Below are 111,565 nucleotides of genomic sequence, written 5' to 3' on the forward strand. Positions count from 1 at the left end.
CAACCACCGATAACCAGACCTGCGGCCCACGCCATGTGCAGCGCTCGCCCTCGATACCGACACCCCAGAGTCGACCATGGCATAGAAGCTATCGCGTACCTCCTCTGACTTGCGTGGTCGTCCACCCACGACACACCACCTACTCCCTGATCAGGAGCTGTGGCGCATCCACCGGTTGAGCCCGCCCCAAGTGACCGAACGCCACGTTCGGTTCACGAACAGGGGCCACGTTCGGTTCACGGTGCGGCGTCGAGTACTCCGATCCAATGGTGTCCGGGGTGGACGAGTCGAAGCCAGGACTGCAGACGTGCGCGCATTGCCTGGTCGAGATGGGGGAGGACGCGACGGAAGTCCAGTTCGTCCTTTGCCCGACAGTGTTTGGCTTTGAACAGCAACACCACTTCGGGTGTGGAATAGGGGACGCCGTCCGTGGTGCGCCGGATCATGACGTCGTACGGCAGGGAGATCGCCGAGTTACGTCGGTACACCCAGTGGTCCCCGGCGTGTGGTTCGCGAAAGACGTCCAGCCGATAGGTGCCGGCGTCGTCGCGCAGCCACGTCTGGAAGTGCCTGTCCAAATGGTCGGGATACGGCCACAACCGCCCGTCCCCGACGACATCCCACTCGTAACCGTCGAGCGCCGGAGATATCTCGCCGAACCGATGTGCCGGAACACCGATCTCCACGTCGCTGTGATCGCGAGCCGCGTCGTCGGTGAACAGCTCGAGCGCCCATCCCGCGGTGATGCACCACGGTGCTCGAACGGTTGCCAGTCGTTCCGCCACATCGACGGGTGACCAGGCGGCCCACCGCGATGTGGCTTCGGCGTCGGAAATCGGGCGGCCGACGGACAAATCCACGGCCCCCATCATGCCTTCTGTAGGAGCGAACGCGGATTCCGGTCAGTCTGACTGACCGAACATCACGTTCGCTCCGGGAACAGGGGCCACGTTCGGTCCATGAACAGGGGCGAGAGCTGAACGACCGGGTCGAGGGGAAACGTCAAGAGGGGTTAAAGTAAGCCCAGGATTACCGGTGTGGTGGTCTGTGTGATGGGCGAGGGAATCCGGTGTGAATCCGGGACTGACGCGCAACGGTGACCACGAGTGTGGGAGTCCGATCGCTTGCCTGTTGCAGCGTATGTCCCGCGGCTCCGCGAACAGGGCCCCTAGTAGGAAGTTTGCGCCACCTCATGGCTATTCGTGTTCCCTTCGGTGTTGCTGTGCTGTCAGCAGCTCTTGTTCTGTCTGCTTGTTCTTCCGGTTCCGAGTCGGAGGCGGTGCAGGAATCGTCCGGCAATTTTCCGTTGACTATCGAGAACTGCGGTCAGGAGGTGGTGATCGATGCGCCTCCGCAGCGAGCGGTGTCGCTGAATCAGGGGTCGACGGAGATTCTGTTGAGTCTCGGTTTGGCGGATCGGATGGTCGGGTCGGCGACGTGGACGGATCCGGTGCGGGAGAACCTGGCGGCGGACAACGAGCGTGTTCCGCGTTTGGCGGACAACAAGCCGTCGTTGGAGGTGGTGCTCGACGCCGAGCCGGATTTCGTGTCGGCGTCGTTCGGCGGGACCCTCGGGCCTGGCGGGGTGGCGGAGCGTGGTCAGCTCGAGCAGCTCGGTGTGCCCAACTACCTGTCGCCGACGGACTGCAACGGCAAGACCGACGAGAGCGTCAATTCGGACGGTGCTCGTACTCAGCCGTTGGAGATCGAGTCCGTCTACCAGGAGGTTCGTGATCTCGCGGCCATTTTCGACGTGTCCGAGCGCGGTGAGGAGTTCGTCGCCGAACTGCAGGAGCGGTTCGAGAAGGCGTCGGGCACGGTGAATGCGTCGGGCACCTCGTTGGTCTACTGGTTCGCCGATACTGCGACGCCGTACATGGCGGGGTGCTGCGGGTCGTCGGGCATCATCACCAATTCGGTGGGCGCGGAGAACATCTACTCGGACACCACCGACGAGTGGCCGCAGGTCAGCTGGGAGTCGGTGGCGGACCGCAACCCGACGGCGTTCGTGCTGGCCGATCTGAGCCGCCGGTCGCTGGCCGGTGACGGGTTGGATTCCAAGATCGAGTTCCTGGAGAGCAATCCGGTGACTCAGCGCCTTCCTGCGGTGACCCACAAGCGCTACATCGTCGTGAACGGGGCGGATCTGAATCCGTCGATCAGGACCGTCGACGGCGTCGAGAAGGTCGCTGCTGCACTGCAGGGCTGGGGCCTGGCGAATTGACCGTGCCCCAGGCGGAGCCATCGGTGCGGAAGGCGGAGCCGTCGGTACGGAGCTTTCTGCTTCCGCTGCTGCTGATCGGCTCCGTCGTCCTGGTGCTGTCGATCGCAGTTGCGATCACGATCGGTCCGGCGGATCTGTCGGTGGCCGATGTCTACCGAATCACGTTCGAGCACATGGGGTTCGGAAGCTCCGGCGTGAGCCGGATCAAGGATGGGATCGTGTGGGAGCTTCGGCTTCCGCGAACGCTGCTGGCAGCGGTGTGCGGCGCCGGTCTGGCTCTGTGCGGCGCGATCATGCAGTCCCTGCTGCGTAACCCGTTGGCCGATCCGTTCGTGCTCGGCATCTCGTCCGGTGCGTCGACGGGCGCGGTGCTGGTCGCGGTCCTCGGGATCGGCAGCGGTATGTATTCGCTGTCGACGGGCGCGTTCGTCGGAGCGGTGTTCTCGTTTCTGCTGGTGATGTTGCTCGCCGCCGGTGCCGGGGGAGGCACCGATCGGGTAGTGCTCGCCGGAGTGGCTGGGACGCAGTTGTTCTCGGCGTTGACGTCGTTCATCGTCATCTCGTCGGCCGACGCAGAACAGACACGAGGGGTTCTGTTCTGGCTGCTCGGATCTCTCGGTGGCGCCGACTGGGGCGATGTGATGATGTGCGGAATCGTCTGTGCCGTCGGCATCGTCGTGTGCCTGCTGTATTCGTCGGCGCTCGACGCGTTCACCTTCGGTAACGACGCCGCGGCATCGCTGGGAGTGTCCGTCAAGTGGATTCGGATCGTGCTGTTGGTCATCACCGCGTTAATCACCGCGACGTTGGTCAGTGCTGCCGGAGCGATCGGATTCGTCGGGTTGGTTCTGCCGCACGCGGCGCGGTTCCTGGTCGGCGCCCGGCATCGTCGCCTGTTGCCGACGACGGTGCTCGTCGGCGCGATCTTCATGGTGTGGGTCGACGCGATCGCCCGCACGGTGTTCCAGCCACAGGAAATTCCGGTGGGCGTGGTGACCGCGCTGATCGGCGTGCCTGCGTTCGCGGTGATTCTCTTCAGAATGCGGAGGACGAGATGACTATCGAGGCCGCATCCGTGCGGTGGTCTCGCGGCCACAACCAGATCCTCGACGGAGTGGATTTCGATCCGCATCCGGGGGAGACCGTCGGGCTGATCGGACCGAACGGGTCAGGTAAGTCGTCGCTGCTGCGGATTCTGGCGGGAATCGTCTCACCCGATTCCGGTGACGTCACGCTCGACGGCGCGCCGATGGCGTCGATGCGGCGCAAGCAGATCGCTCGACGCGTGGCGATGGTGGATCAGCATTCGGACACCGAGGTGGACATCGCGGTGCGCGACGTGGTTCGACTCGGTCGGATCCCGCACCACGGTTTGCTGGGCGGAGATTCGGCAGCCGACGACGTCGCCGTGGACAAGGCCCTGACGGACACGGGAATGACGTCGAAGGCGAATCGGCTGTGGCACACCCTGTCCGGCGGTGAGCGTCAGCGCACGCAGATCGCCCGTGCGTTGGCGCAAGAACCGACGGAACTGCTCCTCGACGAGCCCACCAATCACCTCGACATCCAGCACCAACTCGACATCCTGGCGTTGATTTCGGGCCTGCCGTTGACCAGTTTCATCGCATTGCACGATTTGAATCTGGCGTCGATGTTCTGCGATCGCATCGTGGTGTTGCAAGCGGGAAAAGTCGTGGCCGTGGGCAGGCCGTCGGACGTCATCACCCAGGATTTGGTGCAGGAGGTCTACCACGTGCGAGCGTCGGTGGAATTGGACGAGACGGGCACGTATCCGCAGGTGACATACAAACCGTTGGTCTCGAGAGCTGTTCGCTGATCCCCGCCGTCAGGCGCCGTCGCCGCGAGCTTTACGACGCTGTTCCTCGGCGCGGGCACGGCACTGACGCAGAAATTCCTCGTCGGCCTCGGCCGTGGTTCCGGTTGCCCGGCCGGGCCGCGTGTCGTATTCCGGATACGCCGAGTTGCTGCGGCGGGCTGAACTTCCGCCGCCCGCTCCGCCCCAGATTCCGCCGTCGACGGGCCGTCCCACGAGGAGCCACACGATCGATCCGGCGAGCGGGATGAAGATGACGAACAGCAGCCACATCATCTTGGGAAGGTGCCGTACACCGCCTTCGTCGGCGGTGATGACGTCGATCAGGCAGAACACCCACAGGATCATGATGATCAGGCCGAGGTACGGCATCGAACTTCCCTCCAAGTAGAGACCGGTCGGTCTTTCGCGAAGGGAACTTTACTATCGGCTCAGATTTCTGCACAGCGGGAAGTGGTCGCTACTCCCGCGAACCGATCCTTGATCCAGCCGAGCCCGACGCCGAAGTCCGTCGCCGCGGGGGAGAGGTGGTTGACCCCGAGGCCTCCTGGGACGGGCGGGAGCTCGTTGACGTACAGCGATGCGTCGGCGCCGCGAGAGCACCATTCGGTGACGAGTCGGCGTGCTTGGTCCGTCGGGATGAAGTCGTCGGCCTGCGCGGTGTTGACCAGAACCGGAGCGCTCGGGGTTCCGTCTCCGATGCGCTGGTCGTCGAAGACCCGCTGCACGACGGGGTTGCCGCCGATCGAGTCCGCCAGTGTCTTTCCGTCCTTGGTCCATTGCGCCGTGGAGGTGCCACCGAACTCGCGCCGAGCTTCGATGAGGCATTGCGTCGACACGCGCCTCAGTACTTCCTTGCCTCGATCGTTCGACGCCTCGTCGACGACGGACTGCAGTTCCGGATAGCGGGCGACGAAACCGTTGATCGCAAAGCCGATTGCCGCAGTCAGTCCCGTCCCGTCGATGTGCCGCAGTACGGCGTCGAGGTCGGCGGGAGGCGCACTCGCGTAGGTGCCGGCCACGTTCAGTTCCGGCGCGTAGTCACCTACCAGTTCGGCCGCCGATGCCGCGGCACCGCCGCCCTGGGAGTGCCCCCAGAATGCGACCGGTCCTGCATGGTCATCGTCGCCCAGTGTCGTGGCGGCGCGGGCGGCGTCGATCATGGCGTGCCCTTGCTCGACGCGGTTGACGTAGGTGTGGATGCCCGGTGTGCCGAGGCCGATGTAGTCGGTGACGAACACGCGGATGCCCTGTGTCAGGAATGCGACGGCGAAGGCGCCTTCGTAGTTGATGGAGGTGCTCCCGGTCTTCGGGTCGTATTGGCCGCCGGTCGGGAACTGCCGCGACGGCGCGCACTGGTCACCTTGGCCCTGCGTGCCCGGCCCGATGACGACGGTCGGCGTCGGGCCGGCCGGGTAGGGGGCCGACGGTTCGAGGTACGTGCCCGTCACCGCGACGGGCGTGCCGTCGGCGAGGGTGGAGGTGTACTTCACGCGCTGGGCGGGCGCACCTGTCTGCCCGACGAACGGGATCGGCTCGGTAGCGACAACGGTCCCCGGTTCCGAGGGGATCTCCGCCGGTTCGGCGTAGAAGTCCGGTGCAGCCTGGGCCGGTACAGCACCGGCTGCCAGTACAAGTCCCGCTGCCAGTACCGACCGCGCCGCCAGTGCAAGCCGAATACGCATGTCCACCCCTACTTTTCGATCACTCGTGCCAGAAATTCGATCAGCATCGCGGCGCTCACGTCGCGGGGCAACTGTTCGACGCCTGCAAGTACCGACGCCATGTCAAGGTCCCCGCTCCCGGTCACGCCTGCCGCTTGGAGTGCGCCGTACACCTCGTCGGACGACAGTGCCGATGCCTGTTCGGAGGTGAGCACGCCGTCGCGGAACAGTCGGGCGAGCTCGGCCAGTGCGGGCGGCGGCTCCGCTGCGGCCTGACCACGCACGTCGTCGGCGGCAGCTACGAGAGCTGCGACCAACTCGCCCTGCACGGACACTGTCGCGGGTGTGACGGTCAGATGAGTGGTGCGCGGCAGCACCGTTCCGTCGGATTGCGTCAACGACGGCTGTGCCTGCAGCGAGAAACCACGCTTGCCGACGGCGCCGAGCCACACATGCGGATCGACGGCAGCCTGCGGCCCGTCTGCGGAATCCTTGGCCACTGCGAACAGCGGCCCGACGGGGTCGCCGACGACGCGTAGGCCGTCGATGGCGCGGATCGCGGCGACGAGTGCCGTTGTGGAATCGTGCATTCGGTCGGTGAGGTCGGCGAATCCGTCGACGCCGAGTGCGGTGACTATCGCCCATGCCGCCGTCATCGCCCCGACCGATCTGGAACCGAGCAACGTCGGGTTGACGACGGGATATCCTGGCCAGTCCGTGAGCCCGAAGTACTGGTGGCGGTGGCGATCTCGGCCGCGCACCAGCAACAGCGATGCACCTTTGGGGGAGTAGCCGTACTTGTGCAGGTCCGCCGAGATGCTCGTGACGCCGGGCACTCCGAAGTCCCAGGCAGGCACGTCGCCCCACCAGGGCAGTGCCAGACCGCCGATACAGGCGTCGACGTGAACGGCCACCCCGCGCGCTGCCGCGATGGCAGCGATGTCCGCGACGGGGTCCATCGTCGCGAACGGGTAACTGGGAGCCGATGCGACGACGAGAATCGTGTCGTCGCGGATGGCGTCGGCGATGCGTCCTGGATCCGGCACGCCCGAGACCGGATCGACCGGTACGACAATGGATTCCACACCGAGTAGGTGCGCGGCCTTGCGGAAGGCGGCATGTGCCGTCGTCGGGTGGACGATGGAGCCGCCGTGCTTACCTGCCGCATCACGTGCTCCGAGGACCGCCAGGATGCAGCTTTCGGTGCCGCCGGTCGTGACGTTGCCGACGACGTCCTCGCCTCCGTGGAAGATCGAACGCCCGAAATCGACGAGTTCCCGCTCGATCGTGGCAACCGAGGGAAACACCGTCGGATCGAGGCCGTTGACGGATTGGACCTCACGCATGGCCGCAGCGGCGAGCTCGTCGAGTTCGGCGACACCACTGTCGTAGACGTAGGACAGGACACGGCCGCCGTGGGTCGGTGCGTCGGCGGTGCGCAGCTCCCGCAGGCGCGCCAGCACGGCCTTCATGTTCGACGCTCTCATGTGGTCCTTTCGTCGATTCGGCCACGATGCCGGCTCGGCTCGGATATTCGAAACTGCTTCAGCAGAAAGACACTCAGTATCACCAACGTGGCAGGAACCATCGAGCATCCCACGACGATGCCGGGAACCACCGAATCCGGTTGGGACACGACGTTATCCGTCGTGCTGGACCGGAACCCGACCGAGGCGAGGATCAGCAGGAAAACCGCAGGACCGACGGCTCCCGCCCCTGTCTCGCAGGCAGTCCACACGCCGCTGAGTGCGCCTGCTCGTGATCGGCCGAAGCGGGCGGCGTCGTCCTCGATGGTGTCCGGCAGCAGGGAAAGTGGAAAGGCCTGCATCCCTGCGTATCCGATGCCGCAGGCGGCTGCCGACGCGAACACCCACGGGCCGGGCGTCCACAACGCGATGACGAACGACACGCTGCCGAGCGCGAAGACCATCGACGCCGCAACGAATCCGACCGTCCTGCTGTACTTCAAACCGAAGCGATACCACACCGGCATCACCAGAAGAGCGGGTCCGACGACGGCAGCGAACAGCAGCGTCAGCGCGGCTTCGTCGCCCAGGACGTAGGTGGCGAGATACTGCACACCTGCGAGCAGGATTGCGACCGCAAGTGCCTGAACGACGAAGGTGATCAGCAAGATCCGAAACGACCGTGTGGAACGCACTGCGCCGAGGCCTTCGCGGTACTGCGCCCACACCGTCCCGTCCGACGGATCGGCCCGACTCACCGATTTCCCTCTCGTGCCCCACACCGTCAGCAGCATGCCGACGCCCATGACCGTCGCCGCCGCGATCGCCATGACGAGGTATCCGGTGGGGCCACCGCCCGCAGCATCGCGAACCGCGGGTCCTCCTCCGCCGACCAGAAGGATCGCGGCGGCGAGCACCGCGATGCGCACGGTGATGAGGCGGGTCCGATCTTTCGCGTCGGTGTACAGCTCGGTGGGCAGCGCAATGTACGGCACTTGGAAGAAGCTGTATGCCGTTGCGGCGAGCAGGAAGAACACGAACACCCACAGCGCAGCAGGGCCGATCGGAGGCGCGAACGTCAGCACGAACAGCACGGGCATGGCCAGCGCGCCGACAACCATTTCCGGCGTTCGAGATCCGGTGCGCGCCGAGCGTGTATCGCTGAGCGCTCCGACGAGTGGGCCGAGCAGCACATCCCAGATCTTCGGAATCAGGATGACGAGCGACGCGAGCCCGGCAGCCACGCCGAGGGTGTCCGTCAGGTAGTACGCCAACACGAGGCCCGGAAGAGCAGCGAACCCACCGGTGCCGATACTGCCTGCGCCGTACCCTGCAACAACACCCGCAGCAGCGCTGCCTGCAGGTACCGCACGATCGGTCACCCGGTCAGACTAGAGGTAGATCCGATGAATGCGAACGGTTTCGATCACCCTGACGTCAGGAGTGGAGCGGGGGGTTCGGTTGGCGGTGATGGGGGTAGTGAAGTGGCGAGAAACGAATCGAGACGGAGGTCCACGTGGGGTTGAGTGAGCTCGAGGCGATGGTGAGACGCACCGTCACTGCAGGCCAGCCGTTCGAGTACGGCGCCGATGAGGCGGAGCTTGCCTATCTGAGTTCATTGGCGGCCGACGACGGCGTGGAGTTGATCTGCGAGATCGGCTTCAACGCAGGCTTTTCGACGTGGGCCTTTCTGTCCGCGTCGCCGACGGTCACGGTCGTGTCGTTCGATCTGGCCGAATACGAGTACAGCGATGCCGCCAAAGCTCACATCGACGAACTGTTCCCGGGCCGACACACCTTGATCCGGGGAAATTCGCACTCCACCGTCACCGAGTACGCCCGCACGAATCCCGACGTGCGCTTCGACGTCGTGTTCGTCGACGGTGACCATTCGCTGGACGGAGCGCGTGCGGACCTGGCGGACGCGCGCGCGTTCAGCACCACGGACACCGTCGTCGTCATGGACGACATCACCCCGTGGCTCTGGTTCGGTGAAGGCCCGACCGCTGCATGGCAGGATGCCGTCGACTCCGGCTTGATCGACCACCGGAGCTACTACCAGGACGGCAGGATCGTGGACGCCGTCGTACCCCCGGCCGACCGAGCCTGGGCCGTCGGCCGCTACGTGACCACCGGAACCTCGGCTGAAAGTACCGCTCCCATCTAGTTTCCGCGTTCCTGAAGCCGTGCCACACACCGCTCCACCGCGTCGAGTCCTCGGTCCAGGTCCGCTTCGCTGATCGTCAGTGCCGGCCGGAACCGAACCGAGCTTCCGCCACATCCGAGAGCAAGGACGTGCTCGGTCTCGCGGAGGTCGTCGATCAGACGATCCCGGGTGGTGGCGTCGGGGAGGGTGAAGGCGCACATCAGACCGCGGCCGCGTACCTCGGTCACCACGGCATGCCGCGACGCGATGTCCCGCATCCGTCCCAGCACGCGGTCACCGAGCGTGCCGGCGCGCTCGATCAGGTTCTCGGACTCGATCACCTCGAGAATGCGACGAGCCCGCACCATGTCGGTGAGATTGCCACCCCACGTGGAGTTGATGCGCGACGAGACCTCGAAGACGTTGTTCGGGACGTCGTCGACGCGGCCGCCTGCCATGACTCCGCACACCTGGACCTTCTTCCCGAAGGCCACCACGTCGGGTACGACGCCGAGCTGCTGGAAAGCCCAGGCGGTTCCCGTCATTCCAGCGCCCGTTTGCACTTCGTCGACGACGAACAGCGCGTCGTGTTCGTGGCACAGCTGCCGCAGCTTCTGCAGGAACCGTGGCCGGAAGTGGTTGTCGCCGCCCTCGCCCTGAATGGGTTCGACGATGGCACAGGCAATATCGTGCGGGTTGGCTTCGAACGCGAGGCGTGCCGCGGCCAGGGCGTCGTCCTCCAGTGCGTCCATGTCCGCGCCGGTCCGAATGTACGGCGACGGGATGCGGGGCCAGTCGAACTTGGGGAAGCGGGACACCTTGTTGGGGTCGGTGTTCGTCAGCGACATCGTGTAGCCGGATCGTCCGTGGAATGCGTGCTCGAGGTGCAGTACCTGCGTACCCAGCGCGGGAGCGGAGCCTGCGGAGCGACTGTTGGGGTTGAGGCCGGCGTCCAACCCGTGCGCTTCGTTCCAGCGGCTCTTCCAGTCGAACGCGACCTTCAGCGCGTTCTCGACGGCGAGTGCACCACCTTCGACGAAGAACAGATGAGGTAGCCGCGGATCGCCCAGCACCCGTGCGAACGTGTCGACGAACCGAGCCATCGGAATCGAGTAGATGTCGGAGTTGCTCGGCTTGTTCATCGCGGCCTCGAGCAAATCGGCTCGGAACTGCGCATCGCCTGTCAGCCTGGCGTGATTCATGCCGAGAGCATTGGATGCGAAGAAGGTGAACAGATCCAGGTACTCGGTGCCGTCCCGCGCGTCGACGAGGGTGGATCCGCGGGAAGCCGTCAGGTCCAGCACCATCGCGAAGCCGTCGGCGAGCATGTGGCGGCCGATCGCGGCGTGAACGTCCGATGCGTCGAAGGAACCGGAGGCATGTGGGGTGTGCAATACCTGCGTCATGATCGCCAACGTACCCGACAATATTCCGTAAAGAAACGGCTAACACCGTAAATTTTACGGTGTTGTGACCCGTCGGCTAGATTGAATGTTGCTGCCACGGCGACGAAAGGTGATTTTCGCGATGACTTCCCCGGTCAAGCACGACGAGCTGAGCGTCCGTACCCGCGCAATCCTGGGACGCCTGGGGGTGACCGCCGACCTCGACGTGCCCAGGTCGGAACTGCCGGTCGTCGCACGTTCACCGATCACCGGGGGCAATCTCGCGTCCCTCGCCGCGGCCACCGCTGCGGATGTCGACGCCATCGTCACCGTGGCGAAATCTTCGTTCACCGAGTGGTCCGCCGTTCCCGCTCCGGTTCGAGGTGGACTGATCCGCGAACTCGGCGAATTACTGCGTGAGTACAAGGCCGATCTGGGCGAGTTGGTCTCCATCGAAGCGGGCAAGATTCTGTCCGAGGGCCTGGGCGAGGTCCAGGAGATGATCGACATCTGCGACTTCGGCGTCGGGCTGTCGCGTCAGCTCTACGGCAACACCATCGCAACCGAGCGCCCGGGCCATCGCATGATGGAGCAGTGGCATCCGCTCGGCGTCGTCGGAGTCGTCACTGCCTTCAACTTTCCTGTCGCAGTCTGGTCGTGGAACACCGTCCTCGCCTTGGTCGCCGGCGACACCGTCGTGTGGAAGCCGTCGGAGAAGACGCCCCTGACCGCGCTCGCTGTTCAAGCGCTGTTCGAGCGTGCCGCCGCCAACGCGGACGTCGATCCCCTCGTTGCGCAGTTGGTCATCGGCGACCGAGTGGCCGGTGAGGCGCTCGTCGACGATTCCCGCGTGGCTCTCCTGTCCGCGACCGGGTCCACGCGCATGGGCCGAGCCGTGGCGCCCCGCGTCGCGGAGAGGTTCGGACGCGTACTGCTCGAACTCGGTGGCAACAACGCCGCCATCGTGACCCCGTCCGCCGATCTGGACCTGACGACCCGCGGGATCGTGTTCTCCGCGGCGGGTACCGCAGGGCAACGGTGTACGTCTCTGCGACGACTGATCGTGCATTCCTCCATCGCCGACGAGCTGGTCGGGCGGATTGCGAAGGCGTACGAATCGCTGGCCATCGGGTCGCCCCTGGACGCCGACACGCTCGTCGGGCCGCTGATCGACGCGCCGGCCTTCGCCGGCTTCCAGAAAGCGCTCGACGCTGCCGTCGGCGCTGGTGGTGTCGTGAAGGCAGGCGGTTCGCGCGTCGACATCTTCGGCGAGTACGCCTACTACGTCCAGCCGACGGTGGTGACGATGCCTGCGCAGACGGACATCGTGCGTCACGAGACGTTCGCGCCGATTCTGTACGTTCTCACCTACGAGACGCTCGACGAGGCCATCGCGCTGCACAACGATGTGCCACAGGGTCTTTCGTCGTCGATCTTCACGACGGATCTGCGTGAGGCCGAGCGGTTCCTGTCCGCCGCCGGATCCGACTGCGGCATCGCCAACGTCAACATCGGACCGTCGGGAGCGGAGATCGGCGGCGCGTTCGGCGGCGAGAAGGAAACCGGTGGCGGACGCGAATCCGGTTCGGACGCCTGGAAGTCCTACATGCGACGGGCAACCAACACCGTGAACTACTCCAACGAGCTGCCTCTCGCGCAGGGAGTCGAGTTCACCTGAGCAGGCCGTTCACCAAATCGTCGACGATGTCGTCGGTCGAGGTCTCCGGGTCGATCGGGTAGGTCAGTCGGTCGAACAGGAGACCGTCTATCGCGTAGTGGAACAACGCGATCTCCTTGGCGCCGCCGGGAAGTCCCGCGGCAAGGTTGAATTCGACGTCGCCGCGGAAGTTCGACCGTTGCCACGTGCCGAGAACGGCGCCGATCTCCGGCCGTCTCGACGCCTCGAGTCGCAGTTCGAACAACGCCAGCGTCACTTCTCGGTTGGTCAGGAGCCGCGCGACGATGTCGCGGGTGTACTCAGCGAACAGTTCCGCGCTCGGAGCTTTGGCGGCGAGCGGGGCATGCACGTCGGGATCCGGGGCGAGCCGTTCGCCGATGCGCTCGATCAATCCGGCGATGACATCTTCGCGCGTCTTGAAATAGTTCGACGTGGTGCCTTTCGGTACTCCTGCCTGCACATCGATGGCACGGTGGGTGAGTCCGCGTGCGCCTTCGGCGGCCAGGATCGAAATGCCGGCGTCGGCGAGATCGGATCTGCGTTGCGAATTGCGAGCCATGGAAAAAGACTAGCGCAACCACGACAGGTGTCGTACTCTCTGATTCGAACCACTACATCCGTCGTGATTGGAGATTCTCATGCGTGAACTGGTCTATTACGTAGCCGCCAGCCTCGACGGCTTCATCGCCGCCCCGGACGACACGTTCGATGCTTTCCCCCAGACGGGCGATCACATCGACATGATCCTGCGCGAGTACACCGACACGATCCCGACGCTCGGCCTTCGCGCCACCGGACTGACGCCGCCTCTGACGAGGTTCGACACGGTGATGATGGGATGGGGAACCTATGCGGCCGAGGGTGAACACCGGCGCGGCGGACCGTACGAGCATCTGAAGCAGTACGTGTTCTCTCGCAACCACACCGCCGACGATGCGGTGCCGGAGGTGACCGTGACTGACGAGGATCCGGTTGCCCTTGCGCGGGAGCTGAAGCAGCAGAGCAGATCGGACATCTGGTTGGCCGGTGGAGGGGTCTTCGCGTCCGCACTCGTCGACGAGATCGACCGGATCATCCTCAAGATCAACCCGATTCTGCTGGGATCGGGCAAGCGGCTCTTCGCCGACCGCGACTATTCGGTTGCGGACTTGAATCTCGTCGCCAGCACGCCGTATCGATCCGGGGTGGTCATCAACGAGTACACGCTCGACCGATCCTCGTAGGTCACACCAGGATGCTGTGCGCGCGCAGCCGTTCGACGATGTCCGGCGGTGGCCAGGCGGGAACGCGATAGCGAGCCGGGTCCAGGCCTGCCATCGGTTGGACACCACTGATGGACGCCACGTCGGCGAACTGGACGAAGAACGGCTCGACGCCCTCGCGGCAGAACGCCACGAGGTCGGTCTCCGGCAACGTGCAGTCCACCTCGTCGGCCCAGATGGTGACCGTACGGGGACCGAACGGAGTCGACTTGACGGTGACCGTGCCGATCTCGGAGTGCACACGATCCAGCTCGTACTGACGCTGTAGCCAGTCCGACTGTGCTGCATATTCTTTTGAGATGTGCACGCAACGGGCCCGTGCGCTGCCGGGATTGTCCGGCGCCGTGACGTCGAGCGTCACCACAGCACCCGAGTCGTCGACGGTGTACGCCTGCGGAGACAGGAACCGCGACGTGTGCAGATACTGCTCCTCGGCCAGACGGAAATGCTTGGCCAGCAGGTCCTCGTCGTCGCTGGGCACGACGTAGAGCGTGTCCACCGTGGGGACGAACGCCACTGGTGCACAACCGAACCGCGACCTGTGCGACTCGAGCCACCCCGAATCCAACAGCCACGACGTGTAGTACTGCCCGCCGCGGTCGACCAACCTTTGAGTGGCGCGGCCCTTCGTGGGGTCGGCATGCTGGGTGACGGTGGCCAGATTCGACCGGGCCGCGGCGAACACCGTGGACGGATCCACACCCCATGTCTCGATCGTGTCCCACGACACGATCGAGCTGTGGGATGGCATGTCCACCGCGACGAGCTCGTCGACCAACGGGAACACGCGCCGCGACAACAGCAAACCCGACGGTGAGCCCAACGTGTACGTCGACGGTTTCAACACCGGACGCAGCCTCGGTAGCGCCTCGTGCCAGTCACCGGGCCAGAAGTTCGACGACATCGTCGTCGATACGAAATGCGCGACATGCGACTCCAGCGCCAGATCCGACGCTCCCGCGGTGTCGTGGAACAAATTGTCGAGCGGTAGGACCGACGCCTCGTCGTACCTCACCGCGAATGCCGACGAATCCAGCCGAGCCCCAGCTCCGCCCTCGACCGTGACACGCTCGATCACCAGACGCGCCAAACGCTGCCTCGGATCCTCGATCTCCCCCATCCCCGGAATGGTAACGCGGCATCGTCGTATTGGGGACACTCATCCGTTTGCGGGGGATTCGCCCGGGGGCCCGATGGTCGTGGCGCGGCGCTCTCGACGCTCAGGCACGGGTTGTTGCAGGCGTGGGTGTGAGCGGCACAGGTGGTGGTTGTGCTTCTCACGGGTGGGTGTTCGATTCGATGGTGCCGGGGGTCCGGGGCTATACGGTCCGGGTCTCGGGGTCGGGATCGTCTGATGGGTAGAGGTATTCCTGCGGGTGGTGGTAGTGGTTGACGAGCCCGTTGCGTCGGGGGTCGACGGATTCTGGTGGATGCCAGGCGGTGCGGCCGGGTTGGGGATGATCGGGTCCGGTGGTGGTGGTCGCCCATTGATTCGGTCCGTCGCCGACGAGGGGGTGGTGGCAGTCGCACCCGAAGGTCAGGTCGTCGATGTCGGTGTTGCCGCCATCGGCCCATTCGTCGATGTGGTGGACCTGGCTCCAGGTGGCGGGGCGCGTGCAATTGGGGAAACTGCAGCCGCGGTCGCGTGCGATGAGGACGATCCGTTGATCGGCCGAGGCGAGCCGTTTCCCGCGCCCGAGGTAGAGGGCGCGTCCGTCGTCGTCGAAGACCGCGAGGTAATGGTGGGCGTGTGCGGCCATGCGGATGGCGTCGCGAATCGAGACCAGCGATCCGGTGCCGGTGACGGCATGCCCGGACGCGGTGGCCAGATCGGAGGCGGACATCGAAACCACCGCGGTGACCGGTAGTCCGCGATGGGTTCCGAGGGTGCCGGCTGCGAGGGTCTGACGGAACACCGCTTTGACGGCATCGTGGTTGCGTTGGCCCTGGGTACGTACGTCCCGGCCGGCGCGCGCCTCCAACTCCGCGCCAGCAGCAGTCTCCTCGGGACCGAACAGCGTCAGCGGACCCGGCGACCCCGTAGAAGCAGTACCCGTCCCAGCAGAAGCCGTACCCGACCCGGCAGCAGCAGTACCCGTCCCAGCAGAAGCCGTACCCGACCCGGCAGCAGCAGTACCCGCCCCAGCAGAAGCCGTACCCGACCCAGCAGCAGTACCCGCCCCAGGATCACCTGATCCCGCCGTACCGAAACTCGTGGCATCGCACTCCTGCTCGTCCGCGCCGTCACCGTCCGGGTTCGGTTCGTTCTGCCCATCACCGTCGGCGCTGTCGGTGCCGTCGGGGGTGGTGCCGGGGTAGGCGGTGCTCAGGTCGGTGTCGTGGACGGGTTTGGGTTCGTCGGGGTTCAGCACTCCCTTGCGGGCGAGTTTGGCGAGAACCGGCTCCAGATAGGCACGGAACTCAGCGTCTATGACACCGGCCATCTTCGAGGTCCCGTCGACCTCCTGCGGCCCGAGCCGAACAAAGCATTTCCTCGCGATGTCCTTCTTGTCCCGCAGTTCCCCATCCGGATCCAACAACGCCGTCAACCGGTGCGCCGCGACCGTCAACTGCTCCGGCGAGACCTGTTTCGCCAAGTCCACCAACATGATCTCCGACTGCACCAACGACTCGTGATCGATCCCGGCGGGCAGGGTGTCGAAGAACTTCTCGATCACCCGCACATGCGCAGCATCGAGATGACCCTCGCACTGCGCTCGCGCAGTCACCGGCAACAACGCATCGAGCTGCTCCCCGGTCAACGACCGCCGCCGCGCCAATTTCCCCGCGATCTTGATGCGTCTACCCGCGACTGCGGAATCGATCCGCAACAAACACGCCAACCGCGACGGATTCGACCGCTCCGGCAGCACCGCCAACCCGTCACCGTCCACCAACTCCGTCAACCACGTGTGCGACGTCCCGTACATCGCCCGCGACACCGACTCCATCCGCACCAACACCGCACGCCGATCCGCATCACCGACAACCCGACCATCCAACGACGCCTCCGCAACCGCACCCCACGCGGACTCCATCTCCTCCACCGCAGCACGCAACGCAGGGTCCTCGATCGGCAACACACCACGCGCCGTGTCGACCCGAAGGTCCCCGGCTACATCGTCGACGCTCTCCCCCAAAAGCATGGCTCCATCATAACCTGAAAACCACTAATTGTCGAACATATGTTCGAATCGCATTGTATGCCAATTCGCTCCGTGGAACTGGTGACCGCCCGACGGGTGCTGCACGATGCGAGCGGACGGCAACAACGCCGCGTTCGACGCCAGGTGCTCGAACGGGACTACCTCGTCGTCGCGGCAATGATGAAGTGCCAGAGAGGTAGTGGGCTCGGGTCCGTCGAACGCGTATTCGGGAACGTCCCACCCGCCGGCCCCCCAATCCGGCATGGCCAGCAGGGTGGCCGGCTCATGGAAGCCCCACTGCCGCTCCGCGAGGACGCGTAGTAATACGGACGCACCGAACGAGTGCGCCACGAGGATGTCGGACGGGTCCAACGATTCCAATCGAACTCGCAGTGGACGCGCCCACGCTTCGAAAGACATGTCCTCGTCGGAGAACTCGGGCATGTCCACGTCGACACCCGACGCCCCCGCAATTGCGTCGGCCAGCGATCTGTCCTCCGTGAAACCACCGGCGCCGTGCACGAACAGCAGTGTCGTCATGCGCTCGATTCTGCCCCGAAACCGGGCGTGCCGTCAGCTCCCCACGTAGGCAGCCAGGTGCTGCCCGGTGAGCGTCGAACCGTCGGCGACGAGATCAGCCGGAGTTCCCTCGAAAACGACGCGCCCGCCGTCGTGGCCTGCACCGGGCCCGAGATCGATTATCCAGTCGGCGTGGGCCATCACGGCCTGGTGATGTTCGATGACGATGACGGATTTTCCGGACTCGACCAGGCGATCGAGCAGTCCGAGCAATTGCTCGACGTCGGCGAGGTGTAGTCCTGTGGTCGGCTCGTCGAGGACGTAGATCCCGCCCTTGTCAGCCATGTGAACGGCCAGCTTGAGGCGTTGACGTTCGCCGCCGGACAGGGTCGTCAGGGGCTGGCCGAGCTTGATGTAACCCAGGCCGACGTCGGCGAGCCGGACCAGAATCTTGTGAGCAGCAAGCAGTTTCACCTCGTTGCCGAAGAAGTCCTCGGCCTGCGCCACGGACATGGCGAGCACTTCGCTGATGTTCTTACCGCCGAGGTGATATTCGAGCACCGACGCCTGGAACCGCTTTCCTTCGCACTCCTCGCACATCGTGGCGACGCCCGCCATCATCGCGAGATCCGAGTAGATGACGCCGTTACCGTTGCAGACCTGGCACGCACCCTCCGAATTAGCCGAGAACAGAGCAGGTTTGACGCCGTTCTCCTTCGCGAACGCTTTGCGGATCGGCTCGAGCAGGCCGGTGTACGTCGCAGGATTGCTGCGACGGGACCCGCGGATGGCACCTTGGTCGACCGAGACGACGTCGTCGAGTTCGCCGAGCGAGCCGTGTATCAGTGAACTCTTGCCGGAGCCGGCTACGCCGGTCACGACGACGAGGATGCCCAGGGGCACGTCGACGTCGACGCTCTGCAAGTTGTGCGAGTCCGCACCGCGGATCTCGATGACCTCGGAGTACTCGCGTACCGAATCTTTCACCGCCGCACGGTCGTCGAAGTGGTGGCCGGTGACGGTGTCGCTCGTGCGGAGGTCGTCGACTGACCCCTCGAAGCAGATCTGACCGCCGTTGGTCCCGGCGCCGGGGCCGATGTCGACGATGTGGTCCGCGATGACGATGGTTTCCGGCTTGTGCTCGACGACCAGAACCGTGTTCCCCTTGTCTCGCAACTGCAGAAGGAGCTGGTTCATGTTCTCGATGTCGTGGGGGTGTAGGCCTGTCGTCGGTTCGTCGAACACGTAGGTGACGTCGGTGAGCGACGATCCGAGATGGCGAATCATCTTGGTGCGCTGGGCCTCGCCGCCGGACAGGGTTCCGGCGGGCCGTTCCAGGGACAGGTAGCCCAGCCCGATCTGCACGAACGACTCCAACGTTTCCCGCAGAGATTCGAGCAGCGGCGCCACCGACGGCTCCTTCAGACCGCTGACCCAGGCGGCGAGGTCGCTGATCTGCATGGAACAGGCGTCGGCGATGGAGATTCCCTTGATCTTCGAGGAGCGAGCGCCCTCGTTGAGGCGGGTGCCGTCGCATTCGGGACACGTCTGGAACGTCACGGCGCGTTCGACGAAGGCACGAATGTGCGGCTGCATCGCGTCGACGTCCTTGGACAGCATGGATTTCTGCATTTGCGGGACCAGCCCGAGGTAGGTGATGTTGATGCCCTCGACCTTGATCTTCGTCGGCTCGCGGTACAGAAGGTCGTTCAGTTCCTTCTTGTTGTATTTGGCAATCGGCTTGTCCGGGTCGAAGTATCCACTGCCACGAAAGATCCGGCCGTACCAGCCGTCCATGCTGTAGCCGGGGATGGTGATGGCGGACTCGTTGAGAGACTTGCTGTCGTCGTACAGAGCGGTCAGGTCGATGTCGCTGACCGATCCGCGCCCCTCGCAGCGCAGGCACATGCCGCCGGTGATCGAGAAGGTCCGTTTCTCGGTGGTCTGACGCCCGCCCTTCTCGACCTTCACCGCGCCCGCCCCGGACGCCGATGCGACGTTGAACGAAAATGCCTGAGCCGAACCGATGTAGGGCTTTCCGACGCGGCTGAACAGGATTCGCAGCATCGCATTCGCATCGGTGGCGGTGCCGACGGTCGAGTGCGGATTGGCACCCATTCGCTGCTGGTCGACGATGATGGCCGTGGTCAACCCGTCGAGCAGGTCCACGTCCGGCCGCGCGAGCGACGGCATGAACCCCTGCACGAAGGCGCTGTACGTCTCGTTGATCATCCGCTGGGATTCCGCGGCGATCGTGGAGAACACCAACGACGACTTGCCGGACCCCGAAACGCCGGTGAACACCGTCAACCGGCGCTTGGGGATCTCGACGCTGATGTCACGGAGGTTGTTCACCCTCGCGCCCTGCACACGGATCAGATCGTGGCTGTCGGCCTTGTGGACCTCGGTCGTCGAACTGGCGCGTCGGGCCATCAGGACATCTCCGTTTCTCGGGGGACTGGCATCCAATCATGCGAATTCAAGCATGTTCGTCAGCTGCGGGCCTGTTGGATACGCAGCAGATTCCCTGCAGGGTCGCGGACGGCGCAATCGCGAAGACCGTACGGTTGATCGATGGGCTCCTGCACGATGTCGGCGCCCCCGGCCTGCAACGCGTCGAACGTGGCATCCAGGTCGGGCGTCGCCAACTGCAGGCCCGCGTACGTGCCCTTCGCCATCATCTCCAGGATGGTTTTCTTCTCGTCGTCGGTGATACCGGGATCGACCGCAGGTGGCGTCAGGACAATCGCCGTGTCCGGCTGTCCGACAGGCCCGACGGTGAGCCAGCGCATGCCGTCGTACCCGACATCCAGGCGCACCTCGAAACCGAGGAGATCGCGATAGAACCCCAGCGCCGCATCGGCATCGTCATGGGGAAGGAACGAGGAATGAATGGTGATGTTCATGTGGAAAGACGCTAGTAGGCCTCGGCGTCGGACACTTCTCGATTCCTGATCGGTCCGGACCTTTCCCGGACAGTTCCCTTGGAAGACCGAAAGCGCCGTTCGGTCAGTCAGACTGACCGAACGGCGCTTTCGCTCCGAATGGGAAAGGGAGTACGACTACCCAGCCGGTACGACGGTGGTGGTGGGGACGGCTGTGGTGGTCGGGGCTGCTGAGGTGGCAGCGGGTGGGGTGGTGACGACCGAGCCGTCGACGACTGCGCCTGCGGCGTCGGGAGCGGGTACGAGAGGTACTGCGGTCAGGTTCGGATCGACGGGAGCGGCCGGGTCGACGATCGGGGCGGGAACGCCAACCTCCGGGACCACAGGTGCGACGTAGGGGGCGACGACGGGAGCAGCTGTGGAGGTGCTCGTCGGCGCGGTCGTGGTGGGGGTCGCGGTGGCGGACAGAACGGTCAGGCGGGCCTGCTCCTGAACTTCCTTGGACTTGATGGGCTTGCCGGCCTGGGCGTCCTTGGCGAGCTGGGTCAGCCATGCGGCTGCGTATTCGGCCGAGGTCAGCGGCTTGCCGTTGGCGTTGTCGGCGTCACGCCAGTAGTCGAAGTGGTGTCCCGAGCCCGGTCCGAGGGTCTGACCGTACGGATCGTTCATCGCGACGGGGATGGTGTCGGTGTTGGATCCGATGAAGCCGATGATTTCCTTGGCGATCTTCGACGGCAGGTAGGCGAGGTTGACTGCGCTCTCGGCGGGCAGCGGTTCGCCGTTCTCGTCCGTTTCGGGCTTCGCGGCGACCTTGGTGGTCGGGTCGGCCGGCTTGTAGCCGGGCTCGGAGACCTTGATGAGCACGTCGAGGAATGTCTCGTCGCCGGCGAGCCAGTTGTCCTGGCTGGTGATGTCGGCGAAGGCGGCGACGGCGATCTTGCCGAGGACCATGGCGAGGTCGGCACCGGTGGCGGGGGTCAGGGTGTTGTCGCGCTGGATGGCATCGACGTCGAGTTGGCGTCCGACGTTGGCGGCCAGGTGCAGCAGCGAGGTGTTCTTGGGCATCGCGCACGTCAGGTCGCCCTGCGAGCAGAACGAGGCGACGCGGCCCTCGAGTACACCGAAGCTGCCCTGCGTGGACGGTAGAGCGCCGGCGCCGGCGGGGCCGGAGCCGTTCTGGTACTTGGTGTCGAAGCCGTCGGGGTTGGTGCCCGACGCGGAACCGGGGAATGCGGTCTCGCCGTCCTTGCGGCCTGCATCGGCGAGAATGACGACACCGACCACGTTGCCCGGGTCGACAATGCCGAACTTGCCGTTGGTGTCGGCCTGCTGGTTGCCGATCTCCATCGCTGCGCGACGCGTGACGTCGGCGCCTTCGCTGTAGCCGACGATGGCGAAGCGGGTCTTGGGGCACGACGCGGCGATGGCGTTCATGACCGTCTTGGTGTTCGCGACGCCGGTCTCGACCGAGGATTCGTAGGTGGCCATGTTGGCCGGGTACTCGATGTAGACGGCTGCGTAGGAGCCGTCCTTCACCTGGCCGTTGGGAGCGCCGACCATCTGGTCGATCCAGTCGCTCTCGAAGTCACCGGCGAGCGCTGCGGGCAGTCGCGTTCCGGTGGGGGTTTCGAGCATCTTGGTCTTGCCGGCCTCGGGCGAGTCGCCTCGGCCACCGACGGCGATGCTGACCATGTCGTAGCAGGTGGCGGTCGATGCGAGCTCGACCTCGGCGTCCGACGACGTCAGCTTGTCGGTGGTGAGGACGGCGGCACCGACGGCCAGGGCGCCCAGAGATACGAACGCAACGGCGCTGGTGACGAGCCGTCGACGATTCGCAGGTCTGCGATTCGAAACGCGTAGAGACATGGCTTCCCAATCAGTTGTTCCCCGAACCGATTACACCGCCGCTGCACTACGCGGTGGCTACACGGAAGTCGCCGCGGAGGTACCCCGCGTTACACCGTGACCGGATCGAGACCTCCCGATACCCTAGGGGGGTATGGTAGAACGGGTGAGACGAAAGAGGTGCTTCGCGTGAACACGACGATCAAACTGGCAGGCTTCGTACTCGGAATCACATTGGTGTTCTTTGCCGCATTCCTGATCGGCGGAGCGGTCGGCCCTGTCGGTGAGGCACCTACGAGTCACGAACACGCGCAGGTGGACCATGAGTGAGACGGAGTTGATTCTGGGCGGCATGACGTGCGCGTCGTGCGCCAACAGAATCGAGCGAAAACTCAACAAGCTCGACGGCGTGACCGCGACGGTGAACTACGCGACCGAGAAAGCGCGTGTTCGGTCCGACGGCGTGCCCGTCGAGGATCTGATCGGCGCTGTCGAGGCCGCGGGGTACACCGCGACACTCCCCGCTGCCGAGCCGGACTCCACGCCCGAGACGGATCCGCTGAAGCAGCGTCTGATCGTTTCGGCGGTTCTGTCGGTGCCGGTGATCGCGATGGCGATGATTCCGGCTCTGCAGTTCACCAACTGGCAATGGTTGTCGCTGACGCTGGCGGCACCGGTCGTCGTATGGGGTGCCTATCCCTTCCACAAGTCCGCGTGGACGAACCTGCGGCACGGCACATCGACCATGGACACCCTCGTGTCCATGGGAACGCTGGCTGCGCTGGGATGGTCGCTGTACGCCCTGTTCTTCGGTGCCGCGGGCGTTCCCGGCATGAAGCACCCGTTCGAGCTCACCATCGACCGGATGGACGGCTCGGCCAACATCTATCTCGAGGTCGCAGCAGGCGTCACCACGTTCATTCTGGCCGGCCGGTACTTCGAGTCTCGGTCCAAGCGCCGGGCAGGTGCAGCGTTGCGCGCCCTGCTCGATCTCGGTGCCAAGGACGTGACGGTGCTGCGCGACGGCGTCGAAAAGCAGGTTCCCATCGACGATCTCGCGGTGGGCGACACGTTCGTGGTCCGGCCGGGCGAGAAGATCGCGACGGACGGAACCGTCGAATCCGGATCCTCCGCCGTCGACGCATCGATGGTGACCGGTGAGTCGGTGCCGGTGGAGGTGTCGCCGGGCGACACGGTCGTCGGTGCGACGGTGAACGTCGGCGGCCGGCTGGTCGTGACGGCCACCCGCGTCGGCTCGGACACCCAGCTGGCCCAGATGGCCAAGCTCGTCGAAGACGCGCAGACCGGGAAAGCGCAGGCGCAGAAGCTCGCCGACCGGATCTCGGGAATCTTCGTTCCGATCGTCATTGCGATCGCCGCCGGCACACTCGGATTCTGGCTCGGCACCGGCGGATCCGTCGCCGCGGCCTTCACGGCTACCGTCGCCGTTCTGATCATCGCGTGCCCGTGCGCGCTCGGCCTCGCGACGCCGACGGCACTGATGGTCGGGACCGGCCGCGCCGCGCAGCTGGGCATCTTGATCAAGGGACCGGAAATCCTGGAGTCCACCAAACGCATCGACACCGTCGTACTCGACAAGACCGGCACCGTCACCACCGGCCAGATGTCCTTGCTCTCGGTGACTCCCGAGAACGACGAGCTGCTTCTCGTGGCCGGGGCTCTGGAAGCAGGCTCGGAGCATCCCATCGGCAAAGCCATCGCCGACGCCGCCCGCCGCAGCGGCTCGGTGCCGGACGTCGAGAACTTCGCGGCCGTGCCCGGCCTCGGCGTGACGGGAATCGTCGACGGTCGGGCCGTGGTTCTGGGGCGTGCCTCGTTGCTGGAGGAGTGGTCCATGACCCTTCCCGAGGACCTTGCCGCGGCTTTCGCCGACGCCGAACGCGACGGCCGCACCGCTGTCGCGGTCGGGTGGGACGGACAGGCGCGCGGAGTGCTCGTCGTCGCCGACTCGGTGAAGCCCACGTCGAAGCAGGCGGTCGCGGAACTGCGTGAACTCGGACTGACCCCGGTGATGCTGACCGGTGACAACGAGGCGGCCGCGAGGAAGATCGCGGCCGACGTCGGGATCGAGGAAGTCTTCGCCGGAGTGCTCCCGCAGGGAAAGGTCGACGTCGTCGCGCAGCTGCAGTCCGAGGGCCGGGTCGTGGCGATGGTCGGTGACGGCATCAACGACGCCGCCGCGTTGGCCACCGCCGACCTGGGGCTGTCCATGGGTACCGGCACCGACGTCGCCATCGAGGCAAGCGACCTGACGCTGGTGCGCGGGGACCTCCGAGCCGTCGGCGACGCCATCAGGTTGTCGCGAAAGACTCTCGCGACGATCAAGGGCAACCTGTTCTGGGCGTTCGCCTATAACGTCGCGGCCATTCCGCTGGCGGCTGCGGGCCTGCTCAACCCCATGCTTGCGGGTGCGGCAATGGCCTTCTCTTCGGTGTTCGTGGTGACCAACAGTCTGCGATTGCGGCGCTTCGCTCCCGCATGAGTCAAGATGGGGGCATGGCTGATGCAGTGGACGTACCGATCAGAGACGAGTCGATTCGGCTCGGGCAATTCCTGAAGCTCGCGAACCTGATCGAATCCGGCGCCGAAGCGAAGAGCTTCATCGCCGACGGGGTGGTCAGCGTCAACGGTGAGGTGGATCTTCGTCGCGGCCGGCAGCTGCATCAGGGCGACATCGTCTCGATCGAGGGAGGCCCGTCTGCTCGGGTCGTCAACGGTGGTGGCTGGTGAGCGTAGGCCGACGGGGTCTGCCCCGTGACCAGGTACCCAGCGCGTTCGATCAGGACGCGAAATCGTACGACCGGCTCGTCGGAGCCAACCCCGGTTACCACGCGCATCTCGCGAAGTCGGCCGAGCGGCTGCGGCTTCCCGGGCTCGGCGCCGGTCTGCGTCTGCTCGACATAGGCTGCGGCACCGGTGCTTCCACAGCTGCGCTGCTGAAGGCCGCGCCTCATGCGGAGATCATCGCGGCCGATGCGTCGTCGGAGATGCTCGAGGTGGCTCGGAGCAAGCAGTGGCCATCGAACGTCACATTTGTTCACTCGCGGGTCGAGGACCTTGCCTCCCACGGCGTCGAAGGGCCCTTCGACGGGATTCTGGCGGCGTATCTGGTTCGGAACGTGGGTGATCCGGACGCCGTTCTCGGGTCGTTGCTGTCCCTGCTGAAGCCAGGATCGTCCATTGCGTTCCACGAGTACTCGGTCAAGGAGTCGCTGCGCGCGAAGATCGTCTGGACGCTGGTCTGCTGGGCCATCATCATCCCGCTCGGGTACGCCGCGACCCGCGACTTCACGCTCTACCGCCACCTGTGGCGCAGTGTCACCAGTTTCGACGGTGTCTCGGAATTCGCTCGACGCATGCAGCACGCAGGGTTCACCTCGCTCGACACCGAAACGATGACGGGGTGGCAGAACGGCATCGTGCACACCTTCCTGGGGGCGCGGCCACGTGATTGACAAGAAGAGCGTTCTGCATCCAGCGGCGCCGGGGTACGCGTCGGCGTCGTCGTTGGCGTCGGTTCCGCGCGTCGCGGTGGTCGGCGGCGGTATCGCCGGACTGTCGGCGGCAGCTGCTCTGGCGGAACGTGGTGTGTCCGTGGAGGTCTTCGAGAAGGAGAACTTCCTCGGCGGCCGCGTCGGCGGATGGTCCACCACGTTGGACGACGGTTCGACGGCCACCATGAGCAGAGGCTTCCACGCGTTCTTCCGGCAGTACTACAACCTCCGCAATGTGTTGAAGCGCACCGATCCGGGTCTGCAGCGCCTGCATGCCGTCGAGGACTACCCGCTGATCGACGCGGACGGCCGAATCGACGGATTCAAAGGCCTGCCGTCGACGCCGGGGTTGAACGCCGTCGCCTTCGTCGGGAAGAGTCCGACGTTCCGGTGGCGGGACCTCAAGGCGCTGAACGGTATTGCCGCGCTGCCGCTCATGACCGTGAGCGTTCCCGGGACGTACGAGCAGCTCGACGAGGTCCCGGCAGCAGAATTCCTGCGACGCATCAACTTCCCCGAGGCTGCACGGCACCTGGCCTTCGGAGTGTTCTCGCGGAGCTTCTTCGCCGATCCCGAGGAGATGTCGGCCGCCGAGCTGGCGATGATGTTTCACCTGTACTTCCTCGGCTCGTCCGAGGGGCTCGTGTTCGACGTGCCTACCGGCCCGTACCCGCAGACTCTGTGGGAACCGTTGGGCGAGTACCTGCGTGGGCTCGGAGTCGGTTTCCGGATGGGCACGTCGGTGTCGTCGATCGAACGCGGATTCTCCGTCGACGGCGAGAAGTTCGACGGTGTCGTCCTGGCTGCCGACATCAAGGGGCTGCAGAGTCTCGTCGGCTCACTCGGCACCGACGAATGGCGCGAGGATGTCGCGGCGTTGCAGAACACTCCGCCCTTCCTCGTACACCGAGTCTGGCTCGACAAGCCGGTCGACGCAGACCGTCCACCGTTCATCGGCACCGGTGGAATGCCGCCCATCGACAACATCAGCGTCCTCGAACGATTCGAGGACGAAGCAGCGGAGTGGGCCTCCCGCACCGGCGGATCCGTCGTCGAGTTGCACGCCTACGCAGCAACCGAATCCGAGGACGTCACGCGCGAACAGTTGATGGCGCGGATGCACGAGATCTATCCGGAAACCCGGGATGCCACCGTGATCGCGGCTCGGTCGGAATGGCGCAACGACTGTCCGTTGTTCGGCCTGGGTGATTTCGCCCGGAGGCCGACGGTGCGTACGCCCGAACCTGGACTCGTGCTGGCCGGCGACGGAATCCGCATCGACCTGCCGGTCGCCCTCATGGAACGCGCCGCAACCACCGGTCTGCACGCCGCCAACACCCTGCTGCAGAGCTGGGGCCTCGCCGGGCACGACATCTGGACCGTCCCGACCCGCGGGCGATACCGAGTTTTCGACAAAATCGCGCGCGTCGTCTGAGCGACGCTCAACGGCGAAGCGCCGCGACGTAGCGATCGGTGATCCGCTGCTGCGCCCAACGACCCACCGGACCGGCCAGCTGCGCGTACCAGGTCCCGGGCCGGGAGAAGGCTGTGATCACGACGTAGACATCGCCGGCGTCGAACTCGACCAGGAAAGACTCTTCGCCGCATTCGGGGTGGCCGCCCAAGGTGCCGTAGGCGAAGCCGATGCGGTCGGGCTCGTCCACAACGTAGACGACCTCACACCTGAACCCCGTGACCATCGACACCGTCGACCCGACTTCCACCCGACCACGAGACGGCCGCACCCGAGGCAACGACTGCCGGTGCATCTCCCAGGTCATCAGCGTGTCAGCTGCAGCGTCGAAGGCGGTGCGTCCCGAGCCGATCAGTTCACGTCGACGGACGTGGTGATAGCCGTCGGGCAGGATCCCGGAACGCGTGGCGCCGACCTCGTCGTAGTTCAGTCTTCGTCAGAGCCCCTTCGACCGGAGCATGTAGCGACGCTCTGCGTAATCGAGGTCGTCTTTCCACAGCCTGGCGGCTGTCCAGCCCATCGGCGGACGCAACAACGGCGCCACTCGTCGGGCAATCCGGAAGCCCTTGCGGTCGGAACTGGCGACGGTGGCTTCGATGACGGCGGTGCGGGGCTTGCCGTCGGGGCCGGGGCCAATCGGGGTCGCGTGGGTTTCGACGACGCTGCCGGCGCCCTCGCCGTCGACGATGCGCATGACGATGGTGCGTGGGCCCGGGCAGACGAATTCGGCTGTCACCGGGACGCCGACGCCGCGGCTGACGCGGAAGGTGACGTCGACGAGGAAGCGGTCGTCCTCGTCGGGGACGTCGATGTCGGTGGGGGCGTCGAGTACGCGGAGCCGGGCGAACGAGTACGGGTGGAACCACGCACCGTGCCACGGGTCGAGTCGGTTGGCGACGACGTCGTCGGGCTCGCAGATGCCGGTCAGGGTGATCACGGCGTCGACGCTCGTGGCGGCGGGCGGCCGGACGGGTACGAGGGGCGCATCCGTGGGTTCTTCACCGCCGAGGTCGTCGAGGCGAACCCAGACGAGGATGCCGTCGTCGAAGGCAGGGAAGGGGCGCCAGCCGGGGCGTCCCTTCGGTCCGAGTGGCATGCCGTGCCAGAGGCAGATGAGGGTGTCGCACTCGATCTTCGCCTTGTCGAGCGGCGCACCGAGGTGCGGGCAGGATCCGGGTGCGATGTGGATGCCGCGGTTCTCGTCGCGCCAGGCCACCAGCTCCATTCCGCCGACTGTCCTGCCGAAAGGTTCCTTGGTCCCGACATCGCGGCTCGCGGCGAAGACGAACCAGTTACCCGACGGCCGGGTCTTGGCTCGCTTCAACGCCGATTCGATGACTTGGGGATTGGCACCCTTCCACGTGGGCTCTTGTTTTGCCCATGATTCGGAGGGAAGCGGCTGCAGCGGGAGGCTCTTGGGCCAGCGAGCGCGGACGACCATGACTCCAGTATGCCCGTGTGTAGTTGCGTGTACCCGGATTCGGCGTCGCGTGGCCTGCATTGACAGTGTGCTGTCGTGATCGTAGATTGACAGGACACTGTCAATCACGGAGGTAGTCATGGCGAAGAACATCGTTCTCTACGCGACCGACACGATGGCGGACTGGGAGTACTCGTATCTGGTCGCCGGCATTGCCATGGCCAACGAGCAAGGCGACGAGCGCTACCGCCTGCGGGTCCTGTCCGACGGCGGCGGACAGGTCACCAGCCTCGGCGGAATCAAGATCCTGCCCGACGGCGACCTCGCGGATCTCGACACGGCGGATGTCGCGGCGTTGATTCTTCCCGGCGGTGCCACGTGGGGTGAAGGACACGACAAGGTTCTGGGCCTGGCCGTGGACTTGCTGGACCGCGGCGTCACCGTCGGCGGCATCTGCGGTGCGACGCTGGGGCTCGCACGGTTCGGCGTGTTGAACTCCCGGCCGCACACGAGCAATGCTCCGGAATTCCTCACGGCAGCACAGCAGTACACCGGCACCGATCGGTACCGCGACGAGCGCACCGTCGCCGACGGCACTCTGATCACTGCTCCGGGAACGGCGCCGCTCGAGTTCGCCAAGGCTGTGTTCGAAGCGTTGGAACTGTTCCCGCAGAGCATCATCGACGCCTGGTACGGGCTCTACACGACCGGCGAGAAGAGGTACTACGAGCAGTTGGCCGGGGCATGACCAGAACTCCCGCCGGTGATGCGTTGACGTCCATCGTGCTTCCCGCCTTCGAGCTGAACGGTGAATTCCTCGCTGCTGCACAGGACATCGCAGCACCCGCAGGTCTGACGCCTGCCTGGTGGCAGGTATTGGGCGCGACCCTCGACGAACCTCTCGCCGTAGCCGAGATCGCCCGTCGCGTCGGCCTGGGGTTGGCACGCCAGAGTGTGCAACGCACCGCGGACATCCTCGTCGACAAGGGATGGGCGGAATACGTCGACAATCCCCGGCATCGACGGGCGAAGCTGCTGCAGCCGACCGAGCGCGGGCGCGAGACGGTGGCCACGTTGCGAGACGATCAGCATGCCTGGGCGGACGCCGTCGGCGAGGAGGTCGGCGCCGACGAGATCGCGCGCGTCGCCGACGGCATCGCCAGGATCATCGCTGCCTCGCGGCGCTACCGGGGAGTGAGCGACTCGTAGTACCCCTTCTGGGCGGGGTAGTACTCCTCGAATGTCGGTAGCTCGGCGCCTGTCCGTGATGCGATCAGCAGGTCGAGGTAGTACTCCCAGCCGGGCCCGATCTCACCGACTCCGTCGGTGCTCTCGCGATGGTGAATGAGTGTGACGGTGGTGATCGGACCATCCCCGGTCAGCACGAGTTCGAGCGCCCATCCGTCGGTGGTGGAGACCGCAAGTCGCCGCGGCGGCTCGCAGGCGTCGATGTTCATCTCCATCCACGGCTCGCCGTCTTCGAACACCATCTGGACGCGGATTCGATTGTCCGCGAGCCGTTCCCACGGTCCGAACCACAGGGCGGTCCGATCGCAATCGGTGGCGCTGTTCCACACGTCGTCGCGGCTTGACGTGATCTCGCGGGTGATCTCCACGTCGACGCCCGATGCGGTGGCGCGGAGGAGGCCGGTGGGGGTGGGATTCATGGCGCCCATTATCACGCAACTCCGAACCATCGGAGCGCCGCAGTTGCAGCGGCGGCTGCCACGACGATCGTCACGAACGGTGCATTGCGCCAGGCTAGAACGGCGGCGACGAGCACACCGGCCGGGCAGGCGAACCCGGCGAACCCGTAGTCCACGATCAGTGCGGACGTCGCGATCAACGCCACGAAGATGACGGCCACAGCGACGGACACCAGTCGCTCGACGCGGGGCGAGATAGTCGTTCGGCTGCGAAGGTACGGTCCAACGAGCCGAAACGCCAGGGTTCCCGCCGCGAGCCCGACCATGGGAAGCACGTAGTTCATGCCGTTGCTTTCGTTGCCACGAACGCGGGCACCACCGCTGCCAGGGCAAGCAACACCGGCAGGCCCGGCGGCAGAATCAACGCCGCGGCTACGGCGATCACCGCGCCGAGCAGAGCGGTGTTCCTCGTGAGTGGATCGCGGAGTGCTGGAGCAACGAGCGCGATGAGCACCGCCGGAAACGCTGCGTCCAGTCCGAGAGCAGCGGTGTCGGTGATCCTGCCACCGAGAAATGCCCCACCCAGCACGCCGATGTTCCACGCGACGAACAGGCCGACGCCGCACAACCAGAACGTGGATCGTCGACGCTGGGGGTCGGGCTCGGCGGCCGCGAACGCCACGCTTTCGTCGGTCACGAGGTGCGCCCCCAGGATCTTGTGAGGCCAGGACACTTCGCCCAACGAATCTCCGACGGAGTACCCGAGCGGGATCAGCCGCGCGTTCACCAGTAGTGCGCCGGCCATCGCGGCGAGCGGATTTCCCCCTGCTGCGAGCACTCCGACGACGATGAACTGAGCCGCACCCGCGAAGACCAGCACCGACATCGCTATAGGAACCCAGATGGGAAGGCCTGCGCCGACGGCGATGGCGCCGAACGACGCACCGACGAGGCCGTCGGCGAGGCAGACGAGGCCGATGTCACGGCGGGTTCGCCAGATCGAACGCATGGACAGAATAATGAACCCCATGTGCTGTGTTCGTCAAGATGGACGCTCGTACCGATAGAATGAACAACCATGTCCGCTCCGATCGCCGCCATCGCCGCGTCCCTGCACCGCGAACGAACGAGGATGGGACTGTCGCTGGCCGAGCTGGCCCGACGCGCAGGAGTAGCCAAGTCGACCCTGTCCCAGCTCGAATCAGGAATAGGTAACCCCAGCGTCGAAACACTGTGGGCGCTGAGCGTGGCACTGAACGTCCCGTTCGCTCGGTTGGTCGAGCCGGTGAAACCACGCGTGCAGCTGATCCGAGCAGGAGAGGGGCCGAAGTTCTCCTCCGACACAGCCGACTACGTAGCGACGCTGCTCGCCTCCTGCCCACCGAACGCACGCCGCGACATCTATCTCGTCAGCGCACAGATCGGCGAGCCTCGGAGGTCCGACCCGCACTCACCCGGCGTCGTCGAACACGTGATCCTGTCCGCCGGCCGAGCACTCGTGGGGCCCACCGACGAGCCCGTCGAGCTCCACCCGGGTGACTACATCAGCTACCCCGGCGACGCGCCCCACATCTTCGAAGCACTGAACGCCGACACCTCAGCAGTCCTGGTGTCCGAGCACGTGTAAATAGAGAGCCGGCCGTCACAGCGTCTGCGACGGCCGGCACATGGGGGCTCGGGATCAGCCGACGGCCGTCTCCGATTCGTCGTGCTTCTGCATTGTGCTGTCCACCAGACGCCTACGTACGACGAACAGCAGGGCGACGGACATTGCCATGAAGCCGCCGACGACCCACAGTCCCGCCTTCGAACTTCCGGTCGTGTCGAGGAGCCACCCGGTCATGTACGGGGCGGCCAGCCCTGCGGAAGCGCCGATGGTGTTCACCAGAGCGATGCCCGCGGCAGCTCCGGCGCCGGTCAGGAAGGTGGTCGGCAGGTACCAGAAGATCGGGAGGGCAGAGAAGATACCGACGGCGGTGATCGTGATGACGACCATCGTCAGGAACGGCGAATTCATGTACATGGCTACCGGAACGCTGACTGTCGCAAGCGCGGTCGGTGCGATGAGGTGCCACATGCGTTCGCGCAGTCGGTCGGAGCGACGAGTCCACAGAATCATCGATACCGAGGCAATCAGGAACGGAACAGCGACGATCAAGCCGTTCTCGGCGATGGAGAACGTCGTGTCGAACTGCTGCGCGAATCCAGCCACGATCGTGGGCAGGAAGAAGCTGATGGCGAACAGACCGTAGCCGATGCCGAAGTACGTCAGTCCGAGAAGCCAGACTGTCGAGTTGCGCAGAGATTCGCGTACCGAGACGTGGCCGGTGGTGGCTGTCTGCGACTGTTCCATCTCGATACGGCGGTCCAGCCAGTTGCGCTCGTCCGCGGTCAACCATTTGGCGTCCCGCGGGCGATCGGTGAGGTAGAACCACGCGGCGATGCCGAGCAGTACCGTCGGGATGCCCTCGACGAGGAACATCACGCGCCAACCCTCAAGTCCGAACAGACCGTGCCAGTACTGGATGATCGCGCCGGAAATCGGAGCGCCCAGCGCGCTCGACAGCGGCAGGGCGACCATGAACACACCGACCAGTCGAACTCGAACTGCACGCGGGAACCAGAACGTCAGGTAGAGCATGATGCCGGGGAAGAAGCCGGCCTCGGCGATACCGAGGGCGACGCGAGCGATGTTGAGCCAGGTCGCATTGGGAACGAACGCCATGAGGGCCGCGATCAGACCCCACGAGACGAGGATGCGAGCGATCCAACGCCTGGCGCCGAACTTGTGCAGTGCCAAGTTGCTCGGAACCTCGAGGAGTATGTAGCCGACGAAGAAAAGACCGCTGGCCAAGCCGTACATCGTCTCGGTAAGGCCGAGGTCCTCGCTCATCGTCAGCTTCGCGAACGAGATGTTCGTACGGTCGATGTAGTTGAGGAAGTACGCGAGTCCGAGGAACGGGATCAGCCGCAGCGCAACCTTGCGCATGACGCGGTTGGCCATCTGATTCTCCGGCACCGACTCGTCGGGTAGGTGGGTGCGTGACGCCATTGCATCGCTCCAGTCTCGTTCTACGAAGCCCGTCGAATTGTGGCGGGCTCACACACCTTGCTCCCATAGTGACCTGTGTCACGACCGTTGCGTGACGAAGCTCGAGGGATCAGTTTCCTCTATTTGTCGAACCCTGGCACTCGGGGTTCGACGAAGTCGTGAGGGCTACGCTTTGCCCATGTCGCGAGACGCCGTTCAAGCAGTCGTCGACCGGTTCGCCGACGAGCTCGGCAGGTCGGTCGTGGTGAACGACCCGGAAGTCCGGATGTTGTTCGCGAGCCGCCACTTCGGCGACGAGGACCCCGTCCGAATCCGCGCGATGCTGAATCGGGACGCCGGGAGCGAGGCCATCGGGTTTCTACTGTCCAGCGGGATTGCCCAGTGGACTCGGCCAGGCCACGTCCCAGGGTCGGAGGCGCTCGGTCTGCACGCCCGTGTGGGAGTTCCGATTCGCTGGCGGGGTGAGATGCTCGGAATGATTCTGGTGATGGACGCCGGCAGCACCATCACCGACGAGGACCTCGGGCGCATTGCTGAGGTGGCTGCTGAAATCGCACCGCTGATGGTCGGTGATCGCACGCCCGAGGACTCGGCGCGCTCGGAAGCTCTCGTTGCTGATCTGCTCGGAACGGACGAGGCAGCCAGGGATGTGGCACTCGCCGAATCGACCGTCGCGGCCGGGTCTGTGCGGGTCGTCGCAATTTCGCTACGTAACGTCAAAGATGCCGAACTGACGGCGATCGCCCTTCGTCACGCCCTGGTAGCCGCGCGTTCTCGAAGCCGTGGTGACGCGCTGCACAGCGTTGTCGGTGAGGTCGGCTACTTGGTGTACCTCTCGACGGCCGCGCGAGATCTGGAGACCGTTCTCGCCGAGACCAAGACGATGGCGCGCGACGCCGGGGACGTGGCGGGCAAGGGGGCGACGGTCCACGCTGGGGTCGGGGCTCCCGCTTCAGGACTGTCCGCAGCCTGGATTTCGGCGCGTCAGGCCGGACTGGCGGCGACGGTCGCGCGACGCATCGGTGACGATCACGTCGTTGCATGGGAACGTGCAGGGGTCCTGGGAGTGCTCGCGAGGATTCCGTTCCCCGAACTCGACATCACAGCTGTACCGGACGAGCTGCGCCGTCTCGCAGAAGTCGATCGCTCGGGCCGGCTGATCGAGACGCTGCGCGCGTTTCTCGATCATGCGGGGTCCGGTCCGGGTGCGGCGGAGGCGCTGTTCATCCACCGCACGACGTTGTACTACCGTCTCGACCGGATCCGCGAGGCAGTCGGTGTCGACTTGGACGACGGAACAGTCAGGTTGCACCTACACCTCGGGTTGCGGGTGGCGGACTTGATGCGGGCCGAGGGAATCGACCCGTTCCCGGCGCTCACCGCGCGCTGAGTGCTCCTTCTGACAAGTGGCGGTGTGCCGGTACACCTTGCGGATAGAGAACCACCTTGCACGCGTTGCCAGTGAGCAATTCGATTGCGGTGTCCACCTCTTCGAGTTCCAGGCGGTGCGAGATCAGCGAGTCCAGATCGACTCCGCCAGAGGCGACCAACGCGGTCAGCTCGGTCCAGGAATCCCAGATACGGCGCCCGAAACTGCCTTTGAGAGTGAGGCCGCGGCTGATGAGATGGCGAGTGGCGCTGACCTCCAGCGCCCGGTTCGTCAACCCGATGCTCATCACGGTGCCTTCTCGACGAGTCACCTCCAGTGCGGTCTCCAAGGCAGGCATTGCTCCTGAGCACTCGAGGACGAGGTCGACGCCCCCTGCCGCCCCGGTCAGATCCCGCACCCGATCGACGAGACCTTCGCCCGAGTTCACGAGTGTTGCGCCCAAGGACTCGGCCATCGCACCGCGGTGAGGATTGGGCTCGACCACCAACACCTCGGCGCCCTTCGCTCGCGCGATCTGAAGTGCGGCGAGCCCGATCGGCCCGGCTCCGCTGACCAGTACGTGCGCGCCGTCGAGGCTCATCCCACTGCGTTGGACGGCATGCATGGCACTGCCCGCGGGCTCGAGAAGTGCCGCCGCTTCGAGGCTCAGCTCGTCCGGTAGACGAAAGCAGGTCGACGCGGGCAGCACGACCTGTTCAGCGAACGCACCGTCGATCGTCAGACCCAGAAGGTCCATGCGGAGGCAGTTGTGCGCGTTTCCGCGAACACACTGGAAGCACTCCAAACACGCGACGTGAGTTTCGACGGCCACTCGGTCGCCGACCCTGAAACGTTGGACATCGGGAGCAACCTCGACGACGGTGCCTGCGCATTCGTGGCCGGTGACGACGGGTAGACGAAGACCGAGATCTCTGACGGCTGGACCGTAGTCGAATGTTTCTCGGTCGGTACCGCATACCGATACCGCCCCCACCTCGATCCGTACCTGCCCTCGGCCGAGTTCGGGCTCGGGGTGGTCGGTCACCAGGTCGAAGCCTGGTGCAGGTTCGGTCTTGAGCACTGCGCGCACGTCATACCCCTCGTCGTGAATCGGTGTGGGCTCAGTGTGGGCGTGACGCCGATCACGGGGCATCGAGCGCGGAGTGAGGAATCGGGGCGCCGTTTCCTCCCGCTGTAGAAACGGCGAAATTCGACAACGGGAGGAATTCGGTGCTCGGCCTCTCGTCCGGCGGCGGTGCACCTGGCTCCGATTCGCGACGAACATGACAGGCATCGAGGACGTGACCTGCCTCACGCTCCGTACGCACCGCAACGAGAGGTTCCACCGTGACTGCACCGCACATCATCGGTTGGGCGCATACGCGCTTCGGAAAGAGTGAAAGTCCGGACGTCGAATCGCTGATCGCCGAGGTGTCCCTAGCCGCCATCCAGGACGCCGGTCTCGACGACGCGGATGTGGACATCGTCACGGTCGGAGTCTTCAACAACGGCTTCTCGCGTCAGGGATTCGAAGGCGCACTGGTCGGGGCAGGCCAACCCCGTCTCGCTCTCGTGCCGTCCACCCATGTCGAAAATGCTTGTGCAACGGGGTCTTCGGCCCTGTACACGGCACTCGACAGCCTCCAGGCCGGTCGCGGACGGGTGGCACTTGTCGTCGGCGCGGAGAAGATGACCGCCACCGCGAACGACACCGTCAACGACATCCTGCTGTCCGGTTCGCACCGGGCCACCGAGGAGCAAGCGGGCAGCTTCGCCGGAGTGTTCGCGGGCCTGGCCGACCAGTACGCCGACCGCTACGACGATCCGCGTGATGCAATGGCGCGGATCGCGGCCAAGAACCACCGCAACGGCGTCGACAACCCGTATGCGCACCTGCGACGCGACCTGGGATACGAGTTCTGCTCCACCGAGTCGTCCAAGAATCCAGCCGTGGTCGGACGACTACGACGCACCGACTGCTCGCTCGTCAGCGACGGCGCAGCGGCAATGATCGTGGCACTCCCAGAGGTGGCTTCCGCTGCCCGGCGGTCGGTGCGCATCATCGGCCGTGCGCATGCCAACGATCATCTGGCCATCGCACGGCGAGCGGATGCGCTGGCATTCGACGGCGCGGCGCGGGCGTTTCGCGGTGCACTGCTCGACGCGGGTGTCACTCTCGACGACCTGGATCTGTTGGAGACGCACGACTGCTTCACCATCGCCGAGCTTCTCCAATACGAGGCGTTCGGGTTAGCTGCACCGGGCAAGGGCGCCGAGGTGTTGGCCGAGGGCCGTACCGAACGCGACGGGATACTGCCGGTCAATCGATCCGGCGGGCTGAAGGCGAAAGGCCACCCGCTCGGCGCCACCGGCGTGTCGCAGCACGTCATGGCAGCGATGCAATTGGTCGGAGAAGCAGGCGACATGCAGTTGCCGTCACCGCAGCGCGCAGCGGTCTTCAACATGGGCGGCGCAGCCGTCGCCAACTACGCAACAGTATTGGAGACGGTCGGATGAGATCCCTACGTAGAGCAGCGAACCTGGCCGAAGTCCTCCGTCAGACCGCGCGACGGTTGCCGGACGGCATCGCCCTTGTCCACGGAGACGTCCGCTGGACGTGGCACGACCTGGATCGGCGTGTCGACTCATTGGCCGCTGAACTGGAGCGCCGAGGCGTCGGCAAGGGCGACGTCGTCATGCTCGACAGCCCGAACCATCCCGAGTTCGTCCAAGCGATGTATGCGACGTGGCGAATCGGAGCTGTTCTCGCGCCGGTCAATTCGCGCCTACACGACGACGATGTCGCGGTCATCGCCGGGGTCTGTCGTCCCAGTGCAATCGTCGCCCACAGCTCGACAGCATCACATGTCGACGCCGTGCGTGCGTGTGGTGGGCTGAGCGCGGGTGTGTTGTGGATCGAGGGTAGCAACGCCGATGCGGTTGCAGCCGTCGACGAATCGACGCCAGCCGCGCCAGTGGCAACCTACGAGGGCGAACCGGCTTGGTACTTCTTCACTTCGGGTACCAGCGGGACACCGAAGGCCGCGATCCTCACGCATGATCAGCTGGGCTTCGTCGTCAACAATCATCTGGCCGACTTGATGCCCACCACAGATCGTCACTGCGTCTCCCTGGTCGTGGCACCGCTCTCCCACGGTGCGGGTGTACACATGCTGCCGCAGGTGGCCCGCGGTGCGGCGACGGTGCTACCTCCGTCGGGGAGTCTCGTGCCCGCGGAGGTGTGGGGCCTCGTCGAGTCCGAACGAGTGACCAACATGTTCACCGTGCCGACGATCCTGAAGGTGCTCGTCGATCATCCGTCGGTGCACCAGCACGACCACTCGTCGTTGCGACACGTCATCTACGCGGGCGCGCCGATGTACGCACCCGATCAGAAGAAAGCTCGGGAGACCCTGGGAGAGGTTCTCGTGCAGTACTACGGGCTCGCCGAGGTGACGGGGAACATCACCGTACTGCCCAGTGCCGAACACGGTCGCCCAGTGCCGGAGGGGCTTTCGGCAGGAACGTGCGGCTATCCACGGACGGGGATGCTGGTGAGTGTGCAGGACGAGACGGGCTCAGAACTTGGACCAGGAGAAATCGGCGAGCTGTGCGTCGCCGGGCCCGCAGTGTTCGCCGGCTACCTCGACAACGACAAGGCGAACGCAGAGGCGTTCCGCGACGGATGGTTCCGCACGGGCGATCTGGGTGTCGTCGACGAAGACGGTTTCGTGTACGTCACCGGCCGATCCTCCGACATGTACATCTCGGGCGGTTCCAATATCCACCCGCGGGATATCGAGGAGAAGATCCTGACGCACGACGCGGTCGACGAAGTTGCAGTCCTCGGTGTGCCGGACCCCAAATGGGGTGAAGTCGGCGTCGCGATCTGCGTGCTGCGAGAGGGTGCAGATCTCACCGCCGACCAGCTCTCCGACTGGCTCGGCGAGCGTATGGCCCGGTACAAACTCCCACGTCACATCTTGTTCCGTGATTCTCTCCCGAAGTCGGGTTACGGCAAGATCGTCAAGCGCACCATTCGAGACGAGCTCGCCGCGCAGGGGTGGGGGCCGTACTCGCAGACGTTGGTGAGCGCGTCGTGACCACCTCGACTGTCCTTGCACCCCTGGTCCACCCAGGTCCCGTTGCCGACCACCGGCTCGAATCCGTGTCCAGCGCAGTACTCGTGAAGCGGGCATCGCTTCCGCCGGGAAGCAGGCTCGTCGACGCCATCGACGGCGAACTGGCCGAACTCGGTGTCGATTCTGCGCAGGTGGAGATACTCGGTGGACCGCTCGCACGGGTGTCCTACTGCGTCCCTGCTCTGTGTACCGACGGCTCTCGCGCGGCGTGGTACAGCGACACGATCGAGGCGACTGCGCCTGCCACCATCGTCGCAGGAAGCGCAACCGTCGGTCGCCGCGAGGGCGAGCGTTTCATGCACTGCCACGCCGCCTGGTACGACGCTCACGGTTCGCTGCGAGGTGGCCACTTGTGGCCGGACACGGTTGTAGGTGCGACTCCTGTCGAGGTGGTGATACGCGGATTCGCCTCCTGCGAGCTACGCAGCAAGCAAGACGACGAAACACTCATGCCGGTGTTCACGCCGTCAGCTGGTGACGGTTCGAGTACCGGGTCGGCGCGAGCGGTGATGACCCGCGTCCGCCCGGGAGTCGAGATTCACGATGCTGTACGAGAAGTGATGTCTCGAAACGGGTTCCGCCGCGCATCGGTCCGCGGCAGCCTCGGAAGTCTGGTCGGTGCGACCCTGCGGCGCGATGACGACATCGCCGTGGCGCCCGGCCCGGCCACCGAGGTGACGATGTCGGGTCATGTCGTCTGCGAGGGTGGCCGGCTCGTGGAGGTTCACCTCCCCACCTTCGTCGTCGACCGCTACGGGAAGGTTCACATGGGCGAGCTTGTCGAGGACGGAAATCTTGTCGCCGTGACGTTCGAGCTGTTGTTGGAAGAGCTCTTGTGAGCGGGCGGTTGGAAGGCAAGATCGCGCTGGTGTTCGGCGCAGGATCCAGTGGTGCCGCGGTCAGCAACGGTCGCGCCGCCGCGCTGACCTACGCGCGCGAAGGGGCCCTGGTGGCGGCGATCGATCGCAATGGCGACGAGGCCGAGCTGACAGCCGAGGAGATCGTCGGCGAGGGCGGAATCGCGGTCGCCTTGGTCGCTGATGTCACCGACGAAGAGCAGGTCCAAGAGGCAGTCGCGCTGGCCACCGACAGATTCGGGCCGCCGGATGTGCTGCACAACAACGTCGGAGCGGCCACCGTCGGCGATATCACCGAGATGGACCGAGGCAGCTGGGACACGGCGATGGCGGTGAACGCGACGGGTGTTTTCCTCACCTGCAAACACACGCTTCCCGCGATGCTCGCGCGCAGGAGCGGATCTGTCGTGAACGTCTCGTCCACCGCGGGCATGCGGTACACCGGTTTCGACTACCCGAGCTACAGTGCGTCGAAGGGCGCGGTGAATCAGTTGACGGTTGCGCTGGCGCTGCAGTACGCGGCGCAAGGAATCCGGGTCAACGCGGTAGTGCCGGGACTGATCGACACCCCGCTCGTGTCGAGTCAGTTGGTCACCGATCCCGAGGTGTTGGCGGCGCGCCACGCGAGTAGTCCCACCGGACGCATGGGAACTCCGTGGGACGTCGCGAACGCTGCGGCGTTCCTCGCATCGGACGATGCGGCGTACATCAACGGGGTGTGCTTGCCCGTCGACGGTGGATTGGCGATGAGGGTTCTGTGACCATGCTCGTGCAGTCGATGATCGACACGTTGCCCGCGGACATCGTCGTCGACGACCCGGACATCGTCGCGGCGTACGCCCGTGATCAATCCAAGTTCACCGACGGCGGAATGCCCTTCGCCGTTCTGGTTCCGCGTACCACCGCCGAAGTCTCGGTGTGCATGGCCGCCGCGCATCGACACCGTGTCGCAGTGGTCCCACGTGGAGCAGGAAGCGGCCTGAGCGGGGCAGCGAACGCCACTGCGGGATCGGTAGTGCTGAGTCTGCATCGGATGAACACCATCCGTGAGATCGACGTAGCCAATCGACTGGCAGTGATCGAACCGGGAGTGATCACAGCAGACCTCCGTGCACGTGTCTCCGAAGCCGGATTGTTCTATCCCCCCGACCCCGGCAGCGTGGAGTTCAGCACGGTGGGGGGAAACGTCGCTACGAACGCCGGCGGAATGTGCTGCGTCAAATACGGAGTGACGGGTGACTTCGTACTGGGTCTCGAGGTGGTGCTGGCGGACGGCCGTGTGTTGCGCACAGGAAGAAGGACCGTGAAAGGTGTTGCCGGGTACGACCTCACGCATCTCCTGGTCGGGTCGGAAGGCACCCTCGGTGTCATCACCGAGATCACCGTCGAACTACTTGCTGCACCTCGCCCGGCGCAGACTCTGGTGGCATCGTTCCCGACGCTGGACGGCGCAGGTCGTGCGGTCGCGGAGATCACGTCGTCGGATCGCACGCCGTCGATGCTCGAAATCCTGGATCGCACCACTGTTCTCGCGGTGGACCGAATGTCGAAGATGGGTATCGAGCCGGGAACGGCTGCATTGTTGCTTGTCCAAAGCGACGACGTCGACGCCGAGGTTGTGCTCGCCTCGATCGATTCGATGTGCTCGCAGCACGGTGCGGTGGACGTGGTGGTCAGTGCGGACCAGGGGGAGGCCGCTTTGTTGTTGGAGGCGCGCAGGTTGGCCCTTCCAGCGCTCGAGCTCCTCGGCGACTGGCTCCTCGACGATGTGGCAGTTCCGCGTTCACGTGTCACCGATCTGATTGCCTCCATCGAGACGATCGCAGAGGAGGCCGGTCTGACGATCGGTGTTTTCGGCCACGCAGGTGACGGCAACCTGCATCCGACGATCATCTACGACGATGCCGACGCCGACAGCCGCGCGGCGGCGATGTCGGCGTTCGACGCGATCACACGACGCGCGCTCGAGCTGGGTGGCACTATCACCGGTGAACACGGTGTCGGGAGGCTCAAGACCGGGTGGCTGACAATCGAGCACGACGAGACGTCGATGGCGGTGCAGCGGTCGGTGAAGGACGCCCTGGATCCTTCCGGAATTCTCAACCCCGGAGCGGTATTGCGATAGCTCTTCATCTGGCACAGTGGAGATCATGCAGCGGTGCACGGGCGAGAGTCGGTCCGCTGGGCCGATCTCAGGGGTAACCCCTGGGCGAGACAGAAGAACTGGTCACTGCGTCCGACGCCGGTCCGCACGCTCCGCGTGCTCGGCGGCGCCGAGTACACAAGATTCAGGTCGCCCGGCGCCGCTGCATGTACACCGGGTGCCTCGATGAGCCGTCAGTTCAGCCCGCAGATGGCGGCGTGGCTCGCGTCGCTCGCTGCGGATGCTCTGTGGACGCGTAGTGGTCTGGAAGAGGCGTTCCTGGCGATTCTGGGTGAGAAGGCGCCGCGTCTGGCGGATCGTCTGATCGACCTGTCGCCGGTCGCGCCGTACGATCCGGAATCGCTCCGCGGACTCATCACCGGACTCCCACTGCTACCCGAGCCTGCTACCGTCGAACCATCGCGTCGCACAGATGGTTTCAAGCCGTGGTTGTTCGACGTCCCTCGGTACGCGAGTACCGGAGACCTGGCGGAATCGCTCGATCTGACGATCAGCGAAATCGAGTGGTTCATCGACGCACAGTCCCGGCTCCGGACGGCCGCGACGCCGCTTCGGCATTACCGCGTCACGCCCGTACCCAAGCGAGTCGGATTCCGAATTCTCGAAATACCCAAACCGCGGTTGCGTGAAATCCAGCGAAAGATACTGCGACGCATACTCGACAACGTTCCAGCTCACAGTGCAGCGCACGGATTCGCCACAGGTCGAAGCCCACGCACGTTCGGAATTCCACATGCGGGGCACACCGTCGTGATCTCGGTGGATCTGAAGGACTACTTTCCCTCGATCGGAATCGAGCGTGTCGTCGCGGTGTTCGATGCGCTCGGCTACCCGAAATCCGTGGCATGGAGCCTCGCCTACCTCTGTACGACGGCAACGCCCGCGGAACAGCTCGGCGGATTCCCCTACGCCACTGCATCGTTGCTGCGCACACGCCACCTGCCGCAAGGCGCGCCGACGTCCCCTGCGCTTGCCAACCTGGTCTCGCGGCGGCTCGACATTCGGCTGACCGCGCTGGCGAAGTCCCTGGGCGCGAGGTACACCCGGTACGCCGACGACCTGGCATTCTCCGGTGACATCGACGCGGACAAGATCATCTGGAGCGCGAGCAAGATCATCGCCGACGAAGGATTCGCGGTCCATCCGTACAAGACCCGCGTGCGTCGTGCACACAAGCGCCAGCAGCTCACCGGCCTGGTGGTGAACGACTGGCCGTCGGTGCCGCGGAAAGAGTACGACGCACTGCGCGCAATCCTGCACAACTGCGCCGTCACGGGGCCGGATCCGCAGAACCTGTCCGCGATCCCCGATTTCCGTGCGCACCTCTACGGGCGGATCGCACGAATCGGCGCGACGAGCGCAGTGAGGCGTCGGAAACTGCTCGAGTTGGCGGAACGAATCGACTGGGAGTGACCGCTGCGCTCTCGTCCCGTCAACCGCCGGTGCGTCGAGGCGTCTCCGGCGACACGGGCAGGCATGCGAACACCAGGCAACCAGGTGGGGCGTCGGACAGTGGCGGCGCTACCGGCCCGGTCGGAACGGCGGCGTCAGGGCCGAGCCCGAGAGTGCCGAGGAGAATGTCGGGGTCGAAGAAGCTGCTGACGTCGATGTCGCGGTTGAACGTCGGCTCGTAGGGGATCGACGGAAGGTCCTCGTCGGGCAGCGCTTCCCCGAGTGCACGAAAGAAGTTGGTGTAGAGCTCGCTGTTGGTGCTGGCGCTCAGAATGGTCGACAGGTCCGGAGAGACGTCACCGAGGACCCCGTTCCAGGTCACCTGGATGCCCAGGCTCGGAATGATGAAGTTGTTCTGCTGCAGGAAGCCCACCATGGCATAGGCGTCGTCGGGCATGCCTGCGAGCATCGGTGTGTTCAGCGTCTGTTGCGACGGGAAACTCGGACCGATGCACGGAGTGTTGTTCAGCCAGAACAAGTATCCGTAACACTGGTTGGCTTCTGACGGAGTCCGCAACTGCCGGATGTACTCACTGCCGATGATGCGCCGTCCGTTCCACGCGCCGTCGTTCGCCATGAGCATGCCCAGCCGTGCGAAATCGTTGGGCGGCAGGAACATCAGTGCAAAACCGTACGTGTGGCCCGTGCGATCGCGAGCCCAGTAGTAATCCTGCGGAGCAATGCCGATGGGATCGAACAGCTCTCGCTGCGCGAACGCCTGAAGATCCTCACCGACGGCATTCTCGACCACGTAGGCGAGCAGGTCAGGGCCTAGCTGTGAGTACTGGAACCGGCCCGGCTGCGAGATCGGCAGTGTCAGCGCCTGCGCTGGTGCGTCGACGCCGAATCCGAGGCCAGGAACGATGCCCTCGGCGATTATCCCTTGATCCATACCCGAACTCTGGGTGAGCAGCGCACGTACGGTGATTGCGCGGTGTGCGTCGTCGCCCTCGCCGGCGGGGAGGTACCGACCGATGGGTGAGTCCACGTCCAGCCGCCCCTGAGTGACAGCGACGCCGGCGAGCATCGAGACGATGCTCTTGGTCGAGCTCCACAGATGCCAGGGGGTGTTGCCGGTGACGTCGTTGAGCGGACCCGATCCGACGAGGCAGTTGTTTCTGAAGATCTGGATGTTCGTTCGCAACCTCGACGACGCGAAGTCGACCGCCCGCTGCACCGCGGCCGCATCCATGCCGACCTCCGCTGCCGAGGCACGCTCGAAACCATCGGCCGCGGCCTCGGGCGCAGAGCACGACCGTTTATCCGGCGGCGCTGCCTGACCCGGAACGGTCGTGCCGATTGCAAGCAGTGCCGTCGACACCGTCGTGACCAGTAGAAGTCGGAAGGCACGTCGCACCGAAACCCCCTGTGAGCCGAATCACTGTCGATCAGGTCTAGCACACAGCGCACGCGCGTACGGGCAGGATCGGCTTACGACGCCTCGGCCAGTTCGATCACGCCGACGCACTGGCATCCGCCGGTGATCTCCTCGCAGTCCAGCACCAGGAAATGACGGACGTACTCCATGTCCACGCAGTCCGGCTCCGTGCACTCGGCGTCGCCGACTGCGTGGATGACGAGCGTTCCTTCACAACGATCTTCGACGGTTCGCATCGACACTCCCTTCTCTTGCACGTCTTGGCCTGTAGCTCCATTGGTATCACCGGAGTCCGACAAGTTCGGGAGAAGGAAGGCGTGTTCGACGCCCGGAGCGATCAGTAACGCGCCCCCGCCGGGTCCGGGAGGTCGTCGAGAGTCTGCAGCTGAGAGGGGGTCAGGCGTACCGACGCGGCGCCTGCGTTCTCGTCCAGGCGTGACGAGCGCCGCGTACCGGGAATGGGGACGACGTGCTCACCCTGCGCCAGTACCCACGCCAGAGCAACCTGCGCAGGGGTGGCTCCCACCTCGTGACCGACGGCTGCGACGGCGTCGACGATGACGAGGTTCGCATCCAGGTTCTCCTGCTTGAACCTGGGTAGTTGTGCACGGAAGTCGTCTGCGGCAGGGGCCGTTCCACGGAAATTTCCGGTGAGAAAACCGCGACCGAGGGGTGAGAACGGGACGAAGGCGGCGCCGTTTCGTTCGGTCCACGCCAGCGACGTCGCGAGATGATCCCGCGTCCACAACGACAGTTCCGACTGCACCGCTGAAATGGGATGTACCGACTGCGCCCGATCCAGCTGTTCGACGGTGAACTCCGAAACGCCCAGTGCGCGAACCTTGCCGGCCTGCACCATTTCCGACATCGCGCCGATGCTGTCCTCGACGGGCACCGCCGGATCGGGGCGATGCAGGTAATAGAGGTCCACGTGGTCAACCCCGAGTCGCCTGAGCGAGTCGTCGATGGCCGAACGGAGGTGGTCCGGGTGACCGTTGGGGCCCGAAATGACCGGTTCCCCAGCGTCGCCGACGTGTGATTCGAGCCCGCCTTTGGTTGCCAGGGTCACCTCGTCGCGACGGGAGCCGATGGCTGCACCCACTACTTCCTCGTTGGTGAACGGTCCGTAGACGTCGGCGGTGTCGATGAAGTTCACCCCGAGATCGAGTGCGTGGCCGATGACGCGGTCGGGACTCTCGGAGTGCTCGTCCGCTTTGTATGCCCAGGTCATACCCATGCAGCCGAGGCCGATTGCGCCGACGCTCGGGCCGTTCTTCCACAGTGTTCGGGTGGGGACCATGACTACAGACCCTACGCCCGATATTCGGTGTCGCCCGTGCTGCGGCTGCCGATACCATCGCCGCATGGCTACTCCTCACGGCAAAGTGTTCTTCGGAAACGGCATCGTCGATGCCCACGACGCGAAGCTGGGGGTCGCCACTTCCGCAGTCCTGTAGGGGCTCAGCGTGTACACGGTGTTCCCGGTGTACGTATCGGCGCAGACGCGCACGGCGTTCAGGCTGCAGGACCACTTTCAGCGACTTCTGGAGTCCTGCAGAATAATCGGGATCGACACGTTTGCGCAGCAGTGGACCTACGAGCGGTTCACCCAGGTCGTGCGTGAGGTCGTTCAGGCCAACGACCCTCAGCGCGAGGTGTACGTCAGAGCGACCGTCCACGTGGACGAGTCCATTCCGGGGACACGAGTCCGTGGTTTGAGCACCACGGTGTCCATCTTCCTGTACGACGCGGTGCCCATCGTCCCGCAAGACGGAATGCGCCTCAAAACCAGTGTGTGGCGCCGAATCCCGGACAACGCCATCCCATCGAGAGCCAAGGTCAACGGCGCGTACGTCAACTCCGTGCTCGCCAAGCAGGACGCCATCGACAGCGGGTTCGACGACTGCATCTTCCTCGATATCAACGGCCACGTCTGCGAGCTCAGCGCCGCGAACATCTTCCTGGTCAGAAACGGTGTACTGATTACTCCCGACGTCACGAGCGACATCCTCGACGGCATCAACCGCCGGACCATCCTCACGCTGGCCCGCGAGGAAGGACTCGAAGTGCGGGAACGCGTCGTCGACCTCACCGAGCTGTACATCGCCGACGAGGTGTTCGTGTGCGGCACGTCAGCAGGAGTGGCGCCCGTCTTCCAGATCGACGGCCGAGCCGTCGGATCCGCTCCCGTGCTCGGCCCGGTCTCGGCGACACTGCGCAAGCGACATCAGGACGCGTTGACCGGAGACCAGGCGCACGGCTGGGTCACCGTCCTCTGACGTTCACGCCGGGCAGGTGGCGGCGAGCCCGGCCACGAGACCGTTCAGGGCGGGTTGCTCCAACGGATCCGTCGCCGGGTCGATGGCCGACGCCGTCCATCCGAGAGTGACCTGCCTGCTGCCGTCGGGACTCGAGAACGACAGTGTGCGGTACCCGAAACCGTTACCGCGCTGACCGAACACCACCTCGGCCGCCCCCGGATTGCACGCGTCACCGCCGACGAGCAACCCCAGGCCGTACCCCGACGGGGTCACCTGCTGCATCTGGTCGACGAGCGTTCGCGGTAGCAGGGTCTCGTCGAAGAGAGCGCGAAAGAACGTGTTGACGTCGCCGACGGTGGAGACGACAGCTGCGCTTGCCGACCAGATCGACGGATCGACATCGCTGATGTCGACGAGGGTGTCACCTTCGAGGATGTACCCGTGCAGTCCGTCCTCCGGAATAGCGGCGACGCTCGGATAGGACGTCGACGTCATCTGTAGGGGTTCGAACACCCGCTCGTCCAACGAATCTGCGATGCTCCTGCCGTCGAGCTGAGCAACGATCTTGCCGAGTACGACGTAGTTGGTGTTGGAGTAGGAGAATTGGGCACCGGGAGCCGCGGGCCACGGCTGTGCCAGCGCGAGCGCGATCAGTTCGTCGTCGGAATAGGTGTCGTCGGCGGCCGCGACGAGCCCCGCCGCGTCGGACGGCACGAGAGTCTCGAGATAGTTCGGCAGACCGCTGGTGTGATCGAGCAGCTGACGGACGGTCACCGGCTTGGGCAGAAGACCGGGAAGCACGTCGTCGACGGTTGTCTCCAGGGTCGATTTCCCCTCGTCGACCAACTGCAGAACAACGGCCGCCACCATGGATTTGGTGATACTGGCGATTCTCAGAGGATCCGCGGCGGACGCGGCCTCGTCGGACCCGCGTTCGACGACGCCTGCCGCGCCTTCCCATTCACTGTCGCCGTCCCGAAGGGCGATGACCGCGGCCGGCGCTCCGGCGCTCACCAACTGGTCGACGACGGCCTGGGCGTCGGCAGTGCGAATGGTTCCTGGATCGGTGGGTGCAGGCGAGCTCTGCTCAGCAGAACACGAGACAAGCACAAGGGCAGCTGCAAGGGGGAGTACTGCCGAGCGAAGGTTCACACTTCGGACATTACCGGCGGACTTCGTCAGACACGGAAAAATGCGAGCGCAGAGGTCACCAGGTCGGAGTTTCCGGTGGCAGGAGAGCCGTCGGGCATGGTCAGGGTGTCTTCCAGGCCGATGCGAGTGGCCAATCCCTGTGCGACGGCCGATCGTAGTGTGGCCCAACATGTGTCGTCCTGGCCGTGCAGCAGCAGCGGGACTCCGCTCGTGTCGGTGAGTGTGATCAGTTCGTCGGCGACGTCCGGGCTATCTCCCGGCTGGACTTCCAGTAAGGCCCGTATGCAGTCTCCGGTGAGGCCGGAGGCCAGCCATGCGCGTGCGGATGCGGCGGTCCACAGACCCGCCTCGACGCCGACGCCTCGGCGCATCAGCAGTCTTGCCAGATCCGCTGCGCCCTCCTCGTGCCAGTTGACCGACGCGAAATCGGGCAGGGTGGTCCAGGATTCGACTGCGGCCAGCCGGGATACGGCGTCGGGTGTGCTCCACGCTCCGGTAGTCACGCCGACCGGAACTCCGGCTGCGCGGGCAGCGCGAACTGCGGCGGCCACGTGTTCTGCGGCAAGCGAATCGGTGCCGTCCGGAGTCTTCGGATGTACGTGAATTGCCTCGGCGCCTGCGTTCACTGCGGCGATGGATTCTGCCCTGATCTGGTCCGGGGTGATCGGAATTGCGCTGTGCTCGGCCGGTGTTCGAGGGCCGTTGATGCACGCCTTCAGTCTCATCGGCCCAGACGCGCTCATCGGCCCAGACGCGCTCATCGGCCCAGACGCGCTCATCGGCTGGCCGCGTCGAGGAGGACCGTCGCGGCTCGCTTTGCCGCGACGGCGGACTCGGGAGATTCCGAGATGGCTGCGGTGGTCTGCGCGCCCTCGGCAAGTAATGCGATCTGAAGGCCGAGATCCTGCGGGCATCCTGCCTCGACGGCCAGATCGGTCACGTACTCGACGAATTCGCGTTTGTGCTGGTGTGCAGCGTCGGCGACAGCCGGCATGGTTGCACCGAGCTCGCCGAACGAGTTGATGAAAGCGCAGCCGCGGAAGTTGTCTTCACGAAACCAGGCGTCCAGGAAGTCGAAGATGGAGAGGACCTTGTCTCGCGGCGAATCGTGCTTGGAGGCCTCCATCAGGATGCGCTCGTTCCACACCGCGGTCCGGCCGGCAAGTACCGCGGCGACGATGTCCGACTTGGACGGGAACAGCGAGTACATGCGTTTGAGCGAGATCCCGGCGGCGGTCCGCAGTTCGTCCATGCCCACTGCTTGAACGCCACGTGTGTAGAAGAGCTCGTCAGCGGCTACCAAGACGGCCGATCGTGCGTCGCTCGTTTCCACTGCCACCACCTCCTTGCGCAGAGAACCATCGTTCTCTACCGTAGTCCATGACGGGAGAACGACCGTTCTCTCACCGGAAGATCCCGAGGGAAAGGGAACAACATGGCTTTCGTCAATGTGGGCACGGAAAACAGCACACCTGTGGACGTCTACTACGAGGATCACGGCAGCGGGCAGGCAGTGGTGCTCATTCACGGCTACCCGCTCGACGGCAACTCCTGGGAGCGCCAGAGCCGGGAGCTTCTGAAAGCCGGCTACCGGGTCATCACGTACGACCGTCGCGGATTCGGCAAGTCCAGCAAGCCCGTGACCGGCTACGACTACGACACCTTCGCCGCCGACCTGAACGCGGTCCTCACCGAACTCGACCTGACCGACGTCATCCTCGTCGGCTTCTCGATGGGTACCGGGGAACTGGCACGCTACGCCGCCAAGTACGGCACGGACCGCGTCGCGAAGTTCGCGTTCCTCGCATCGCTCGAGCCGTTCCTGCTGCAGACCGACGACAACCCGGCAGGCGTCCCGCAGTCCGTGTTCGACGGAATCGACGCAGCCGCTCGCGAAGACCGCTTCGCGTGGTTCGACAATTTCTACAAGGACTTCTACAACCTCGATGAGAACCTGGGCAGCCGCATCAGCGAAGCAACCGTGCGCGCCAACTTCGCCACCGCGGCAGGAAGCGCACCGGTAGCGGCCTACGCCGTGGTCCCGACGTGGCTCGAGGACTTCCGCGCAGACGTGCAGAAGGTGCGCGAATCCGGCAAGCCCACTCTGATCCTGCACGGCACCAAGGACAACATTCTTCCCATCGACTCGACGGGACGCGAATTCACCAAGGCATTCCCCGAGGCTCGGTACGTCGAGGTCGACGGTGCCCCGCACGGACTTCTGTGGACCCACTACCAGGAAGTCAACGAGGCTCTGCTGAACTTCGTCAAGTAACCAATATGAGTGGAAATGTAGTGCCTTCTGATCGCTCCGCAGGCTTCGCTCCTGCCCCAGAGCCTACATTTCCACTCTCGAAGCGGGGTAGCATTCGGCCGTGCCGGAAGACACTCCACAGCCGGTCGTGACGTCGGAGTCCGTGCGACTCGGCGTCCTTCTGGCGGCAGTCGGCGGGTTCGTCGACGTCTACACCTTCATGACGCGCGACGGCGTGTTCGCGAACGCTCAGACCGCCAACGTGGTCCTCTTCGGTATCGATGCCGCAGGGGGCCATTGGCGGTCCGCGGCGGGATACCTCCCGCCCTTGGTGGCATTCGTTTTCGGTGTCTTCGTCGCCGAGTCCCTGTCCAGCCCCGGCTTGACGCGGGTCGTTCGTCGGCCGATCCGTGCCGTCCTCGTGATCGAGATCCTGGTGCTGTTCGTCGTGGGCTTCGTCCCGGAGTCGGCACCGAATGCCGTTGTCACGGTGTCCATTTCCTTCGTTGCCGCTCTGCAGGTGACGACATTCAGGGTGCTCGTCGACCAGGCCTTCAGCACGACGATGACCACCGGCAACCTTCGTAGCTTCTCTCAGGCGATCTACCACCGACTGTCCGACGGTGACACCGCCGCCGGACTGCGTGCCGTCAACTTCGGATCGGTCATCGCGGGGTTCCTCGCCGGTGCCGTGCTCGGCGCCTTCGCGGTACGAGTCCTCGGCGTGGGCGCGGCCTGGGTCGCGTCGGGAATGCTCGTCGTCGCGCTCGCCCTGTTCCTGTTCGACGAATGGCGTGGGGTTCCGCGGGTGCGCTGCTGATTGACGCCGTCTACACGTCGGTCTACTCTACTGAACATGTTCACTGAACGTGTTCAGTCACGGAATCACCAGAAGGAAGCGACACGTCAGAGGGTTCTGACCGCGGCGGACGCGCTGTTTCGGGAGATCGGTTTCGACGCAACCACCATCCGGTCCATCGCCGCATCCGCGCAGGTCAGTGTCGGCACCGTGATGGCCGTTGGCGACAAGAACGCCATTCTGGTCGCTGTCTACGACGAATGGATTGCCGACGTCCACCGACAACGCAGCGTCGCCGGACGGGCCGATGTCTCTGCTCAGGACAATGCTCCCGCCGAGGTGCTGGGGCTGTTCCTGCCGTTCCTGGAACACTTCGCGCGCGACACCGCCCTCTCTCGGGTGTACGCGTCGATCATCGTCGGAGGGCGCGTCGACTCAGAAATCTTCAGATCGTTGGGCCTCGCTCTGACCGACGAAATCGAGCAGACGCTTCGGCGTGCGGGTCACGATTCCACCCGTGCAGTCCAGGGCGCCCAGGTCATCTATTTCGCGTACCTCGGAATGCTTATGTCCGTCGGAGTAGGCGACGACCTGAATCGACTCAAGGGAGTCATCGACTTCGTGACCAACCAATCCGATGGGGGAGAAAGATGATCGACTACTGGTGGCTCACAGCGCTTCTCGCGATGGTACTGCTGATCGACGCGCTGATGTCCATACGACCGCCGATGTTCATCGTGAAATGCCTCGACGGGGTCGGGTTTCCGCGTGACTGGTGGTGGACGCTGATAGTAGTCAAGCTCGCCGCAGCCGCCGGCCTCGCCGTCGGACTCGCATACCCCGGTGTCGCGTCGGCCGCGAACGCCGGAGTGATCGTCTATTTCCTCTGTGCAGCCTACGCACACTACCGCGCACGGTTCATGAAACAAGAGTTCTGGATCAATTGCCTTGGCATGCTGGGGTTCTCGATCGTCGTTCTGGTTCTGTCCAACGTATGACCGATCCGAAGCGGAATCCACCCACCTGTTGTGCGTTCCGAGGGCTGACGGACGCACAACAGGAGGGTGAATGTTCGGCAAATTACACGACGACCACGCCGTCGGAGTCGCTGTAGACGATCTCGCCCGGATTGAACGTGACACCGCCGATTTCGACCGGAACGTTCTTCTCCCCGGAGCCCGTCTGGGTGCTCTTGCGGGGATTGGTGCCGAGTGCCTTCACACCGATGTCGAGAGTCCGCAGAATCGCCGAGTCCCGGATGGCACCGTTGACGATGACCCCGGCCCAGCCGTTGGAGACTCCCTTGCCTGCGATGATGTCGCCGACGAGCGCGGTGTGAACGCTCGCATCGCCATCCACCACCAGGACTCCACCGTTACCCGGCTCACCGAGAGTCTGCTTGACGAGCAGGTTGTCCTGGAAGCACTTGATCGTCGTGATCGGTCCGGCGAACTCGGTGTTCTTGCCGAACTGAATGAATTGTGCATCGCAGCTGCGGATTTCAGGCCCGATCTCGTCGGCCAGGTCAGCAGTTGCCTTGAATTCGACGGAAGTCATACCGGACAGCATAAGTGCGTCGTTCCTGTGGGCTCCACTCCTGCCCATCGGAGTCGTTCCTGCGGGCTCCACTCCTGCCCATCGGAGTCGTTCCTGCGGGCTCCACTCCTGCCTAGTCCAGCCTTCCGTGACGCCTCTCGTAGTCGTCCCGGGTGCGATCCAACTTCGCCTGGGTGCTGGCACCCAGCAGCTGCGGATCCAGGTCGTGCACCAGCAGCCGGTGGCGTCGGTACACGTTCATGAGCGCGATCGCGAAGTAGACCAGCGGAATGAACAGCAGCGCCATCATCGCCAACCCGATCCACAACGGTCCGGGAACCAACAGGAACAGGCACAGGAATGGGATCACCGGCAGCGTGAAGCGGATCAGGTAGCGAGCCTGGGCACCGTGACCGACCAGATCCTCGCGAACCCAATCCTGCATCGACGGCGGCAGCACTCGGCCGAACTGGTAGCCCAGGTACTGCCAGAAGTTCGGTTTCACGTCACGGACCTTACGCTCCGATTTCCTTCAGAACGACCGCACCGATCGACAGCGCGACGACGTCCTCCACCAGCGCGGCGGCGACAGGCGGAACCCGCTTCGACGCCCATGCGCGGTATGCGTGGCCGGCGTAGGAACCGGCGACGGCCGACACGCCCCCGACTACGGCCGCCGGGATCGGATCGTCGCCCGAGCGTCGGGCAATCGCGTAGGCCGCCCCGGCGCCGGCCACGATACGGCCACCCAGGGGCGCCGGATCGAGACGTGACGGCGTCGACGGCAACTTGTCCCCGACGAGTTCTCCCGCCGTGGCCACGGCTGATCCACCGATCGCCCAACGCTCGTACTTCGACCCTCGGAACCAGGTCAGCAGCCCGACGCTGATTCCCACGGAACTGCGAAACCCACTTGCCTTACCGACAGCGGCGGACAGAACGGCCGAGCGAATCGTCAGGTTCATGTCCACGAGTATCCACCCAGGGTTGTCGCTCCGGCGTGTTAGCGTGTGCCGACTTCGGGGGGAGTGAACATGGGGCTGAAGAAGCAGCTGCTGCGCACGGCGCTGGTTCTGGCGTTGCTGTATGCCGCTGTCGCGCTGCTGCCCAGATTGGGGCCGCAGGCACCGGGCAGGTTCGAAGGCGTCGCGGCACCGCCTACCTCCCGTCCTTCGTCGACGGCGGCACCGGCATCGGCACCTACCGCGACCCTGCCACCGGGCTTCCCGTCGATGGAATTCGCGCCGCCGGAAATCGAGGTGCCCGAGGGTGACCCGATCCCCATCGACACCAAATACGGACTCAGCTACACAGTGCCGGGGGATTGGAGGAATGCCTCAGGTGGAGTAGCGGGCTGGGAGGGAACACGAGGGTCGGTTACATACGGCGCGATCGCAATGTACGGGTACGACTACTGTCCGGAACATCGAGACGGGGCGCGGAAAGCTGTTTCAGGAATGACGGGCCGCAACGGTGTCGACGTTCCCACAGCAGCCTTCGAGGCAAGCCGCCAGGCCGAGATCATCTTTCGGGATGCTCCCGATGACGCCGTGACACTCGACTACTCGGAGCCGATCCAATTCGACATTGGTGGAGCTCCCGCCGTCAGATACTCGGTGAAAGCATCGAATCTCGCCCAGGATTTCGATTGCGATCCAACGGAAGCAACATTCGACGTGGTTGCGACGGAGGGTTATTCGAATGCGACCGTCGCTGTATTCATGATTCAAACCGACCAGCAGATCGACGAGTCCTTGCCGCCGGATGTCGTAGACCGGATTGTGTCGACGCTCCGCCGAACCGAATAAGACAGGTGCCTGGACATGAGTGAAACATTTTTCGCGGACCCAAGGCAGGTCGCCGGGCTCGGCCGGCTTACGGCCGAGATCGGACAGCAGACGCTGACGTCCTATCGGTATTTCAATGACCACGGACAATTGACAGGGGTCGACAACGGGGAATTGTTCGGTTCGTTGGCCGTCACGTTCGATGCTCTCCGCGATGTGTGGCGTGATCGGCATGTCCATTTGGCAACGAACTGCGCCGGATTGGGTGACGAACTCAATACCGCGGCCTGGCTTTACGCGGATCAGGAAAAGAAGAACTACGAGGCGCTCAACGCACACACGGACCTGGTACCGGTGCCGTACCCGGACCCGGGTGACGCAGATCGACCGGCGCGGGGGAATGCCGAACCTTACAGCGACTGTGCACATTACGGGTCTCCGGAGGGTATGGATTATCCGGCTCCCGCACACTTCCCCGACGACGTAGCCGACGTCATCGCCGATGCAGCAGGGTGGCTGGGGGACCTCGATTACGCGATCGAGGAGCTGATCGGGCACAGTCCGCTTCGCGAACTCATCGATCCGATAGGCGGAAACTGGAACGATCTGAGACGTCTCGGTGCGGCATACCGGATTGCAGGGGAGGCTATGTCCGCCGGCGGTGATTCTCTCGCCGAAGGGACTTCGCGCGTCGATGAGTTCTGGGACGGGTTGGCTGCCGTCGCGTACAAAGACTACGCCGCACGGCAGATCGCAGCGATGCGCTGGGAGGGTTCGTGCGGTCGCGTCATCGAAGCTGTCGCGGACAGAGCCGCCGACGAAATTCGCAAGTCGGTGTTCACACTCGTGACTACGATGAGAGAACGTCTCGAAGCGCAAGTCGATGTGTCCAGCCCCGCCAAGGTTGCCGAGTTCTTGTCGAAAAAGGTATCGCCGCTGGGGAGCCTTTACCAGATATACAAGATCGCCGACATCTTGTACTCGGGATACACCCTCGCCAAGAAGCTGCTCGATGACATTCGGATGGTCACCGACGCGTTCAACGAATTCCTTTCGCTCGTTGCCAGTCCCAGCGGCTACTTGAACGAGCAGTTCCAGCAGAAACTCGAACCGATCACCAAGGGAATCCACAACGCTCGACTGGTGAAGGACGTGTACGACACCGCGTCCGCCGAGCCCGTCTACAACGTTCCGAAGGAATTTTTCTCGGTCGGAACAGGTAGACAACCATGGGAAGACGCATGAACGCACCGGACGACCCGATCCTGCGCCGCGCGGTACAGAAGATGACCGATGCCTTCGACCGTATGGCACAGACGCGGGCCGTGGTCGAACGGACCCCGCTCTCGTCCATCGAAGAACCGCGAAACGTCGACAGTGCTCTGATGTTCGCCATCGCGTCGCTGGCGAGTGCGTCACCCGAACTGAGGGCGTACGCCGGGCGCGTAGCGGCTGGAGAGTGCTCATGGGACGAGATCGAAACCCTGTCCAGGCCTGTACCGCCCGAAATCGGCGAGCTGAAACGAGACCCAGCGCTGATTTGGTTCCCGGCCAAGCAGACTCCACCACCGGACGACGAAGAGCCCTACAGGATTCCGTGGCAATGACCGGCGATCTACCCCCCGATTGTGCGTTTCCGAGGCTCGAGAACGCACAACTGGGGGGTAAATTGCCTACTTGCCCGCAGCATTCGCGACGATGGCGTCGCGAATGTACTGCGCAAGCCCGGGCGTGATGTCGTCGTAGTGCTTGGTGAAGCGCTCGTCGGCGATGTACATCTCGCCGATACAGACCTGCATGTCGTATCCGCAGTCGTAGAAATTCTCGATGCCGGCGCGGTGACGTTCGGCCAAAGCCGCCGCCTGTGGTGAGTCGGTAGCCACTCCCGAGGCCAACGCCGTAGCGAAATCTGCTTCCAGCGCATCGGTTTCGGACTTGATGCGCTTCCAGTCGTCCTTCGTGAACGACGCCGTACGCGCCTGGGACTGCTTCCACTCGTCGGTCTGGCCCCAACGCTGTTCTGCCTCATCGGCGTACTGTTCGCCGGTCCAGTTCTCCCCGAACACTTCGCGTTGCTCTTCGGGACTCAACTGAATTCCCATCTTCTTTGCCTCCATCATCTTGTCCACGGCCGCAGCCATCTGATGCAAGCGATCGATCCGTGCGTCGAGTAGCTCCCGCTGACGCTGCAGATGCGCCATCGCGTCGACCGACGGGTCGTCCAGCAGGGCGGCGATGTCGTCCAGCGCGAAACCGAGTTCGCGGTAGGTCAACACCTGATGCAACCGTTCGACGTCTACTGCCGAATAACTGCGGTAGCCCTTCGCCGTGCGTCCGGACGGCACCACCAGCGAAATCTCGTCGTAGTGGTGCAACGTCCGCACGCTGATTCCGACGAGGCGGGCCACTTCGCCCACCAACATCGTTTCCGAATCGCTCACAGAGGACACTGTGCAGCCTCCCGTGGCGTGAGGGTCAAGAGTTACCGGACCACTCTCTCGCATCCTCCGGTGGGAACGCCGGCCAGACGCTGAGAAAGCCACTCGAACGCGCCCGGCCTACCGCCGCCCTCGGCCACCGTGTGGTCTCCGGGGATCTCTTCCAGATGGACCGACGCACCGGCCGCACACCACTGATCCTGGACGGCCTCGGCGCCTTCCTTCGGGATCAGGAAGTCCTGCAGGCCCTGGTAGATGTAGATCGGTGCCTCGGGCGCGATCTGACCCATCCGGTTCTCCTCGACCACCGCGCGGGTGATCGGATGGTTGAACACGTCGGGCACGTTGGACAGGTTCTGCTGGTCGAACAGTGCGAGTCCGCTGTAGGACAAGACGTCCACACACTGATCCTTCTGCACCAGAGCGAGCCGCTTACCGTTGTCGTTGGCCAGCGACCGCATCTCCGGGTACTCGCGGCTCAGACCGATTGTCGCGGCGGTGAACAGCCCGGAGCCGATACCGCCGTTCAGCGAACGCTGCAGGATCTTGTAGTCGGTAGGAGGCCCGCCGAAGGCCACTCCGACGATGTTCAACTCGGGCGCATACGACGGCGCCAACTGCGCCGCCCATCCCGACGCGATCGCACCGCCCGAGTATCCGGTGATCGCGACGGGGGCGTCCGGTGCGATGCCGACTGCCCGGGACGCTCGCAGCCCGTCGAGCACGGTGTGACCGGAGACCAGACCGGCGGAGTACGCCTGGCGGGGACCTTGATAGTCGGTGACGACGACGGAATACCCGCGAGCCAGCAACTCCTGCATCCGGTCGAGTTCCTTGTTGGTGCCGCGCGGCAGCGTCGACGACGGCGCACACGCGTTGCCCAAGGAATCCGTTGCCTCGTTGTAGGCGACGACGGGCCTGGGGCCTCCGCCGGTCCACGGCGCGTCGGGAACCAGGATCGTCGTCGCGGCCGCAATGGGATTGTTCTTCGAGTCCGTCGAACGGAACAGCAACTGCGTCGAGGTAGCGCCGGGTTGTACCGCAACACTTCTCGTGTTCAGAACGGTCCCGGGTTCACTGCTCTCGAAACCCGCCGGAGGGGTGAACCAGGGGTCACCCAACGGAGTGGGTAGGTAGGCGTCGGGATTGGCGGGAGGGGCGACGAGGTCACCCACTGGATCTGCCTGCGCCGACGGTGCCATCGCGAGCGCTACAGCTGCTGCGCAGGCGACGACGAGTCCCCTGCGTGTGGTCGTTCTCATGAGATTGCCCCACCCTGCTTCGTCTCCAGTGCGCCCCGACGCCTAGGAAAGACCACCGCCCATGGTGCCACACGTCGACGGGTGCCGACCAGGGCAGCGGAATCGGCACTGTGATCCCAGCCACCGACGATGTAGGTTATGTGTAACTCCAAGAACTACTCACCAGTAGGGGTACCGAAATGCCAGCTCCGAGCGCTGCGACCTTCTCGCGGCTCGCCGACTTGATCGCCATTCCCGACGCCGACGCGCGGCCGACGAAATCCATCACGGAGGTGTTCACCGGCAAGGAGCTCGCGACCATTCCCGTCGGGACCGCCGAGGACGTCGTCGGTGCCATCGCTCGTGCTCGGGTCGCGCAGAAGGCATGGGCCAAGCGCCCGGTGTCCGAGCGCGCCGAGATCTTCCACCGGTACCGCGACCTGGTGCTCGCTCATCGCGAGGAACTGATGGACATGGCGCAGGCGGAGACCGGCAAGTCCCGCGCCGCCGCGCAGGAAGAAGTGCTCGACATCGCGATGACGTCGCGTCACTACGCCCGCACCGCAGCCAAGCTGCTGTCACCCAAGCGGGTGGCCGGCATGCTCCCCGTGCTGACGAAGACGACGGTGCGGTACCAGCCCAAGGGCGTCGTCGGGGTCATCTCGCCGTGGAACTACCCGATGACTCTCGCGGTGTCCGACGCCATCGCCGCGCTGCTCGCCGGCAACGGAGTGGTGCTCAAGCCGGATTCGCAGACTCCGTACTGTGCGCTGGCCGTCGTAGAACTCCTCTACAAAGCAGGTCTGCCGCGTGATCTGTTCGCCGTGGTGCCCGGCCCCGGCTCGGTCGTCGGCACCGCCATCGTCGAGAACACCGAATACCTCATGTTCACCGGTTCCACCGCAACGGGCCAGCTCCTCGCCGAGCAGGCCGGGCGTCGGCTCATCGGTTTCTCGGCCGAGCTCGGCGGCAAGAACGCGATGATCGTCGCGCGCGGGGCGAACCTCAGGGAAGTGTCCGACGCCGCCGTGCGCGCGTGCTTCTCCAACTCGGGCCAGCTGTGCATTTCCATCGAGCGCATCTACGTCGAACAGTCCATCGCCGACGAGTTCACCGCGAAATTCGGTCAGCGGGTGCGGGACATGACCCTCGGTGCGGACTACGAGTTCGGCATCGAAATGGGCAGCCTCATCTCCGAGGACCAAGTCAAGACCGTCTCCGCGCACGTAGACGACGCAAAGGTCAAGGGCGCCAAGGTCATCGCGGGAGGAAACGCACGCCCCGACATCGGCCCGCTCTTCTACGAGCCGACCGTCCTGACGAACGTGCCCGCCGACGCCGAGTGTGCCGCGAGCGAGACCTTCGGGCCGCTCGTGTCGATCTACCCGGTGGCCGACGTCGACGAAGCCATCGCGAAGGCCAACGACACCGAATACGGACTCAACGCCAGCGTCTGGGCGAAGACGAAGGCTCAGGGCGAAGCCATTGCAGCTCAGCTGCATTCGGGAACGGTCAACGTCGACGAAGGGTACGCACCCGCTTGGGGCACCACCGGCGCACCGATGGGCGGAATGGGCGTTTCGGGAATGGGCCGACGCCACGGACCCGACGGCCTGCTCAAGTACACCGAATCGCAGACCATCGCCACGACGCGTCTGCTGAACCTCGGCGGCCCCCGCGGATTGCCTCCGAAGTTGTGGGCGAAGATCATGCCTCCCTTCGTGAAGGCACTGAAGTACCTTCCGGGGCGGTAGCCCGGCCCTCTTCGCGCACCGAACGTACCGTTCGGTCACTCCAAGTGACCGAACGTCACGTTCGGTCCGGAAAGGCGGGGAGTGCTCCGACACCGAAAGAGCCCGCACACCGGGGGGTGTGCGGGCTCTTTCGTGTTGTCGAACTAGTTGACGCTGTGGCCGTTCAGTCCGGAGTTGACGTAGTGCTGATGAGGATCAGGGACGTGTGCGTCGCCGAGTACTCGGGCGATTTGATCTTCGCTGAGTCCGAGGCGACGGAGTCGCTCGCAGACGGCGTCGAAGTCGAGCATTTTCGCGTCGAGTTCCTGCTGCAGTGCGACGACTTCGGCGCGGATGGCCTCGGCTTCGTCGAGTGCTTCGAGGGTGTCCTTGGGTTCGGGGAGCAGGAGGTTCAGCAGTCGATCACGTGCATCGGTGCTGAGGCCCTCGAACGGTGCCGAACCTGCTGGTGCTTCGTGGCGCCCGGTTCCGTCGAGCTCTGCTGCGACGTACTCGCGGGTGTCACCGAAGGACGGGACCTCGATGGTCTCTTCGCCTTCGACAGGTGCCTGGGCGAAGTCGATCGTCTTACGCAGCGGGCGGTTCGGGATCATGATGACCGCGAGCAGCGTGACGATGGCGACGAATCCGGCGATCATGAAGATCCGTCCGGTGGCATCGCCGTAGGCGGTGCGGACGACGGCGAGGATCGGTGCGGGCAGCGAGCTCAGGTCGAGTGATCCTCCGCCTGCGCTTCCGGAGCTGTCCACGCCCAGCTGGGCGAGGCCGGCTGCGGACTTCTCGGCGACGCGGGTCGCGAGGAGCGATCCGAGAACCGAGACGCCGATCGCGCCACCGAAGGTGCGGAAGAACGCGACGGTCGACGACGCTGCGCCGATGTTGTGGACGCTGACCGTGTTCTGGACTGCCAGAACGAGGTTCTGCATCAACATGCCGGTTCCGAGTCCGACGATGGTGATGAAGACGCCGACGGTCCACAGGCTGGTTGCGTGGTCGATGGTTCCGAGAAGCAGGAATCCGATGACCAGCAGTACCGATCCGGTGACGATGAACGGCTTCCACTTTCCGAACTTGGTGATGAGCTGGCCGGATCCGACGGAGGCGACGAGCATGCCGAACACCAGTGGGATGGAAAGCAGTCCGGCTTCGGTGGGGGTGTAGCCGCGTGCGGTCTGGAAGTACTGGCCGAGGAAGGTGGTGGCGCCGAACAGGCCGACACCGACTGCGATGGAGGCGATGATGGCGAGGCCGGTGGTGCGCTCGGTGACGATCTTCAGCGGGATGATCGGCGACTTGGCCTTGGCTTCGACGATGACGGTCAGGACGAGCAGCAGAACTCCGCCGCCGACGAGGTAGGCGGTTTCACGGGAGATCCATGCGTAGTAGTCCGCCTTGCCTGCGAACGAAACCCAGACCAGCAGGACCGAGACGCCCGCGGTGAGCAGGAGCGCGCCGAGCCAGTCGATGGAGACGTTCTCCTTGCGTTCGGTCTTGATGTGGAGCGTCTTCTGGAGCAGTCCGAGGGCGATGACGGCCAGCGGAACGCAGACGAAGAAGCACCAGCGCCAGCCGAGGGGGCTGTCGACGATCACGCCGCCGAGGATCGGTCCGCCGGACATGGACACAGCCATGACAGCGCCGGTGTAACCGGAGTAACGGCCGCGGTCACGCGGGGAGACGATGGTGCCGATGATGGCGATGACGAGTGCCGTCAGACCACCCATGCCGATGCCCTGGATGACACGGGCGACGAGCAGCAGTGGCACGTTGTGTGCAAAGCCTGCGATGAGCGAACCAGCGACGAAGATGACGATCGCGCTCTGGACCAGGACCTTCTTGTTGAACAGGTCGGCGAGCTTGCCCCAGATGGGCGTCGATGCTGCGTTGGCGAGCAGAGCGGTGGTGATGACCCAGGAGTACGCGGTCTGCGAACCCTGCAGGTCACCGATGATGGTGGGCAGTGCCGTCGAGACGATGGTGGTGCTCAGCAGTGCGGTGAACAGCGCGGCGAGCAGTCCGGTGAGGGCCTCGAGGATCTGCCGGTGGGACATGGCGTCGGGATCGGCCTGTTGAATATTGGGCGGAGCTTCGGTGGTTGACATTGTTCTATCTCGCAATCAGTTTCAAGTGCGCTGTGTCCTGCGCGTCTTCGTTGAATGTGTTGTTGAGTTTCTGAATCGAATCGAGGGCGGCCAGCGCCTCCGTTTCGCTCCAGTCGCTCAACATCTCGCGCAGTCGATTCGCGCGACGGTCCCAGATGACCTTGAGCTTCTCGCCGCCGTCGGACGAGACACGCACGCGTGATGCGCGTTTGTCGTCGGGATCGGGCGTTCGGTCGATGTATCCGAGATCCACCAGGTCTGCGATCTGCCGGCTGAGGGCGGACTGGCTGACGCAGAGCCTGTTGGCGAGGTCGGTCTGTCTGCATTCACCCTCCGTCGCGAGGATGGCCAGAACTCCGGTCAGTGCCTGCGGCAGGGGTGACTCCTCATCTCCGGTGGTCACGGCCCGCTTCAGCGCACGACCGAAGAGAAATACCTCTTCGACCAACGCTTCCGCGGTGGTAGTTCTTACTGCCATGAGGGCTCCAACGGTTCGAGTCAATTACTTGCTGTCCGCAACCATATAGATAAATAGATGAGGTAAACAACTATTTTACCTATCTCGTGGGTCACACCGACGGCGAGAACGGACAATCCGATCGACACCGCGTGCGACGGTAGGGACTATCCCGAAGTTGGCGTGAACATTCCGCGCTCGATGGTCATGATGACGCCGTCGCCCACTGCGGGGCGCGGACCGCGCACCGAGCAGCGGAAATCGACCCCGTGCGAGTCGACGACGACGTCGCTTGCCTCTCGGCCGAAGAGAGACGACGTGATCACGCCTGCGCCACAGTCGTGAGGTGAACCTGGACCGAGGACGATGTCCGACGGCATGACGGTCAACGTTCCACGGCCCTGCCTAGCGCCTTCGACGACGTCGAGCACTACTTCCAACGGGTGATCGTCGGCGTGGAATCTGCCGCCGTCGACGACGCCGGTGATGATGTTGGCGTCGGACAGGAACCGTGCGACGAACGCCGAGGAAGGCTGCTGCACCAGTTCCTCCGGGGTGCCGATCTGCGCGATCGAACCACCGTCGAGCACCGCGACACGGTCGGCCAGCGCCAAGGCTTCGTTCCGGTCGTGCGTGACATGGATGACGGTCAGTCCGGCGGCGCGCGTCAGCGAGCGAAGTTCCAGTCTGAGTCGGTCGCGCAGAGGCTCGTCGAGCGCGGAGAGCGCCTCGTCCAGCAACAGTGCCCGCGGCGTCCTCGCCAGAGCCCGCGCCAAGGCAACTCGCTGCCGTTGACCTCCGGACAACGTCGAAGGATCTCTCGATTCGAGACCGGGTAGGCCGACGAGTTCGAGGACTTCGCTCACACGCCGCTTGCGATCCGAGCGCGACATCCCGGCGAGCTCCAACGGATAGGAGACGTTCTTCCCGACGGTGCGGTGCGGCCACAGAGCGTGCTGCTGGAACACCATGCCCAGTCCGCGATGCTCGGGTGCGATCGGGCGCCGCCCACCTGCGACGACGTCGCCGCCGATGGTGATGGTGCCCGACGTCGGCGTCAGAAATCCCGCAACCGTGCGCAGCAGGGTCGTCTTACCGGAGCCGGACGGACCGACCAAGGCGAGGAATTCGCCGTCGGCGATGCGGAGGTCGATGCCGCGCAGACCGACGGCGCCACCGGGATATTCGAGGTCGACGGCATCGAGGGAGATGGCGGACATCAGGCATTCTTCTTTCGGTCGGAGACGCCCGCGACGAGACCGAGTCCGGCGATCCCGACCAGGGCGACGAGCAGGGACAGGGCCGATGCCGCGTTGTAGTCGCCCGCCTGCTGCAGGTTGAAGATCGACACTCCGAGGGTCTGCGTGCCGGGGGCGACCAGGAGAACCGACATGGTGAGCTCGCGCACCGCCGTCAAGCCCACCAGAACGGCACCGGAGGTGGCAGCGGGAATCGTCATCTTCCACGAGACGTCGTACAAGGCTCGTGCGGGTGAGGCGCCGGAGGAGCGGGCGACCTCTTCGAGTTGGAGCGGCGTCGAGAGCAGCGGCGCTCGGACGGCCTGCACGACGATCGCGAGGAACGCCATGACGTAAGCGCACAGGATCACCCAGCGGGTGTCGAACAGGCCGGTCCAACGTCCGACGATCAGCCATCCGACTGCGATGACCAGGCCCGGTATGGCTTGCGGGAGCATCGCGACGAGGTCGAGGCCGGTATTGTCCCGTGAGCGGGTGCGCGTCGTGACGACACCCAGAGTCAGGCCGACCACTCCGCAGATCACCGCGGCGCCGATCGCCAGCATCAGCGAATTCTGGATACCGACAACCGTTCCAGGTGCAGTGACGGCTGCGACGATGGAATCGAGAGTGAGGTTGGCCCACGTCAGGGGAACACCGGGCGCGGGCAGCAATGCCTGGGTGGCGAGCGCGAAGATCGGCAGGGCCGTGATGCTCAGTGCGAGAAGCCAGGTGGCGACGCCCACCGCCGACCGGCTCCGCCCCAACGCGAGCCGAGTCGGGGGAGTAACCGGCCCATCGAGAGCTGCACTGCCGCGGCTGAGTCCTCGGTCCACCGCAACCGCGACCACCGCCAGCAGCAACAGGACGATGCCGATGGCCGAGACCACCTCCAACGGCTGTGCGACGGTTCCCGATTGGATGAACCGATACACCATCGTCGACAACGTCACGTACCGGTCCGGCAGTCCGACGAGGGCGGGAATCCCGAAATCCGCCAGATTCGAGACCGCAACCAACGTGAACGACGCGACCGCGGCCGGCCGAAGCAACGGCAATGTCACGTACGTCAGTGCGCGCAGCGGGCGTGCCCCGGACATCCGCGCAGCCTCTTCGAGGTCACCGGGAATGCGGCGCAGTGCTGCTGCGACGATCAAGTACGCAATGGGATAGGAGTGGATGGTCAGGAGGAAGACCACGCCGTCTCCGCCGTAGACGTTCCACAGTGGTCCGCCGAACCGTTCGGCCCAGAACTTGTTGATCATCCCGCTCGGCCCGAGCAGGCCGGTCCACGCGATCGCCCCGACGAACGGCGGAATCAGCAACGGCGACAGCAGGACGAGCCGCAGCACCGAGCGACCGGGAAGATCCGTCCGGTCGAGCAGCAGGGCCATCGCGACGGCGATCACCACGGCGAACAATGCCGACAGTCCCGTCGACACGACGCTGTTCACGGCGGCGTCGACGATGCCGCCGTCGATCAGTTCACGAACATGGTTGCCGCCCAGCCCGATCGATACCACGGCAGCAATGGGCGCCAGGATCGACACCGACACCACGACCCACAGGAGCAGTCTGAGGGACACCAGACCACTCGCATAGGGGTTACCCGACAAGTTCGTTGAACCTCTCGACCGCCTCGGGCTGAGATGCCGTGATCTCGGCGAGATCGGGGTTCAGCAGGTTCAGATCGGCGAGAGCCGGTGCGCCGTCCGGGGTTCCGACGTCACCGCGCACGGGAAGGTACTGTTGCTCGACCGCGAGTTCCTGGCCTTGCTTGCTGACGAGGAAGTCGACGTACTTCTTCGCCGCGTCCTGATTCTTCGAATCGGCGAAGATGCCCGCAGGCTGGGAGATGTACGGAACACCGTCCGTCGGGTACTCGAGCGCGATGGGCGAACCCTTCTCCGCCAGTTCGCGAACCAGATAGTCGACGACGATCCCGATCGGCTGAGTGCCGGCCGCAACGGACTGTCCGACGGGACCGTTGCTCTCGGCGACGATCGGTTCGTTCGCGGCCAGGCCTTCGAGCCACGGCTGACCGAGCGACTCCTCGTTCAACCACACCGCCGTGTTGAATGCCGCCGCACCGGAGACATCCGGATTGGGAAGAGTGATCTGCCCCTTGTACTTCGGGTCGGCGAGTTGCTGCCACGACGTCGGCGGCTCCGACACGGCACCCGTGTTGTAGGCGATCACCGTGGGGATGATGCGGGTTCCGACGTAATATCCGTCCGGATCGACGATTTCCTGGTTCAACGCGGACACGTCCGCGGGGGTGTACTGGAGCAGCAGGTTCTCGTCCTTGTACCCCTCGAACGTCGGTGCGTCCGCAGCCAGGAGCACATCTGCGCCGATCGAACCCGTCTCACGCTCGGAAGCGATGCGCGCATTGAGATCTCCGGTGCCGGCACGGTAGACCTGCACCTCGATGTCCGGATTCGCAGCAGTGAACTCCGCGTTGAGTGCGTCGATCTTCGCCTGCGGTTCGGAGGTGTACACCGTGAGGGTCCCGCCGCTGGACTCCGTGCTGTCGACAGCCGGGTCGGCAGGCTCGGAGCACGCGGACAGCGCAGCTATCGAGGCAATCGAAACGAGGACGCCCACGACCGGGCGGCGAAAAGGTATCACGTGACAAGCTCCTGACGAACGACGAAGCTGACATCGTGACCGTCCCGAACGACGCGAGTCGGTCGCCGCGGGAAACGCGAAGTGGACGGGGCGTGAAGGACTACGCCGTCGTTGCCAGAGCCGCAGCCGAACCGAACGCGACAGCAAGCACGCAGACGTGGAGAGCAGCACGCACGGTCGACTCGTCGGCCTTCGTGCGATGCGCGGCCACCGACACCAGCCAGGTCGCGCGCAACCGTCGGGCAAGCACCACGAGGACGACGAGAAGAACGGTCTTGCCGAGGACGATACGGCCGTATCCGGTGTCGAACAGGGCAGGCAGACCACCGAGTTTCACAGCAGCGTTGACGGTTCCGCTCACGGCGAGAGTCCACACCGACCACCACGCCAGGCGCGAATACACGGGCAACACTGCGGCCCAGGCGCCCCGGGCACGCAAGGTCAGGGCCATCGCGGCCAGAACGCCGATCCACACCGACGCCGCCACGGTGTGCACGGACACGAACAACGCGCCGAGGACCTGCTGCGACATGTGCCCGGTGACGGGACGCGCCACGAGCGCGACGACGGTGAGGACGACGACGGGTACCGGGGACAGATCGCGCCGACGCCGCTGCATCGGCGCCGAAGGTGGTGCCGTCCGATACGCGAACAGCGAATACGCCACTGCCGCGGCGGTACAGAGGATCGTCACCACACCCAACTGCCCGACGGTGATGTCGGTCAGGAACGTCGCGAAGTTCGACACCGACAATCTTGCGATACCGCCCCCGAACGACTCGGTTGCTGCCGTCGCCAGCAGTGCCGTTTCCACCGCGGTCCACGTCCCGCCGACGACGACGGCGGTACGCCACACCGAAGGCTTCGATCGATCCGGAAACAGGTCCGTACGCAGCAGCGCGAGTCCGAGCATCGTCGCGCCGAGGCAGTCCGCGACGACACGGAGCACCGACGACGGGTCGGGGCCGTCGGGGTGGGCGAGCAACCATGCCAGCCCCACCCCGACGATGCCCGCCGCCCCCGCGGCGAGCACCCACCACCGGCGGAACGCGTTCAGCTACTTGTCCTTCGGCTTGCGCAACGCGTAGGCGAGTCCACCTGCGAAGACGAGGACACCCGCGACGAGGAAGATCCAGACGGGAATTCCCCCGCCGCTGCCGTCGTCGGACTCACCCTCCGCGGCGGCGGATGCGGCCGCGCCCGGCGTGCCGGATCCTTCCGCGGTCAACGTGAATCCCAGTGTCCCACTGATGGGGTGACCGTCGGCCGACGTCACGCGATAGGCGATCGTGTACTCGCCGACCGGTCCGAGTTCGCCGACGTCGACGACGATGCTCTGTCCCTCGATGCGCGGGTCGCCCTTGGACCACAGGTTGCCGTCGGGCCCGACGACGTTCAAGGTCGCGAACTGCGACTGCGGAACCTCGTTGAACGAGATCGACACCTGCGCCGGGCCGGACGCGATCTCGGATCCGTCGGCCGGGTTCGATCCGGTGACCACCGAGTGGGCGGATGCCGTGGGTGCGCCGATCAGCAGTGCCGAGATCGCGAGCACCGCGACGATCAGTTTCCTCATGACCGGCGTCCTCGCACAGTCGCGCCGATGCCGAGTGCGGCACCGAGAGCTCCGAGTACCAAGGCTCCGCCGGCGAGCCACCGGGCGGTCGTGTCGGAATCGGAACTCTGTGCTGTCTCCGTCGAATCCGACGCCGCGGCGGAATCGACGGAGTGACCGCCGTGTCCGTCGGAACCGGCGGCTGCGAGTGTCAGCGACGGCGCCGGGTACTCGGGCTCGCTACCGTCGGCGGCCGGTTCCTCGGTCCACTCGACGACCTCGCCGTCGTTGTAGGTCTGAACGGCCGGGAAGCTGACGGTGTCTTCCTCGGGCAGAGGACCCGCGGACAGCAGGAACTGCTGGAATTGGCCGGGAAGCACCTCGGCGCCCGGGCCCGCGGTCCACGTGACCGCGGTGGCGAGGCCCTCGGCGTTCTTGTCCACTACCGAGGTCCACCCCGGAATGGGCTGAGTGCGTGCGGAATTGAGGCCCGGTAGTTCGACCCGGACCGACGACGTCGCGGCGGTGTCGGATTCGGTGGGGACGCGGAAGGTCAGGACGGCGTAGCCGCCCTGCGCGGCGTCGGGCGCGGCGACCGTCACGTGTGCGGAGGCTGCACCCGCTCCGACGACGAGGGCGAGTGACGCGGTGCCTGCGATGATCGAGGCACGACGAACGAAGCTGTTCATGGCATGGGTACTTTCTCGAAAGACGATGTGGCAGAGATGATCGGAGAGTCACGCCGGCGTCGGCGGGCCACGTCTCGAGATGGATGTCGTGAACTCGAATGGTGCACGGGGAAGTGGGCTCGCGATCTCGACGGCGAGCCCGGGTGGAACGGCGAGGCGTTGCGGCGGGTCCAGTACCGATCGGACGACGGCGGTGATGGGCCCGTACAGCCGCTCGGCTGCGCACACCAACACCGCAGCCAGCGTCGATGCGGCAACGTGGAATGCAGCCATGGCCGGGCTCGGCAGAATGGTATGGCCGTGCATCATCGCGTGCGGGTCGCCGACGACCAGAGCGACGTGCGACGCGAACTGGCCGAGCACCATCCCCGCGAGAAGCAGGGGCACGGTCGCGCGGCCGGACCGCGGCACAGCGGACACGGCGCCGATCCCGAGGCCCACGATCAGTACCAGCACAGCCGCGGAGCCCGACGGATACCCGCCGTCGGCCCACCCGTGCGCTGCCACGGACAGCGACACCGTCGTCGCGCCGACAGCTCCGCCGCGAAGCGAAGCATCGGGCGACCTCATGGAACCGGAGGTACTACCGAACGCCGAGACGAGCCAGAAGGTCGGCTTCGATGCCGTCCAGCTCGGCCGAGATGGCGTTGTGCGCAGCCTTGCGACGTGCGGGAGGCATCTGTTCCGACGTCCGCACCGCGGTACCCAGATCCGTGAGGCGCTGGGAGATCGCGTCGGAGAACTTGCGGGTCTCGGCGTCGGAGCTGTTGGCCGTGACCTGGGCAAGCGACTTCTCCGAACCGGCGATACGTGCGCTCAGCTTCGCGCCGTAGCCGCTGTACTCGCTCAGCTCGGCGGGGTTGACGCCCAGCTTGCCTGCCTTGCGCTCGTCCAGACGGTTCCGCAGGACCGCAGCGCCGCGGTAGACGATGGGCGTCAGAACGGGGATCAACACCCGTGCAATCGAGATGTACTTGCGCACCTGAGCCGCGTTGAACGACCCCTGCAGCGCTGCCTTCTGCTGCGCCTGAAGTGTCCTGATCTGCGCCTTCTCGACGTTCTTCTGCGACTTGGCCTCGACCGCGCTCAGCTTGTTCTGTGCCTTCGCGATGGACTTCAGTTGCTTGCGCTCGTTCTTCGCTCCGAGCTTGGCCTCGAGTGTTGCCTTGTGCTTGAGCGCCTTGGCCTCGGCCTTACGAGTGGCACGACCCTTGCGCTTGCGGAACAACCCCATCGACAAGGCCCCTAACGTCAGCTTCGGTACGGTTCGGGCGCGGTATTCGCGCTGGCTGACACACAGCCTATCGCTGACGCAGCGGTGGGTCGCATGGGGCGTGTCGGTGGGGGGACATAGGCTCATCAACTGTGAACAGCCAGCCTGTCGCGGCGACACGGTCAGCCGGAATGCGGTCGTCGGTACTCATCGACGCCGGGTCCCTGACGCGGTGCCGTCACCGGCTGTACCTGGACACGGCCTACTCCGCGCTGCAGCGCGACGAACCGGAGAATCCCGGCGTCCGGCAACGGCGTGAGGCCGCGGCGGCCCACCGGGAGGCCACCCGTGCCGCCTTCGCAGCCACCGAATCCGGGTGGACGGAGATCGACGCCCCCGACGCCAGGTCGGCGTCGGAGATGACGATGGCGGCGTGCAGGCGCAAGGCCCGCTGGATCTGGAACGCCGTGCTTCCCCTCGATCACGAGCACGGTCGACGCGGCCGCAGCGAGATGCTGATGCTCGATCCGTCCGGTGCCGGATACATCCCGGTCATCGTCGTCAACCACAAGGTCACCGACCCCGGCCGGGGAGCGACCACCACTCCGTTCGACCGATGGACACCGAGCGTCGACGAGACCCGCAAGGTTCGCAGTCAGCTGCGGGACCAACTGCGCCTCGCGCATCTCTACCGAATGCTCGAACGTGAAGGCCTCGCCTCTCCCACTGCAATCGGCGGTGCAATCGGATATCGCGCCGAGTGCATCCTCGTTCACGACCTCGAGACCGTGTTCGCAGAATACGATTCACGATTCGCGGACCGTCTCGCCGTCGCGCGGGGTGAGAGCTTCACCGTGCCCTCCCAGGTGAGCGAGTGTCGGTCGTGCTCATGGTGGTCGGACTGCAAACCGCAGCTCACCGCCAACCGCGACGTGTCGCTGGTGGCGTCGGGGATGCGTGCGGAGGTGTTGCGCGAGCACGGCGTCTTCACCATCGACGACCTCGCCGACTGGACCGGACCGGAACCGCAGGACTGGCCGTTCGGCAGCTTCGACGACGCCGTTGCCGCAGCGACGGCGTGGCGCGCGGATGTTCCGCTTCTGCGCCGGACCGAGAGAACGACGGTCCACCGCGCTGACGTCGAGGTCGACGTGGACATGGAGAGCTACCAGGAGCACGGCGCCTACCTGTGGGGCACGCTGCTCACCGAGCAGGGAGGGCAGCCCCCGGTCTACCGAGGATTCGTCACGTGGGATCCGCTGCCGACCGTCGACGAGGGGCGATCGTTCGCGGAATTCTGGGGCTGGCTGATGGGCAAGCGCCGTGACGCCGCCGAACGCGGTAAAACCTTTGCAGCGTACTGCTATTCGCGCCAGGCCGAGGACAAATGGCTCCTCGATTCTGCCCGACGCTTCGGCGCCGTACCCGGCGTTCCCACCGAGGCCGAGATCCGCGAATTCATCGACAGCGAACAATGGGTGGACATCTACCAGGCAGTCAGCGACCAATTCATCTGCCCCGGCGGCAAAGGGCTGAAGAAAATCGCCCCCGTCGCCGGCTTCACCTGGCGTGACGATGAAGCCGGCGGCGAGGCGTCCATGGGCTGGTACCGCGACGCCGTCGGCTACGACGGAGAACCCGACCTCAGTCAGCGCGAACGGTTACTCGTCTACAACGAAGACGACGTCCAAGCCACGAAAGTCCTGCGCGAGTGGATGACCGACCGCGCGGACCTCGAAATCCCCACCCTCGAATCCTTGCGCGCCGGAGCCTGAAATCGGGGCTGCCGGAACCCGGATGCCCTTACCGCGGCGCCATGCGGATTGCGCCGTCCATGCGGATGGTTTCGCCGTTGAGGTAGTCGTGCTCGGCGAGCATCTGCACGAGCTGTGCGTACTCCGCCGGCTGTGCGAGACGCGAGGGGAACGGGACGCTGGCTTCGAGGCCCTTGCGGTATTCCTCGGTGACGCCGGCGAGCATCGGGGTGTCGACGATTCCGGGGGCGATGGTGTTGACGCGGATGCCGACCTGGGCGAGGTCGCGGGCCGCGGTGATGGTCATCGCGTGCACGCCGCCCTTCGATGCCGTGTACGCGATCTGGCCGATCTGGCCTTCGAAGGCGGCGACGGAGGCGGTGTTGACGATGATGCCGCGCTGCCCTGCGTCGTCGACCGTCGGGAGTGACTGAATTCGGTTGGCGGCGAGGCGCATCACGTTGAACGTGCCCAGCAGGTTGATGGTGATGACGGTGCGGAAGAGCTCGAGCTCGTGCGGGCCCTTCTTCGACAGGATGCGTCCCGCCCAGCCGACACCGGCGCAGTTGACGACGATGCGCAGGGGCACCCCGGACGCGGTGATGGTGTCGAGGGCTGCCTCGACGTCGGCTTCGCTGGTGACGTCGGCGGCGATGAGCGTGACACCGTCGGGCACGCTGTCGCCCGCCCGCTCGATCGACTGCGCCAGGTCGAGGCCGAACACCGTCACCCCGGCGTCGGCGAGGCGCTTGGCCGTTGCCGCACCGAGGCCGGACGCCCCGCCTGTGACCAACGCTGCTGTTCCCGAAATCTCCACGTGCACATCTCCTCGATTAGAGCGGTGGACGATCGGCGCAAACGATCAGCGCTGACCGTGATTGTCTCGTTCTGCACCATAACCGGACAGCAGTGAGTCGCAGCCGGCGGAGTGACAGAAGTGCAGTGGATCACACTTGGTGTCAGTGGCTGATTTCGCGAGCCCGACCGTCGTGCTCGTACTCGATTCGGTAGGTCCGTTCGGAATCGACCAGCATCGTGGCGAGGGCGGGCCGACCTGCCGGGAGCAGTCGCACAGTGGCCGATCCGCTCGCCATCCCGTCGATGTGCTCCGCTGCGGAGTCGACGACGAGGTCGCGCACCGCGGGGTCGAGTTCGACGTCGGCGCGGTCGTCGAGGAGTACGACGCTGACGCCGCGGTCGCGTGCCGTCCGCACCGACGTACGTAGTCGATCGGTGACAAGAGCGCGCGCTCGCAACGAATCCCGCAACTCGGCTTCGAGCAGGGTGTACGACGCGATCTCCTCGGGAGCCAGGTCGGGGCCGTGGACGGTCCGTTCGAGGAGTGGGCGAGCGAGTTCGTCGAGCCGACGCAGTTGCGAGTCACGCTCTTCGAGCACGGCTGCGGCGGCCGCCTCGGATGCGACTCGCGACGTCGACTGGTCACGCAGCGCGAAAACGGAGCGAGCGAGGGGCCGGAGCGTGAACGCGAAGAACGTCGACATCAGCAGCGGGGCAGCGTTGATGACGCCGAAGGCGATGCCGTAGGCGGCGCCCTGCCCGGTCTGGACGGACCAGAAGATCGTCACGGCAACCGTCGTCCCCAGTCCGGCCCACGCTGCCGACGTTCGTCCTCGGACGCACAGGGCCGTGAACAATGCGACGCTCGTGCCCAGCGGCCAGGTCTGCAGTGGGCTGCTGACCGGAACGGGAATCACGCTGTAGGTCAACGCGCAGCTGACGGGGCCGAGGGCAGCGATGAATACGGTGTACCGCCACGGCAGTGGATCTCCTGGTGCGGTGATCATCGTGACTGCACCGATCGAGCACAACCCAGCGGAGACGAAGATCGGCCACGGGGAGCTCACTCCCTCCAACGTCGCTGCGGCGCAGAGAAAACACGTGAAGATGTAGAGGGCGACCAGTCCCGTCGCGAATCGCGACCGCAGTCCGATGAGGTCGCGAATATCCTGACCCGAGCCGTCCTGACACGCGTCGTGCGTGCTCCGGGTGCCGTTCACGACGGTGCCGACCAGTGCAGTGCCACCGTCGTGCCACCGTCGTTCTTGTCCGACTCGACGCGCGCCGAGCCACCGGGCAGGCTGCGCATGCGTCCGACGATGCTCACCGCGATCCCCATGCGATGCGGCGCGACCGAGGTGGGGTCGAACCCGGACCCGTCGTCGGACAGCACGATGGAGATGTCGTCCCTCGTCAGCGACAACGTTGCGACCCGCGTCGCGTCGGAACCTGCGTGCGTGACGCTGTTGCGAACTGCCTCGGCCAAGGCGGCACTGGCCGTGCGGATGACCTCGGCGGGATACAGAGCGTCGGTGCGTGATTCGACGGCGATTTCGATCTCCTCGTCGACATTCGTTGCGGCCGAACGTAACCGGGCGAGCGCCTCGTCGACATCGAACGTCGTGGCGGACGAGTGGTTTCGCAGCGAGTCCAGCTGAGCGAGAGTGTGCTCGGTCTGTCGGATCACGCCCTCGGTGCGTCCGAGGCGAGCCACCGCGAGAAGGGAGGACAACACGCCGTCGTGGATGAGGGCGTCGAAACGCTCACGCTCGACGGCGCGGGCGCTGACGGCAGCCTCGGTCGCCGCCTGTCGGTGGGTGGTTTCGCGCGTGCTGTCGAGAATGCGTGCGGTGCGGATGACGCCCAAGGTGGCGGCCACGAAGATGGAGCAGAACATCAGCGCGAACGTGATGTCCGCCAGCAACGGGCCGTCCAGCAGTGGACCACGGAGAATGTTGATGCTGAGCTGAACCGAGACGACAGTGACGGTCAGCTGTGCGAAAGCCAGCCATGACGGCAGCGACGCGGCCGCGGCCAGTCCCGCCAGGCCGGGGAACGACGCCAGGGGCATTCCGTTGGTGTCGACGACGGAGCTGTCCCACGCGAGCCACCAGCTCAGCGCGGCGGCCAGGAAGGTGAAGGTCGCTACGGCACCGGTGACGCGGATCCACCTGGTGTCCGTGGCCAGGGAAGCCACTCCCATGGACAGACCTGTTCCGAACACGGCGACCATCGCTGCGGGCGTCCACCAGGATTCCGTCACGTAGGCGGTGCGGAGGAAATCCGGCAGCAGAATCGCGAAATAGATGAGGTAACCGGCGGCGACGAAGCGCGCTACCGTCCGGAGAAGCCGATCCGACGACGTGTTGTCGTCGTGGGTGGCGCGGCGCGTCCTGCTGGGATCGTGGTCGATGGTTGTCATGTGCCCCTGGTTCTGATCGGGGCAGATGATACGTCGATTCTTACTTGTCGTTCAATACCTCGACCGGCGTCGGGCGACGGCGCCGGACGGTTGCGATTGCTCCCCACACCGCTGCCGACAGGACGAGAACGACGCCGCCGGCGATCACGGGCGCGGACGTTCCGGGCATGACGCCCTCGAAGAACAGCGAGACGCCGAACACGAAGAAGAGGATTGCGGCACCGAACTGGATGATGCGTTCGGGAAGATGCTTGCCCAGGACCGCGCCCACGACGATGGCGAGGGCATCGGCTGCGACCATGCCGACGGTAGAGCCGATCCAGACGCCGGCCCAGTTGTTGTCCGCGGCGAGGGTGACGGTGGCGAGCATGGTCTTGTCGCCGAGCTCGGCCAGGAAGAATGCCGACGCGATTGCGATGAACGCCGAGCGGGTGACCTTGGAGGCCTTGTCGCCTTCGTCGTCGGAAAGCTTGTCTCCCTTGAGGGTCCACAATCCGAAGACGACGAAAGCGACTCCGGCGACGATCGAGATCAGATGGGTGGGAATCGAGAGTCCGAGGAAGTGCCCGACGGCGACCGACACGAGGTGGGTGACGGTGGTGGCGATCGTGATGCCGCCGATGACGACGTACCACTTGTAGCGCAAGGCGAACGTCATGGCCATGAGCTGCGATTTGTCGCCGAGTTCGGCGACGAAGATGACTGCGAAACTCAACAGCAGCGCGGACAGCATATGGAGGCACTCCTTCGGTCGTCTGAATGACCGAAGGTCTCGCCCACCGGCGCCGAGCACGCAGCCTGTGCGTGAGCGGTATCGGTTCACGGTGCCGGGCCCGATTGCGGACCAGTATGTCGACACGGTGATTGGGGGCTACTCCCCTTCGCTGCACTCCACAGTAGGAGGAGGTAGTCGAAAAGTCCAATGCCGCAGCAAGTTTGGGAACCCGAAAACTCTTGTACGGGCCACGTTCAGGACGCGAGGAGCATGGCCAAAACTGCAGTGTCGGGATCGCTGATCGGGTCGAGGCCGATGCGGCTCACCATCGAGGTCACGGTGCCGTCGGATTCGGCTTCCACCCAGGCAGCACGGTGGTCGAGGCCGAGATGCGGCAGGCCGGGAAGGAGGACACACCCGGACGCCGCACCCGCGCATTCCGGGAGTGACGGGGTGGTCTCCGACGGCGGATGCAGCATCAGAATCGCCGCCGGCTGGTGGTGCGCGAACCGCTCGGGTGTGACAGCAGTCTCACCCACGATGGGCCCCTCGGCGAGGACCAGCCCTATCGTTCCCGGGGCCGGATCGTCGGGAAGCTCCTCGCGAGCCCCGAAGACCGTCGACGTCGTGAGCAGGCCCGGCATCGATGCGACCTGGACGGCCAGCACGAGAAACTGCGCCCATTCCTTCGTCGTGTCCGGCCACCGCCCGGAGATCACGAACCCGCGCAGAAGCCCAGCGGCATGGAAAGGGGAAACGCCGATCAGATCGCGATCGCTCATGTGCACTCCTCGTTCGCCCAGAAATATCCGGTACGCCACGCTGGGTACACCCCAATATGAACCAGAAACGTGCTGGCACACAAGACGTGTCGAGTGCTAACGAAGGGAAACACGAAAAGGGCCACCACGACGATGCGTGATGGCCCTCTGCGGTGCGGAAGAATTACGGGAAGATCAGACCCGGGGTCTTCGACGTGGCTGCCTCGAAGCGAGCCTGAACGTCGGCCCAGTTCACGACGTTCCAGAACGCCTTGACGTAGTCTGCCTTGACGTTCTTGTACTGCAGGTAGAAGGCGTGCTCCCACATGTCGACCTGGAGCAGCGGGATGATGCCCAGCGGCACGTTGGCCTGCTGATCGTAGAGCTGGAACGTCAGCAGCTTCTTGCCGAGCGAGTCGTAGCCGAGAACGGCCCAGCCGGAGCCCTGCAGACCGTTGGCTGCCGCGGTGAACTGTGCGCGGAACTTGTCGAACGAACCGAACTGATCGTCGATGGCTGCGCCGAGTTCACCCTCGGGCTTGTCGCCACCGTTGGGGGAGAGGTTCTTCCACCAGATGGAGTGGTTGACGTGGCCGCCGAGGTGGAACGCGAGGTTCTTCTCGAGCAGGAAGATCGAGCCGTGATCCTCGGCTTCGCGGGCTGCAGCGAGCTTCTCGAGCGCAGTGTTGGCGCCGGCGACGTACGTTGCGTGGTGCTTGGAGTGGTGCAGTTCGTTGATCTCGCCCGAGATGTGTGGCTCGAGGGCGGAGTAATCGAAATCAAGGTCGGGCAAGGTGTACTCGGACACGTGGTTCCCTTCTTTGTCGACGCCGGCTTCATCGATCGAAGCGCGGCGCGTAATGCTGCGGATCTTCTCTCGGGTTCAACCCAATCTCATTACTACCCCCAGTGCAACTGTTGTACTCGAGACTCATTTCTCGGAATAAAACCACGCTGCCGCGGCAGCCTCGGGAGGTCACGGCGAGGTCACGGCTCGGCATCACGATTGGTCCGGCAGGTGAACAGGAATCTAGACTGGCCGCCGTGAGCCCCCATCGCAGGTCGACCGATGCGGTCGACGCCAGACAGGCGGTCACGGACGTCCATGCGCCGAGGGTCCAACTCGACGGCGCGAACCTGCTGCGGTTGATCGCGGTACTCGCCGTTCTCTACTCGCACATCTCGTTCTACCTGATCGACGACCGCGGCGAAGGCTGGTGGATGATCGACGTCGTCTACCGGGTGTTCGTCCAGGAAGCCGGCCTCAACAACCATCTCTCGTTCGTCGGCGTCGCGATCTTCATGCTCCTGACCGGCCTGCTGGTGACCCGCTCGGCGATGCGGCAGTCGCGACGCGATTTCGCGGTCAGCAGGCTTTCCCGCCTGGTCCCAGCGCTGTGGGTGTCCGTCGCGCTGGCCATTCTGCTGGTACGTCTGGGAATCAACGGCATGTTCAGCGGTCAGAACGGGATCAGCAACTCCGAAGCCGCGCTCAGCTTCGTGCTCGGCGGGTTCTTCCTGAAGCCCGAAGTCGCCGTACTGGGCGTCACCTGGACGCTGACGGTTCAGCTGATGTTCTACCTGTACTGCATCGCGGCCCGCGACATCCTGCGGAAGTGGCCCGTCGTCGTTCCCCTCGTCGGGGCCTTCCTCTGCGCGGCCGTGCTGATCTACAACCTCTACATCCCGCAGCCGTGGTCGGTGCCGATGCTGTCGAAGATCGCCGCGACGCTCCCGACGCTGTTCCTCGGGCAGATCATCTACCTCGGCTGGGCCCGGATCATCAGCTGGAGATGGGTCGTCGTCTCGGTCGTCGCGCAGGCCGAGGTGGTGCGACTGGCAACCGACGTCCACGCTTACTGGGCGGGCGACCAGTACATGTGGACCATCGTCGTCGTCACCGGTCTGGTCCTGCTCCTCGCGCGGTACGACGGCAGGATCGCGCACTGGGCGATCGTTCGCTGGACGGGCACCCGCAGCTACGCGATCTACCTGGTCCACACGCTGATTCTCTACCGGGTGTACGAGAACGTCGTTCCGTACACCGGACCGACGGGCGCGGTCGTCGCGTTTCTCGTCGCCACGGCCGCCGTGTCGGAAATCGTCTACCGCTGGGTCGAGACTCCCGCTGCACGCTGGCTGGGCGCCCGGTTGCGTCGACCCGCGCACGCCTGAGGGCAGGCGTGCGCGAGCCGGGGCCGACGAATCAGAGCTGAGGCATGACCTCCGACGCCACCAGTTCCAGATGGTCCAGGTCGGCCAGGTCGAGGACCTGCAGGTACACCCGGGATGCTCCGAGCTCGCCGTAGCGTCCGATCTTGTCCACCAGTTCTGCGGGGGAACCGGCCGCACCGTTCTCCCGCAGCTCGGACACGTCACGACCGATCGCGGCAGCGCGGCGGGCGATCTCCTCCTCGGACTTGCCGCAGCACAGCACGAGCGCGCTCGAATACGCCAACTCGCGTCCGGTCTCGGACGCCGCGGCCCGCACTCGATCGAACTGCGTTCCGGTGGCCTCGAGCGAGGCGAACGGAATGTTGAACTCGTCGGCGTACTTCGCAGCCAGTGCCGGGGTGCGCTTCTTGCCGCCACCGCCGATCAGGATCGGGGGCCGCGGGGACTGCGCCGGCTTGGGAAGCGCAGGTGAGTCGACGATGGGGTAGTGCTTACCGTCGTACGAGAACGTCTCGCCGACGGGGGTCTCCCACAGTCCGGTGATCACGGCCAGGGACTCCTCGAGCTTGTCGAAACGCTCTCCCAGCGGTGGGAACGGAATGCCGTACGCCGTGTGCTCCTCCTCGAACCAGCCTGCGCCGAGACCGAAATCGACGCGGCCCCCGCTCATCGCGTCGACCTGCGCGACGCTGATGGCCAGTGGGCCGGGATAACGGAAGGTGGCCGACGTGACGAGAGTGCCGAGGCGGATCGTCTTCGTCTCGCGAGCAATTCCGGCGAGCGTGATCCACGCGTCCGTCGGACCGGGTAGGCCGTCGGAGTTCATCGCCAGATAGTGATCGGAGCGGAAAAACGCGCCGTAGCCCAGACTTTCAGCGGTCTGGGCGACGCGAAGAAGATCGTCGTAGGTGGCGCCTTGCTGAGGTTCGGTGAAGATTCGAAGTTCGATTGCGGCCATGGATTCGAGTCTAGGGAATCGACCCGGGAGCGCTCCGCGCCTGTGGATGAAACCGGCAGATGCCCGGTTTCTGTGGATCGGTCTGTGGATAGTGTGGATAACTTCCTTGCTCTATCCACAGGGAACGGGTGGCAGGGCCGGTGGATTGCGTGACAAGATCGTTTTGTGTCTGCTCCGGATCTGCCCTCAGTGACCGTCGCCCAGCTGCCCACCGAGCTGAGCGAGTCGGTGATTCTGCTCGACGTCCGTGAGAACGAGGAATGGCAGCAGGGACACGCTCCCGGTGCCGTGCACATTCCGATGGCCGAAGTGCCGTCCCGCATCGGCGAGATCGACGCCGACGCCGACTTGTACGTCGTGTGCAAGGCCGGGGGGCGCTCGCTCCGCGTCGTCGAATACCTCGCGCAGATCGGATACGAAGCCACCAACGTCGACGGCGGCATGTCGGCGTGGCAGCACGCAGGCCGTCCACTCGTGCGCGACGACGGCGCCGAGGCGAGAATCGTCTAGTGTCCGCATTTCAGGTCTGTGCCCGCTGCGCGACGCGGTGGCCCGTCGGAACGCGACCGGCGGTGTGGTGTCCGCGCTGCCACGGCGTGCTGCTGTCCCCGGTGTCGGCGCAAGCGCCCGCAACCGGAACCCGCAACTTCCGCTGGGTCGCCAAGAAGCCGCGGAACAAGACCTCGCGGCCGGCCGGCTCGTCGCATCCACGCCGCACCGCGACACCGAAGTACGACGAGATCCCGCGCTGGGGTCTGATCGACCAGCCCGTATCGAACGTCCAGGAACGGGAACCGCGACTTCGACGCTGGGCAGGTGCCGCACCCGGTCTGCTGGTGCTCGCCGCATCGCTACTCGGCCTCGCCGCAGCAGCGGAGCTGTTTCGGTACGGAATCCTGCTGTACAACCGCACACGCCTCGTCGGGCAGACGACGCTCGTGACGTCCGACGCGGTGGTGCTGTTCGCCGAGACCGCGTCGATCGTCATCGGAATCGCCGCCGCCGTCGGCTCCGCATGCTGGTTGGTGGATCGACGACGAATCTTCTTCGAGAGAGCCGGAACACGTGACCCACGCTCGTCGCGCACCCTCTTCGTCGGAACACTCGTTCCGGTGCTGTCTCTCGCACTCCCCGGAGTCTTTCTCACCGAGCTGGCCGACGCCAAAGCCGGCGTCGACAAGCCACGCCTGGTCCGTGACATCCGCATCTGGTGGGGACTGTGGGTCCTGAACTGGGCACTCGTCGTCGCCGCATCCCTCTGGCGGCTGCGCGACTCCCTCCAAGCTCAGGCCGACGGCGTACTGCTCTCCGCCATCGTCGCCCTGGTGGGCGTCCTCACCGCCCTCTGGACCGTCCACCTCCTCCACAGCATCGACGGCCTCGGCTGGCGCGGCACCCACAAACCCTCGCCGACGCGATGGGTCATGTCGGTTCCACGTGAAACCGTCGCCGACGCCCCCCTCCCGGACCGAATGAAACGTTCGGTCACTCAGAGTGACCGAACGTCACGTTCGGTCACCGAAACGGAGAAGGCGGCGGCGTCGTGAGCGGAGATCGTCGCGGACCGTTCGTCGTTGCGCATCGCGGAGCGTCGGCGGAGAAGAAAGAGCACACGCTGGCTGCCTACGACCTTGCGCTACGCGACGGAGCCGACGGCCTCGAGTGCGATGTTCGGCTGACCCGCGACGGCCACATCGTGTGCGTGCACGACCGGAGAATCGACCGCACGTCCTCCGGTACCGGAATCGTCAGCGAGCTGGACTACGACACCCTCAAGGGCTACGACTACGGCGACGGCGCCGAGCCCGCCGATCTGCTGACACTCAGCGACCTGATTCAGCTGGTGCTGGACTGGACGTCCAAACCGACGAAGCTGTTCATCGAAACCAAGCATCCGGTGCGCTACGGGTCGCTCATCGAGAGCAAGGTGCTTGCCGAGCTGCACCGCTTCGGCATCGGCCAACCTGCGTCCGCCGACCATTCGCGCGCAGTGATCATGTCCTTCGCGGCCACCGCTGTCTGGCGAATCAGACGAGCCGCGCCGATGCTGCCGACAGTTCTCCTCGGCGACTCGTCGCACTACCTCGGGGGAGGCGCCGCCACCACCGTCGGAGCCACGGCAGTCGGACCGTCGATCAAAAGCCTGCGCGAGCACCCGTCGATCGTCGACCGCGCGGCGGCGTCGGGCCGCGCGACGTACGTGTGGACCGTCGACGACAAGGCCGACGTCGACCTGTGCCGTGAACTGGGCGTCGGGTGGATCGCCACCAACAACCCAGCGCGCACCCGTGCTTGGTTGGCAGGAGCGGAGCCTGCGGAGTGACTCGGTGGGGCAGGAGCGGAGCCTGCGGAGTGACTCGGTGGGGCAGGAGCGGAGCCTGCGGAGTGACTCGGTGGGGCAGGAGCGGAGCCTGCGGAGTGACCGGGTAAGGCAGGAGCGGAGCCTGCGGAGTGACTCGGTAAGGCAGGAGCGGAGCCTGCGGAGTGGGCTGGAGCTTTGGGCTTGCTGGACGTGCAGGTGGGGTGACCCTGTAGGTTTCGGGCGTGGGTAAGAGTAAAAGAAACAGTGGTCCGAAGCAGGACAGTAACCGCGCAGCAAAGCTTGCTCAGCGCGCGGCCGAGCGGGAGAACCTGTCCGCGGCGCCGGTGCGGCCGTTCCATGGTGTGCGGGCCGAGTGCGATCTCGTTGCGATGCGGGAGTTCGTTCCGTCGGCGACGGCACCGGTTGTGGTCGACGGTCGCACGCTGACGGTGGCGACGGTGTTGCCCGGTGCGGTTGCGGCGCTGGTGCGTGAGGAGAGCGGCGACGTGCGGGGCTTTGCTGGCCTGCAGGTTCAGGTGCATTCGCCGAATGTCGCTGCTGATCTGTCCAGTGCATTGTCGTGGGCGTCCATCGCGCAGCCGGGTGAGTCGTTGGAGTCCGCGGGGCCGGACGGCAACACTCCTGCGCTGTCGGAGGTGCTGGATCCGACGCTGGAACTCGACATCACGGTGCATCAGGATTTCAACTGGTGGCTTCCGGAGGGCGCTGAGCCTGCTGCCGACGTCGCGGCGACGGTGGAGCGTGCGAATGGGGCCATCATGCCGTCGGCTCGCCTCGAAGGTGAGGGCCTGACTGCTGCGTGGTGGGTCGATGCGGGCGACAAAGCGCATCTTCGGTGGGTTCGTCCGGAGAGCGAGGACGATCTGATGCTCGCGTTGGCGCGTCTGCACGCTGCCGGTGATCTGACGCTCGGCGAGGGCTCGCGGTACGCCGGTTCGTTCCGGACGCACGGGCTGCTCGTGCCGGTGTTCGATCTGGATCCGGAGATGCACCCGACGGAATGGGCCGCGCCCACCGTTCGGTTCGGAAACAAGCTTGCCGAGGCACTGGCTGTGGATGCGCCGCTGACCTCGGAGCAGCGGCGGTCGCGCGACGGACTGCGCGGGCGTCAGGTGACGCTGAGGTGATCCGTTGTGAGTGGAAATGTGTCCCCCAGGACACATTTCCACTCACGAGCGCGGGACGCGCGACTTAGATGGCGCCGCCGGCAGCCTGAGGTGCACCGCTGTCCGAGGGGACAGTGTTGCTGTACTCACGAGCAACGAACTGCTCGAGGTCGAACAGGTTGTGTCCGGCACGGTCCGCGACGTTGAGCAGCGTCTTCATGCTCGCAACTTCCTCGACCTGCTCCTTGAGGAACCACTGCATGAACTGCTCGCCGAGGTAATCGCCCTCTTCGCGTGCGGTGCTCGCGAGCGCGATGATCTGCTCGGTGACGGTCTCTTCCTGGGCCAGGGCCAGAGCGATCGGCTCGCGGGCGTCGGTGAAGACGGACTTAGCGCCGTCGACTCCGGTGAGCTCGACGGTGATGTCGCGGTCCAGGAAGTACTGGACGATCATCATCGCGTGGTTGCGCTCTTCGACGGCCTGCGCGTAGAAGTGCTTGGCCAACTGCGGCAGGTCGGTGTTGGCGAAGTAGACCGCGGTGGCGATGTACTGATGCGAAGCGTTGAACTCGTTCCGGATCTGATCGCGGAGGAGTGCGTGGAATTTGGAATGGTTGGTTTCTTTGACGTCTGCGCTCATGGTGAAGAGAATATGCAGGTCAGAGGCTATTGTCACCCAAGTTCACCCTTATTGAGGTCAAGGTTGCCTAAATAAGAGGGCCCTAATTCTTGACTATGACCAGCGAAAAAGTCATACTGCGCCGGCCTGTTTGGGGGCGTTTGTGGTGCGGTTCACTCGCGCGGCGGTCTCCCTCGCAACGTACGTCTCGACGTCGAACAGTTGATTGCCTGCCCGGTGCACGATGTTCAGCAGGCTCCTCATGCTGGCCACTTCCTCGACCTGCTCCTGCAGGAACCACTGCATGAACTGTTCGCCGATGTAGTCACCGTTGTCCCGTGCCGTGCGCGCAAGGGCCGTGATCTGCTCGGTCACCTGTTTCTCCTGGGCAAGCGCCAACTCGACAGGCTGGGCGACCCGGTCGAACTCGTCGACGACGTCGCCGATCCCGGAGATTCCGACCTTCACCTTCCGGTCGATGAGGTACTGCACGATCATCAGGGCATGCCCGCGCTCTTCGGCCGCCTGCGCGTAGAACCTCGCCGCGAGCTGGGGGAGATCGTTGGTCTCGAACCACACCGCAATCGCGATGTACTGCTGCGACGCCGTGAACTCGTGACGCACCTGAGCGCGGAGAAGGTCGTGAAAAGCGGTGCTGCCGTCGCTCGAAGTCATGCACCCCAGATTACCGCTGGGGGTTGCTCGACCCCGGTCGTTCCGCAGGCTCCACTCCTGTGGCACCGCCCCGGTCGTTCCGCAGGCTCCACTCCTGTGGCACCGCCCCGGTCGTTCCGCAGGCTCCACTCCTGTGGCACCGCCCCGGTCGTTCCGCAGGCTCCACTCCTGCGTCAGGGCCCGGACGTCCTGAGGTCCTCCGGGATCTGCTGGTCGTCGGCCAGCAGTCCGAAGAACTGCGAGGCGCGGTCGGAATCCCACAGCAGGACGTTGCCGACGTCGGTGTTCTCGAATCCAGCGACGGGCACCGTCGTCGTGACGAGGTCTCCGCGCATGGCCCAGGCGAGCGAGCCGAGATTCCAGATGTGATCACCGTCGTCGACGCTGAGGGATCCGGCGGCGTCCTTGACCAGCGGCCACAAACGGAACGGGTTGAGGAATGTCGACGGACTCGTCGCCTTGTCCAGCAGGGCGGACATGAACTGGCGCTGATTGTTCATGCGGTCGATGTCGGCGAGCGCGGTCGCGCGGGTGCGAACGAATCCGAGAGCGTCCGATCCGGCCAGCTCCTGGCATCCGGCGGGCAGGTCGATCCCGGCGAGGGGATCGGAAATCGCGTTCTGCAGGCAGACGTCGACGCCGCCGACAGCGTCGACGATCCCCGCGAAGCCACCGAAACCGATCTCGGCGTAATGGTCGATGCGTAGACCCGTCGCGCCTTCCACCGTCTGGACCAGCAGGGGCGCGCCTTCGAATGCGAATGCCGCATTCAGCTTGTCCTGGCCGTAACCGGGAATGGACACGTACGAGTCACGCGGGAGGCTGACCATCGTCGTGGCGCCACCACCCTCGGGAATGTGGATGAGAATGATCGTGTCCGTGCGCGACGGGCCGGTCTCGCCACCCGTCGACAGCGATGCCTCCTGCTCGGGCGTCAAGCCGGTTCGAGAGTCCGAGCCGACGAGCAGCCAGTTGGTTCCCGGTGTGTCCGCGATGCGCCCGTCGTAGCTGGTGAGCGCGTCGACCCGGGTGAGCGAGCTGTCGACGTAGTAGACCAGTCCGCCGACGATCAGAAGCAGCACCAGGAACGTCAGGCCGAAGCGTCGACCCCAGTGCCGTTTCTTGCGAACCCGAGGAGGCTTCGCGGGCTCGGGGCGGCGCAGGGCCCGCTGCGGGGGCGGCGGAGTCCGGCGGCGTGGTGGTTCCTCGACGTACGGCCGAGGAGTCTGCCGCGGCGCGTGATCGCCGTCGTAGCGATCGGCTCTGTCACGAGGCGGGTACTGCTCGGTCGGGCGGTATCCGGCGGTGCGATCGCGGGAGACGACTCCCGGCTCGGGTGCCTGCGACCACGCCTGCTGCGATGCCGGTGGCCGGTGCGAGTCCGGCCGGCCGTCGCGTCGAATGATCTGAGTGCCCTCCTGCCGCGGTGGGAGCGGCGGGCGAGCGCCGGGAGGGGGCGGCCGGTAGCCGTCGTGTGGTCGGCCGCCGGCGGGAGGTGGCCGGCGATCGACCGGAGGCGGCGGCTGACGATGACCGGGCGGGGGCTGAGAGCCGGCCGGCGGCGGAGGCCGGTAGCCGGGCGGGGGTGTACGACGCCCAGGGTTTCGAGGCGCAGCAGGTGGACCCTGTGGCGGGGTGCCTCGTCTTCTGCGGTCGTCGTCGTTCACCCGTCGAATGTACCTACAAATCTAGGGTAGCCAGGAGAGATGGTCGCGGAGGAGGGCGTAGCCGACGAAAGCGACGATGTCGATGAGGGCGTGGGCGACGAGCAGTGGCCACAGACGGTTGGTCTTCTGCCAGAACCGTCCGAACACCAGGCCCATCAGAAAGTTCCCGACGCCGGCTCCGAGGCCCTGATAGAGGTGGTACGAGCCGCGGAGCAGGGCGGAGAGCAGCAGGGAGGAGTTCTCGCCGAGTCCGAGCTTTCGCAATCGGGAGATCAGGTACGCGACGACGAGTATCTCCTCGGCGCCGGAGTTGGCGAAGGCGAAGGCCACGAGGGCTGGAATGCGCCACCAGGTGTCGTCGATCGTGCTGGGGACAACGGTGAGATTGAGTCCGACGGCGTTTCCGACGAGGTAGAACACCAGGCCGGGCAGGCCGATCAGCGCGGCGAGCCCGATGCCGGCGAGCAGGTCCTTGCCGAGCTTCGGTGTCGCGAGCCCGACGAGCCTCGGTCCCAGCCCGGCGCGCCACAGTAGGTACAGACCGAGGGCTCCCCACGCGCACAGTCGCAGGATGCGCAGTACCTGGTACAGCAGATCGATGACACCGAGGGAGGAGTTCGACGTGTTCAGCGCTACCGATCGGTCGGACAGACTGCCCGCGAGCAGGGCGTCTTCCACGAGCGAGAGGATGCTGCTCGCGCCGCTGAGGCCGAACGTCACCAGCAGAACGATGACGATCTCGATTTTGATCGCTCGTCGTTCTCGCGGATCCAACGGAGGGCCGTCGGGCACGTTCGGCGGGTTGATCCAGCCCTTCAGATCGATCACGAATCAAGTATGAGCTAACCCCGTGCGCGCAATCCGTTCAGGAACGGGCACCCAGCGAGTACACGGAGCGCGCGGCTCAGCGCCATGGTGTCGTCGACGGGTTCGGCGAAACCGAGCCGAACGTCGTTGTCCCCGTAGTCGCTTTCGATGCGCAACCGGATGCCGTAGCGATCGATGCCGAGAGGCCGGATGCGTCCCTGTCGCAGCGACGGCGGGAGGCGTCGGGCAAGTTGGTTGACGAGGTCTGCATGGTCCTCGTCGAGGTGCTGCAGCCAGCTGGTCTCCATCTCCCAGAACGGATCCGGCTCGGCGGAGAGCAGGTCGTCGACGGCGACCGGCTCGGCGCCGGTGCTGTCCGCGACGACGGCCGAGGTGAGGATCAGCCGCAGCAACACCGTCGAATGTCCGACGTCGAGCAGTGCGGGGTGTGGGTGCTCGGCGGCAACGGCACCGGCCATGGGTCGCATCAGCGACTCGGGCACGGGCCGTAGCTCGCCGCGCAGCCACACCAGCGAACGAACCGGCTCACGCAACGCCAGTGGTGCGTGATCGGTCAGTTCGAGGACAGCCGGGACCCCTGCACGGGTCGACTGCCACGCAATGGCGCCGGTAGCGGAATCGCTGGGCACCGCAAGCACTACTTCACCGTTGGACCGCAGGTGGTGAAGGCTCGTGACGACGGGTTCGCTGCCTTCGATCGCCAGAGCCGCACCCTCGGCACGCGCACAAGCGCTGCGGACTCGTTCTGCGGTCGACGGTCCGGTCGTCGTGGCGCCGATCATGGGCTCCTCCGATGCGGTTGCTAGTAGGTGAGGCAAACCTAAGTTAAATGACGGGAGCCGGTATCGCAAGTGCACGACGAAAATTCCTCCGCGCTAGCGTGAGAGCCGTGTCCATTCCCCTGACCCTGGGCGTGCCCCACCGACCGGAACCGGGGGCCCTCGTCGCCGGCCTCCTCCACCAGCGTTCCCGCAGTTCCGAGCGCGTCGAGCGCGATGCCGACGAGGTGACGAGCGGTCCGGCGATCGTGTCCGCATCGGTGTTGCGCGACCATCCGGGGGAACCTACGCTCGGCAGACTCGTCGTCGACCTCGACATCGATCCCGAGGAACTCCGAGGATCCCGCGCCGTCTACGAAGCCGTCCGGTTCCACCTCGACGTCGACGCCGAGACCATCGACGACGCCACCGCCCTGCGCGTCCCGTCGCCGCTGGTTCTGTTTCCCGACCTCGGTGATGGACCGACACTCGACGCGGTCACGCAGATCGTCGAAGCACACCGCATCCCCGGTCTGATCGCGTCGGCGTCGCCGCGGCAGGTCGCCGACGTGCTCGCCGTCGTCGCCCACGCCGACGGCGGATTCTTCGCGCGGGCTCGGTCGGGTTCCGAGGTCATCGCGTTGCTGTCCGCCACCGTCGCAGCCCTGCGCGGTGACGACATCGCCACCGCATGGGCGAACCCCGACACGGCCGCGTTGGCGGCATTGAGGCCCGAGGCCGCGGAGGCGGTGCGGACGGTACTTCTCGGCATCGAGGTCGACGACGCCACCGCCGCGCATCACGATCTCGCGGCAGCGGGCTTGGTTCCGGCACCGTCGGCGTAATCTCGTCTTCCGTGCCCACAATCGCGTATTTCGGTCCATCGGGAACATTCACCGAGATGGCACTCGGCCAGTTCGAAGCGCAGGGCGTCTTCGCGGATCTCGGTTTCGTCGGAGATATCGAACGACGTCCACTCGGTAGTCCGCCGGCGTCGCTCGACGCGGTCCGCGCAGGCGACGTCGATGCAGCGGTGGTGCCCATCGAGAGTTCCGTCGAGGGTTCGGTCTCACCCACTCTCGACGCTCTCGGCGCGGGCAGCAGGCTGCAGATTCTCGCCGAAACCGAGGTGGACGTCGCGTTCTCGATTCTCGGCGCGCCCGGTGTCGCGCTCGCCGACGTTCGTACGGTCCGTGCGTATCCGATTGCCGCAGCACAGGTTCGGCAATGGATCGACGCCACGATCCCGGGTGCGGAGGTGCAATTCGCCTCCTCGAATGCCGCTGCGGCGGAGGATGTTGCGGCCGGGCTGGCCGACGCGGCGGTGTCCACGCCGCTGGCCGGCGAGAAAACGGGATTGCCGACGCTTGCTGCGGGCGTCGCCGACGTCGACAACGCGCGCACCAGGTTCGTGCTCGTCGCGCCTCCGAGATCCGCACCACCGCGAACCGGTGCCGATCGCACCGCGCTGGTGCTCATGCCGGACAACGTTCCCGGCGTGCTCAACCGGGCTCTTGCGGAGTTGGGCATCAGGGACATCGATCTCACACGCATCGAATCACGTCCGACGCGTGAGCAATTCGGCACTTACTGGTTCTACCTCGACCTCGCCGGTCACATCGACGACGAAGCCGTTGGCGAGGCACTGCGTGCACTGCACCGCAAGATGAAATTGCGGTTCCTCGGATCTTGGCCTGTCGCGACGGGAACAGGGCACCGTCCTCCGTCGTTGGAGGAGGAGATCGAATGGTTGAGTGCGCTTCGCGGAGGTGCGCACCGAGACGAAGAGGAGGATCGATGACGGGCAAGCTCGTACTCGTCCGTCACGGACAGACGTTCTCCAACGTGGACAAGCTCCTCGACACGAAGCTTCCGGGGGCGCAGCTGACCGATCACGGTCACGAACAAGCCAGGCGCTACGGCGCCTCGATCGCGTCGACACCTCCGAGCGTTCTCGTCTCTTCCTTCGCGATCCGTGCCGTGCAGACAGCGACGCACATCGGTGATGCCACCGGACTCGATCCCCAGCAGCGCGAAGGTATTCACGAGGCGCAGGCAGGGGAATGGGAGGACCGGAGCGACGACGCCGCGCACAAGGGCTTCACTGAGATCTACGGCCGTTGGCACGCAGGCGATCTCGACGCCACGGTCCCTGGCGGGGACAGTGGGCGCAGTATCCTCGACCGATACGTGCCGGTTCTCGACGAGCTGCGGGAGCAGTACCTGACGTCCCCGGATTCCGCCGATGTCGTTGTGGTCAGCCACGGCGCCGTGATCCGGTTGGTCGCCGCCGTACTCGCCGGTGTCGACGGCACATTCGCCGCGGACAACCATCTGGACAACACCGAGACCGTCGAGCTGGTGCCGTCGGGAACAGGTTGGACCTGCGAGCGTTGGGGTACGTTCCTGCCGCCGTTCGAAGGCAAGGGAAGCACGACCGCGGACAACCCGATCTCCTAGAGCGGCCTGTCGATCAGCGCGCCCTGTCGATCAGTTCGGACAGGGCCGCTCTGATGCGGGGGTCGGTGCCGGCGGACAGGGTGGTCCAGTGGCTCCCGTCGGCAGCGCTGCTGGACGTCGCGGCGATCCGTCCCCGCGGGGTGTCGAAGAAGGCGACGGGATGAGCGCCTGCCGATCTGTTACCGGATTCGACGGTGACCGAGGTGATCTCGGCTTGTGCCGAACACATACTGATCGCCGACGCCACCTCCTGGGCCACGTCGGCGTCGATTCCGAGGTGGGCCAGGCGGGATGCCGTGGCCCCGGAGTCGGTAGGCGCAGCGTCGAGGGCCTCCGCGAGTCCGTCCGTCGGAGCCGACAATCCACGGAATTCCAACGGCCGGCCACTACCGAGCTCGGTGAACAGCTCGACGGCCGGGTCGGCAGCTGCGATCCGCAGCCGTAGACGGCCTTCCGTCTTGGTTGCGATCACGGTGCCGGTGCTGTTGGCTGCCAGGCAGATTCGTAGGATCGGACTGTCCTCCGTGTACGGCGTGGGGACCCGACGCGCCGATACGTACCATCGTGGCTGCTCGAGAATCCGGAGCCATGCCTCCAGGTCCGGGTGGATGAAGCCGTCGACAATCAGATTGTCCTGCACCAGGCCGGCATGACCGCGTGCGAGCGATTCGTGTTTCTTCTCGAACGAGTCGTAGCGAGGGAACACGTCGAGAACGACGGGCAACTCGACGATGCTCAAACTGTCGACGAGGAAATCCGTTCTGTCCGCGTCCAACTCGGCGAACGGGAGAGTATGGCCGAGCGGTTGGGTTCCCAAGTCGATCAACGATCGTTCCAGGACGGATCGGCCCCGATCACCGAGGGAGCAACCGTGCGCCCGTCGGAGAAATGCTCGAACTGACGTAGATAACCGGGTGTGTCGTGTTCGTCGTCTTCGTTGTTGCTGCTGTGGCCTGCGCCGACGGGTCCTGGGCCGTGGGCTCCGCGTGCCGCCGCGGCGCCGTCCGGCGCGGCAGAGCCGAACATGGACCCGGTACCGACTGCGCGTTCGCCGCCCACCCCGGGGCCCGAGCTCGGCGACCCTGCGACCGGACTCCCGAGTGAACCTGCAGCCGAACCGAATCCGCTGCCCGAGCGCAGCCCACCGGCGCCCGGCACGCCGACGTTCGACGCGGACACCGCACGGGTGGACGTCGTCCCCGCCGTCGGGGACTCCGTTCTGAACGAGGCAGGGGTCGACGCCTGCCCGGTGGAACTGGAGTTCGAGCTCATCAGCGACGACACCGCGGCGCTGCCGATGTTGGTTGCCGCCGATGCCACGGTGGTGACCGACGACCCGGCGACCGAACCTGCCGTGCTCGCAATCTGGCCTGCGGCACCGGCCAACGCGGGATTCTGCAGCGCGGACCCGACGGCGGCGAGAGCTGCCTGAGCCGGGGACGTGTTGGTGCTGAAGCCGAATATGCCTGTCTCCGGATGAGATCGTGCGGAGTCGATGGGGCGTCCCGCGCTGTCGATGCCTCCGCTCACGGCAGAGTCGTTGACGATCTTCGGCGGATGGTCGAACGATACCTGCAGTGCAAGGGGTGTCGTCGCGGCCTCGTAACCCTCCATGACCAGGCCCGCCCGGACGTCGAGGGCGCGCTCGGCGACTTCGAGCGCCTGGGCGCTCCCGTTGAGCGCACCACCGGCACCGTAGGCGGCGATCTTGGCGCTCTGCACGGCACCGATCTCGACGGGATTGGGCATGGTCAGCGCGGCCGTCGAGTACGCCGCGGCTTCACCGGCAGCCATTCCGGATATCTGAGTGGCCTTCGCCGTGACGCCTTGCGTCCAGGCGAGAAAACCACCGAGTCGCTCCTGAGCGGCATTGGCGGCCTCACCCTCCCACCCCGCGGCGAGAACGGCCATCACGCGAGTGAGGGTGATCGAGGTGTCCGCGTACGCAGCCGCGACGGCCTGCCAAGCTCCGCCGGCAGCAGCCAACGGAGCAGCGCCCGCACCTGCCAACAGCGACGTCGAGTTGACCATCGCCAAGCGTGGCATCCACACCACACCGGTGACTCCGAGTGTCATCGTTTTGCTCCCAAGGATGAGTGGGCGTGAAAGAAGGTTCTTCGGCGCGCGGAGGTTCTCAGCTGCCCAGCGCTTTTCCGTGCTCGAAATCCACGTTGCGGTAGGCCGCCGCCTGCGCACGGAGGGCAGCTGCCGTCTCGATCAGTTCGCCCACCGCATGGGCCGCGGCCGGGGAGAACGTGCCTGCCGAATTTCTGAAGAACCGGTTGGCGAGCAGAGAAACTTCCTCGCTACCGGAGGGAATCGGTTGAATGGGCAGCGACACCGCGGTGAGGTTCGCCTGCAACCGCGCGGCCGCGGCATCGAGATCCGCGGCAGCAGCGTCGAGGGCCACAGGGTCGACCCGCACGGTACCTGGCATGCTCACTCCTCGTTCAAGTTGTTCTCGCGATGCGGCGGCCCTCGTTGCCGAGAATTCGCCCTTCGTATGGATTGGACGAGACCGGAACCCGATCGGTTCCAGCAGAACGAGAAAAAGCTCAGCTAATTTTTTCCGCGACCGAGCGGAGGGTCCATCGACCCGCCCGACACTGCACTGTCGTCGAGGTCAGCGGCGGAATGTCGACGCGCCAGAACGACAGCTTCGGTGCGTCGAGAGTTCGCACGACCGCCGCCCTGATCACCGCGGGATGAGTCACCGCGCAGACCCTCGTCGGATCGGAGGCGACACGATCCATCCAACCGGTGACCCGAGAGAAGAGATCGTCGACGGATTCACCACCGGGCGGTGTGAACGATGTGTCCGTCAGCCACGCCAGAACGTCGGGCTCGGGGAGTCGGTCCATCATCGAGCCACGCCAGTCGCCGTAGTCGATGTCCGCGATCGCCTGCGTCGTCGAACCCGTCAATCCGAGCCCCTCCGCAGTCTGCCGGGCGCGTAGTTCGGGAGCGATCACGACTGCGTCGGCGATACCTGGATACCGAACGGCGACAGGAGCAATGACCGGTTCGTCCGATTCGAAGCGCGCCCGACGCTGCGCTTCGGTGACGGCATGGCTGACCAGCGTCAGTCGCAGCACCGAATTGCCCACGCGCGTCACTGTAGTTCCGATTGACAGCTGTAGGAGATCGGTGCCACAGTTCGCGGGTAAGTGCGACGTGTGCAGGTAATCCGGTGGAAATCCGGAGCGGTTGCGCCACTGTGAGCAGGTCCCGGCCTGTCAGCCAGAAAACTCACACGTCGTGGACGTTTCTACGGGACGCACAATCCCAGGAGGCAACACCGAATCATGGCTACAGTCGTCCATCCCAGCAGATCCGCGGAGTCCGCGGCCCTCGCCCTCGTGGTGGGAGCGGTCATCCTTCTCGCATTCCTCGTGCTCTATCTGGTCGGCTTCGACCAGGGCGCCGTCTCCCGCAGCGGGATGTACATGCACGAGTTGATGCACGACGGACGCCACCTGCTGGGGCTCCCGTGCCACTGACCACACTCGGAGGCACGTTCGCCCAGCTTCTCGTGCGCGGTCTGCTGGCCGGCCTGATCGCCGGATTACTCGCCGGCGCGGTGGCCTTCACCATCGGTGAGCCACACATCGACTCGGCCATCGCTATCGAAGAAGCCGCAGGCGCGGGCGAGCATTCGCACGGTGAAGAGGCCGCGGCCGGACACTCGCACGACGAGGAGGACGCTCTAGTCAGCCGCGACGGACAACGCGCAGGACTGTTCCTCGCGACAGGGCTGGCCGGTCTCGCTCTGGGAGCGATCTTCGCCGCGGTACTGCATTACGCCCGACGATTCACCGCACTGCCCGGATCGATCCTCGCGCTCGCGACGGCGTTCCTCGGGTGGGTGGCCATCGAAGCGGTCCCGTTCTTCAAGTACCCCGCGAACCCACCCGCCGTCGGAGACCCGGACACGATCACCCAGCGAACCTGGCTGTGGCTGGCAGCAGTGGTTCTCGGACTCGTCGCCGTCGGCATCGGTGTCTACGTCGCCAAGCTCGTGTCGACCCAGACCTCCGTCGCCATCCGCATCGGAGCCCCGACCCTGACCTTCCTCGTCATCGCGGCACTCGGATACGTCCTACTACCCGGAATCAACGAAGTCGGCGACGACTTCCCCGCCACCCTGCTCTGGGAATTCCGACTGTCGTCCCTCGCGACCCAGGCAACACTGTGGCTCGGCCTCGGCCTGGTCTTCGCCTTCCTCACCGACCGCGCCTCCTCGCCCACCAGGGAAGCGGTCTCGGCCTAGCGCCTCCCGCCTGCAGCTGGGCCGGGGGTCAGCCGAAGCCGAGTTCGTGCAGACGTTCGTCGTCGATACCGAAGTGGTGGCCGACTTCGTGGGCGACGGTGATGGCGATTTCGCGTTTGGCGGTGTCGGCGTCGTCGACCATGTCGAGGATCGGTAGCCGGTAGATCGTGATGACGTCCGGTAGGTGTCCGCTGTATTCGTAGCGCTCGGTGAGGGCGACGCCTTCGTACAGGCCGAGGATGTCTTCCGTCGGGTGTTCTTCTTCGACGAGGATGACGACGTTGTCCATGCGGTCGGTGATGTCGGGCGGGAGGGTGTCGAGGGCGTCGGCGACGGCTTCTTCGAACTCGGCGCGGGTCATGTGGGTGGGAATGTCACCCTCCGGGAGTGATCGGCGCTGCGCCGGGCAGCGGAGTGGGGAGGGCGCGGCCGTCGGGAGCGGCGGGGGGAGGCACGGGGGCTTCACCGTTGATGAGGATGTCGCCCTTCGCGGATCCGGCGATGGTCGCGAAGCCGCCTTCGTCGAGTTCCTTGCCGATGGAGCAGCTCACCTGGCGTGAGCCGGCGAGCCAGCTGGTGACGTCGATGGTGTTCCAGAAGAGCGTGAGCGTTTTGTCTCGCAGCGCGGTGTCCGAGCCGAGGTAGCCGTTGACGGCTTCGGTGCAGGTCTGTTCGAGGTAGGCGTCCTGGTCGGCTTCGGTGGGGATGCCGCTGGGGAACTGCTGCTGCAGGTCGATGATCGATGCGACTTCGAAGGCGTGTGCCTGGGCGCAGTCGACGGGGTCGGCCGGGACGTTCTGGTTGATGCCGATGCAGGTTCCGACGTCCCACACGTTCGATTGGTCCTGTCCCTGAACCGAGCCGCTCATCTCCTGCGGGATGCCGGTGTTGGAGGACTGTTGGATTCCGCAGCGCAACGTTCGTTCGCCCGACGCCCATCCGGCCTGGCTGGGGAACATGAGCCCGACGCTGAACTTGCCGCTCGGATCGAACTTGGTGCCGAGGTAGTCGTCGACGACGTCGATGCAGTGTTCGTCGCGTAGTTGCCCGAACCGTAGGGCCCCGGGGTACGCGGCTCCCGGGGCGAACTCGAGGCCCGGGTAGGCGGTCATGTCGACGTCCTTGGCGACCTCGAATCGGTGCGGTTCGGCGCAGGAGACCTCCGCCAGATCCTGGCGGTCGGTCTCGGGGTCGTCGGTCGGCGTCCAGTCGAGGCAGGTGCCCGGGTCGGCCGAGCCGAAGGACGCCGCGGACACCGGGCCGTCGGTGGCGGGACCTGCCTCGGAATGCGTCGTGATCTTCTCGGGCTGGGAGAAACCGTCGGACACGAAGAGGGTGATCGCCGCGGCGGCGACGGCGCCGATGGCGACGAGCACCAGGCCACGACGCGCGACGTGGGCGGTGACGGTGCGCTGGTTCGGTTTCTCGGGCTTGCTGGACATCGCCTTCCATCATGCCCGAGTAACTTCTACTGTCATGACGGGACCTGATGACGCCGACGACGTTGCCGAGCTCGCCGGACGGCTGTTCGACATGGCTCGTGCCGGGGACACCGAGGAGCTGACGGCGTACGTCGATGCGGGTGTTCCGGTCGATCTGAACAATTCTGCCGGGGACACGTTGGTGATGCTCGCGGCGTACCACGGGCATGCGGCGACGGTGAATGCCCTGGTCGAGCGGGGTGCGGATGTGAATCGGCCCAACGACAAAGGTCAGACGCCGCTCGCCGGTGCCGTGTTCAAGGGCGAGGACGACGTCGTGAAGGCGCTCGTCGACGGTGGTGCCGACCCGGCAGGGGGTCACCCGTCGGCGATCGATGCAGCTCGGATGTTCGGACGCGAGGACTACCTGGGGTTGCTCGGCAAGTAAGGTTTGTCTCCGTGATCGACCTCAAGTTCCTCCGCGAGAATCCTGACGTAGTTCGAGCCTCGCAGCGCACACGTGGTGAAGACCCTTCACTGGTGGACGCGTTGCTCGAGGCGGATGCGTCTCGTCGCGCAGCTGTGCTGGCCGGGGATCAACTCCGCGCCGAGCAGAAGGCGCTGGGCAAGAAGGTCGGCAAGGCGTCTCCCGACGAGCGCCCGGCGCTGCTGGCCGGTGCGTCCGAGTTGGCGGCTCAGGTCAAGGCTGCCGAGGCGACGCAGAACGAGGCCGACGCGGCCCTCGACGTCGCGGCCCGCAAGATCTCCAACATCGTCGAGGAGGGCGCACCCGCCGGCGGCGAGGACGACTACGTTCTGCTCGAGACCGTCGGCGACATCCCGACGTTCGATTTCGAGCCGAAGGATCACCTCGAACTGGGCGAGTCGCTCGGCCTGATCGACATGGAACGCGGCGCGAAGGTGTCCGGTTCACGGTTCTACTTCATGACCGGGTACGGCGCTCTGCTGCAGCAGGGAATGCTGCAACTCGCCGCGCAGAAAGCCGTGAAGAACGGTTTCACGATGATGATTCCGCCGGTGCTGGTGCGCCCGGAGATCATGGCGGGCACCGGTTTCCTCGGGGCGCACGCGGACGAGATCTACCGGCTCGAAGCCGACGACCTCTATCTCGTCGGAACGTCGGAAGTTGCTCTTGCGGGCTATCATTCGGGCGAGATCATCGATCTGTCCGACGGTCCCAAGCGCTACGCGGGATGGTCGTCGTGCTTCCGCCGCGAGGCAGGCAGTTACGGCAAGGACACCCGCGGCATCATCCGGGTCCACCAGTTCGACAAGATCGAGATGTTCTCCTACATCAAGCCGGAGGACGCTGCGGCCGAGCACAAGAAGCTGCTCGAGTTCGAGCGCGAGATGCTTGCCGCGGTGGAGCTTCCGTACCGCATCATCGACGTCGCCGGCGGCGATCTCGGTTCGTCGGCCGCCCGCAAGTACGACTGCGAGGCATGGGTGCCCACCCAGAACGCCTACCGCGAGCTCACCTCGACCTCGAACTGCACGACCTTCCAGGCGCGTCGTCTCGGCGTTCGGTACCGCGACGAGAACGGCAAGCCCCAGATCGCGGCGACGCTCAACGGCACCCTGGCGACGACCCGGTGGATCGTCGCCATCCTCGAGAACCACCAGCAGGCCGACGGTACCGTGCGGGTACCGGAAGCGTTGGTGCCCTTCGTCGGAACGGATGTCCTGCGCTGACGCGCGGGGTCATCCGCCGAACTTGGCGGTGATCCGGTGCTCGAGCCATTGGAGTGCGATGGTGGGTGGCAGCGCCATCACCATGATCAGTACGACGGTGCCCATGATGTTCTCCATGCGGACCAGGCTGACGTTGCGCAGCAGTTCGTAGCCGATGCCGCTGGACGACGAGAACATCTCGGCGAGAAGCAATCCCAGGAACGCCAGCCCGAACGTCATGCGCATTCCGGTGGCCAACGCCGGCAGCGCCGAGGGAATGACGATCTGACGGATCAGCCGTGGCCAGCTGACCTGCAGTGACGCTGCCATCTTCAGGTGGATCTGCTGGACCGACGCGGTGCTCTCGACGGCGACGAGAAACATGGGTACGAAGGCTGCGTAGAACGTGAAACCGCCTCGGCTCAGTTCGCCGATCCCGAGGAACGACAGGAAGATCGGGTACAGGACGATCTTGGGAATGCTGTTGATCGAGTAGAAGATCGGCAGGATCGACCGTGTCCAGAACGGGCTGATTCCAAGAGCGAGTCCCAGCAGCGACCCGGCCACGGTACTCGCGAGGTAGCCGAGGGCGAGGATGCGCAACGAATCGAGAACGTTCGCACGGAATTCGGCTTTCCCGAGGTCGTCGGCGAGGGAAGACATGGCCTCGGCGGGCGTCGGGAAGATCAGGCTGTTCGCCACGACGGCGGCGAGCCACCAGAGAGCGACAGCCAGGACTGCGACGACGACCGGGGGTGCGAACCGCCGCAGCAGGCTGGGTTTCGTCGAGGGGGAGCGTTTCGGTGCGGCACCCGGTGCGGTGGCAACCTTCGCGGTCACGGTGCTCATCGGCGACGCCTCCAATCGAATCGGTTCAGGGCAGCGGAGATGCCGAGGGTGGCGAGAAGGGCGAGAGCGGTGACGACCAGGATTCCTGCGTACATCTCTGCGATGTCGAAGCTGTCGTAGGCGATGGAGATGTAGTGACCGAGGCCTTGGGTCGACAGGATGAACTCGCTGGCGAGCACGGAGATGATGGCGTAGGACAGGCCCAGCTTGAGTCCGGTGACGATGTTGGGCAATGCATAGGGCAGGAGTATCGACCGGAAGTACTGCCACCGGGTCAATCTCAAGGTCGACCCGAGTTTGGCGACGATGGGGCTGACGGAGTTGAAACCTGTACGAGCGTTCATCGCGACGACACCGAACGCGAAGATGGTCGAGAGTATGGCGATGGGGGCGATGCCGCTACCGAAGAGTACGACCATGATGGGGTACAGCGCGAAGGTCGGCACAGCGTAGTACACGTTGAGGTAGGGCTGGAATGCTCTGTCCCACACATCGAACCGCCACAGCAGGTAGGCCGCGCCGATCCCGAGCAGCGAACTGAGAACGAATGCGACGACGATGATGCCGAGGGTCCGCCCGAGTGCATCGACGAGGAAATCCGGATCGGTCATGAGCTGCAGGGCTGTGGCGGCCATGTCGGATACCGGCACGATGTCGAGTGGCGAGGCCAACGGGGAGCGTGCGTACATCTCCACCACCAGCACAGCCAGTACGATGACCGCTGCGGTCCAGCCGGCAGCTGGAATCTTCAGTACGGCTTTCGTTGCGGGACGCAGATAACCCGGTACGACGGAGCGTTGTCGCGTTGTTTCTGCCGCAGTGGACGTGGTCGTCATGGCTCCACGCTCATCGTCTTCTTGGCTTCGTCCCGCAGAGTCGACCAGATTCGCTCGTGAACGGTGATGGCCTCGGGGCTGGACAAGACGTCCTCCGACCGGGGCCGCGGAAGATCGATCGGCATCTCGTCGATGAATCGGCCCGGCCGCGCGCTCATGACGAGCACCCTGTCGGACAACAACACCGCCTCCTGAATGCTGTGGGTGATGAACAGGACTCCACACGTGAGCTTTTCGACGATCTTCAGCAGCTCGTAGGACATGACGAGCCGAGTTTGCTCGTCGAGCGCGCCGAACGGTTCGTCGGCGAGAATCAGATCGGGTTCCATCGACAGGCATCGGGCAATGGCGACGCGTTGGCGCATACCGCCGGACAACTGCGTCGGAAAATGGTCGCCGAACTTCGACAGTCCGACGGTGGCGAGCAGTTCGTCGGCGCGTGCCCGTCGTTCCTTCTTTCCGACGCCCTTGACCTCGAGCGCGAACGCGACGTTGTCGCGGACGGTCCTCCACGGAAGCGTCGCCGATTCCTGGAAGATGATGGCGGTCTTGCTCCGTGGGCCGGTGAGCGGACGGTCGTCGACGGTGACGGTGCCCCCGTCGTGGTCCTGCAGGCCCGCGAAGATTTCGAGCAGCGTGGATTTGCCGCAACCGCTGGGCCCGACGATGGAGACGAACTCACCCCGTCCGATCGTCAGGTCGATGTTGTGCAGAGCGGTCACCTCTCCGAAACGCCGGGACACCGAGTCGGCGACGGCGATGTTCGGTGTGGTGGTGGTGCGTGGTCGATCGTCTGTCTGTGTCACGTGGAATACCCTCTCGTGCAGGCGGAGTGAAGATCAGGTGGTGCAGTCGACAGGCATGTCGCGCGCGACGCCGTCGGCCAGGAAGTCGGGGTCGAACAGAGTGCAGAAGTCGGGTTCTCGGTCGCTGCCCGACGCCTCGACGCCCGCTTGTGCGGATGTCACGGAAGCCGGGTCGAATCCGCCGCCCCACGTGTCGACCGAGGATGCGCGTTCCACCACCGCCAGTGCCGACGCGGCGTCGAACCCGGTGTAGGCGGCGTAGATCTGCGCCGCGGCTTCGGGATCGGCCTTGATCGACGCCACGGCCTCGGTGTATCCGGCGTTGATGGCGCGGACGACACCTGGATTGGATTCGGCGTAGTCCTTCGTGGTGGTGATCGTGGACTGCAGAAACCTCTGCATGTAGTCGGGGCTGCTGACGATGAGCTTGAAGTCCTCCGGACGCTGCTCGGCAACGATGGAGGGGATGAGCGCGATGTCGACGGAGCCCGCTTCCAGGAGGGCCAGGCCTTCACCGATGCCTCCCGACGAGACCCGTTCGATCTTGCTCGCATCGACGCCGGCGAGGTCGGGTAGCAGAAGCGTGAGCGCGTCGGAGGCGGAATTGGGGCGGGTGTACGCCCACCGGCGAACGTCGTCGATGGAGTTGATCGACGGATTCGATGCCAGCGCGTAAAAATTCATGGGGTATGGCCCCTGGGTGCCGCCTCCGACGATCCGGAGCTCGGAACCGCCTGCGTCGGCCTGGACGATGGAGGGGTAGCTGACCTCGCCGATGGGGATGTTCCCGTCGAGCAGCGTGCGCATCGTGGCGCTGCCGCCTTTGCCCGGCACGATGTTCTCGACGATGACCCCGTGCTTCTCGAAGAGGCCCTGCTGCTGGGCGACGAGCCACGGGATGCTGTAGATCTCCGCGGCTGCGGACACGGTGACGTCGATGGTGACGGGGTTCTCGGGGTCGGCGTCGGGGCCCGGATCCGACCCACAGGCGGTGAGTCCGAGAGCGAGTGTCAACGCCACCGACAGGGCGGCGGTTCGATGAAGGAACATGGCAGGCCTCGTAGACTTGTTGCGGATTCGAGCGGCGGAGCGTCGCCGCAATGACCTCGGCCACTCACGGTGGTGAATGAGACGTAAGTAACAGATGTCCAACTTTAAACATAAGACGTTTACGTCGTCAAGGTGAGCCTGCGGGGCCGCGAAGATGGTCCGATTCACCCTGGGGCGGGATCGATCGAGCTCTTGACTCGTTAATCATCTGATGTTTATGGTGTGAGCAACGCTACAGCCCAAGCCTGAGGAGGCACCGTGGCAACTCACCCCGCAACGCTCGGACGATTCTTCGAGGACTACGTCGTCGGCGACGTGTATCAGCATCCGCTCGGTCGCACCATCAGCGAAGCCGACAACACGTGGATCACGCTGCTTTCGATGAACACGAACCAGAATCACTTCAATGCGCATGTCGCAGAACAGAATCCGATCACCGAAGGGCGAGTGATCGTCAATTCCGGGCTCACCGTCGCCGTTGTTCTCGGTATCTCGGTGCTCGACATGAGTCAGAACGCGATCTCCAATCTCGCGTTCACCGACATCAAGATGAGTCACCCGCTGTACGCAGGCGACACCCTGTACGCGGAAAGCCTCTGCACGGACAAACGCGAATCCAAGTCCCGGCCGTACGCCGGGATCATCTCGATGATCACGCGCGGACTGAATCAAGACGGCGACGAAATCATCTCCTGGAAGCGGTCGGTCATGATCGCCACTCGCGCAAGCGGAATCGGCCAGAACTATTTTCCCGACGCCAAGGCCGGGCCGCTGGAACTGTCGGCCCTCGTCTCGACCGGAACCAACGGGGTGGCGAAATGAGACCACTGGAAGACGTACGGATCTTGTCGCTCGAGCAGTACGGTGCCGGCCCGTTCGGCAGCCTCCACCTGGCGGACCTCGGCGCCGACGTCCTCAAGGTCGAGGACCCCGGTGTCGGAGGCGACGTGGGGCGGTACGTGCCTCCGTATGCGTCGGGGGAGGACTCGTTGTTCTTCGAGACCTTCAACCGGAACAAGCGCAGTATCTCCATCGACCTGAACACCGAGTCCGGGCGCCGCGTCTTCGAGGACTTGGTGCGAGAAAGCGACGTCGTCTACTCCAACCTCCGCGGCGACGTGCCGGCGAAGATCGGCATCACCTACGACGACCTGAAGCATCTCAATCCCGCCATCGTGTGCTGCAGCCTCACCGGGTTCGGTATGACCGGCCCGCGCGCGAAGGAACCCGGGTACGACTACATTCTCCAAGGCTTGGCCGGGTGGATGTCCGTCACCGGTGATCCCGACGGTCCACCGACCAAATCAGGTCTGTCCCTTGTCGACTACTCGGGCGGGTTCGTGGCCGCCATCAGCATTCTCGCCGGCCTTCATGCGGCACGGCGTGACGGCGTCGGCGGCGACTGCGATCTGTCGTTGTACGACACGGCCATGGGACTGCTGACCTATCCGGCCACGTGGCACCTCAACGAAGGTTTCGAGCCGGTCCGGACCAAGAACTCGGCTCATCCGTCGCTCGTTCCGTTCCAGGCCTTCGAGGCGTCCGACGGTTGGCTCGTGGTCGGTTGTGCGAAGGAGAAGTTCTGGCAGCGCCTCGTCGAGGCCATCGGTGCGCCGGACCTGGCGTCGGACCCGCGGTTCGCGAACTTCACCGAACGCGGAAAGAACGCCGACGCTCTCCTGCCGATACTGGAGAAGATCTTCGCGACGGAGTCCGTGGCCCATTGGCTTTCGCTGCTCGGACCGGCGGGTGTGCCGTCCGGACCGATCAACGACATCGCGGAGGCGCTGACCGAGCCGCACACTCTCGCTCGCGGCCTCATCGTGGAGACCGAACACCCGAATCTCGGCACGATCAAACAGGTCGCATCGCCCGTTCGATTCGGCAGCGAGCCTGCCGTCTACACCCGCGCCCCACTTCGCGGAGAACACTTGGACGAGGTGCTCGATTCGCTCGGCTACGACGCCGAGACAGTCGCCGATCTTCGCCGCAGCGGCGCATTCGGGAAGACGGCAGTGGGAAGCACCGTATGAGAACGGCATCGGAAACCCTTGCTGGGTGGGTTGTTTCCTTCGGTTCCGACGATGTCCCGGATGCCGTCGCCCACGCCGTGAAACGGCACCTCCTCGACGGGATCGGCGACGCCATCGCCGCGCGGAGGCTGGGTGCGGGCGCTCCCGGGTGGGCCGTCGCGCACGCACTCGGAGGGCCGGGTGAAGCCCGAGCCCTCAGCGGAGACGTCGCACTCTCGGCGCCCGCCGCTGCCATGGCGACCGGAATACTGGTGCACGCACTGGATTTCGACGACACCCACGCCGGCGGGCTCGTGCATGCCACTGCAGTGGTGCTTCCCGCAGCGTTGGCCGTCGGCCAGGAAGTAGGCGCGACGGGTGCCGAGGTGGTGACGGCGTCGGTGATCGGAATGGAGACGGTGTGCCGACTCGGCGCCGTCAGTCCGCACGGATTCCATGCACGGGGACTGCACGCCACTGCGGTAGCAGGACCACTCGCCGCAGCTGTGGTGGCATCGAAACTCGTCGGCTCGCGCGAGGACACCGTCGTCGACGCACTGGGTATCGCCGGATCGTCGAGCGGCGGGCTCCTCGAATTCCTCGACACGGCAGCGGACACCAAGTCGCTGCACCCGGGTAGCGCCAGTGTCGACGGCATCCTCGCTGCTCGTCTCGCCGCTGCCGGGGCCACCGGACCGCGCACCGTGCTCGACGGTCGCCGAGGCGTGTACGCGGCCCTTGCCGATCGGCCCGTCGACTTCGCCGTGCTGACCGAAGACCTCGGAACACGCTGGGAAGCAGCGCAGATCGGCATCAAACCGTACCCGGCATGCCAGCTCATGCACGTGACCCTCGATGCGGTGACCGCAGCGACGGCAGGAACCGTCGTCGACCCGTCGGACATCGTGTCGGTGCAGGTGCACGTGCATCCGGATTCGTCTCCCTTCGTGTGCGGCGAGCACGCGGGTACGGCCGCACCGCGGAGTACCTACGATGCCAAGTTCGATTTGCCGTGGAGTGTGGCCGCGTTGCTCGTCGACGGGTCGGTGACCATCGCGACCTACACCGACGAGTCGATCTCGCGCAGTGATGTTCTGCAGATCGCCAAGGCGGTCGAGGTGATCGACGCGCCCACCGACGGTCCGGCCGCCGCGGCACCGGGCAAGGCCGTCATCACCCTGCGCGACGGTTCCACGCTCACCGGTGAGGTCGGTGGCAGCCGGGGGACGCCGAGTTCGCCGTTGACCGACGACGAACTGCGCGCGAAGTTCCTCGCCAACTGTGGTGAACATTCACGCGCCGCCGAGCTGGCCGACATCGTCGCGAATCTCGAACTCGAACCCGACCTGACCCGCGTGCTCGATCTGGCCGCGGAGATCTCCCGAACAACCGACTCCTAGGACACGTCATGGATTTCACGTTCACCGAGCAACAGCAGGACTTTCGATCCGCACTGCGAAAGTTCGTCGACAAGGAAATCATCCCGGTTGCAAGCGAATACGAGCGCAGCGGCCGATACCCGACGGAAATCGTCGAACATCTCAAAGCGATGGGCCTGTTCGGAATCACCACTCCCGAGGAGTTCGGCGGACTGGACCTGGACAAGGTGTCCTTCACGCTGGTCTACGAGGAACTCGCACGTGGGTGGATGGGTGTGGCGGGCATCCTCGGCAGTCACAACCTGTCCTGCTGGATGATCGCCAAGCACGGTACCCAGGAGCAGAAGGAACAGTTACTTCCCAAGCTCGCGGCAGGTGTGTATCGCACCGGCGTCGGCCTCACCGAGCCCGGTGCCGGTACCGACCTGCAGGGAATTCGGACGACCGCCAAGCGCGACGGTGACCACTACATCGTCAACGGGACCAAGACGTGGATCACCAACGCCCGCTACGCCAACGTCCTGCCGACGCTGGTGAAAACCGACAACACCGCCGATCCAGCGCACAAAGGCATGAGTCTGTTGCTGATCGACACGGAGACCGAGGGATTCGAAGTACAGCGCGATCTCGGCAAGCTCGGTTACAAGGGCACCGAGTCGTGCGAAATCCACCTCCAGGACGTCCGCGTTCCAGCGTCCGCCCTCCTCGGTGGTGTCGAGGGTCGCGGGTTGCAGCAGGCGCTGTCCGGGCTGGAGATCGGGCGACTCAACATCGCGGGCCGCAGCGTCGGAATCGCCCAGGCTGCCTACGATGCCGCACTGAAGTACGCGAAGGAACGCACCGCATTCGGCCAACCCATCGCGGACTTCCAGGCCATCCAACTGAAGATCGCCGACATCGCGACACGGTTGCAAGCCGCGCGGCTGATGACGTACTGGGCTGCATCGCAGGCCGATTCGGGAAAACGCGTCGACATGGAAGCCGGGATGGCCAAGTACTTCGCCTCCGAAACCGCGATCGAAGCCAGTCTGGAATCGATGCGCATCCACGGCGGCTACGGATACTCCACGGAATTCGTGGTCGAGCGGTTGTACCGAGATGCCCCACTGATGGCGATCGGTGAAGGAACCAACGACATCATGCGCACCGTCATCGCCAAGGCACTCGTGGCAGGCCACGGAGTGATCGGATGACCGCACTGACGTTCCTGTACGTCCCGGGCGACGTACCTGCTCGGTTCGACAAGGCGTCGAGATCCGGAGCCGATGCCGTGGTCCTGGACCTGGAAGACGCAGTCGTCGCGTCGAACAAGGACGAGGCGCGCAGTACCGTCGCCGCGTGGTTGGTCGCCTGCGAACCGGGGCAGGTCGAGATCTGGGTGCGGGTGAATCCGGGTGCTCTGCAGGATGCAGACATCCGTGCGGTTGCAGGCCCGAACCTCACCGGCATCTGGCTACCCAAGGTCGAATCGCTCGAGGAGATCGAAGCAGCCGCGCGCATTCTGGATACGGTCGCACCGCACGCGGAACTCTCGGCGCTGATCGAGACGGGAAAGGGGCTACTCGCCCTACCGGCGATCGCGACGGGCCCGAGGCTGCGGTTCCTGCAGATCGGCGAGGTCGACCTCGCCGCCGACCTGTCCATCGAGCCCGGCGACGACGGTCGCGCGTTGCTGTTCGCACGCAGTCAGGTCGTTGTCGCGAGCGCGGCAGCGGGGCTCGAGCCGCCCCTCGCCGCGGTCTCGGTCGAGTTCCGCGACACCGACGCGTTCGCTGCCGACACCGTGGAACTGCGCAGGCTGGGGTTCCGCGGCCGAGCGTGCATCCACCCGGCCCAGGTGGCCCCGGCACGGGACGCCTTCGTACCGACGTCGGAGGCGGTGCAGGAGGCCGAGGAGATCCTGGAGGCCCTTGCGCAGGCGACATCCGGCGTCGGCGTCGACAAGAACGGACGTCTGATCGACGAGGCCGTCGCACGATCGGCACGCCGAGTCGTCCAGTACGCCCAGAGCCGAACCTAGCGTCGGCGTCAGATCGTCGGCTTGGCGTCGCCTGCCCAGGCGATGCGTATGGGGTCGCCGTGGCATTCGACGATGGCAGCGTGGTCGCTGTCGAAATAGTCCCACGCCCAGGACAGGAAAGCGTCGACCTTGCTGTGCGCGCCGCTGAGCAGGGCGGCGTGCACACCCAACCAGGCCGCGAACGCGAGGGGACCCTCCACCTGGTGACGGTGCGCTCCCACCTCGGCGACGGCGGCGCCGCGTCCGATCATCGCCATGATTCCCTTGTCCTTGTAGGCGAACGGCTTTCGAGGTTCACCCGCGATGGACAACAGAATGTTGCGGGCGGTCCACGCTCCTGCCTGCTGCGCGACGGATCCCAACTGAGGCAATGCCTTTCCGTCGGAACCGGGGATGTTGGCCACGTCGCCGACGGCGTACACGTCGTCGAACGTCGGTACCGTCAGATCGGCGAGTACGGCGATGCGGCCGCCGTGGCCGGGCGTCACCGACGCCGTGGACGCGATGGGTGACGCGGACTCCCCGCCTGCCCAGACGACAGTGCGGGAGGCCAGGCGAGAGCCGTCGGACAGCTGCACACCGTCGGTGTCGACAGACGCCACACCGACGCCGAGCCGCACCTTCGCGCCGTGCTGAACGAGCTTGTCGTGGGCGTACTCGTGGGAGCGTTCGCTGTACGGCGCGAGCAGCGCGGGCCCGTGGTTGATCAACCACGCCTCGCCGCGGCCGCCCGGGTGGTTCATCTTGCGCAGCGCCGTGAACAGCTCGGCGAACGCGCCCGCGGTTTCGACTCCGGTAGGACCGCCTCCGACGATCACCACGTCCAGCGGGTCGTGATCGCCCCGGAGGAGGTCGCTGACGTGGTGGCGCAGCTTCTCGGCGTCGGCGACGGAGTAGAGCGGAAACGAGTGTTCCTCGGCGCCCGGGGTGCCGAAGAAGTTGGCCGTTGCACCCGCAGCCACCACCAGGTAGTCGCCGGACACCCGTTCGCCACCCGCTACGAGGGAGCGTTCGGAGAAGTTCAGATCGGTGATCTCGGCCTGGACGACGCGCACCGACTTCATCGACTCGAAGATCGACGCCAACGGCCGGGCGATGTCCTCGGCGGGCAGCTGTGACGTCGCCACCTGGTACAGCAGGGGCTGGAACTGGTGATAGTCGTTGCGGTCGACGAGGGTGACGTCGACGCCCTTTCGGCCTAGATCGTGCGCACATGCAATTCCGGCAAGACCGGCACCCGCTACCACCACGTGAGTCATGGGATCCACAGTAGTTCCGCCCCGTGCCGCCCGGCGGGTTTACGCTCTGTCGCATGGTGCGTCTGCGCTCGTGGTTCCTCGGTGAGGTGACCGAGAACCCATCCGGGCATCTGGGTCCGTACCGCAAGCCCACCGAAACCGAACACACCCACCCGTGGTGGAAAGTGATGTGCCTGACGGGCGTCGACTACTTCTCGACGCTCGGGTATCAGCCGGGAATCGCGGCCCTCGCCGCGGGCACTCTTGCACCGCTCGCCACCGTCGTGCTGATCGTGTTGACGCTGTTCGGGGCTCTCCCGGTCTATCGGCGCGTCGCCCGAGAGAGCCCGACGGGTGAAGGTTCCATCGCGATGCTCGAGAAGCTGCTGCCGAAGTGGGGCGGCAAGGTGTTGGTGCTCGTTCTGTTGGGCTTCGCGGCTACCGACTTTCTGATCACCATGACGCTGTCCGCGGCCGACGCATCGGCGCACGTGATCGAAAACCCATTCGCGCCAGCAGGTCTGGACAGCGCACAGGTGATCGTCACCCTGGTGCTGCTTGCGTTGCTCACCGCGGTCTTCCTGAAAGGGTTCACCGAGGCGATCGGAATAGCCGTCGTTCTCGTCGGGACGTTCCTCGCGCTGAACCTCGTCGTCGTCTTCGTCGGATTCTGGGAGATCGCGAAGAATCCGTCGCTGCTGTCCGACTGGCAGCACGCCATGACCGCGCAGCACGGAAACCCGCTCATGATGATCGCCGTCGCCCTCATCGTCTTTCCCAAACTCGCACTGGGCCTGTCCGGTTTCGAAACCGGCGTCGCCGTCATGCCGCAGATCGCCGCCGACGGTGACGACGCGCTTCCCAACCGGATTCGCGACGCCAGAAGGCTCATCACCACGGCCGCTCTCATCATGAGTGGCTTCCTGCTGACGTCGAGCATCATCACCACGGTCCTCGTTCCGCAGGACGAGTTCCAGAGCGGCGGCGGAGCCAACGGACGCGCGTTGTCCTATCTCTCGCACGAATACCTCGGTGAAGTGTTCGGCACCGTCTACGACGTCAGCACCATCGCAATTCTGTGGTTCGCCGGGGCGTCGGCGATGGCGGGATTGCTCAACCTGGTTCCTCGCTACCTGCCGAAGTACGGCATGGCGCCGGAGTGGGCTCGCGCGGTTCGACCACTGGTGCTTGTGTTCTCGTTGATCGCGGTCGCCGTCACGCTCTACTTCGACGCCAGTGTCGACGCGCAGAGTTCTGCCTACGCGACGGGTGTTCTGGTACTCATCACCTCCGCGTCGGTTGCGGTCGCGATCTCCGCCGCGCGGAACCGTCAGCGTGTGCAGATGTGGGTCTTCTCGGTCATCGCCGTCGTCTTCGTCTACACCACCGTCACCAACATCTTCGAGCGTCCCGACGGCGTCAAGGTGGCGTCGTTCTTCATTCTGGTGATCATGGCCGTGTCGTTCTGGTCGAGGGTCACGAGGTCATTCGAACTGCGCACCGATTCGGTCGAATTCGACGAGTGGTCGCTGCAGTACATCGAAGAAGCAGCCGCTCGCGGACGGATACGCATCGTCTGCCACGACGCCCGGCATCTGGACCCGGCGGAGTACGCCGCGAAGGAAGAGCAGCAGCGCCGCGACAGCAACATTCCCGCGGACGAGCCGATCCTGTTCCTGGAGGCCAATATCCGGGATGCCTCGGACTTCAGCTCGGACCTCCTCGTCCACGGAGAGCAGAAGGGCGACTATCAAGTGCTGTGGGTCGACGCCTCGGCCGTACCCAATTCCATTGCCGCAGTGCTGCTGCAGATCAGGAACGTCACCGATGTACGCCCCGATGTCTACTTCGAATGGTCCGAGGGCAATCCGCTGGTGAACCTACTGCGTTTCCTGTTCATCGGCGTCGGCGAAGTCGCTCCGGTGACCCGAGAAGTGTTGCGCCGGGCGGAACCCGACCGAGACCGAAGGCCGAACGTGCACGTCGGGTAGGTCTAGAAGAACTGCCCGACGACGAAGCCGGCAACCAGTACCCCGGTCCCTCCGATTTCGGCGACGGCAAGGGTCCACATGAAGGCGTGGGTGCCGTGGACTGGGTTCTCGAATTGGTTGTCCGTGTCTCGCAACAGCCCGTGGACCATGTAGCTCGCGATGGCTGCGACGAAGAAGACGGTGACGACCAGTCCGGCGATCAGATTCACGGCCGTCGGGAAACCGGAGAACTCTGCCAGGGCTGCGAGGATCAGGGTCGCGAAGGAGTACATCAGAGCAGCGCGGTGTGCGATGTCGACGTAAGGGTGGGCCAGAGCCGTCGGCGACGTCGCCATCTGGCGGTACTTCCACACGCCGAGGCCCAGTGCCCACAGCAGGATCATCCCGGTGAGCAGCAGCAGTATCTTGGTGTCGATCCCCAGCATCGTGTCGTACCCCCCGTTCGTGGACGCCTGCGTCAGGCGATGTCGCCTATGCAGTACCCGTTGGCCCCGATGCCCAGTGTGAACACTTGGTTCTGTTCGAATCCCGACACGTTCGTCACGTCGGCGTACACCGTCTTGTAGTCCCCGTTGGTGAAGGCCACGTAGACGCTCGCCGGGTTGTAGGACGCCGACCCCGTGAGCCTGCCCGGGTTGTTCGCCAGCGGCGCGGGCGTGGGAACGCCTGTTCCCTGCGGATCCCACGTCGGGCGGGTGTCGCAGACGAGGGGGTAGTCGCCCTCGAGGTCGGCGGGGTCGACCGGCGCTCCCGTGAATCGCCCGAGGTATCGCTCGACGGTGTACGTCGCGTCGAGGTCGGTGAACACCGGTGCGGTGCCGGTCGGGTAGACGCTCGGGCAGGCATAACCGGAGGCGATCTCGCTGCGCTTGATCGACACCGTCGACACCGGGCCGGTCCACGTCACCGCGTACTGACCGTCGACGCCCGGCTGACCGGCCGCGTCGGCGATCGAGGCGACGTCGGAGTATCGCACCGGAATGTCCGTCGGCGGCACGGTCCAACACGTCGGCGTCACAGCCGGCGGCCCTCCGGCTTCCAGGTCGGCCAGGAACGCCCCCAGTGCGGACGCAGCCTGCGGATTGCCCGGAACGTCGCCGACGGCGGGTCCTGGAGGCGGTTCGGGAGTGGTCGTCGTCGCTGACGTCGTCGGGGTCGTCGCTGTGGTCGTCTCTTCCGTCGTGGGTGCCGACGGTGGATCGGTGGGGATGCCCTGCCGGCCGTCACCCTCGCACGCGGTGAGTACCAGGACTGCCCCCAGCAGCCCTGCACCGGCACGAGCGATTCTGCTAAGCGAACTCATGTTCAGCTGACCTTCCCCGTTCACGGCTTCTCCCCAGAGCGTTCTTCTCGCGACCGCCCGATACGACTACGCTAGCCGACTGTGGAACCCGTCTACCGAACTGTCATCGGCATCGCCCGCGTCGTCTTCGCGTCCCAAGGCCTGAAGTTCGAGGTGGAGGGCGAGGAGAACATCCCTGCCAGTGGCGGCGCGGTCATCGCCGTCAACCACACCGGTTACCTGGACTTCACCTATGCCGGGCTGCCGCCTCGGCGGGTGAAGCGCTACATCCGCTTCATGGCCAAGAAGGAAGTGTTCGACAACAAGATTTCCGGTCCCATCATGCGGTCGCTCAAGCACATTCCCGTCGATCGTGGCGCGGGCGCGGAGTCCTACAAGGCCGCGGTCGCGGATCTACGCAAGGGCGAGCTGGTCGGGGTGTACCCGGAAGCGACCATCAGCCGCAGCTTCGAGATCAAGGAATTCAAATCGGGTGCGGCACGCATGGCCATCGAGGCAGGTGTTCCCATCATCCCGACGGTCATCTGGGGTGCGCAGCGCGTCTGGACCAAGGGATTCCCCAAGAGGCTGGGCCGCACCAACACTCCCATCCGCATTGCCGTCGGCGCGCCGTTGGAGCCCGTCGGACCGGCGAACGAGTTGACCGAGAAGCTGCATTCCACGATGAAAGAGATGCTGCTCGAACTGCAGGACGGATACCCGCACGAGCAGGGTGCGTACTGGGTGCCGGCACGCCTCGGCGGCAGCGCTCCGACCCTCGAGGAAGCGGACAAGCTCGACGCCGCGGACGCGGCAGCGAGAAAGGCAAAAAGGGAGGGCTGACGCCATGTCGCGCGAACCGGTGTATGCCGCGTTGACCGGGTTGGTTCGTGCGATCACCGCCGTGCAAGGCCTACGCATCACCTATCGGGGAACCGAGAACATTCCGCGCCGCGGCGGCGTCGTACTCGCCGTGAACCACACCGGGTATCTCGACTTCATGCAGGTCGGACTCGTTGCGCGCCAGGGCAAGCGGCGGGTTCGCTACATGATGAAGAAAGAACTCGAGC

The 111,565-nt window shown here is 65.2% G+C and carries 117 protein-coding genes and 2 riboswitches (1 of these 119 cut by a window edge); of the genes, 51 read left to right on the plus strand and 66 right to left on the minus strand.

The window, feature by feature from the left end:
* Window positions 1-236 precede the first annotated feature (236 nt).
* The gene (locus tag CH292_RS14690) at window positions 237-869 is read right to left on the minus strand and encodes a hypothetical protein (protein WP_255182901.1); all 633 of its coding nucleotides are present in this window, start codon (window positions 867-869) and stop codon (window positions 237-239) included.
* A gap of 147 nt (window positions 870-1,016) precedes the next feature.
* A riboswitch (cobalamin riboswitch) is annotated at window positions 1,017-1,147 on the plus strand.
* Window positions 1,148-1,192: 45 nt separating this feature from the next.
* Here CH292_RS14690 and CH292_RS14695 point away from each other — a divergent pair.
* From CH292_RS14695 to CH292_RS14705, 3 genes are read left to right on the plus strand one after another with little or no spacing between them, the layout of a single operon-like run.
* On the plus strand, window positions 1,193-2,224 hold the full coding sequence (locus CH292_RS14695; RefSeq protein ID WP_179277978.1) for an ABC transporter substrate-binding protein: 1,032 nt from the start codon (window positions 1,193-1,195) through the stop codon (window positions 2,222-2,224).
* 23 nt (window positions 2,225-2,247) lie between these two features.
* Entirely contained in the window at window positions 2,248-3,282 is a 1,035-nt protein-coding gene (locus CH292_RS14700) for an iron ABC transporter permease (RefSeq protein WP_037140800.1), read from the plus strand.
* Window positions 3,279-4,061, plus strand: a complete 783-nt coding sequence (locus CH292_RS14705; RefSeq protein WP_020112286.1) for an ABC transporter ATP-binding protein — start codon at window positions 3,279-3,281, stop codon at window positions 4,059-4,061. Before CH292_RS14700 ends, CH292_RS14705 begins: the two co-directional genes overlap by 4 nt.
* A 9-nt stretch (window positions 4,062-4,070) precedes the next feature.
* On the opposite strand, the gene CH292_RS14710 is transcribed toward CH292_RS14705, so the two are convergent.
* The 4 genes from CH292_RS14710 to CH292_RS14725 are packed head-to-tail and all read right to left on the minus strand — an operon-like array spanning window position 4,071 to window position 8,570.
* Window positions 4,071-4,430, minus strand: a complete 360-nt coding sequence (locus tag CH292_RS14710) for a PLD nuclease N-terminal domain-containing protein (protein WP_094655109.1) — start codon at window positions 4,428-4,430, stop codon at window positions 4,071-4,073.
* Window positions 4,431-4,489: 59 nt separating this feature from the next.
* Complete coding sequence (locus CH292_RS14715; RefSeq protein WP_094655185.1) at window positions 4,490-5,743, minus strand: lipase family protein; 1,254 nt, start codon at window positions 5,741-5,743, stop codon at window positions 4,490-4,492.
* A gap of 8 nt (window positions 5,744-5,751) precedes the next feature.
* On the minus strand, window positions 5,752-7,209 hold the full coding sequence (locus CH292_RS14720; protein ID WP_094655110.1) for an aminotransferase class V-fold PLP-dependent enzyme: 1,458 nt from the start codon (window positions 7,207-7,209) through the stop codon (window positions 5,752-5,754).
* Window positions 7,206-8,570: an MFS transporter gene (locus CH292_RS14725; RefSeq protein ID WP_094655111.1), complete on the minus strand. Its 1,365-nt coding sequence runs from the start codon at window positions 8,568-8,570 to the stop codon at window positions 7,206-7,208. Before CH292_RS14725 ends, CH292_RS14720 begins: the two co-directional genes overlap by 4 nt.
* 134 nt (window positions 8,571-8,704) lie before the next feature.
* On the opposite strand from CH292_RS14725, the gene CH292_RS14730 reads away from it, so the two are divergent.
* Window positions 8,705-9,355 carry a class I SAM-dependent methyltransferase gene (locus CH292_RS14730; protein ID WP_094655112.1) on the plus strand — a complete coding sequence of 217 codons (651 nt, stop codon included), beginning with the start codon at window positions 8,705-8,707 and terminating at the stop codon, window positions 9,353-9,355.
* Here the strand turns inward: CH292_RS14730 and lat are convergent.
* Window positions 9,352-10,740 carry an L-lysine 6-transaminase gene (gene lat / locus CH292_RS14735; protein ID WP_179277979.1) on the minus strand — a complete coding sequence of 463 codons (1,389 nt, stop codon included), beginning with the start codon at window positions 10,738-10,740 and terminating at the stop codon, window positions 9,352-9,354. The genes CH292_RS14730 and lat overlap by 4 nt on opposite strands.
* A 121-nt stretch (window positions 10,741-10,861) precedes the next feature.
* Between lat and CH292_RS14740 the strand changes: the two genes are divergently transcribed.
* The gene (locus CH292_RS14740; RefSeq protein ID WP_094655114.1) at window positions 10,862-12,397 is read left to right on the plus strand and encodes an aldehyde dehydrogenase family protein; all 1,536 of its coding nucleotides are present in this window, start codon (window positions 10,862-10,864) and stop codon (window positions 12,395-12,397) included.
* Here the strand turns inward: CH292_RS14740 and CH292_RS14745 are convergent.
* On the minus strand, window positions 12,390-12,956 hold the full coding sequence (locus CH292_RS14745) for a TetR/AcrR family transcriptional regulator (RefSeq protein WP_019664988.1): 567 nt from the start codon (window positions 12,954-12,956) through the stop codon (window positions 12,390-12,392). The two genes, CH292_RS14740 and CH292_RS14745, sit on opposite strands and share 8 nt — an antisense overlap.
* Window positions 12,957-13,035: 79 nt before the next feature.
* Between CH292_RS14745 and CH292_RS14750 the strand changes: the two genes are divergently transcribed.
* Window positions 13,036-13,620 carry a dihydrofolate reductase family protein gene (locus CH292_RS14750; RefSeq protein WP_094655115.1) on the plus strand — a complete coding sequence of 195 codons (585 nt, stop codon included), beginning with the start codon at window positions 13,036-13,038 and terminating at the stop codon, window positions 13,618-13,620.
* Window position 13,621: 1 nt separating this feature from the next.
* Here the strand turns inward: CH292_RS14750 and CH292_RS14755 are convergent, their stop codons facing one another.
* The 6 genes from CH292_RS14755 to CH292_RS14780 form a co-directional block, all read right to left on the minus strand.
* Window positions 13,622-14,779: a hypothetical protein gene (locus CH292_RS14755; RefSeq protein ID WP_094655116.1), complete on the minus strand. Its 1,158-nt coding sequence runs from the start codon at window positions 14,777-14,779 to the stop codon at window positions 13,622-13,624.
* 199 nt (window positions 14,780-14,978) lie between these two features.
* A complete protein-coding gene (locus tag CH292_RS14760; protein ID WP_256978143.1) occupies window positions 14,979-16,805 on the minus strand; it encodes an HNH endonuclease signature motif containing protein in 1,827 nt (608 codons plus the stop codon).
* A 24-nt stretch (window positions 16,806-16,829) separates the two neighbouring features.
* Window positions 16,830-17,345, minus strand: a complete 516-nt coding sequence (locus tag CH292_RS14765; protein ID WP_094655117.1) for an alpha/beta fold hydrolase — start codon at window positions 17,343-17,345, stop codon at window positions 16,830-16,832.
* A gap of 33 nt (window positions 17,346-17,378) precedes the next feature.
* Complete coding sequence (locus CH292_RS14770; protein ID WP_094655118.1) at window positions 17,379-19,757, minus strand: excinuclease ABC subunit UvrA; 2,379 nt, start codon at window positions 19,755-19,757, stop codon at window positions 17,379-17,381.
* 59 nt (window positions 19,758-19,816) lie between these two features.
* On the minus strand, window positions 19,817-20,230 hold the full coding sequence (locus CH292_RS14775) for a VOC family protein (protein WP_019667013.1): 414 nt from the start codon (window positions 20,228-20,230) through the stop codon (window positions 19,817-19,819).
* 156 nt (window positions 20,231-20,386) lie between these two features.
* Window positions 20,387-22,075 carry a cutinase family protein gene (locus CH292_RS14780; RefSeq protein ID WP_020112298.1) on the minus strand — a complete coding sequence of 563 codons (1,689 nt, stop codon included), beginning with the start codon at window positions 22,073-22,075 and terminating at the stop codon, window positions 20,387-20,389.
* A gap of 168 nt (window positions 22,076-22,243) precedes the next feature.
* On the opposite strand from CH292_RS14780, the gene CH292_RS28925 reads away from it, so the two are divergent.
* Genes CH292_RS28925 through CH292_RS14800 form a run of 5 tightly spaced genes read left to right on the plus strand, consistent with a single transcriptional unit; the run spans window position 22,244 to window position 27,004 of the window.
* Complete coding sequence (locus CH292_RS28925) at window positions 22,244-22,384, plus strand: hypothetical protein (protein ID WP_167336905.1); 141 nt, start codon at window positions 22,244-22,246, stop codon at window positions 22,382-22,384.
* Window positions 22,377-24,557: a cation-translocating P-type ATPase gene (locus tag CH292_RS14785; RefSeq protein ID WP_094655119.1), complete on the plus strand. Its 2,181-nt coding sequence runs from the start codon at window positions 22,377-22,379 to the stop codon at window positions 24,555-24,557. Before CH292_RS28925 ends, CH292_RS14785 begins: the two co-directional genes overlap by 8 nt.
* A gap of 14 nt (window positions 24,558-24,571) precedes the next feature.
* Window positions 24,572-24,805 carry an RNA-binding S4 domain-containing protein gene (locus CH292_RS14790; protein WP_019667017.1) on the plus strand — a complete coding sequence of 78 codons (234 nt, stop codon included), beginning with the start codon at window positions 24,572-24,574 and terminating at the stop codon, window positions 24,803-24,805.
* Window positions 24,802-25,530 (plus strand): class I SAM-dependent methyltransferase, encoded by a 729-nt coding sequence (locus CH292_RS14795; RefSeq protein WP_019667018.1) that lies wholly within the window; start codon window positions 24,802-24,804, stop codon window positions 25,528-25,530. Before CH292_RS14790 ends, CH292_RS14795 begins: the two co-directional genes overlap by 4 nt.
* The gene (locus CH292_RS14800; protein WP_037183451.1) at window positions 25,523-27,004 is read left to right on the plus strand and encodes an FAD-dependent oxidoreductase; all 1,482 of its coding nucleotides are present in this window, start codon (window positions 25,523-25,525) and stop codon (window positions 27,002-27,004) included. The genes CH292_RS14795 and CH292_RS14800 overlap by 8 nt, the downstream gene beginning before the upstream one ends.
* Window positions 27,005-27,011: 7 nt before the next feature.
* On the opposite strand, the gene CH292_RS14805 is transcribed toward CH292_RS14800, so the two are convergent.
* Window positions 27,012-27,473: a DUF1990 family protein gene (locus tag CH292_RS14805; RefSeq protein ID WP_080733885.1), complete on the minus strand. Its 462-nt coding sequence runs from the start codon at window positions 27,471-27,473 to the stop codon at window positions 27,012-27,014.
* A gap of 6 nt (window positions 27,474-27,479) precedes the next feature.
* Complete coding sequence (locus CH292_RS14810; protein ID WP_019667021.1) at window positions 27,480-28,484, minus strand: DUF5914 domain-containing protein; 1,005 nt, start codon at window positions 28,482-28,484, stop codon at window positions 27,480-27,482.
* Window positions 28,485-28,602: 118 nt separating this feature from the next.
* Here CH292_RS14810 and CH292_RS14815 point away from each other — a divergent pair, with 118 nt between their 5' ends.
* Together CH292_RS14815 and CH292_RS14820 are read left to right on the plus strand one after the other, a co-directional pair.
* Window positions 28,603-29,211 (plus strand): DJ-1/PfpI family protein, encoded by a 609-nt coding sequence (locus CH292_RS14815; RefSeq protein WP_094655120.1) that lies wholly within the window; start codon window positions 28,603-28,605, stop codon window positions 29,209-29,211.
* On the plus strand, window positions 29,208-29,672 hold the full coding sequence (locus tag CH292_RS14820) for a MarR family winged helix-turn-helix transcriptional regulator (protein ID WP_033189393.1): 465 nt from the start codon (window positions 29,208-29,210) through the stop codon (window positions 29,670-29,672). Before CH292_RS14815 ends, CH292_RS14820 begins: the two co-directional genes overlap by 4 nt.
* Here CH292_RS14820 and CH292_RS14825 read toward each other — a convergent pair.
* The 3 genes from CH292_RS14825 to CH292_RS14835 are packed head-to-tail and all read right to left on the minus strand — an operon-like array spanning window position 29,648 to window position 31,118.
* The gene (locus CH292_RS14825) at window positions 29,648-30,130 is read right to left on the minus strand and encodes an SRPBCC domain-containing protein (RefSeq protein WP_373454686.1); all 483 of its coding nucleotides are present in this window, start codon (window positions 30,128-30,130) and stop codon (window positions 29,648-29,650) included. The genes CH292_RS14820 and CH292_RS14825 overlap by 25 nt on opposite strands.
* An 11-nt stretch (window positions 30,131-30,141) precedes the next feature.
* Window positions 30,142-30,453 (minus strand): AzlD domain-containing protein, encoded by a 312-nt coding sequence (locus CH292_RS14830; RefSeq protein ID WP_094655122.1) that lies wholly within the window; start codon window positions 30,451-30,453, stop codon window positions 30,142-30,144.
* Entirely contained in the window at window positions 30,450-31,118 is a 669-nt protein-coding gene (locus CH292_RS14835) for an AzlC family ABC transporter permease (RefSeq protein WP_094655187.1), read from the minus strand. The genes CH292_RS14830 and CH292_RS14835 overlap by 4 nt, the downstream gene beginning before the upstream one ends.
* A gap of 69 nt (window positions 31,119-31,187) precedes the next feature.
* Here CH292_RS14835 and CH292_RS14840 point away from each other — a divergent pair, with 69 nt between their 5' ends.
* Window positions 31,188-31,736, plus strand: coding sequence for a helix-turn-helix domain-containing protein (locus CH292_RS14840; RefSeq protein WP_094655123.1), 549 nt, complete (start codon window positions 31,188-31,190; stop codon window positions 31,734-31,736).
* A 54-nt stretch (window positions 31,737-31,790) separates the two neighbouring features.
* Here CH292_RS14840 and CH292_RS14845 read toward each other — a convergent pair whose 3' ends face one another.
* Window positions 31,791-33,161, minus strand: coding sequence for an MFS transporter (locus CH292_RS14845; protein ID WP_094655124.1), 1,371 nt, complete (start codon window positions 33,159-33,161; stop codon window positions 31,791-31,793).
* Between the two features lie 178 nt (window positions 33,162-33,339).
* Between CH292_RS14845 and CH292_RS14850 the strand changes: the two genes are divergently transcribed.
* Complete coding sequence (locus CH292_RS14850) at window positions 33,340-34,551, plus strand: CdaR family transcriptional regulator (protein WP_094626772.1); 1,212 nt, start codon at window positions 33,340-33,342, stop codon at window positions 34,549-34,551.
* Here CH292_RS14850 and CH292_RS14855 read toward each other — a convergent pair.
* Window positions 34,538-35,620 (minus strand): zinc-binding dehydrogenase, encoded by a 1,083-nt coding sequence (locus CH292_RS14855; RefSeq protein ID WP_033189390.1) that lies wholly within the window; start codon window positions 35,618-35,620, stop codon window positions 34,538-34,540. The genes CH292_RS14850 and CH292_RS14855 overlap by 14 nt on opposite strands.
* A gap of 257 nt (window positions 35,621-35,877) precedes the next feature.
* On the opposite strand from CH292_RS14855, the gene CH292_RS14865 reads away from it, so the two are divergent.
* The 6 genes from CH292_RS14865 (at window position 35,878) to CH292_RS14890 (ending at window position 43,106) form a co-directional block, all read left to right on the plus strand.
* Window positions 35,878-37,047, plus strand: a complete 1,170-nt coding sequence (locus CH292_RS14865) for a thiolase domain-containing protein (RefSeq protein WP_019667031.1) — start codon at window positions 35,878-35,880, stop codon at window positions 37,045-37,047.
* Window positions 37,044-38,633, plus strand: coding sequence for an acyl-CoA synthetase (locus CH292_RS14870; protein WP_094655125.1), 1,590 nt, complete (start codon window positions 37,044-37,046; stop codon window positions 38,631-38,633). Before CH292_RS14865 ends, CH292_RS14870 begins: the two co-directional genes overlap by 4 nt.
* The gene (locus tag CH292_RS14875; RefSeq protein WP_019667033.1) at window positions 38,630-39,511 is read left to right on the plus strand and encodes a PCC domain-containing protein; all 882 of its coding nucleotides are present in this window, start codon (window positions 38,630-38,632) and stop codon (window positions 39,509-39,511) included. The genes CH292_RS14870 and CH292_RS14875 overlap by 4 nt, the downstream gene beginning before the upstream one ends.
* Entirely contained in the window at window positions 39,508-40,290 is a 783-nt protein-coding gene (locus CH292_RS14880) for an SDR family NAD(P)-dependent oxidoreductase (protein WP_020112308.1), read from the plus strand. Before CH292_RS14875 ends, CH292_RS14880 begins: the two co-directional genes overlap by 4 nt.
* A 2-nt stretch (window positions 40,291-40,292) precedes the next feature.
* On the plus strand, window positions 40,293-41,654 hold the full coding sequence (locus tag CH292_RS14885) for an FAD-binding oxidoreductase (RefSeq protein WP_218830181.1): 1,362 nt from the start codon (window positions 40,293-40,295) through the stop codon (window positions 41,652-41,654).
* A 204-nt stretch (window positions 41,655-41,858) separates the two neighbouring features.
* A complete protein-coding gene (locus CH292_RS14890) occupies window positions 41,859-43,106 on the plus strand; it encodes a reverse transcriptase family protein (RefSeq protein WP_256978144.1) in 1,248 nt (415 codons plus the stop codon).
* A gap of 19 nt (window positions 43,107-43,125) precedes the next feature.
* Here CH292_RS14890 and CH292_RS14895 read toward each other — a convergent pair whose 3' ends face one another.
* The 3 genes from CH292_RS14895 to CH292_RS14905 form a co-directional block, all read right to left on the minus strand.
* Window positions 43,126-44,502 carry a serine hydrolase gene (locus CH292_RS14895; RefSeq protein ID WP_094655128.1) on the minus strand — a complete coding sequence of 459 codons (1,377 nt, stop codon included), beginning with the start codon at window positions 44,500-44,502 and terminating at the stop codon, window positions 43,126-43,128.
* A 74-nt stretch (window positions 44,503-44,576) separates the two neighbouring features.
* Window positions 44,577-44,759, minus strand: a complete 183-nt coding sequence (locus CH292_RS14900) for a hypothetical protein (protein WP_051104983.1) — start codon at window positions 44,757-44,759, stop codon at window positions 44,577-44,579.
* A 101-nt stretch (window positions 44,760-44,860) separates the two neighbouring features.
* Window positions 44,861-45,823 carry an aldo/keto reductase gene (locus CH292_RS14905; RefSeq protein WP_020112312.1) on the minus strand — a complete coding sequence of 321 codons (963 nt, stop codon included), beginning with the start codon at window positions 45,821-45,823 and terminating at the stop codon, window positions 44,861-44,863.
* A 166-nt stretch (window positions 45,824-45,989) separates the two neighbouring features.
* Here CH292_RS14905 and CH292_RS14910 point away from each other — a divergent pair, with 166 nt between their 5' ends.
* Window positions 45,990-46,802 carry an aminotransferase class IV gene (locus CH292_RS14910; RefSeq protein ID WP_256978145.1) on the plus strand — a complete coding sequence of 271 codons (813 nt, stop codon included), beginning with the start codon at window positions 45,990-45,992 and terminating at the stop codon, window positions 46,800-46,802.
* Between the two features lie 3 nt (window positions 46,803-46,805).
* Here the strand turns inward: CH292_RS14910 and CH292_RS14915 are convergent, their stop codons facing one another.
* From CH292_RS14915 to CH292_RS14925, 3 genes are read right to left on the minus strand one after another with little or no spacing between them, the layout of a single operon-like run.
* Window positions 46,806-47,936, minus strand: coding sequence for a serine hydrolase (locus CH292_RS14915; protein WP_256978146.1), 1,131 nt, complete (start codon window positions 47,934-47,936; stop codon window positions 46,806-46,808).
* A gap of 26 nt (window positions 47,937-47,962) precedes the next feature.
* Complete coding sequence (locus tag CH292_RS14920) at window positions 47,963-48,661, minus strand: 3-keto-5-aminohexanoate cleavage protein (RefSeq protein WP_037183427.1); 699 nt, start codon at window positions 48,659-48,661, stop codon at window positions 47,963-47,965.
* 50 nt (window positions 48,662-48,711) lie between these two features.
* The gene (locus tag CH292_RS14925) at window positions 48,712-49,278 is read right to left on the minus strand and encodes a TetR/AcrR family transcriptional regulator (protein WP_019667043.1); all 567 of its coding nucleotides are present in this window, start codon (window positions 49,276-49,278) and stop codon (window positions 48,712-48,714) included.
* A 93-nt stretch (window positions 49,279-49,371) separates the two neighbouring features.
* On the opposite strand from CH292_RS14925, the gene CH292_RS14930 reads away from it, so the two are divergent.
* The 4 genes from CH292_RS14930 (at window position 49,372) to CH292_RS14945 (ending at window position 51,987) form a co-directional block, all read left to right on the plus strand.
* Window positions 49,372-50,211: an alpha/beta fold hydrolase gene (locus tag CH292_RS14930; RefSeq protein ID WP_026348123.1), complete on the plus strand. Its 840-nt coding sequence runs from the start codon at window positions 49,372-49,374 to the stop codon at window positions 50,209-50,211.
* A 100-nt stretch (window positions 50,212-50,311) separates the two neighbouring features.
* On the plus strand, window positions 50,312-51,010 hold the full coding sequence (locus CH292_RS14935; RefSeq protein WP_094655130.1) for a YoaK family protein: 699 nt from the start codon (window positions 50,312-50,314) through the stop codon (window positions 51,008-51,010).
* Between the two features lie 36 nt (window positions 51,011-51,046).
* On the plus strand, window positions 51,047-51,643 hold the full coding sequence (locus CH292_RS14940; protein ID WP_020112317.1) for a TetR/AcrR family transcriptional regulator: 597 nt from the start codon (window positions 51,047-51,049) through the stop codon (window positions 51,641-51,643).
* Window positions 51,640-51,987, plus strand: coding sequence for a DoxX family protein (locus tag CH292_RS14945; protein WP_037140745.1), 348 nt, complete (start codon window positions 51,640-51,642; stop codon window positions 51,985-51,987). Before CH292_RS14940 ends, CH292_RS14945 begins: the two co-directional genes overlap by 4 nt.
* A gap of 82 nt (window positions 51,988-52,069) precedes the next feature.
* Here the strand turns inward: CH292_RS14945 and rraA are convergent, their stop codons facing one another.
* The 3 genes from rraA to CH292_RS14960 all read right to left on the minus strand — a co-directional run bounded on the left by rraA (window position 52,070) and on the right by CH292_RS14960 (window position 53,490).
* Complete coding sequence (gene rraA, locus CH292_RS14950; RefSeq protein ID WP_019667048.1) at window positions 52,070-52,558, minus strand: ribonuclease E activity regulator RraA; 489 nt, start codon at window positions 52,556-52,558, stop codon at window positions 52,070-52,072.
* Window positions 52,559-52,658: 100 nt separating this feature from the next.
* On the minus strand, window positions 52,659-53,030 hold the full coding sequence (locus CH292_RS14955) for a DUF5313 family protein (protein ID WP_033189378.1): 372 nt from the start codon (window positions 53,028-53,030) through the stop codon (window positions 52,659-52,661).
* A 10-nt stretch (window positions 53,031-53,040) separates the two neighbouring features.
* Complete coding sequence (locus tag CH292_RS14960; protein ID WP_230620997.1) at window positions 53,041-53,490, minus strand: hypothetical protein; 450 nt, start codon at window positions 53,488-53,490, stop codon at window positions 53,041-53,043.
* A 69-nt stretch (window positions 53,491-53,559) separates the two neighbouring features.
* On the opposite strand from CH292_RS14960, the gene CH292_RS29385 reads away from it, so the two are divergent.
* From CH292_RS29385 to CH292_RS14980, 3 genes are read left to right on the plus strand one after another with little or no spacing between them, the layout of a single operon-like run.
* Window positions 53,560-54,333, plus strand: coding sequence for a hypothetical protein (locus tag CH292_RS29385; protein ID WP_256978147.1), 774 nt, complete (start codon window positions 53,560-53,562; stop codon window positions 54,331-54,333).
* Between the two features lie 15 nt (window positions 54,334-54,348).
* A complete protein-coding gene (locus CH292_RS14975; protein WP_094655132.1) occupies window positions 54,349-55,557 on the plus strand; it encodes a hypothetical protein in 1,209 nt (402 codons plus the stop codon).
* Window positions 55,554-55,919, plus strand: coding sequence for a hypothetical protein (locus tag CH292_RS14980; RefSeq protein WP_094655133.1), 366 nt, complete (start codon window positions 55,554-55,556; stop codon window positions 55,917-55,919). The genes CH292_RS14975 and CH292_RS14980 overlap by 4 nt, the downstream gene beginning before the upstream one ends.
* 66 nt (window positions 55,920-55,985) lie before the next feature.
* Here CH292_RS14980 and CH292_RS14985 read toward each other — a convergent pair whose 3' ends face one another.
* Both CH292_RS14985 and CH292_RS14990 read right to left on the minus strand, forming a co-directional pair.
* The gene (locus CH292_RS14985) at window positions 55,986-56,735 is read right to left on the minus strand and encodes a MerR family transcriptional regulator (protein ID WP_019667055.1); all 750 of its coding nucleotides are present in this window, start codon (window positions 56,733-56,735) and stop codon (window positions 55,986-55,988) included.
* Between the two features lie 59 nt (window positions 56,736-56,794).
* Window positions 56,795-58,012 carry a lipase family protein gene (locus CH292_RS14990; RefSeq protein WP_037183413.1) on the minus strand — a complete coding sequence of 406 codons (1,218 nt, stop codon included), beginning with the start codon at window positions 58,010-58,012 and terminating at the stop codon, window positions 56,795-56,797.
* A gap of 179 nt (window positions 58,013-58,191) precedes the next feature.
* Here CH292_RS14990 and CH292_RS14995 point away from each other — a divergent pair, with 179 nt between their 5' ends.
* A complete protein-coding gene (locus CH292_RS14995) occupies window positions 58,192-59,745 on the plus strand; it encodes a succinic semialdehyde dehydrogenase (protein WP_019667057.1) in 1,554 nt (517 codons plus the stop codon).
* Between the two features lie 143 nt (window positions 59,746-59,888).
* Here the strand turns inward: CH292_RS14995 and CH292_RS15000 are convergent, their stop codons facing one another.
* From CH292_RS15000 to CH292_RS15045, 10 genes are all read right to left on the minus strand, one after another.
* Entirely contained in the window at window positions 59,889-61,847 is a 1,959-nt protein-coding gene (locus tag CH292_RS15000) for an MDR family MFS transporter (RefSeq protein WP_019667058.1), read from the minus strand.
* Between the two features lie 4 nt (window positions 61,848-61,851).
* Window positions 61,852-62,325, minus strand: a complete 474-nt coding sequence (locus CH292_RS15005; RefSeq protein ID WP_019667059.1) for a MarR family winged helix-turn-helix transcriptional regulator — start codon at window positions 62,323-62,325, stop codon at window positions 61,852-61,854.
* A gap of 146 nt (window positions 62,326-62,471) precedes the next feature.
* Window positions 62,472-63,524 (minus strand): ABC transporter ATP-binding protein, encoded by a 1,053-nt coding sequence (locus tag CH292_RS15010; protein WP_094626788.1) that lies wholly within the window; start codon window positions 63,522-63,524, stop codon window positions 62,472-62,474.
* Window positions 63,524-65,128, minus strand: coding sequence for an iron ABC transporter permease (locus CH292_RS15015; RefSeq protein WP_256978148.1), 1,605 nt, complete (start codon window positions 65,126-65,128; stop codon window positions 63,524-63,526). Before CH292_RS15015 ends, CH292_RS15010 begins: the two co-directional genes overlap by 1 nt.
* A 19-nt stretch (window positions 65,129-65,147) precedes the next feature.
* Window positions 65,148-66,173, minus strand: coding sequence for an ABC transporter substrate-binding protein (locus tag CH292_RS15020; RefSeq protein WP_256978149.1), 1,026 nt, complete (start codon window positions 66,171-66,173; stop codon window positions 65,148-65,150).
* Window positions 66,174-66,273: 100 nt separating this feature from the next.
* Window positions 66,274-67,206: a CopD family protein gene (locus CH292_RS15025; RefSeq protein WP_019667062.1), complete on the minus strand. Its 933-nt coding sequence runs from the start codon at window positions 67,204-67,206 to the stop codon at window positions 66,274-66,276.
* Between the two features lie 24 nt (window positions 67,207-67,230).
* Window positions 67,231-67,749, minus strand: coding sequence for a copper resistance CopC family protein (locus CH292_RS15030; protein WP_033189372.1), 519 nt, complete (start codon window positions 67,747-67,749; stop codon window positions 67,231-67,233).
* Window positions 67,746-68,417 carry a YcnI family protein gene (locus CH292_RS15035; RefSeq protein WP_094655135.1) on the minus strand — a complete coding sequence of 224 codons (672 nt, stop codon included), beginning with the start codon at window positions 68,415-68,417 and terminating at the stop codon, window positions 67,746-67,748. The genes CH292_RS15030 and CH292_RS15035 overlap by 4 nt, the downstream gene beginning before the upstream one ends.
* 48 nt (window positions 68,418-68,465) lie before the next feature.
* On the minus strand, window positions 68,466-68,987 hold the full coding sequence (locus tag CH292_RS15040; RefSeq protein ID WP_094655136.1) for a hypothetical protein: 522 nt from the start codon (window positions 68,985-68,987) through the stop codon (window positions 68,466-68,468).
* Between the two features lie 13 nt (window positions 68,988-69,000).
* Window positions 69,001-69,651: a DUF6474 family protein gene (locus CH292_RS15045; protein WP_019667066.1), complete on the minus strand. Its 651-nt coding sequence runs from the start codon at window positions 69,649-69,651 to the stop codon at window positions 69,001-69,003.
* 170 nt (window positions 69,652-69,821) lie between these two features.
* On the opposite strand from CH292_RS15045, the gene CH292_RS15050 reads away from it, so the two are divergent.
* Window positions 69,822-71,405, plus strand: coding sequence for a TM0106 family RecB-like putative nuclease (locus CH292_RS15050; protein ID WP_094655188.1), 1,584 nt, complete (start codon window positions 69,822-69,824; stop codon window positions 71,403-71,405).
* A gap of 28 nt (window positions 71,406-71,433) precedes the next feature.
* Here CH292_RS15050 and CH292_RS15055 read toward each other — a convergent pair whose 3' ends face one another.
* The 6 genes from CH292_RS15055 to CH292_RS15080 all read right to left on the minus strand — a co-directional run bounded on the left by CH292_RS15055 (window position 71,434) and on the right by CH292_RS15080 (window position 76,888).
* Window positions 71,434-72,201, minus strand: a complete 768-nt coding sequence (locus CH292_RS15055; protein WP_019667068.1) for an SDR family NAD(P)-dependent oxidoreductase — start codon at window positions 72,199-72,201, stop codon at window positions 71,434-71,436.
* A gap of 142 nt (window positions 72,202-72,343) precedes the next feature.
* On the minus strand, window positions 72,344-73,402 hold the full coding sequence (locus CH292_RS15060) for a hypothetical protein (protein WP_019667069.1): 1,059 nt from the start codon (window positions 73,400-73,402) through the stop codon (window positions 72,344-72,346).
* Window positions 73,399-74,604 (minus strand): sensor histidine kinase, encoded by a 1,206-nt coding sequence (locus CH292_RS15065; protein WP_033189367.1) that lies wholly within the window; start codon window positions 74,602-74,604, stop codon window positions 73,399-73,401. The genes CH292_RS15060 and CH292_RS15065 overlap by 4 nt, the downstream gene beginning before the upstream one ends.
* Window positions 74,605-74,644: 40 nt before the next feature.
* Window positions 74,645-75,337 (minus strand): TMEM165/GDT1 family protein, encoded by a 693-nt coding sequence (locus CH292_RS15070; protein WP_037183392.1) that lies wholly within the window; start codon window positions 75,335-75,337, stop codon window positions 74,645-74,647.
* Window positions 75,338-75,573: 236 nt separating this feature from the next.
* Window positions 75,574-76,101, minus strand: coding sequence for a hypothetical protein (locus CH292_RS15075; RefSeq protein ID WP_019667072.1), 528 nt, complete (start codon window positions 76,099-76,101; stop codon window positions 75,574-75,576).
* Between the two features lie 163 nt (window positions 76,102-76,264).
* On the minus strand, window positions 76,265-76,888 hold the full coding sequence (locus CH292_RS15080; RefSeq protein WP_019667073.1) for a superoxide dismutase: 624 nt from the start codon (window positions 76,886-76,888) through the stop codon (window positions 76,265-76,267).
* A 236-nt stretch (window positions 76,889-77,124) separates the two neighbouring features.
* On the opposite strand from CH292_RS15080, the gene CH292_RS15085 reads away from it, so the two are divergent.
* On the plus strand, window positions 77,125-78,255 hold the full coding sequence (locus CH292_RS15085) for an acyltransferase (RefSeq protein WP_037140726.1): 1,131 nt from the start codon (window positions 77,125-77,127) through the stop codon (window positions 78,253-78,255).
* A gap of 31 nt (window positions 78,256-78,286) precedes the next feature.
* Here the strand turns inward: CH292_RS15085 and CH292_RS15090 are convergent, their stop codons facing one another.
* Entirely contained in the window at window positions 78,287-79,204 is a 918-nt protein-coding gene (locus CH292_RS15090) for an LLM class F420-dependent oxidoreductase (RefSeq protein WP_026348126.1), read from the minus strand.
* A gap of 198 nt (window positions 79,205-79,402) precedes the next feature.
* Here CH292_RS15090 and CH292_RS15095 point away from each other — a divergent pair, with 198 nt between their 5' ends.
* The 4 genes from CH292_RS15095 to CH292_RS15115 all read left to right on the plus strand — a co-directional run bounded on the left by CH292_RS15095 (window position 79,403) and on the right by CH292_RS15115 (window position 82,663).
* Window positions 79,403-79,723, plus strand: coding sequence for a rhodanese-like domain-containing protein (locus CH292_RS15095; protein WP_020111775.1), 321 nt, complete (start codon window positions 79,403-79,405; stop codon window positions 79,721-79,723).
* Complete coding sequence (locus CH292_RS15100) at window positions 79,723-80,760, plus strand: DUF4328 domain-containing protein (protein ID WP_218830180.1); 1,038 nt, start codon at window positions 79,723-79,725, stop codon at window positions 80,758-80,760. Before CH292_RS15095 ends, CH292_RS15100 begins: the two co-directional genes overlap by 1 nt.
* Window positions 80,757-81,536, plus strand: a complete 780-nt coding sequence (locus tag CH292_RS15105) for a glycerophosphodiester phosphodiesterase (RefSeq protein ID WP_019667078.1) — start codon at window positions 80,757-80,759, stop codon at window positions 81,534-81,536. Before CH292_RS15100 ends, CH292_RS15105 begins: the two co-directional genes overlap by 4 nt.
* A gap of 221 nt (window positions 81,537-81,757) precedes the next feature.
* Window positions 81,758-82,663 (plus strand): DUF5926 family protein, encoded by a 906-nt coding sequence (locus tag CH292_RS15115; RefSeq protein WP_026348127.1) that lies wholly within the window; start codon window positions 81,758-81,760, stop codon window positions 82,661-82,663.
* 64 nt (window positions 82,664-82,727) lie between these two features.
* Here CH292_RS15115 and CH292_RS15120 read toward each other — a convergent pair whose 3' ends face one another.
* The 5 genes from CH292_RS15120 to CH292_RS15140 all read right to left on the minus strand — a co-directional run bounded on the left by CH292_RS15120 (window position 82,728) and on the right by CH292_RS15140 (window position 87,213).
* Window positions 82,728-83,282, minus strand: a complete 555-nt coding sequence (locus tag CH292_RS15120; protein WP_019667080.1) for a ferritin — start codon at window positions 83,280-83,282, stop codon at window positions 82,728-82,730.
* 111 nt (window positions 83,283-83,393) lie between these two features.
* Complete coding sequence (locus tag CH292_RS15125) at window positions 83,394-83,936, minus strand: ferritin (protein ID WP_094655138.1); 543 nt, start codon at window positions 83,934-83,936, stop codon at window positions 83,394-83,396.
* A gap of 173 nt (window positions 83,937-84,109) precedes the next feature.
* Window positions 84,110-85,603 carry an LCP family protein gene (locus CH292_RS15130; protein ID WP_371828927.1) on the minus strand — a complete coding sequence of 498 codons (1,494 nt, stop codon included), beginning with the start codon at window positions 85,601-85,603 and terminating at the stop codon, window positions 84,110-84,112.
* A 21-nt stretch (window positions 85,604-85,624) separates the two neighbouring features.
* On the minus strand, window positions 85,625-86,431 hold the full coding sequence (locus CH292_RS15135; protein ID WP_019667083.1) for a CPBP family intramembrane glutamic endopeptidase: 807 nt from the start codon (window positions 86,429-86,431) through the stop codon (window positions 85,625-85,627).
* Window positions 86,432-86,445: 14 nt separating this feature from the next.
* Window positions 86,446-87,213, minus strand: a complete 768-nt coding sequence (locus CH292_RS15140; RefSeq protein ID WP_019667084.1) for a DUF2470 domain-containing protein — start codon at window positions 87,211-87,213, stop codon at window positions 86,446-86,448.
* A gap of 107 nt (window positions 87,214-87,320) precedes the next feature.
* Between CH292_RS15140 and CH292_RS15145 the strand changes: the two genes are divergently transcribed.
* Genes CH292_RS15145 through CH292_RS15155 form a run of 3 tightly spaced genes read left to right on the plus strand, consistent with a single transcriptional unit; the run spans window position 87,321 to window position 89,649 of the window.
* A complete protein-coding gene (locus CH292_RS15145; protein WP_094655139.1) occupies window positions 87,321-88,034 on the plus strand; it encodes a hypothetical protein in 714 nt (237 codons plus the stop codon).
* Window positions 88,035-88,045: 11 nt separating this feature from the next.
* Window positions 88,046-88,990 (plus strand): prephenate dehydratase, encoded by a 945-nt coding sequence (gene pheA / locus CH292_RS15150; protein WP_019667086.1) that lies wholly within the window; start codon window positions 88,046-88,048, stop codon window positions 88,988-88,990.
* On the plus strand, window positions 88,987-89,649 hold the full coding sequence (locus CH292_RS15155; protein WP_019667087.1) for a histidine phosphatase family protein: 663 nt from the start codon (window positions 88,987-88,989) through the stop codon (window positions 89,647-89,649). The genes pheA and CH292_RS15155 overlap by 4 nt, the downstream gene beginning before the upstream one ends.
* A gap of 13 nt (window positions 89,650-89,662) precedes the next feature.
* On the opposite strand, the gene CH292_RS15160 is transcribed toward CH292_RS15155, so the two are convergent.
* From CH292_RS15160 to CH292_RS15175, 4 genes are all read right to left on the minus strand, one after another.
* The gene (locus tag CH292_RS15160; protein ID WP_094655140.1) at window positions 89,663-90,475 is read right to left on the minus strand and encodes an ESX secretion-associated protein EspG; all 813 of its coding nucleotides are present in this window, start codon (window positions 90,473-90,475) and stop codon (window positions 89,663-89,665) included.
* The gene (locus CH292_RS15165; protein ID WP_256978150.1) at window positions 90,472-91,725 is read right to left on the minus strand and encodes a PPE domain-containing protein; all 1,254 of its coding nucleotides are present in this window, start codon (window positions 91,723-91,725) and stop codon (window positions 90,472-90,474) included. Before CH292_RS15165 ends, CH292_RS15160 begins: the two co-directional genes overlap by 4 nt.
* 58 nt (window positions 91,726-91,783) lie before the next feature.
* On the minus strand, window positions 91,784-92,086 hold the full coding sequence (locus tag CH292_RS15170) for a PE domain-containing protein (RefSeq protein ID WP_179277980.1): 303 nt from the start codon (window positions 92,084-92,086) through the stop codon (window positions 91,784-91,786).
* Between the two features lie 118 nt (window positions 92,087-92,204).
* A complete protein-coding gene (locus tag CH292_RS15175; RefSeq protein WP_094655143.1) occupies window positions 92,205-92,756 on the minus strand; it encodes a histidine phosphatase family protein in 552 nt (183 codons plus the stop codon).
* Between the two features lie 77 nt (window positions 92,757-92,833).
* A riboswitch (cobalamin riboswitch) is annotated at window positions 92,834-92,897 on the plus strand.
* A 57-nt stretch (window positions 92,898-92,954) separates the two neighbouring features.
* Between CH292_RS15175 and CH292_RS15180 the strand changes: the two genes are divergently transcribed.
* Both CH292_RS15180 and CH292_RS15185 read left to right on the plus strand, forming a co-directional pair.
* Window positions 92,955-93,149: a CbtB domain-containing protein gene (locus CH292_RS15180; RefSeq protein WP_037140712.1), complete on the plus strand. Its 195-nt coding sequence runs from the start codon at window positions 92,955-92,957 to the stop codon at window positions 93,147-93,149.
* On the plus strand, window positions 93,140-93,919 hold the full coding sequence (locus CH292_RS15185; RefSeq protein WP_094655144.1) for a CbtA family protein: 780 nt from the start codon (window positions 93,140-93,142) through the stop codon (window positions 93,917-93,919). The genes CH292_RS15180 and CH292_RS15185 overlap by 10 nt, the downstream gene beginning before the upstream one ends.
* Window positions 93,920-93,947: 28 nt before the next feature.
* Here CH292_RS15185 and CH292_RS15190 read toward each other — a convergent pair whose 3' ends face one another.
* Both CH292_RS15190 and CH292_RS15195 read right to left on the minus strand, forming a co-directional pair.
* Window positions 93,948-94,280 carry a metallopeptidase family protein gene (locus CH292_RS15190; protein WP_019667094.1) on the minus strand — a complete coding sequence of 111 codons (333 nt, stop codon included), beginning with the start codon at window positions 94,278-94,280 and terminating at the stop codon, window positions 93,948-93,950.
* Between the two features lie 13 nt (window positions 94,281-94,293).
* Window positions 94,294-95,361 (minus strand): septum formation family protein, encoded by a 1,068-nt coding sequence (locus CH292_RS15195; protein WP_019667095.1) that lies wholly within the window; start codon window positions 95,359-95,361, stop codon window positions 94,294-94,296.
* A 34-nt stretch (window positions 95,362-95,395) separates the two neighbouring features.
* Between CH292_RS15195 and CH292_RS15200 the strand changes: the two genes are divergently transcribed.
* Together CH292_RS15200 and serS are read left to right on the plus strand one after the other, a co-directional pair.
* Window positions 95,396-95,788 carry an ankyrin repeat domain-containing protein gene (locus tag CH292_RS15200; RefSeq protein ID WP_019667096.1) on the plus strand — a complete coding sequence of 131 codons (393 nt, stop codon included), beginning with the start codon at window positions 95,396-95,398 and terminating at the stop codon, window positions 95,786-95,788.
* Between the two features lie 11 nt (window positions 95,789-95,799).
* Entirely contained in the window at window positions 95,800-97,053 is a 1,254-nt protein-coding gene (gene serS / locus CH292_RS15205; RefSeq protein ID WP_019667097.1) for a serine--tRNA ligase, read from the plus strand.
* A 9-nt stretch (window positions 97,054-97,062) separates the two neighbouring features.
* On the opposite strand, the gene CH292_RS15210 is transcribed toward serS, so the two are convergent.
* From CH292_RS15210 to CH292_RS15225, 4 genes are read right to left on the minus strand one after another with little or no spacing between them, the layout of a single operon-like run.
* Window positions 97,063-97,881, minus strand: a complete 819-nt coding sequence (locus CH292_RS15210) for an ABC transporter permease (protein ID WP_037160503.1) — start codon at window positions 97,879-97,881, stop codon at window positions 97,063-97,065.
* Window positions 97,878-98,717, minus strand: coding sequence for an ABC transporter permease (locus CH292_RS15215; protein ID WP_094655145.1), 840 nt, complete (start codon window positions 98,715-98,717; stop codon window positions 97,878-97,880). The genes CH292_RS15210 and CH292_RS15215 overlap by 4 nt, the downstream gene beginning before the upstream one ends.
* Window positions 98,714-99,523 carry an ABC transporter ATP-binding protein gene (locus CH292_RS15220; RefSeq protein ID WP_019667100.1) on the minus strand — a complete coding sequence of 270 codons (810 nt, stop codon included), beginning with the start codon at window positions 99,521-99,523 and terminating at the stop codon, window positions 98,714-98,716. The genes CH292_RS15215 and CH292_RS15220 overlap by 4 nt, the downstream gene beginning before the upstream one ends.
* A gap of 33 nt (window positions 99,524-99,556) precedes the next feature.
* Window positions 99,557-100,573 carry an ABC transporter substrate-binding protein gene (locus tag CH292_RS15225; RefSeq protein WP_019667101.1) on the minus strand — a complete coding sequence of 339 codons (1,017 nt, stop codon included), beginning with the start codon at window positions 100,571-100,573 and terminating at the stop codon, window positions 99,557-99,559.
* Between the two features lie 258 nt (window positions 100,574-100,831).
* Here CH292_RS15225 and CH292_RS15230 point away from each other — a divergent pair, with 258 nt between their 5' ends.
* Genes CH292_RS15230 through CH292_RS15250 form a run of 5 tightly spaced genes read left to right on the plus strand, consistent with a single transcriptional unit; the run spans window position 100,832 to window position 105,984 of the window.
* Window positions 100,832-101,395, plus strand: a complete 564-nt coding sequence (locus CH292_RS15230; protein WP_019667102.1) for a MaoC family dehydratase — start codon at window positions 100,832-100,834, stop codon at window positions 101,393-101,395.
* Window positions 101,392-102,606 carry a CaiB/BaiF CoA-transferase family protein gene (locus tag CH292_RS15235; protein ID WP_019667103.1) on the plus strand — a complete coding sequence of 405 codons (1,215 nt, stop codon included), beginning with the start codon at window positions 101,392-101,394 and terminating at the stop codon, window positions 102,604-102,606. The genes CH292_RS15230 and CH292_RS15235 overlap by 4 nt, the downstream gene beginning before the upstream one ends.
* On the plus strand, window positions 102,603-103,985 hold the full coding sequence (locus CH292_RS15240) for an MmgE/PrpD family protein (protein WP_033189356.1): 1,383 nt from the start codon (window positions 102,603-102,605) through the stop codon (window positions 103,983-103,985). Before CH292_RS15235 ends, CH292_RS15240 begins: the two co-directional genes overlap by 4 nt.
* Window positions 103,986-103,993: 8 nt before the next feature.
* Window positions 103,994-105,157: an acyl-CoA dehydrogenase family protein gene (locus tag CH292_RS15245; RefSeq protein WP_020111785.1), complete on the plus strand. Its 1,164-nt coding sequence runs from the start codon at window positions 103,994-103,996 to the stop codon at window positions 105,155-105,157.
* A complete protein-coding gene (locus tag CH292_RS15250; RefSeq protein WP_094655146.1) occupies window positions 105,154-105,984 on the plus strand; it encodes a CoA ester lyase in 831 nt (276 codons plus the stop codon). Before CH292_RS15245 ends, CH292_RS15250 begins: the two co-directional genes overlap by 4 nt.
* Before the next feature lie 8 nt (window positions 105,985-105,992).
* Here CH292_RS15250 and CH292_RS15255 read toward each other — a convergent pair whose 3' ends face one another.
* Window positions 105,993-107,243 (minus strand): NAD(P)/FAD-dependent oxidoreductase, encoded by a 1,251-nt coding sequence (locus CH292_RS15255; protein WP_094655147.1) that lies wholly within the window; start codon window positions 107,241-107,243, stop codon window positions 105,993-105,995.
* 53 nt (window positions 107,244-107,296) lie between these two features.
* On the opposite strand from CH292_RS15255, the gene CH292_RS15260 reads away from it, so the two are divergent.
* On the plus strand, window positions 107,297-109,213 hold the full coding sequence (locus CH292_RS15260; protein WP_094655148.1) for an amino acid transporter: 1,917 nt from the start codon (window positions 107,297-107,299) through the stop codon (window positions 109,211-109,213).
* 2 nt (window positions 109,214-109,215) lie between these two features.
* On the opposite strand, the gene CH292_RS15265 is transcribed toward CH292_RS15260, so the two are convergent.
* Together CH292_RS15265 and CH292_RS15270 are read right to left on the minus strand one after the other, a co-directional pair.
* Window positions 109,216-109,638: a hypothetical protein gene (locus CH292_RS15265; RefSeq protein ID WP_094655149.1), complete on the minus strand. Its 423-nt coding sequence runs from the start codon at window positions 109,636-109,638 to the stop codon at window positions 109,216-109,218.
* Between the two features lie 32 nt (window positions 109,639-109,670).
* Window positions 109,671-110,516, minus strand: coding sequence for a hypothetical protein (locus CH292_RS15270; RefSeq protein ID WP_256978151.1), 846 nt, complete (start codon window positions 110,514-110,516; stop codon window positions 109,671-109,673).
* An 81-nt stretch (window positions 110,517-110,597) separates the two neighbouring features.
* Between CH292_RS15270 and CH292_RS15275 the strand changes: the two genes are divergently transcribed.
* The gene (locus tag CH292_RS15275) at window positions 110,598-111,338 is read left to right on the plus strand and encodes a 1-acyl-sn-glycerol-3-phosphate acyltransferase (RefSeq protein ID WP_020111790.1); all 741 of its coding nucleotides are present in this window, start codon (window positions 110,598-110,600) and stop codon (window positions 111,336-111,338) included.
* Window positions 111,339-111,342: 4 nt separating this feature from the next.
* Window positions 111,343-111,565: the 5' end (the start) of a 1-acyl-sn-glycerol-3-phosphate acyltransferase gene (locus CH292_RS15280; protein WP_094655151.1), read on the plus strand. Its footprint extends 515 nt past the window's final position; the window shows 223 of its 738 coding nt (coding positions 1-223); its start codon is at window positions 111,343-111,345; its stop codon lies beyond the right edge, outside the window.

It is taken from the genome of Rhodococcus sp. 14-2470-1a, assembly GCF_002259425.1.
GTDB classification, from domain to species: domain Bacteria; phylum Actinomycetota; class Actinomycetes; order Mycobacteriales; family Mycobacteriaceae; genus Rhodococcoides; species Rhodococcoides fascians_E.

What these genes read in the sequence shown, in the direction of transcription:
- CH292_RS14840 (WP_094655123.1), top strand. Translation starts at nt 31,188, where the DNA reads ATGTCCGCTCCGATCGCCGCCATCGCCGCGTCCCTGCACCGCGAACGA.
- rraA (WP_019667048.1), bottom strand. Translation starts at nt 52,558, where the DNA reads ATGCTGTCCGGTATGACTTCCGTCGAATTCAAGGCAACTGCTGACCTG.
- CH292_RS15050 (WP_094655188.1), top strand. Translation starts at nt 69,822, where the DNA reads ATGCGGTCGTCGGTACTCATCGACGCCGGGTCCCTGACGCGGTGCCGT.
- CH292_RS14995 (WP_019667057.1), top strand. Translation starts at nt 58,192, where the DNA reads ATGCCAGCTCCGAGCGCTGCGACCTTCTCGCGGCTCGCCGACTTGATC.
- CH292_RS14790 (WP_019667017.1), top strand. Translation starts at nt 24,572, where the DNA reads ATGGCTGATGCAGTGGACGTACCGATCAGAGACGAGTCGATTCGGCTC.
- CH292_RS14980 (WP_094655133.1), top strand. Translation starts at nt 55,554, where the DNA reads ATGAACGCACCGGACGACCCGATCCTGCGCCGCGCGGTACAGAAGATG.
- CH292_RS15005 (WP_019667059.1), bottom strand. Translation starts at nt 62,325, where the DNA reads ATGGCAGTAAGAACTACCACCGCGGAAGCGTTGGTCGAAGAGGTATTT.
- CH292_RS14900 (WP_051104983.1), bottom strand. Translation starts at nt 44,759, where the DNA reads ATGCGAACCGTCGAAGATCGTTGTGAAGGAACGCTCGTCATCCACGCA.
- CH292_RS14930 (WP_026348123.1), top strand. Translation starts at nt 49,372, where the DNA reads ATGGCTTTCGTCAATGTGGGCACGGAAAACAGCACACCTGTGGACGTC.
- CH292_RS15270 (WP_256978151.1), bottom strand. Translation starts at nt 110,516, where the DNA reads ATGAGTTCGCTTAGCAGAATCGCTCGTGCCGGTGCAGGGCTGCTGGGG.
- CH292_RS15040 (WP_094655136.1), bottom strand. Translation starts at nt 68,987, where the DNA reads ATGAGGTCGCCCGATGCTTCGCTTCGCGGCGGAGCTGTCGGCGCGACG.
- CH292_RS15075 (WP_019667072.1), bottom strand. Translation starts at nt 76,101, where the DNA reads ATGAGCGATCGCGATCTGATCGGCGTTTCCCCTTTCCATGCCGCTGGG.
- CH292_RS14775 (WP_019667013.1), bottom strand. Translation starts at nt 20,230, where the DNA reads ATGAACATCACCATTCATTCCTCGTTCCTTCCCCATGACGATGCCGAT.
- CH292_RS15120 (WP_019667080.1), bottom strand. Translation starts at nt 83,282, where the DNA reads ATGAGCGCAGACGTCAAAGAAACCAACCATTCCAAATTCCACGCACTC.
- CH292_RS14740 (WP_094655114.1), top strand. Translation starts at nt 10,862, where the DNA reads ATGACTTCCCCGGTCAAGCACGACGAGCTGAGCGTCCGTACCCGCGCA.
- CH292_RS15200 (WP_019667096.1), top strand. Translation starts at nt 95,396, where the DNA reads ATGACGGGACCTGATGACGCCGACGACGTTGCCGAGCTCGCCGGACGG.
- CH292_RS14990 (WP_037183413.1), bottom strand. Translation starts at nt 58,012, where the DNA reads ATGAGAACGACCACACGCAGGGGACTCGTCGTCGCCTGCGCAGCAGCT.
- CH292_RS15010 (WP_094626788.1), bottom strand. Translation starts at nt 63,524, where the DNA reads ATGTCCGCCATCTCCCTCGATGCCGTCGACCTCGAATATCCCGGTGGC.
- CH292_RS14850 (WP_094626772.1), top strand. Translation starts at nt 33,340, where the DNA reads ATGTCGCGAGACGCCGTTCAAGCAGTCGTCGACCGGTTCGCCGACGAG.
- CH292_RS15000 (WP_019667058.1), bottom strand. Translation starts at nt 61,847, where the DNA reads ATGTCAACCACCGAAGCTCCGCCCAATATTCAACAGGCCGATCCCGAC.
- CH292_RS14810 (WP_019667021.1), bottom strand. Translation starts at nt 28,484, where the DNA reads ATGGTCGTCCGCGCTCGCTGGCCCAAGAGCCTCCCGCTGCAGCCGCTT.
- CH292_RS14780 (WP_020112298.1), bottom strand. Translation starts at nt 22,075, where the DNA reads ATGTCTCTACGCGTTTCGAATCGCAGACCTGCGAATCGTCGACGGCTC.
- CH292_RS14870 (WP_094655125.1), top strand. Translation starts at nt 37,044, where the DNA reads ATGAGATCCCTACGTAGAGCAGCGAACCTGGCCGAAGTCCTCCGTCAG.
- CH292_RS14760 (WP_256978143.1), bottom strand. Translation starts at nt 16,805, where the DNA reads ATGCTTTTGGGGGAGAGCGTCGACGATGTAGCCGGGGACCTTCGGGTC.
- CH292_RS15065 (WP_033189367.1), bottom strand. Translation starts at nt 74,604, where the DNA reads ATGACAACCATCGACCACGATCCCAGCAGGACGCGCCGCGCCACCCAC.
- CH292_RS29385 (WP_256978147.1), top strand. Translation starts at nt 53,560, where the DNA reads ATGGGGCTGAAGAAGCAGCTGCTGCGCACGGCGCTGGTTCTGGCGTTG.
- CH292_RS14690 (WP_255182901.1), bottom strand. Translation starts at nt 869, where the DNA reads ATGGGGGCCGTGGATTTGTCCGTCGGCCGCCCGATTTCCGACGCCGAA.
- CH292_RS14920 (WP_037183427.1), bottom strand. Translation starts at nt 48,661, where the DNA reads ATGAGACTGAAGGCGTGCATCAACGGCCCTCGAACACCGGCCGAGCAC.
- CH292_RS14890 (WP_256978144.1), top strand. Translation starts at nt 41,859, where the DNA reads ATGAGCCGTCAGTTCAGCCCGCAGATGGCGGCGTGGCTCGCGTCGCTC.
- CH292_RS15140 (WP_019667084.1), bottom strand. Translation starts at nt 87,213, where the DNA reads ATGATCGGCGCCACGACGACCGGACCGTCGACCGCAGAACGAGTCCGC.
- CH292_RS15215 (WP_094655145.1), bottom strand. Translation starts at nt 98,717, where the DNA reads ATGACGACCACGTCCACTGCGGCAGAAACAACGCGACAACGCTCCGTC.
- CH292_RS14945 (WP_037140745.1), top strand. Translation starts at nt 51,640, where the DNA reads ATGATCGACTACTGGTGGCTCACAGCGCTTCTCGCGATGGTACTGCTG.
- CH292_RS14715 (WP_094655185.1), bottom strand. Translation starts at nt 5,743, where the DNA reads ATGCGTATTCGGCTTGCACTGGCGGCGCGGTCGGTACTGGCAGCGGGA.
- CH292_RS14975 (WP_094655132.1), top strand. Translation starts at nt 54,349, where the DNA reads ATGAGTGAAACATTTTTCGCGGACCCAAGGCAGGTCGCCGGGCTCGGC.
- CH292_RS15045 (WP_019667066.1), bottom strand. Translation starts at nt 69,651, where the DNA reads ATGGGGTTGTTCCGCAAGCGCAAGGGTCGTGCCACTCGTAAGGCCGAG.
- CH292_RS14940 (WP_020112317.1), top strand. Translation starts at nt 51,047, where the DNA reads ATGTTCACTGAACGTGTTCAGTCACGGAATCACCAGAAGGAAGCGACA.
- CH292_RS15260 (WP_094655148.1), top strand. Translation starts at nt 107,297, where the DNA reads ATGGTGCGTCTGCGCTCGTGGTTCCTCGGTGAGGTGACCGAGAACCCA.
- CH292_RS14770 (WP_094655118.1), bottom strand. Translation starts at nt 19,757, where the DNA reads ATGGCCCGACGCGCCAGTTCGACGACCGAGGTCCACAAGGCCGACAGC.
- CH292_RS15170 (WP_179277980.1), bottom strand. Translation starts at nt 92,086, where the DNA reads ATGCCAGGTACCGTGCGGGTCGACCCTGTGGCCCTCGACGCTGCTGCC.
- CH292_RS15030 (WP_033189372.1), bottom strand. Translation starts at nt 67,749, where the DNA reads ATGAGGAAACTGATCGTCGCGGTGCTCGCGATCTCGGCACTGCTGATC.
- CH292_RS14835 (WP_094655187.1), bottom strand. Translation starts at nt 31,118, where the DNA reads ATGCGTTCGATCTGGCGAACCCGCCGTGACATCGGCCTCGTCTGCCTC.
- CH292_RS15070 (WP_037183392.1), bottom strand. Translation starts at nt 75,337, where the DNA reads ATGCTGTCCGCGCTGCTGTTGAGTTTCGCAGTCATCTTCGTCGCCGAA.
- CH292_RS15265 (WP_094655149.1), bottom strand. Translation starts at nt 109,638, where the DNA reads ATGCTGGGGATCGACACCAAGATACTGCTGCTGCTCACCGGGATGATC.
- CH292_RS14985 (WP_019667055.1), bottom strand. Translation starts at nt 56,735, where the DNA reads ATGTTGGTGGGCGAAGTGGCCCGCCTCGTCGGAATCAGCGTGCGGACG.
- CH292_RS15035 (WP_094655135.1), bottom strand. Translation starts at nt 68,417, where the DNA reads ATGAACAGCTTCGTTCGTCGTGCCTCGATCATCGCAGGCACCGCGTCA.
- CH292_RS15255 (WP_094655147.1), bottom strand. Translation starts at nt 107,243, where the DNA reads ATGACTCACGTGGTGGTAGCGGGTGCCGGTCTTGCCGGAATTGCATGT.
- CH292_RS14755 (WP_094655116.1), bottom strand. Translation starts at nt 14,779, where the DNA reads ATGGGGGAGATCGAGGATCCGAGGCAGCGTTTGGCGCGTCTGGTGATC.
- CH292_RS14885 (WP_218830181.1), top strand. Translation starts at nt 40,293, where the DNA reads ATGCTCGTGCAGTCGATGATCGACACGTTGCCCGCGGACATCGTCGTC.
- CH292_RS14820 (WP_033189393.1), top strand. Translation starts at nt 29,208, where the DNA reads ATGACCAGAACTCCCGCCGGTGATGCGTTGACGTCCATCGTGCTTCCC.
- CH292_RS14960 (WP_230620997.1), bottom strand. Translation starts at nt 53,490, where the DNA reads ATGAACCTGACGATTCGCTCGGCCGTTCTGTCCGCCGCTGTCGGTAAG.
- CH292_RS14905 (WP_020112312.1), bottom strand. Translation starts at nt 45,823, where the DNA reads ATGGTCCCCACCCGAACACTGTGGAAGAACGGCCCGAGCGTCGGCGCA.
- CH292_RS15180 (WP_037140712.1), top strand. Translation starts at nt 92,955, where the DNA reads ATGGCTACAGTCGTCCATCCCAGCAGATCCGCGGAGTCCGCGGCCCTC.
- CH292_RS14830 (WP_094655122.1), bottom strand. Translation starts at nt 30,453, where the DNA reads ATGAACTACGTGCTTCCCATGGTCGGGCTCGCGGCGGGAACCCTGGCG.
- CH292_RS15210 (WP_037160503.1), bottom strand. Translation starts at nt 97,881, where the DNA reads ATGAGCACCGTGACCGCGAAGGTTGCCACCGCACCGGGTGCCGCACCG.
- CH292_RS14845 (WP_094655124.1), bottom strand. Translation starts at nt 33,161, where the DNA reads ATGGCGTCACGCACCCACCTACCCGACGAGTCGGTGCCGGAGAATCAG.
- CH292_RS14720 (WP_094655110.1), bottom strand. Translation starts at nt 7,209, where the DNA reads ATGAGAGCGTCGAACATGAAGGCCGTGCTGGCGCGCCTGCGGGAGCTG.
- CH292_RS15190 (WP_019667094.1), bottom strand. Translation starts at nt 94,280, where the DNA reads ATGACCCGCGCCGAGTTCGAAGAAGCCGTCGCCGACGCCCTCGACACC.
- CH292_RS14695 (WP_179277978.1), top strand. Translation starts at nt 1,193, where the DNA reads ATGGCTATTCGTGTTCCCTTCGGTGTTGCTGTGCTGTCAGCAGCTCTT.
- CH292_RS14765 (WP_094655117.1), bottom strand. Translation starts at nt 17,345, where the DNA reads ATGACGACACTGCTGTTCGTGCACGGCGCCGGTGGTTTCACGGAGGAC.
- lat (WP_179277979.1), bottom strand. Translation starts at nt 10,740, where the DNA reads ATGACGCAGGTATTGCACACCCCACATGCCTCCGGTTCCTTCGACGCA.
- CH292_RS15155 (WP_019667087.1), top strand. Translation starts at nt 88,987, where the DNA reads ATGACGGGCAAGCTCGTACTCGTCCGTCACGGACAGACGTTCTCCAAC.
- CH292_RS14825 (WP_373454686.1), bottom strand. Translation starts at nt 30,130, where the DNA reads ATGAATCCCACCCCCACCGGCCTCCTCCGCGCCACCGCATCGGGCGTC.
- CH292_RS15240 (WP_033189356.1), top strand. Translation starts at nt 102,603, where the DNA reads ATGAGAACGGCATCGGAAACCCTTGCTGGGTGGGTTGTTTCCTTCGGT.
- CH292_RS15250 (WP_094655146.1), top strand. Translation starts at nt 105,154, where the DNA reads ATGACCGCACTGACGTTCCTGTACGTCCCGGGCGACGTACCTGCTCGG.
- CH292_RS14815 (WP_094655120.1), top strand. Translation starts at nt 28,603, where the DNA reads ATGGCGAAGAACATCGTTCTCTACGCGACCGACACGATGGCGGACTGG.
- CH292_RS14710 (WP_094655109.1), bottom strand. Translation starts at nt 4,430, where the DNA reads ATGCCGTACCTCGGCCTGATCATCATGATCCTGTGGGTGTTCTGCCTG.
- CH292_RS15225 (WP_019667101.1), bottom strand. Translation starts at nt 100,573, where the DNA reads ATGTTCCTTCATCGAACCGCCGCCCTGTCGGTGGCGTTGACACTCGCT.
- CH292_RS15165 (WP_256978150.1), bottom strand. Translation starts at nt 91,725, where the DNA reads ATGACACTCGGAGTCACCGGTGTGGTGTGGATGCCACGCTTGGCGATG.
- CH292_RS14750 (WP_094655115.1), top strand. Translation starts at nt 13,036, where the DNA reads ATGCGTGAACTGGTCTATTACGTAGCCGCCAGCCTCGACGGCTTCATC.
- CH292_RS15125 (WP_094655138.1), bottom strand. Translation starts at nt 83,936, where the DNA reads ATGACTTCGAGCGACGGCAGCACCGCTTTTCACGACCTTCTCCGCGCT.
- CH292_RS15195 (WP_019667095.1), bottom strand. Translation starts at nt 95,361, where the DNA reads ATGTCCAGCAAGCCCGAGAAACCGAACCAGCGCACCGTCACCGCCCAC.
- CH292_RS14785 (WP_094655119.1), top strand. Translation starts at nt 22,377, where the DNA reads ATGAGTGAGACGGAGTTGATTCTGGGCGGCATGACGTGCGCGTCGTGC.
- CH292_RS15245 (WP_020111785.1), top strand. Translation starts at nt 103,994, where the DNA reads ATGGATTTCACGTTCACCGAGCAACAGCAGGACTTTCGATCCGCACTG.
- CH292_RS14745 (WP_019664988.1), bottom strand. Translation starts at nt 12,956, where the DNA reads ATGGCTCGCAATTCGCAACGCAGATCCGATCTCGCCGACGCCGGCATT.
- CH292_RS14705 (WP_020112286.1), top strand. Translation starts at nt 3,279, where the DNA reads ATGACTATCGAGGCCGCATCCGTGCGGTGGTCTCGCGGCCACAACCAG.
- CH292_RS15235 (WP_019667103.1), top strand. Translation starts at nt 101,392, where the DNA reads ATGAGACCACTGGAAGACGTACGGATCTTGTCGCTCGAGCAGTACGGT.